This is a genomic window from Providencia sp. PROV202 (genome assembly GCF_028479565.1).
GTDB lineage: Bacteria > Pseudomonadota > Gammaproteobacteria > Enterobacterales > Enterobacteriaceae > Providencia > Providencia zhijiangensis.
The window spans coordinates 115,343-200,649 of record NZ_JAMPNV010000015.1 but is presented as its reverse complement, the minus strand read 5'-3'; the positions used below and the strand labels follow the sequence as shown (position 1 = coordinate 200,649).

73 protein-coding genes (1 of these 73 cut by a window edge) are annotated in these 85,307 nt (G+C 41.7%); 44 read left to right on the top strand and 29 right to left on the bottom strand.

The genetic code is table 11. The features are described 5' to 3' along the window. Positions 1 to 70 precede the first annotated feature (70 nt). Complete coding sequence (gene murI / locus PR799_RS12560; protein ID WP_154609922.1) at positions 71 to 934, bottom strand: glutamate racemase; 864 nt, start codon at positions 932 to 934, stop codon at positions 71 to 73. Further along, entirely contained in the window at positions 879 to 2,762 is a 1,884-nt protein-coding gene (gene btuB / locus PR799_RS12555; protein ID WP_272522238.1) for a TonB-dependent vitamin B12 receptor BtuB, read from the bottom strand. Before btuB ends, murI begins: the two co-directional genes overlap by 56 nt. A 477-nt stretch (positions 2,763 to 3,239) precedes the next feature. Here btuB and trmA point away from each other — a divergent pair, with 477 nt between their 5' ends. Beyond that, entirely contained in the window at positions 3,240 to 4,337 is a 1,098-nt protein-coding gene (gene trmA / locus PR799_RS12550; protein WP_272522247.1) for a tRNA (uridine(54)-C5)-methyltransferase TrmA, read from the top strand. 92 nt (positions 4,338 to 4,429) lie between these two features. Here the strand turns inward: trmA and PR799_RS12545 are convergent, their stop codons facing one another. Both PR799_RS12545 and fabR read right to left on the bottom strand, forming a co-directional pair. Next, a complete protein-coding gene (locus PR799_RS12545; protein ID WP_272522237.1) occupies positions 4,430 to 4,819 on the bottom strand; it encodes a YijD family membrane protein in 390 nt (129 codons plus the stop codon). Positions 4,820 to 4,829: 10 nt separating this feature from the next. Further along, on the bottom strand, positions 4,830 to 5,489 hold the full coding sequence (gene fabR, locus PR799_RS12540; RefSeq protein ID WP_036950902.1) for an HTH-type transcriptional repressor FabR: 660 nt from the start codon (positions 5,487 to 5,489) through the stop codon (positions 4,830 to 4,832). Between the two features lie 336 nt (positions 5,490 to 5,825). Between fabR and sthA the strand changes: the two genes are divergently transcribed. Next, on the top strand, positions 5,826 to 7,226 hold the full coding sequence (sthA, locus tag PR799_RS12535; RefSeq protein ID WP_036950900.1) for a Si-specific NAD(P)(+) transhydrogenase: 1,401 nt from the start codon (positions 5,826 to 5,828) through the stop codon (positions 7,224 to 7,226). A gap of 88 nt (positions 7,227 to 7,314) precedes the next feature. Here the strand turns inward: sthA and oxyR are convergent, their stop codons facing one another. Further along, positions 7,315 to 8,220, bottom strand: coding sequence for a DNA-binding transcriptional regulator OxyR (gene oxyR, locus PR799_RS12530; protein WP_036950898.1), 906 nt, complete (start codon positions 8,218 to 8,220; stop codon positions 7,315 to 7,317). Positions 8,221 to 9,608: 1,388 nt separating this feature from the next. On the opposite strand from oxyR, the gene PR799_RS12525 reads away from it, so the two are divergent. Next, positions 9,609 to 9,962 (top strand): hypothetical protein, encoded by a 354-nt coding sequence (locus tag PR799_RS12525; RefSeq protein ID WP_272522235.1) that lies wholly within the window; start codon positions 9,609 to 9,611, stop codon positions 9,960 to 9,962. Positions 9,963 to 10,010: 48 nt separating this feature from the next. On the opposite strand, the gene argH is transcribed toward PR799_RS12525, so the two are convergent. The 4 genes from argH to argC all read right to left on the bottom strand — a co-directional run bounded on the left by argH (position 10,011) and on the right by argC (position 14,600). After that, positions 10,011 to 11,402: an argininosuccinate lyase gene (gene argH / locus PR799_RS12520; protein ID WP_154628119.1), complete on the bottom strand. Its 1,392-nt coding sequence runs from the start codon at positions 11,400 to 11,402 to the stop codon at positions 10,011 to 10,013. Between the two features lie 77 nt (positions 11,403 to 11,479). Then, entirely contained in the window at positions 11,480 to 12,700 is a 1,221-nt protein-coding gene (locus PR799_RS12515) for an argininosuccinate synthase (RefSeq protein ID WP_036950892.1), read from the bottom strand. Positions 12,701 to 12,784: 84 nt separating this feature from the next. Continuing rightward, positions 12,785 to 13,561, bottom strand: coding sequence for an acetylglutamate kinase (gene argB / locus PR799_RS12510; protein ID WP_154628118.1), 777 nt, complete (start codon positions 13,559 to 13,561; stop codon positions 12,785 to 12,787). Between the two features lie 34 nt (positions 13,562 to 13,595). After that, on the bottom strand, positions 13,596 to 14,600 hold the full coding sequence (gene argC / locus PR799_RS12505; protein WP_272522234.1) for an N-acetyl-gamma-glutamyl-phosphate reductase: 1,005 nt from the start codon (positions 14,598 to 14,600) through the stop codon (positions 13,596 to 13,598). Positions 14,601 to 14,702: 102 nt separating this feature from the next. On the opposite strand from argC, the gene argE reads away from it, so the two are divergent. The 4 genes from argE to gadC all read left to right on the top strand — a co-directional run bounded on the left by argE (position 14,703) and on the right by gadC (position 20,691). Beyond that, positions 14,703 to 15,857, top strand: coding sequence for an acetylornithine deacetylase (gene argE / locus PR799_RS12500; RefSeq protein ID WP_272522232.1), 1,155 nt, complete (start codon positions 14,703 to 14,705; stop codon positions 15,855 to 15,857). 263 nt (positions 15,858 to 16,120) lie between these two features. Beyond that, a complete protein-coding gene (gene metF, locus PR799_RS12495; protein WP_036950884.1) occupies positions 16,121 to 17,008 on the top strand; it encodes a methylenetetrahydrofolate reductase in 888 nt (295 codons plus the stop codon). Between the two features lie 666 nt (positions 17,009 to 17,674). Then, a complete protein-coding gene (locus PR799_RS12490) occupies positions 17,675 to 19,075 on the top strand; it encodes a glutamate decarboxylase (RefSeq protein WP_154628115.1) in 1,401 nt (466 codons plus the stop codon). 77 nt (positions 19,076 to 19,152) lie between these two features. After that, positions 19,153 to 20,691, top strand: a complete 1,539-nt coding sequence (gene gadC, locus PR799_RS12485) for a glutamate:gamma-aminobutyrate antiporter (RefSeq protein ID WP_272522231.1) — start codon at positions 19,153 to 19,155, stop codon at positions 20,689 to 20,691. 62 nt (positions 20,692 to 20,753) lie between these two features. On the opposite strand, the gene ppc is transcribed toward gadC, so the two are convergent. The 3 genes from ppc to metB form a co-directional block, all read right to left on the bottom strand. Then, the gene (gene ppc, locus PR799_RS12480) at positions 20,754 to 23,393 is read right to left on the bottom strand and encodes a phosphoenolpyruvate carboxylase (protein ID WP_272522229.1); all 2,640 of its coding nucleotides are present in this window, start codon (positions 23,391 to 23,393) and stop codon (positions 20,754 to 20,756) included. Between the two features lie 363 nt (positions 23,394 to 23,756). Then, positions 23,757 to 26,198 (bottom strand): bifunctional aspartate kinase/homoserine dehydrogenase II, encoded by a 2,442-nt coding sequence (locus PR799_RS12475; RefSeq protein ID WP_154628112.1) that lies wholly within the window; start codon positions 26,196 to 26,198, stop codon positions 23,757 to 23,759. A gap of 17 nt (positions 26,199 to 26,215) precedes the next feature. Further along, positions 26,216 to 27,370 carry a cystathionine gamma-synthase gene (gene metB / locus PR799_RS12470; RefSeq protein WP_154628111.1) on the bottom strand — a complete coding sequence of 385 codons (1,155 nt, stop codon included), beginning with the start codon at positions 27,368 to 27,370 and terminating at the stop codon, positions 26,216 to 26,218. A gap of 325 nt (positions 27,371 to 27,695) precedes the next feature. Here metB and metJ point away from each other — a divergent pair, with 325 nt between their 5' ends. Beyond that, positions 27,696 to 28,013, top strand: a complete 318-nt coding sequence (gene metJ, locus PR799_RS12465) for a met regulon transcriptional regulator MetJ (RefSeq protein ID WP_036950870.1) — start codon at positions 27,696 to 27,698, stop codon at positions 28,011 to 28,013. Between the two features lie 88 nt (positions 28,014 to 28,101). On the opposite strand, the gene PR799_RS12460 is transcribed toward metJ, so the two are convergent. Continuing rightward, complete coding sequence (locus PR799_RS12460) at positions 28,102 to 28,365, bottom strand: hypothetical protein (RefSeq protein WP_272522227.1); 264 nt, start codon at positions 28,363 to 28,365, stop codon at positions 28,102 to 28,104. Positions 28,366 to 28,403: 38 nt separating this feature from the next. Here PR799_RS12460 and PR799_RS12455 point away from each other — a divergent pair, with 38 nt between their 5' ends. Next, positions 28,404 to 29,129 (top strand): outer membrane protein, encoded by a 726-nt coding sequence (locus PR799_RS12455; RefSeq protein ID WP_272522225.1) that lies wholly within the window; start codon positions 28,404 to 28,406, stop codon positions 29,127 to 29,129. 257 nt (positions 29,130 to 29,386) lie between these two features. Then, positions 29,387 to 30,127, top strand: a complete 741-nt coding sequence (locus tag PR799_RS12450; RefSeq protein WP_272522224.1) for an outer membrane protein — start codon at positions 29,387 to 29,389, stop codon at positions 30,125 to 30,127. Positions 30,128 to 30,226: 99 nt separating this feature from the next. Here the strand turns inward: PR799_RS12450 and rpmE are convergent, their stop codons facing one another. Continuing rightward, entirely contained in the window at positions 30,227 to 30,442 is a 216-nt protein-coding gene (gene rpmE, locus PR799_RS12445; protein WP_036950864.1) for a 50S ribosomal protein L31, read from the bottom strand. Positions 30,443 to 30,667: 225 nt separating this feature from the next. Between rpmE and priA the strand changes: the two genes are divergently transcribed. The 7 genes from priA (at position 30,668) to rraA (ending at position 38,881) form a co-directional block, all read left to right on the top strand. Next, positions 30,668 to 32,866, top strand: coding sequence for a primosomal protein N' (priA, locus tag PR799_RS12440; protein ID WP_154628109.1), 2,199 nt, complete (start codon positions 30,668 to 30,670; stop codon positions 32,864 to 32,866). A 289-nt stretch (positions 32,867 to 33,155) separates the two neighbouring features. Then, positions 33,156 to 34,184 carry a DNA-binding transcriptional regulator CytR gene (gene cytR / locus PR799_RS12435; protein WP_272522221.1) on the top strand — a complete coding sequence of 343 codons (1,029 nt, stop codon included), beginning with the start codon at positions 33,156 to 33,158 and terminating at the stop codon, positions 34,182 to 34,184. Positions 34,185 to 34,256: 72 nt separating this feature from the next. Further along, on the top strand, positions 34,257 to 35,096 hold the full coding sequence (gene ftsN, locus PR799_RS12430) for a cell division protein FtsN (RefSeq protein WP_272522220.1): 840 nt from the start codon (positions 34,257 to 34,259) through the stop codon (positions 35,094 to 35,096). A gap of 167 nt (positions 35,097 to 35,263) precedes the next feature. After that, entirely contained in the window at positions 35,264 to 35,794 is a 531-nt protein-coding gene (gene hslV, locus PR799_RS12425; RefSeq protein WP_006660514.1) for an ATP-dependent protease subunit HslV, read from the top strand. An 11-nt stretch (positions 35,795 to 35,805) separates the two neighbouring features. Continuing rightward, the gene (gene hslU / locus PR799_RS12420) at positions 35,806 to 37,140 is read left to right on the top strand and encodes an HslU--HslV peptidase ATPase subunit (protein ID WP_108479178.1); all 1,335 of its coding nucleotides are present in this window, start codon (positions 35,806 to 35,808) and stop codon (positions 37,138 to 37,140) included. 185 nt (positions 37,141 to 37,325) lie between these two features. Continuing rightward, entirely contained in the window at positions 37,326 to 38,243 is a 918-nt protein-coding gene (locus tag PR799_RS12415; protein ID WP_154603275.1) for a 1,4-dihydroxy-2-naphthoate polyprenyltransferase, read from the top strand. A 119-nt stretch (positions 38,244 to 38,362) separates the two neighbouring features. Then, positions 38,363 to 38,881: a ribonuclease E activity regulator RraA gene (gene rraA, locus PR799_RS12410; protein ID WP_154628108.1), complete on the top strand. Its 519-nt coding sequence runs from the start codon at positions 38,363 to 38,365 to the stop codon at positions 38,879 to 38,881. Positions 38,882 to 39,227: 346 nt separating this feature from the next. On the opposite strand, the gene zapB is transcribed toward rraA, so the two are convergent. Then, positions 39,228 to 39,467: a cell division protein ZapB gene (zapB, locus tag PR799_RS12405; protein ID WP_154628107.1), complete on the bottom strand. Its 240-nt coding sequence runs from the start codon at positions 39,465 to 39,467 to the stop codon at positions 39,228 to 39,230. Positions 39,468 to 39,772: 305 nt separating this feature from the next. Between zapB and PR799_RS12400 the strand changes: the two genes are divergently transcribed. From PR799_RS12400 to PR799_RS12390, 3 genes are all read left to right on the top strand, one after another. Beyond that, positions 39,773 to 40,603, top strand: a complete 831-nt coding sequence (locus PR799_RS12400) for an MIP/aquaporin family protein (protein WP_272522218.1) — start codon at positions 39,773 to 39,775, stop codon at positions 40,601 to 40,603. 70 nt (positions 40,604 to 40,673) lie between these two features. Continuing rightward, a complete protein-coding gene (gene glpK, locus PR799_RS12395; RefSeq protein ID WP_006663187.1) occupies positions 40,674 to 42,200 on the top strand; it encodes a glycerol kinase GlpK in 1,527 nt (508 codons plus the stop codon). Positions 42,201 to 42,417: 217 nt separating this feature from the next. Next, a complete protein-coding gene (locus PR799_RS12390) occupies positions 42,418 to 46,401 on the top strand; it encodes a hypothetical protein (RefSeq protein ID WP_272522217.1) in 3,984 nt (1,327 codons plus the stop codon). Positions 46,402 to 46,466: 65 nt separating this feature from the next. Here PR799_RS12390 and emrD read toward each other — a convergent pair whose 3' ends face one another. Continuing rightward, entirely contained in the window at positions 46,467 to 47,651 is a 1,185-nt protein-coding gene (emrD, locus tag PR799_RS12385) for a multidrug efflux MFS transporter EmrD (protein ID WP_272522246.1), read from the bottom strand. A gap of 442 nt (positions 47,652 to 48,093) precedes the next feature. Between emrD and fpr the strand changes: the two genes are divergently transcribed. Further along, complete coding sequence (fpr, locus tag PR799_RS12380) at positions 48,094 to 48,840, top strand: ferredoxin--NADP(+) reductase (RefSeq protein ID WP_154628103.1); 747 nt, start codon at positions 48,094 to 48,096, stop codon at positions 48,838 to 48,840. 11 nt (positions 48,841 to 48,851) lie between these two features. On the opposite strand, the gene PR799_RS12375 is transcribed toward fpr, so the two are convergent. Further along, positions 48,852 to 49,274: a DUF805 domain-containing protein gene (locus PR799_RS12375; protein WP_272522215.1), complete on the bottom strand. Its 423-nt coding sequence runs from the start codon at positions 49,272 to 49,274 to the stop codon at positions 48,852 to 48,854. Between the two features lie 52 nt (positions 49,275 to 49,326). On the opposite strand from PR799_RS12375, the gene PR799_RS12370 reads away from it, so the two are divergent. From PR799_RS12370 to PR799_RS12360, 3 genes are all read left to right on the top strand, one after another. Continuing rightward, positions 49,327 to 49,953, top strand: coding sequence for a DUF1454 family protein (locus PR799_RS12370; RefSeq protein WP_272522213.1), 627 nt, complete (start codon positions 49,327 to 49,329; stop codon positions 49,951 to 49,953). A 196-nt stretch (positions 49,954 to 50,149) separates the two neighbouring features. Continuing rightward, positions 50,150 to 50,920 carry a triose-phosphate isomerase gene (tpiA, locus tag PR799_RS12365; RefSeq protein ID WP_272522210.1) on the top strand — a complete coding sequence of 257 codons (771 nt, stop codon included), beginning with the start codon at positions 50,150 to 50,152 and terminating at the stop codon, positions 50,918 to 50,920. A 550-nt stretch (positions 50,921 to 51,470) separates the two neighbouring features. Then, positions 51,471 to 52,445: an OmpG family monomeric porin gene (locus tag PR799_RS12360; protein ID WP_442959920.1), complete on the top strand. Its 975-nt coding sequence runs from the start codon at positions 51,471 to 51,473 to the stop codon at positions 52,443 to 52,445. Positions 52,446 to 52,555: 110 nt separating this feature from the next. Here PR799_RS12360 and PR799_RS12355 read toward each other — a convergent pair whose 3' ends face one another. From PR799_RS12355 to PR799_RS12325, 7 genes are all read right to left on the bottom strand, one after another. Then, complete coding sequence (locus PR799_RS12355) at positions 52,556 to 53,569, bottom strand: sulfate ABC transporter substrate-binding protein (RefSeq protein WP_154628126.1); 1,014 nt, start codon at positions 53,567 to 53,569, stop codon at positions 52,556 to 52,558. 183 nt (positions 53,570 to 53,752) lie between these two features. Then, entirely contained in the window at positions 53,753 to 54,730 is a 978-nt protein-coding gene (gene pfkA, locus PR799_RS12350; protein ID WP_132497045.1) for a 6-phosphofructokinase, read from the bottom strand. Positions 54,731 to 55,139: 409 nt separating this feature from the next. After that, complete coding sequence (locus PR799_RS12345) at positions 55,140 to 56,084, bottom strand: phosphatidate cytidylyltransferase (protein ID WP_154603265.1); 945 nt, start codon at positions 56,082 to 56,084, stop codon at positions 55,140 to 55,142. Beyond that, a complete protein-coding gene (locus PR799_RS12340) occupies positions 56,081 to 56,722 on the bottom strand; it encodes a lysophospholipid acyltransferase family protein (RefSeq protein ID WP_272522207.1) in 642 nt (213 codons plus the stop codon). Before PR799_RS12340 ends, PR799_RS12345 begins: the two co-directional genes overlap by 4 nt. 236 nt (positions 56,723 to 56,958) lie before the next feature. Next, positions 56,959 to 57,714 (bottom strand): M48 family metallopeptidase, encoded by a 756-nt coding sequence (locus PR799_RS12335; protein ID WP_036950820.1) that lies wholly within the window; start codon positions 57,712 to 57,714, stop codon positions 56,959 to 56,961. Positions 57,715 to 57,967: 253 nt separating this feature from the next. Further along, positions 57,968 to 58,549 (bottom strand): HutD/Ves family protein, encoded by a 582-nt coding sequence (locus PR799_RS12330; RefSeq protein WP_272522204.1) that lies wholly within the window; start codon positions 58,547 to 58,549, stop codon positions 57,968 to 57,970. 293 nt (positions 58,550 to 58,842) lie between these two features. After that, positions 58,843 to 59,403 (bottom strand): Spy/CpxP family protein refolding chaperone, encoded by a 561-nt coding sequence (locus PR799_RS12325; RefSeq protein WP_272522202.1) that lies wholly within the window; start codon positions 59,401 to 59,403, stop codon positions 58,843 to 58,845. Positions 59,404 to 59,554: 151 nt separating this feature from the next. Between PR799_RS12325 and cpxR the strand changes: the two genes are divergently transcribed. The 18 genes from cpxR (at position 59,555) to PR799_RS12235 (ending at position 78,488) form a co-directional block, all read left to right on the top strand. Beyond that, on the top strand, positions 59,555 to 60,253 hold the full coding sequence (gene cpxR / locus PR799_RS12320) for an envelope stress response regulator transcription factor CpxR (protein ID WP_006660535.1): 699 nt from the start codon (positions 59,555 to 59,557) through the stop codon (positions 60,251 to 60,253). Then, on the top strand, positions 60,250 to 61,620 hold the full coding sequence (gene cpxA / locus PR799_RS12315) for an envelope stress sensor histidine kinase CpxA (protein WP_036950809.1): 1,371 nt from the start codon (positions 60,250 to 60,252) through the stop codon (positions 61,618 to 61,620). Before cpxR ends, cpxA begins: the two co-directional genes overlap by 4 nt. A gap of 820 nt (positions 61,621 to 62,440) precedes the next feature. Continuing rightward, entirely contained in the window at positions 62,441 to 63,772 is a 1,332-nt protein-coding gene (locus PR799_RS12310) for an asparagine synthetase B family protein (RefSeq protein ID WP_272522199.1), read from the top strand. A gap of 186 nt (positions 63,773 to 63,958) precedes the next feature. After that, positions 63,959 to 64,375 carry an adenylyltransferase/cytidyltransferase family protein gene (locus tag PR799_RS12305; protein ID WP_179897462.1) on the top strand — a complete coding sequence of 139 codons (417 nt, stop codon included), beginning with the start codon at positions 63,959 to 63,961 and terminating at the stop codon, positions 64,373 to 64,375. Between the two features lie 33 nt (positions 64,376 to 64,408). Further along, on the top strand, positions 64,409 to 65,632 hold the full coding sequence (locus PR799_RS12300) for an oligosaccharide flippase family protein (protein WP_179897464.1): 1,224 nt from the start codon (positions 64,409 to 64,411) through the stop codon (positions 65,630 to 65,632). 3 nt (positions 65,633 to 65,635) lie between these two features. After that, positions 65,636 to 66,775, top strand: coding sequence for a CDP-glycerol glycerophosphotransferase family protein (locus PR799_RS12295; RefSeq protein ID WP_179897466.1), 1,140 nt, complete (start codon positions 65,636 to 65,638; stop codon positions 66,773 to 66,775). A 21-nt stretch (positions 66,776 to 66,796) separates the two neighbouring features. Continuing rightward, positions 66,797 to 67,891 (top strand): glycosyltransferase family 4 protein, encoded by a 1,095-nt coding sequence (locus PR799_RS12290; protein WP_228075616.1) that lies wholly within the window; start codon positions 66,797 to 66,799, stop codon positions 67,889 to 67,891. 4 nt (positions 67,892 to 67,895) lie between these two features. After that, complete coding sequence (locus tag PR799_RS12285; RefSeq protein ID WP_179897470.1) at positions 67,896 to 68,993, top strand: glycosyltransferase; 1,098 nt, start codon at positions 67,896 to 67,898, stop codon at positions 68,991 to 68,993. After that, complete coding sequence (locus PR799_RS12280) at positions 68,980 to 70,122, top strand: hypothetical protein (protein ID WP_179897472.1); 1,143 nt, start codon at positions 68,980 to 68,982, stop codon at positions 70,120 to 70,122. Before PR799_RS12285 ends, PR799_RS12280 begins: the two co-directional genes overlap by 14 nt. After that, the gene (locus PR799_RS12275; RefSeq protein WP_179897474.1) at positions 70,119 to 71,156 is read left to right on the top strand and encodes a glycosyltransferase; all 1,038 of its coding nucleotides are present in this window, start codon (positions 70,119 to 70,121) and stop codon (positions 71,154 to 71,156) included. The genes PR799_RS12280 and PR799_RS12275 overlap by 4 nt, the downstream gene beginning before the upstream one ends. A 6-nt stretch (positions 71,157 to 71,162) precedes the next feature. Continuing rightward, a complete protein-coding gene (locus PR799_RS12270) occupies positions 71,163 to 72,110 on the top strand; it encodes an NAD-dependent epimerase/dehydratase family protein (protein ID WP_272522194.1) in 948 nt (315 codons plus the stop codon). 50 nt (positions 72,111 to 72,160) lie between these two features. After that, positions 72,161 to 73,186, top strand: coding sequence for a UDP-glucose 4-epimerase GalE (galE, locus tag PR799_RS12265; protein WP_272522192.1), 1,026 nt, complete (start codon positions 72,161 to 72,163; stop codon positions 73,184 to 73,186). Positions 73,187 to 73,522: 336 nt separating this feature from the next. After that, positions 73,523 to 74,671: a polysaccharide export protein gene (locus PR799_RS12260; RefSeq protein ID WP_272522190.1), complete on the top strand. Its 1,149-nt coding sequence runs from the start codon at positions 73,523 to 73,525 to the stop codon at positions 74,669 to 74,671. Positions 74,672 to 74,693: 22 nt separating this feature from the next. Then, a complete protein-coding gene (locus PR799_RS12255; RefSeq protein WP_272522244.1) occupies positions 74,694 to 75,122 on the top strand; it encodes an arsenate reductase/protein-tyrosine-phosphatase family protein in 429 nt (142 codons plus the stop codon). Positions 75,123 to 75,170: 48 nt separating this feature from the next. Then, complete coding sequence (locus PR799_RS12250) at positions 75,171 to 77,252, top strand: polysaccharide biosynthesis tyrosine autokinase (RefSeq protein WP_272522189.1); 2,082 nt, start codon at positions 75,171 to 75,173, stop codon at positions 77,250 to 77,252. A gap of 121 nt (positions 77,253 to 77,373) precedes the next feature. Further along, positions 77,374 to 77,877, top strand: coding sequence for a tRNA (uridine(34)/cytosine(34)/5-carboxymethylaminomethyluridine(34)-2'-O)-methyltransferase TrmL (gene trmL, locus PR799_RS12245; protein WP_006660558.1), 504 nt, complete (start codon positions 77,374 to 77,376; stop codon positions 77,875 to 77,877). Between the two features lie 103 nt (positions 77,878 to 77,980). Continuing rightward, complete coding sequence (locus PR799_RS12240; RefSeq protein ID WP_006663215.1) at positions 77,981 to 78,235, top strand: type II toxin-antitoxin system Phd/YefM family antitoxin; 255 nt, start codon at positions 77,981 to 77,983, stop codon at positions 78,233 to 78,235. After that, positions 78,228 to 78,488, top strand: a complete 261-nt coding sequence (locus PR799_RS12235) for a Txe/YoeB family addiction module toxin (protein ID WP_006663216.1) — start codon at positions 78,228 to 78,230, stop codon at positions 78,486 to 78,488. The genes PR799_RS12240 and PR799_RS12235 overlap by 8 nt, the downstream gene beginning before the upstream one ends. Positions 78,489 to 78,494: 6 nt before the next feature. On the opposite strand, the gene cysE is transcribed toward PR799_RS12235, so the two are convergent. From cysE to PR799_RS12215, 4 genes are all read right to left on the bottom strand, one after another. Continuing rightward, positions 78,495 to 79,316, bottom strand: a complete 822-nt coding sequence (cysE, locus tag PR799_RS12230) for a serine O-acetyltransferase (RefSeq protein WP_036950776.1) — start codon at positions 79,314 to 79,316, stop codon at positions 78,495 to 78,497. 38 nt (positions 79,317 to 79,354) lie between these two features. Then, positions 79,355 to 80,383 (bottom strand): NAD(P)H-dependent glycerol-3-phosphate dehydrogenase, encoded by a 1,029-nt coding sequence (gene gpsA / locus PR799_RS12225; RefSeq protein WP_108479153.1) that lies wholly within the window; start codon positions 80,381 to 80,383, stop codon positions 79,355 to 79,357. Positions 80,384 to 80,392: 9 nt separating this feature from the next. Beyond that, on the bottom strand, positions 80,393 to 80,860 hold the full coding sequence (secB, locus tag PR799_RS12220) for a protein-export chaperone SecB (RefSeq protein ID WP_006660561.1): 468 nt from the start codon (positions 80,858 to 80,860) through the stop codon (positions 80,393 to 80,395). Positions 80,861 to 80,934: 74 nt separating this feature from the next. Continuing rightward, entirely contained in the window at positions 80,935 to 81,369 is a 435-nt protein-coding gene (locus tag PR799_RS12215) for a rhodanese-like domain-containing protein (protein WP_230085095.1), read from the bottom strand. Between the two features lie 436 nt (positions 81,370 to 81,805). Between PR799_RS12215 and envC the strand changes: the two genes are divergently transcribed. Both envC and PR799_RS12205 read left to right on the top strand, forming a co-directional pair. Then, complete coding sequence (gene envC, locus PR799_RS12210; RefSeq protein ID WP_154601290.1) at positions 81,806 to 83,098, top strand: murein hydrolase activator EnvC; 1,293 nt, start codon at positions 81,806 to 81,808, stop codon at positions 83,096 to 83,098. A gap of 89 nt (positions 83,099 to 83,187) precedes the next feature. Continuing rightward, entirely contained in the window at positions 83,188 to 84,270 is a 1,083-nt protein-coding gene (locus PR799_RS12205) for a divergent polysaccharide deacetylase family protein (RefSeq protein ID WP_272522188.1), read from the top strand. Between the two features lie 75 nt (positions 84,271 to 84,345). Here PR799_RS12205 and tdh read toward each other — a convergent pair whose 3' ends face one another. After that, positions 84,346 to 85,307, bottom strand: partial view of an L-threonine 3-dehydrogenase gene (tdh, locus tag PR799_RS12200; RefSeq protein WP_108479150.1) — the 3' portion only. 64 nt of this gene lie beyond the right edge of the window; 962 of the gene's 1,026 nt are visible here — the last part of the coding sequence; the start codon falls outside the window, past its right edge — the gene reads right to left on this strand; its stop codon occupies positions 84,346 to 84,348.

Here is an 85,307-nt window from a genome sequence, read left to right as displayed (position 1 = left end):
AGTCAGAAAAATCTGGCAACCCTTTTTTTGATGTTTTTTTTCGTTCGCTCAGCTTTTCAACGAATTTAGTTTAAATTGCCAGTTTTTGCAGCGATTTGAAGCCTTCCGCCTCAAGAACAGGGCGTAATTCTTGTAAACTCTCATTCATTAATAAGCAGTAAGCGAAGTCTTCTTCATTTGAATCCGTAACTTCAGCCTGATTATTGATGAGCCAAACGGTTCTTCTGGCAATCGCGGCGCCGGAATCAATAAATCGCGTTCCACTTGGTAGCACTTTTTCTAACTCTTCTACTATAAGAGGGAAGTGGGTACACCCAAGAATCACCGTATCTGGGGCTTCTTTCATTTTGATCCACGGTTTGACGGCTTGAGCCACTTCATCCAGCGGCAGTATTTCACCATGCAACTTTCTCTCTGCCAGTTGCACGAGTTCTGCTGAACCTAAAGAGATCACTTTGCAGTCTGTCGCAAAACGCTCAATCAGCTCTTTTGTGTATTCACGATTTACCGTACCCCGAGTTGCCAATAAACCAACAACACCGTTACGCGTCAGTTTGGTTGCGGGCTTAATCGCCGGAACGACGCCGACAATTGGGAAAGTAAAATTCGCTCTTAAGTTAGGTAAGCTCACCGTGCTTGCAGTATTACACGCAATGACGGCAATGGTGAGAGGATGCTTTTTCGCGATGGCATTAACGATTTGATAAACCCTATCAATAATGAACTCTTCACTTTTCTCCCCATAAGGGAAAGCTTCATTATCGAATGCATATATATAGTGCGCATTTGGGATCAGTTTTTTGACTTCACGATAGACAGATAACCCGCCCACTCCGGAGTCAAACACCAGAATGGTCGGGCGAACAGATAGGTTGTTATCAGAAGTTGTAGCTTCCTGTGAGGAAATATTCTCTTCCAGCGGTGCGATAACCATACGCGGTCTCATAGTCTTTATCGAACATATTAGCTATTTTACCACGAATTGTGAGATGTGAAGTGATTGGATATGCAGCAGTGATATCCCAAAGACTAACACCACCAAGTTTTAATCTTTTATAGTCACCAGTACTAGTATCATATTGACCGAAGTCTTTATCATATCTAGAGCCAATATATTGATAAGTTAGCCCCCAATCTACATTGGCAACATTCCAATCTAGTTGATATTTGATTTGTTGCTTAGCTCGACGAATTAAGACTTTATTCGTTTTATCGTCCCTAGGATCGGTATATTGATATGTAAGCTGATGGTGGAATATGCCTGTATCCATATCTCCGTTCCACTCGATACCTTTTATTGTCGCCTCACCGACATTTTGCCATCCCCAATTAGTTTCGGCTTTCGCATCAATAAGATTGGTAATTTCATTCTTATATGCAACTAATTGCCAATTTAAAGGACCTGTGAGCCCTTTCACTCCACCTTCCCATTGCTTGCTTTCTTCTGGCTTTAGGTCTGGATTGCCATATGGCGCTGAAGCATATAGTTGGCTAATGTTTGGTGCTTTATAAGCCGTAGCATAAGAGCCTATTAGCTGATATCCATCAATGAATTCCCATCCAGCGCCTGCTTGCCATGTTGTATGCCAGCCAAACTCTGAGTGTTTTTCAGACCTTACAGCGCCTTCAATAGTAAAAGCCGAGATTGCTTGCTGAGACGTTAAATAGATTCCGGTATTATTGATTGATTCATTGTTTGGTAACGAAGATGTTCCCGCTTCAATGGTTTGCTTTTGATAATCAACGCCAGCCGAAACTGTACCATTTTCAAATTGGTAATTATTTCCCCATTGAACGTTATACTGTTTCGAATCATCAGCACGAGAACCTTTACCGTATTTTCCATATCTTGGGTCATAGTTATAATCTTTAACGTGACTATAGCTGCCCATTAATGAAGTAGAGTATTTCTCCTGATGATATTTAACACCAGTTTCATAGGTACGGCTATATAGCTTGCGGGTATCAGCCAAAATACCAGCAAATTCAGAGGCATCATAATTTGTTCGATTATCGTACCCATAAGCTCTGGCATAAGCTAAAACATCTGGGGTAAATTGATGTTCCACACCTAGCCATAATGTTTTATTAAGAAAACCATCTTTGTCTGGTTGGGGATGCCCTCCTGTATTTCCTCTCGCCTCCACATCAAATCCTGTTGTATGTGTATAAGCAGCAGCTCCCGTAACGGTTGTATTCTCACCAATTTTTTGCTGCATTGAACCGTTATAGTTTTGATAACCATAAGAACCAATGCCCGCATTTAAGGTGGTTCCATCATTATCGCGACGTGTAATAATATTGATAACGCCACCTACCGCATCAGAGCCATAAACTGCTGAACGGGCGCCACGAATATATTCAATACGCTGCACTAACGAGATTGGAATTTGGCTCATATCCGAAGAACCAGAAATTCCCGCTTGATTAAGGCGGACACCATCAATCAAAACCAGAACATGGCGTGATTCTGTTCCTCTAATAAAGAGAGAACTTTGTTGTCCCATTCCACCATTCTGAGCAACATCCACTCCCGGCAGGCGTCTCAATACATCAATCACGGTATTTGACTGCCAGTGATCAATATCTTCACGGGTCACGACAGTGACTGGCGCTAATATAGAAGAGATTGGTTGCTCGAAACGGTTAGCAGACACTACCATTTCATCAGACGAGTTTGAGTTTGCACTTGCCAAAGAGGAAATACCGCACAACACTGCCAGAGCTGCCACCGATAGCGGTAGCGACTTGTTATTATTCATTATATTTACACTCGGAAAATCAATTAAATTAACATTCCGCGACGCCGAAAATCAGATCCGCGCTGAAATTCAACAAAGCGATAAGAAGTGTGGTAGGTATCGGACTTATAAAGTGACAAGTTGGGTTTCTATATATGAAGCGATATATAAAATGAAAATTCGACCTGTTATATCCCCTAAATAATTCACGCTGCATGTAGGCGACAAGCGAAGATATTCCTAGGAGCATACTGAAGTATGTGACTAGGATAGCTGAGCGATGCCAACACCCATGTAGCTTGAAGAATGACGGGAATACCTTAATTACCGTTGCGCGTCAGTTCTGGACTCTCACCAAATTCCCTCAACCACAGCACATAATCCTAAATTGAATAACTATCAGTGTCCATGAATCGATAATGAAAACTGGACATCTTCGCTGCTTGCCCTACAATTTCGCCCCTGATGTGAATTTTGACTGTTTTATGGGGCCATATGATGCAAAACACCTTGCACACCGAAGATTACGAACTGCAACTTGCAGAGAAAGTTGACCGTCTGAAGAGTTTGATGGCCCCTTATGCTGCGCCTGAACCTGAAATTTATTCATCTCCAACCTCCCATTATCGGATGCGTGCAGAATTTAGAATTTGGCACGAAGGTGATGACCTATTTCATATTATGTTTGATAAAGAGACCAAAGAACGCATTCGAATTGAGTCATTTCCAGTTGCTAGCCAGCTCATTAACGACATGATGGCTGAACTTCTGCCTTTATTAAAACGCTCTGAGTTACTGCGCCACAAATTATTCCAGATAGATTACTTATCGACGCTAAGCAATAAGCTAATTGTTTCTCTGCTTTATCATAAAAAATTAGGTGATGAATGGACGGAACAAGCCAAACAATTGAAAGCCGATTTAACGGCCAAAGGCTTTGATGTTCAAATTATTGGTCGCGCCTCTAAAACTAAAATTATGCTCGACCACGATTATGTCGATGAAGTTTTACCTGTAAAAGGGAAAAACATGATTTATCGCCAAGTGGAAAATAGCTTCACACAACCAAACGCACAGGTGAATATTAAAATGTTAGAGTGGGCGATTGATGCGACTCAACATTCAACTGGTGACTTATTAGAGTTGTATTGTGGTAACGGCAACTTTTCACTGGCGCTAGCTCAAAACTTCAATCGTGTTTTAGCGACTGAAATTGCCAAGCCTTCAGTGCATGCGGCGCAATACAATATAGAAGCGAACAAAATAGATAATGTGCAGATTATCCGAATGTCTGCGGAAGATTTTACTCAAGCCATGAATGGTGTTCGTGAATTTAATCGTTTAGAAGGGATTAATTTAGCAGACTACCAGTGCAATACGATTTTTGTCGACCCGCCACGCAGCGGCTTGGATGACAAAACGGTTCAGCTGGTACAAGAATATGACCATATTCTGTATATCTCCTGTAACCCTGAAACGCTGTGCGATAATTTAGCGGAACTCACCAAAACTCATAAAGTCGAAAAACTGGCTTTATTTGACCAATTCCCATACACCCATCATATGGAAAGTGGTGTGTTACTCACTCGACGCTAATTATTCTCTATATATTACCCATAAAAAACGCCGCACTATTATGTTGCGGCGTTTTTTATATTCAAAATCGATATTTTTATTCAAAACTGATATTAATGTTCAGTGTCACTTTCGAGAGCTTGTTCTTGCAGCTCTTTTTTACGCGCTTTCCAGCTGGTATACATCCACAGTGCAATAATCACAATCACGGTTGCTGGGATAAAGTTAGAACCGACATCAGGATGTTGGACGCGTAAAATCGCCGCGTAGCCAAACATACCTAAGAAAAAGCTGCCGGCGACAAATTTTGGTAATCCCATTGGCATAGCTTGATTTAAATAGCGCTGGTGTAAACAGTAAACAGCCAAAATTAATGTGACGATTGGGAAAATAGAAAATTCCACAAGGGAATTAAACAGGGTAGAGAACGTTCCATGAGTCGATAAGCCGATTACTAAAGATAGCAGTAACGTGCTTCTCTCATAATTTTTGTGTTCCGTCATTGTCTCTCCTTTACTCTTTGGTTAAGTCAGGGTCTGTATCATTTTGTTTTTCTTGCTCGCGGCGGTACCAGTAATATGCGCCTTTCGCTATCATACGTAGCTGTAATACTAACCGCTCTTCGAGGCGTCGACGTTTTTCTTCATCAATATCAAGCGCTTCAGCACCTGCACTAAACACGATAGTGACCATGGCTTCGGCTTGCATTTCAGTGAAATACCGCGGCGTACGATTTTCTAATTCAAGATAATCCGCTAATTCTGCAATAAAATGTTGGATTTCTCGTGCGACCGCAGCACGAAACTCAGCAGAAGTTCCTGAGCGCTCACGCAATAGTAACCTAAACGCGTTAGGGTTATTACCAATAAACTCCATAAAAGTGGAGACTGACGTGCGGATCACACTCCCGCCTTTTGCGATACGTTGACGCGCTTGTCTCATAAGTTGGCGTAGCATCAAACCGCTCTCATCAACCATGGTTAACCCAAGCTCATCAACATCTTTGAAGTGACGGTAAAACGAAGTTGGTGCGATGCCCGCTTCACGAGCGACTTCCCGTAAGCTGAGGCTAGTAAAACTACGTTCTGCACTTAATTGGCTAAATGCCGCTTCCACGAGCGAACGACGAGTTTTTTCTTTCTGTTTTGCTCTAACGCCAATAGTGTTGCTCACGATTTTCCTAGTTTTCTACAATTAAAACGCCGCGAATAGATCAAAATATCACTTTTGAATGCGCCCATCCGTTAAGCATACCTGAAAATTATTAATCTAGTTTAATGAAAAGATGACTCTCCCATCAATTTCGCCATTTTCAGAATTTCACCCAGCTTCATTTTTTTCTAGGCTGTGTCTTTTATCGACTTTTTTCTATAAATTTTTTATATACTTTGCACGCCTTTATTTTTATTTGATTTCTATACTTATTTGTCTTTAGGATTTCGAATTGAGACAAGATGGCAAACGAATGTTACTATCACAACGTCCCTAGAATTAAAACAGGCTTACCTCATGCAACAACATACCCATTTTGATGCAATTGTCATTGGTTCCGGTCCTGGTGGTGAAGGTGCCGCTATGGGCCTAGTTAAACAAGGAAAAAACGTTGCTGTTATAGAACGTTATAACAGTGTCGGCGGCGGCTGTACCCACTGGGGTACTATTCCCTCTAAAGCCCTTCGTCATGCTGTTAGTCGAATTATCGAATTTAATCAAAACCCTCTATATAGTGATAATTCCCGCAGTTTACGCTCCTCTTTTTCTGAAATTCTTACTCATGCCGAAACCGTTATAAGTCAACAAACTCGTATGCGTGAAGGATTTTATGAACGCAATGGTTGCCAAATGTTTTCTGGTGAAGCAACTTTTGTTGATGATCAACATGTTAGCGTACGCTATGCAGATGGGAGTTGTGATGTCCTTAGCGCAGATAAAATTATTATTGCGACTGGCTCACGACCTTATTGCCCGCCTGATGTTGATTTTACCCACTCCCGAATTTATAACAGCGATACCATTCTCAGCCTTTCCCACGAACCTCGCCATGTGATTATTTATGGTGCGGGTGTGATTGGTTGTGAGTACGCATCCATATTTCGTGGGTTAGGTGTCAAAGTCGATTTGATCAACACTCGCGATCACTTACTCGCATTCCTTGATCAAGAAATGTCTGATGCATTGTCTTATCATTTCTGGAACAGTGGCGTGGTTATCCGTCACAACGAAGAGTATGAAAAGATTGAAGGTTTAGATGATGGCGTTATTGTTCATCTTAAATCAGGCAAAAAAGTGAAAGCGGATTGCTTACTGTTCGCGAACGGTCGTACTGGTAATACTGATAATATCGGTCTGGCGAATGTGGGAATCGAAGCGGATGGTCGCGGCTTAGTCAAAGTTGACCATGCTTATCGCACCAGTAATGAGCATATCTATGCTGTTGGCGATGTGATTGGCTATCCAAGCCTAGCTTCTGCTGCTTATGATCAAGGGCGAATTGCGGCTCGTGCAATTACCTCTGGCTTAGGTAATGCCCATTTAGTTGAAGATATTCCGACGGGCATTTATACCATTCCAGAAATTAGTTCCGTGGGTAAAACAGAACAAGAATTGACGGCAATGAAAGTCCCTTATGAAGTCGGTCGTGCTCAGTTTAAACATTTAGCACGAGCACAGATTGCCGGCATGAATGTGGGTAGTTTGAAAATTCTCTTCCATAGAGAAACTCTTCAAATTTTAGGTATTCACTGTTTCGGTGAGAGAGCGGCTGAAATTATTCATATCGGCCAAGCGATTATGGAACAAAAAGGTGAAGGGAATACCATCGAATACTTCATTAATACCACATTTAACTATCCAACCATGGCTGAAGCGTTCCGAGTTGCGGCATTGAATGGTCTAAATCGACTGTTTTAGCGGTTCTCTACGCTTTACACTGAACGATTGGCTTTAGAATAAGTGATTGCAGGTTTATTCCCGCAATCACTTTTTTTGTTTTTATCGCTTACTTTTTATTTCTGTAGTACTTATCCATCGAGCTGTAAATTGTCTCAGCAAGCTGCTCATAACGTCCACGCAATGGAGACCCTGGACGATAAACTAATACAATGCGGCGTTTTGGCTCAGGTTCAATACAGTTCAAGTAACAAACGCCATCACGACAAGCCTCATGAGGTACAGCCAAATCTGGCAGCAATGTAATTCCGCTACCCGCTGCTACCATGTTTCTCAGCGTTTCTAAGCTCGTCGCTCTGAAATGGGTATCTTCTTTTGCCCCGGCTTGGAAACAGAACCCCATCGCTTGATCACGTAAACAGTGACCATCTTCTAGCATCAATAATTTCTCACCCGCTAATTCGCCCATTTCAACCGTATCACGGTCATGCCATGGGTGATTTTCATAAATCGCGAGTTTCATTGGCTCTTCAAATAATGGCACCACAATAAAGGGTTCGGTTTCTTTGACTTCTGCCAGAATAGCGCAATCCAACTTACCACTATCTAACTGAGCTAATAATTGCTGAGTCTGCGCTTCGTGTAAGTAAATTTCTAGTTTAGGGTGCACACGGTGTAATTCAGGAATAATGTGCGGAAGCAAATAAGGTGCAACAGTTGGGATCAGTCCTATATGTAAAGGCCCTGACATGCTTTCACCTTGTAAAGCGGCCATTTCTTGTAGAACTTTTATCTCCCTTAAGATCGTTCTTGCTTGCTCAACGAGCAATAAACCTTGTTGAGTAAAAAGCACTTTTCGGCTGGTTCTTTCTAATAGCATCACGCCGAGCTCTTCTTCAAGCTTACGAATTTGACCGCTCAGCGTAGGCTGACTTACATGGCAAGAATCCGCAGCACGTCTAAAGTGCTTGTGCTCAGCAAGTGCAACTAGGTACTCCAGATCACGAATATTCATCCGCCTTTTTCCTCTCGTTATGCCTGACTATATAGATAATACCAATCATTATAGAGAATATATAACGTTTCATCTATTGATAAAAATAAAAAGCAATATTTAAATTTTTTTAGGAAAAATCCCATTTGAATATGAAACAAACTGTAATACCTAGAAAATAAATGTATCAGTCTTTTTCCGAATAAAAAATGATTTCAATATGCAATAATCAACCATTTTTACTCTATAAAAGAGTAATAATTGCGTATTAAAAAATATTCAGGTAGCTATTCCAATAAACTTCTTAATATATCTTTCTTCTTATCATTGTACTTACGAACTAGTTTAATGGATCACCAATAGCATCCACTAAATCTATCAACCTCACTATACTTTCCCCATCGAGTAATATCAGAAGAAAAAATGAATAATTTTATTAAAAATAATAACATACAAAATTAATTGTTTGTTTTTTTTGACATACTTTTAAATATTTTTAACGTTGAAGTTAATCACCTTAATGTCAATAATATAACCACTTGAACGCAATGATCACAATTTAGAAATTACTTTGATAAGAGTCATGAATTGATACAGAGCTATCAATAACCTCATAAAAACCATTAAAATAAATAATCATTTATTCAAATTAGTTGAATCCATTGGCCTATGATGACTTTTGGATGATTGAATAATACTCAATGACAGTGATGCTAAATATTAAATACATATTACCTATTATTGGAGTAATTATATTAAAACTTAGCCATCTAGATAATTAATCTTATATTTCTATATAGAATGATTATCAAGAACTCTCTAGAGAAATGATAATAGCGAATAGCTCCCAAACAAGCTAATGGAACTTAATACCCCAAAATAAGGTAATAGCGGGATCAAGGGCGTAGCATTATAAGTATTGGCCTCTCAGTAATGAAACATTTTGTTATATTTTCTTTCATATTTAATTAAAGTTTGTAAATACATATAAAAGAATATATTAAAGTGATCAGCATAGATTTTACTATCTATTAGCGCTCACCCAACGAATGAGTGCGCTCAACTCTTAACATACAATATTTTTATTTGACAATATCGGATAGATGGGATTTTTATATCCTAAATATAATTAAATTTGTTCTTAACTAGTTTTTTATGGGTATGCGTTTTTACTTATACTATATTTAACTTATCCCATATTGTTTAATTTAATTTTAAAATTTCCATACATTTGATTTTCAATGTTTACACCTTAGTAGAGTTATTTGAATTATTATACGCTCCATCAAATAGCACGAGGTAATTGAAAAAAGAAAAGCAGCCAATATATACCTTACGCAATACCGAATTTATTAAATTAATACATTTAAACAAATTGATTAAACACAAATCAGTTAGGGGATACTATTATGAAAAATTTAACATCAATCGCTAAAAAAACCTTCTCTCGCGCAGTCATGGCATTATTATTCGTTCCTACTTTTAGCGCTGTTAATGCCTACGCAGAAAACAGCGAGCATAACGGTACCATCCAATTTACTGGCTCAATTGTCTATGCGTCTTGCTTGAATGAAGTAAATAATAACAACGTCACTGTAAATTGTTTAAACGACAATGACGATATGGTTGCCAATAGCATTGACCTGACAAAACTAGTAAAAACTCAAGGTTGGAAAGTCCTGAATGGCGGTCGAAGTGTCTATTCTTATGATTGGGTGAATGAAGACAAACAGATGGGTATGTTAACAATTAAATATAGTTAAGATTAAACGTTATGGAAATTGGGGTAGCCATGCTACCCCCCATTTTTTCTACATTTCCTTTATTGACATCTTCAAGCGAGTTCTCGCATCTACAATGGCTTTTGCCACCTGCTTTTGAGATACCCCACCTTTTGCTAATCGCTTATCAAGACAAGACTGTAGAGATAAAATCTCATACACATCCAATTGGATAGTTGCACTGAATTTTTGCAAATCACTTAATGCCATCTCTTCTAATGCTTTCCCCTGCGCTATCGCAGCCACAACGGCTTCCCCCACAATATGGTGAGCTTCACGGAATGGAACGCCTTTCGCCACTAGATAATCCGCCAGCTCAGTCGCATTTGCATAACCTTGTTTTGCTGCATCTTCACAGCGAGGACGACGAATTTGGATACCATCCAGAACGAGTACCGCCATGTGCATACAATCTAACCATGTATCGAGGGCATCGAATAACCCTTCTTTGTCTTCTTGCATATCTTTGTTGTAAGCAAGCGGCAACCCTTTCAGGGTCATCATCATGCCGGTCAATGCACCTTGAACACGGCCACATTTACCACGAATTAGCTCCAATGCATCAGGATTTTTCTTTTGCGGCATCAGCGACGAGCCTGAAGTCACTTTATCGGATAACTCCACAAACCCTGCTTCGCCACTGTTGAAGAAAATCAGATCTTCAGCAAAGCGAGATAAATGCACCATACCGATGCTGGCGTCAGATAAAAGTTCTAACACATGGTCTCTATCAGAAACGGTATCTAAACTGTTACGCGTTGCGGATGAAAAGCCTAACCATGATGCTAATTGCTCACGGTCAATATCATAGGCTGTACCCGCCAGCGCCCCACAACCTAATGGGCTGACATCTAAACGCTTTAAAGTATCTTGCAAACGGCTTTCATCACGAGACAACATTTCGCTATACGCTAAACACCAATGGGCGAATGTCACTGGCTGAGCACGTTGTAAGTGGGTATAGCCTGGCATCACTGCATCTTGGTTATTTTCAGCGGTGATGACCAACGCTTTTTGTAACTCAGTCACAGCGTCTAATAACAGCGCCACTTGGTCTTTACACCACAGTTTTAAATCTGTCGCGACTTGGTCATTACGGCTACGACCTGTGTGTAGTTTTTTTCCTAAATCACCGACTTTATCAATCAGTTTACCTTCAACCCAGCTATGAATATCTTCGGCGTCGCTTTGCAAGATAATTTCAGGATCGGCTTGCACTTCCGCCAATAGCGCATTGAGTGCTTGCTCGAGAGATTTTTGCTCGCTATCAGACAGCACGCCAACCGTGACCAACGCTTTTGACCATGCCACAGAGCCAATAATATCCTGCTCAGCTAAGCGATAATCAAAACGCAGTGAATCATTGAATTGTTTAAACCGCTGATCTGCCTGCTGACTAAAACGTCCACCCCAAAGTGCCATAACGAGTCCCTACCTGATTGATAAAATAAGTGTCTGCCCGACAGCCCTATCTGGCTGTCGGGGTCATACTGATAAAACTATTTTGCTTTGTTCTGTTCTTTCAGCGCACGAATACGTGAAGAGAGTGAGTAGAGACGGATAAACCCACCAGCATGGCTGTGATCGTAAACTTCATCTTCACCAAATGTTGCAAACTCTTCAGAGTACAGGCTCTTATCCGCTTTCTTCTGGATAGCCGTCACTTGCCCTTTATACAATTTCAGAACCACTTCACCGGTCACATCCTGAGCCAGGGATTCTGCTGCTGCTTGTAAAGAATGACGAAGTGGCGCAAACCAGCGACCGTCATACACCACATAAGACATTTCCAGACCTAGCTGTTCACGCCATTTATAGCTATCGCGGTCTAATACTAATTGCTCAACACCGCGCAGTGCTGCCATCATGATCGTGCCCCCTGGGGTTTCATAGCAACCACGGGATTTCATACCCACTAAACGGTTTTCCACGATATCAATACGACCCACGCCATGTTTTGCACCCAGCGTATTTAATGTTTCTAAACAGCCTAATGGAGACAACGCTTTCCCGTTTACAGAAACCACTTCACCGTGTTTCACGCCAACCGTCACCAGCTCAGCTTCATCTGGTGCATCTTTCGGATCAACCGTCCACACCCAGCAATCTTGGTTAGCGGCATTCCAAGTGCTTTCCAATACGCCGCCTTCAGTAGAAATGTGCCATGCGTTTTCATCACGGCTGTAGATTTTCTCTAAGCTCGCTGTCGTTGGAATATTACGCTCTTTCAGGTAATCCAGCAGGGCTTCACGGGAACGTAAGTCCCACTCACGCCATGGCGCAACCACTTTCAATTGTGGTGCTAATGCGGTGTAAGTGCTTTCAAAACGCACTTGGTCATTACCTTTACCGGTTGCGCCGTGCGCGACGGCATCTGCGCCAACTTTCAGTGCGATTTCAACTTGCGCTTTAGCGATAATTGGACGCGCCATTGATGTACCCAGTAAATAGCTACCTTCATACAGCGCACCTGTTTTCAGCACTGGGTAGATATATTCTTTGATAAATTCTTCACGCAGGTCAACTACGTAGCATTCAGAAGCACCTGATTGCAGGGCCTTTTTCTCAACACCGACTAAGTCTTCTCTGTCTTGACCCACATCAGCAACGAATGCCACGACTTCACAGTCATCGTAGTTTTCTTTTAACCATGGAATGATAGCCGACGTGTCTAATCCACCGGAGTACGCTAATACAATCTTCTTAATGCCCTTTTTCATAAATTACCTGTCCCAATTCTGTTTAAAATTAAATGTCTTTAAAATAAATGTCTGATTTGTCTGTTTGCTTGCTCAGTTATTCACTCAAGAAGCAAGAATTCGTGTGCCAATCGCGGTGCCATTAAATAGTGATGGCAACTGTTCCGCATGACGCCAGCTCGCAATATCTACTGGACGTTGCAATGTGGACGCCGCTTCTAACGCCGCATTCACTTTGACTATCATTCCATCCGTGATGATGCCTTGATCGATCAGTTTCTGCGCTTTGGCGGTCGTCATTTCATCAATCTTTTGGCCTTTACCATCCAAAATACCGCTTACATCAGAAAGCAGGACTAAATCGGCATTCAGTGCTTGGGCAATTGCTGTCGCCGCTTGGTCTGCATTGACGTTCATAAGTTGCCCCTCTTCGGTGATCCCGATAGAACTAATGATGGGTAAATATCCCGCAGACAGTAATAATTTCAGTAAATTCGCATCACCCGCTTTCGCGCTACCCACATGACCTAATTCATCATTAATTTGCGTAACCACTGCGCTGTGTCCATCCCCAAGGGATAAACCCACCGCTTGCAATTGATGTTTAATCGCCCATGCCAACAAGGTTTTATTCGCTGTTCCGGCTAGCGCTCCGGTAATAATGTCGATTTGATCTGCTGGCGTGACACGCAATCCTTGCTTTTTCACAACGGGTAATTGCAGTTTTTGCATTAATTCATCGACTAAACACCCACCACCGTGAACAATCACCAGCTCACGTTGATGAGCCTGACGGTAGGTTTGGATCGCCGTAAATAATCTTTCTAGGGCTTCTTCGCTATCGAGTAACACACCACCCAATTTAATGACTAAAGGTTGCATGGGGATTTATCCTTAATAAATTGCCATAAGAGCATTAAAGTAATGATTGCGTTTCGTTAAAACCAAACCGAATATTCATGCACTGAACGGCTTGCGCTGCGGCACCTTTTAATAGGTTATCTTCTGTACCCACTAAAATCAGGTGCTCACCTTTCAATACAAAGCCGATATCACAAAATGGCGTGCCAACCACCGATTTCAGTGCAGGAACGCCTTTATCATATAAACGGACTAACGGTTTATCGTGATACGCATCTTTAAATGTTTGGCTAATTTGCTCCGCTGTAACGCCGGCTTTCACTTTGCAAGTGATGGTCGCCAGTATGCCCCGTGCAAAATTGCCTAAATGTGGCGTGAAAATCACGTCTCTGCCTAAATGCGTCGCAATTTCCGGTTGATGACGGTGAGTGAAAATGCCGTAAGGCTGTAAGCTTACCTCGCAAAAGCTGTTCGTCATGGAGGCTTTACGCCCTGCCCCTGAAACGCCGCTGGTGGCATTAATCACCGGCCACATGTTTTCATCGAGTAAATCCGCTTCAATCAACGGCTTCAATGAAAGTTGAGAAACCGTGGGATAACACCCCGGCACCGCAATCAGTTGAGCTTGACGGATTTTATCTGCCTGCCATTCCGCTAAACCGTAAACTGCTTGCATTAACCACTGGGTATTTGTATGTTCGAAACCGTAGTATTGCGGATAAAACGCCGCATCTTGAACACGATAAGCACCCGAAAGGTCAAACACCACGCAACCCGCTTCAAGAAACTGGGGTGCAATGTCATGACTAACTTCATGGGCGGTCGCGAGGAAAACAACATCAACCCCTTTTGGCGCCTCAGCCACATCGGTAAGCGGCTGAACCGGAAGGTCGATAATGCCTTTATACTGGGGATGTAAATCAGAAAAGCATTTACCCGCATCCGCACTTTGTGCAGAAACCATCAGCCCAGAAAGATGAATATCAGGATGACGTTGTAAGTAAGCGGCTAATTCTGCTCCAGTATAACCACTGGCCCCGACAATGAGTGTGTTCAACATGTGTTTTCTACCTTGTACTCGTGACCCAAACAGTTTAATGTGTATTTTTATTCAAATAAAGTGCATGAATATTGATACTATTATGGATAAAGGCTGTCAACAGTGAATATTAAATTACCTGCATTTATTGAGATTTATCGTCAATTAATCGCCACACCGTCGATTAGTGCGACCGATTCGCAACTCGATCAGAGTAACCGAGCGCTGGTGGAGCTATTAGGTGGATGGTTAGAAACCTTAGGCTTTAATGTGAATATTCAACCGGTCCCTGATACCCGAGATAAATATAACCTGTTAGCCTCGATTGGCGAGGGTAACGGAGGGTTGATGCTATGCGGTCATACGGATACCGTGCCATTTGATGAGGGTCGTTGGAGTAAAGATCCGTTCAAGCTCACCGAACATAATGGCAAACTGTATGGGCTAGGCACCGCAGATATGAAAGGCTTTTTTGCCTTTATTATTGATGCACTGCGTGATGTTGACCTCAGCACCTTAAAGCGCCCTCTGCATATTCTTGCCACGGCAGATGAAGAAACCTCGATGGCTGGTGCTCGCTTTTTTGCTGCCAGCACGCAATTACGCCCCGATTTCGCCATCATTGGTGAACCGACGTCATTACAGCCTATTCGCGCGCATAAAGGACACCTTTCCAATGCCATTCGTATTACAGGTCAATCTGGGCATTCCAGTGATCCAGATAGAGGCGTTAATGCCATTGAATTAATGCATGAATCTATCTCTCACTTAATGACTTTAAGAAATACATTGAAAGAGCGCTATAACAACCCTGCGTTTGTGATCCCGTATCCAACCATGAACTTTGGTCATATTCATGGTGGTGATGCCGCGAACCGAATTTGTGGTTGCTGTGAATTACATATGGATATTCGCCCACTGCCAGGTTTAACGTTGCAAGATCTGGACGAGCTACTCAATGAAACTCTCGAACCCGTTCGTGCAAAATGGCCGGGTCGCTTAGCCATTGAAGAGATGCACCCACCGATCCCCGGCTATGAATGCCCGACAGATCATAAAATGGTAGCAGTCATTGAGCAGTTATTAGGTAAAAAAGCGGAAACCGTAAACTACTGTACGGAAGCGCCATTTATCCAAGAACTTTGCCCGACACTGGTGCTGGGTCCCGGCTCTATTGAACAAGCCCACCAGCCTGATGAGTTCATCGATATGAGCTTTATTGAACCAACCCGCCAACTCATCAGCCAAATGGTCGAGCACTTCTGTTTTACTGAATAGTGTTTTACTGAATAGTATTTTACTAAGTAATGTTGTACCGCATGCGGAGTCAGTCGGCTCCGCATTTCCCCATCATGAATTTTTCTCTTGTTGCCTCTGAAAAAACATCAATTCCAAATTTGATTTAGGAGTTGACTCTCTCTCTCAATATCGCGTAATCTCTATTTAGACGTCTAAACGTATAGAAGTACAAACGAATGCATATAATCAAATAACGAAAATAATCATTAAATAATGAGTTTCTTGAGGCGAGGTCACAGGGTATGAGTTTCTTTCACGCAAATCAGCGCGAGGCGTTGAACCAGAATTTAGCTGAATTAGATGGGCAGATTAATGTCTCATTTGAATTTTTCCCACCTCGCTCAGCAGAAATGGAACAGACATTGTGGAAATCTATCGATAGGCTCAAGGTCTTAAAACCGAATTTTGTCTCTGTCACCTACGGCGCTAACTCCGGTGAGCGAGATAGAACCCATAGCATCATTAAAGATATCAAAGACAAAACAGGATTAGTGGCCGCACCACACTTAACCTGCATCGATGCCAGCCCTGATGAACTAAAAACCATCGCTCGAGATTATTGGAACAACGGCATTCGCCATATTGTGGCATTACGGGGAGACCTTCCTGATAACAGCCGCAAGCCCGATATGTATGCAGAGCACTTGGTTGAATTACTGAAAACTGAAGCTGACTTTGATATTTCCGTCGCAGCTTACCCTGAAGTACACCCTGAGGCCAAAAGTGCTCAGGCTGACTTAATCAATTTGAAGAAAAAGATTGAAGCCGGAGCCAACCGCGCCATTACCCAATTTTTCTTTGATGTTGAAAGCTACCTACGTTTTCGTGACCGCTGCGTAGCAACGGGTATTGATGTGGAAATCGTACCGGGAATTTTGCCTGTTTCTAACTTCCGCCAGCTAGAACGTTTTGCCAAAATCACCAATGTGCGTATCCCAAGTTGGATGAATAGAATGTACGAAGGCTTAGATGATGACCCTGAAAGCCGCAATCTTGTTGGCGCGTCAATTGCCATGGACATGGTGAAAATTTTAAGTCGTGAAGGTGTAAAAGATTTCCATTTTTACACCTTAAACCGCTCTGAACTAACTTACGCCATTTGCCATACATTAGGCGTTAGACCAAAATAATTGGGTGTTAGGTGAAGCAACCACTTTATTCCATATCACTTATCGGGTTAATTCATTTATCGTGAATTAACCCAATCATATTTCCCTTCTTTCTATTCTATTTACCGCTATTCTCTATAACTCCGTTCCCCATAATTAATGCAGACTAAAACCAGTCATTATTAGACTAGAAATTAAAGTTATAACAAAAATAATTCATCAAATATGTCTAAATAGAATTAAAATACAGTAAATATTTAATTAAAAAACTGATATTAGATCAATCCAAAACAAATAGTCTTTTAAAGATGCACTGATTAATATCATTAAAAACCACATAAAACGCTATTTTATCCTTATTCATCATTATTCCTCTAGCAATAGAAATATTGTTTTTCAATAGCTTACACACCCAGCGAAAACTCATAGCCCATTGATGCAACTCATTTTTTCACATTGAATCACTTAGCGAAAATTCAGATTAACAATGTTGATAAATTGTTATATCTGATTAACTTCGAATTTAAATCATATTTACCATGAAAACAAATAATCAAAACAACCACCACCAAAATCAGACTTTCTTTTAAAGAACTTTATTCCAATTTATTTTTATGCTTATATGAAAATATAAGATTATTGATCCTTCCTAGTAATAACATCTCAATTATTGAGGAGATTCGTTGTATGAATAATAAATCAGTATCTTCAAAATATAGTGAATTAGATGATGTTTATGCTTCATTTGATTTATCCCAATCCTTACCAAAAACGAAATTTCCAATCAAAGAAAGCGACCCGAGAAATGTATTTAGCGCAGTACGTGATGAGCTAATGCTAGATGGTAATTCCCGACAAAACTTAGCAACATTTTGCCAAACATGGGTAGATGACGAAATTCGCAGTTTGATGGATCTCTCTATCGACAAAAACATGATTGATAAAGATGAATATCCGCAAACCGCCGAAATTGAAAACCGCTGCGTGCATATGCTCGCTGATTTATGGCACTCTCCTGACGCACTCAATACATTAGGCTGCTCAACGATTGGCTCTTCAGAAGCCGCAATGTTAGGGGGGCTGGCGTTAAAATGGCAATGGCGTAAAAAACAAGCTGCCAAAGGAAAACCAACCGATAAACCTAACTTAATCTGTGGCCCTGTCCAGATTTGTTGGCATAAATTTGCCCGTTATTTTGATGTCGAACTGCGTGAAATTCCGCTTGAAGGCGACCGCCTGATCATGAGCCCAGAAGAAGTTATCAAACGCGTTGATGAAAATACTATCGGTGTCGTTCCAACTCTAGGCGTGACGTTCACTTGCCAATATGAGCCAGTGAAAGCTGTTCATGATGCATTGGATAAACTGCAAAAAGAAACGGGCTTAGACATTCCTATTCACGTGGATGGTGCAAGTGGTGGTTTCCTCGCGCCTTTCTGTGCGCCTACACTGGAATGGGATTTCCGCTTACCTCGCGTTAAATCCATCAACGCATCTGGACACAAATTTGGTTTAGCACCATTAGGTGCTGGTTGGGTAATTTGGCGTGAAGCAAAAGATCTCCCAGAAGAGCTCATTTTCAATGTGAACTACCTTGGCGGTAACATGCCAACCTTCGCATTAAACTTCTCTCGTCCGGGTGGACAAATCATTGCACAGTATTACAACTTCCTACGTCTTGGTCGCGAAGGCTACGCGAAAATTCATAATGCCTGCTATGCCACCGCTCAATACCTTGCCCGTGAAATTGAAAAACTGGGCCCATTTGAGATGATTTTTGATGGCGATAGTGCCAAAGGTATCCCAGCATTGGCATGGAAATTAAAAGACGGTGCGAAAACCAGTAACTACTCTTTATATGATATTGCAGACAAATTACGTAGCCGCGGCTGGCAAGTCCCTGCTTACTCAATGCCTGCAAACCGTGAAGATCTGGTGATCCAGCGTATTCTAGTCCGTCATGGTGTCAGCCTTGACCTCGCCTCACTGCTCATCGAAGATTTCAAACGCACCCTCGAATATTTCGAGAAACACCCTGTCAGTAAACCACTTTCTGAAGAAGAAAGCGGCGGTTTCAATCACAGCTAATCCTTAGTCGTTTATCCAGTCGGCGTATTCATTTATGCGCCGACTGACTTTGTAAAACATATGACAGGAGAATAGGCATGGCGACGTCAACAACAGCTCCAGCCGCAAAACAACTCACCTTGTTAGGTTTTTTTGCGATCACCGCGTCTATGGTGATGGCGGTCTATGAATATCCGACATTCGCCACATCGGGTTTCAGTTTAGTTTTCTTTTTACTCTTAGGGGGATTGCTATGGTTTATCCCCGTAGCCTTATGTGCTGCCGAAATGGCGACTGTTGAAGGCTGGGAAGAAGGGGGGATTTTCGCGTGGGTTTCCAACACATTGGGAGAGCGTTGGGGATTTGCGGCGATTTCATTTGGTTATCTACAAATTGCGATAGGCTTTATTCCGATGCTGTACTTTGTACTCGGCGCCCTATCCTACATATTAAATTGGCCAGAACTCAATACCGATCCCGTCACCAAAACCATCGGCGCTCTGGTGATTTTATGGGTTCTCGCTTTCACCCAATTTGGTGGAACCAAATATACAGCAAGTATCGCAAAAGTCGGTTTCTTTGCTGGGATTTTATTACCGGCTCTAATTCTCGTTGGGCTAGCGATTAGTTACTTGGCAAGCGGCGCCCCTTTAGCTATCGAGATGAGCACAAAAACCTTTATTCCTGACTTCACACAAATCGGCACATTAGTGGTCTTTGTTGCCTTTATTCTCAGTTACATGGGTGTTGAAGCCTCAGCAACCCACGTCAACGAAATGAAAAACCCTGGTCGAGATTATCCTGCGGCAATGTTCTTACTAATGATTGCGGCGATTTGCTTAAGCTCTATTGGTGGTTTATCGGTTGCAGCCGTGATCCCTAACAGCGAAATCAACCTGTCTGCGGGTGTGGTACAAACCTTTGAAGTTCTCGTTAGCCACTTTAATTCCACCTTAGAGTGGGCAGTACGGATTATTGCTGCGTTACTGTTACTCGGCGTATTAGCAGAAATTGCCTCTTGGATTGTGGGACCTTCCCGTGGGATGTATGTCGCTGCACAAAAAGGAATTTTGCCGAAAAGCTTTGCCAAAGTGAATAAAAATGGCGTGCCAGTCACGTTAGTCATTTCCCAATTACTGATCACCACGGTGGCGATTATTGTCCTCACCAACACAGGCGGCGGCGGGAATATGTCCTTCCTGATAGCGCTGGCATTAACTGTTGTTATTTATCTGTGTAGCTACTTTATGCTGTTCCTCGGTTATATGCATTTAGTCTGCAAACAATCTGATAAAAAACGGGCATTCAACGTGCCGGGTGGTAAAAGCTTTAAATTGTTAATCGCGTTTGTTGGGTTAGTGATCTCAATTCTGGCATTTGTGGTGTCATTCTTCCCGCCAAGTTCATTGCCGGGAGGAGCAGATGATACGACTTACGTCACGCTGCTAGCGGTGAGTTTTGTGATTATCTTCCTACTGCCTTTTGTGATTTATGCATTCCACAATAAAGTCGGAAAATCCACCAACGTCTCCATGGTGCATATCAAAACTCACAATGCCCCAACTAACCATTTCTTTATCCATCCACGGGCGCGTTCGCCTTATCATCTGATTCATAATGATCAGAACAAAAAATAACGTTCGACCATAAACGAAAAAGGCTGCCAATTGGCAGCCTTTTTACTGACAGAAACTCATCGTTAGCCGGTATTACGCATACCCGCCGCAACACCCGCAATGGTCACCATCAACGCTTGCTCCACACGCGGGTCTGGATGCTCTTGTTGGCGAGAGCGATGTAATAGCTCAGCCTGCAATACGTTCAGTGGGTCAGTATAGACGTTACGTAGCGCGATAGATTCCGCAATCCACGGTAAATCCGCCATCAACGCTTCATCTTTAGAGACAGCTAAAACACTCTTAATATCTTCGGATAACTGGTCACGCAACTTTTGTCCCAGTGGCCATAGACGTTTTTCAACGAGGCAATGGTCATAGTATTCCGCCAACCATAAATCGGCTTTCGCGTACACCATTTCCAGCATCGCAATACGGGTTTTGAAGAATGTCCACTCTTGCCACATTTCATCCAGTACCGCTTGCTTGCCTTCTTTTTCGATAACATGTTTTAGCGCCGCACCTGCCCCTAACCACGCGGGTAACATCAAGCGGTTTTGTGTCCACGCAAAAATCCAAGGGATAGCACGAAGGGTTTCAACGCCCCCAGTAGGGCGGCGTTTTGCAGGGCGAGAACCTAATGGCAATTTACCCAGCTCTAACTCTGGGGTTGCTGCACGGAAATACGGGACAAAGTCAGGCTGTTCACGCACATAATCGCGATACATCGCACAAGACACATCAGACAGCGAATTCATCACCGCCTTCCACTCTTCTTTTGGCTCTGGCGGTGGCAGTAAGTTAGCTTCAAGGATAGCGCTCGCGTACATAGCCAAGCTGCTAATCGTCACTTGCGGCAGACCAAACTTAAAGCGGATCATCTCGCCTTGTTCCGTCACACGCAGTCCGCCTTTTAAACTTCCTGGTGGTTGGGAAAGTAGTGCGGAGTGCGCTGGTGCACCGCCACGACCAATAGTGCCGCCACGGCCGTGGAACAGTGTCAGTTTCACACCTTCTTTATCACACAGCTTAATTAGGGCATCTTGTGCACGATATTGCGCCCATGATGCCGCCATCACACCCGCATCTTTTGCAGAGTCCGAGTAACCAATCATCACCATTTGGCGATCATCAATCAGCTCACGATACCACTCAATGCTGAGCAACTTAGTCATCACACTTTCGGCGTTATTTAAGTCTTCAAGGGTTTCGAACAGTGGAGCAACTGGCAATTTAATCGAAGCACCCGCCTCTTTTAGCAGAAGCTTAACGGCTAAAACGTCGGATGGCACTTTCGCCATTGAGATCACGTAAGCAGCGATAGAATCATTTTTCGCTTTGGCGATAACGCGGCAAGTTTCGAATACTTCTTGCGTTTCTGCTGTCGGTTGCCAGTCTTGTGGGATCAGCGGACGACGAGATTGCAGCTCAGTCAGTAAGAAATCTTGTTTCTCTTGTTCCGACCAATTGCCATAGTTGCCCAGCCCCAAATATTCTGTCAGTTCAGACAGCGCTTCAGTATGGCGAGTACTCTCTTGGCGCACATCGATACGTACCAATTGCAGACCAAAGCTGCGAATACGGCGCAGCGTATCTAACAGTGAGCCATTGGCAATAATGCTCATATTGCAAGCAACGAGCGATTGATAGCAGGTGTAGAGCGGATCCCACAGTTGTGCGTTATCCGTCAGTAAATCCGCTGGTGGCAAAACTTGCTCGCCTTTCACTCGGCGCTCTAAATATTCCAACGTAGAGAACAGTTGGCTACGCAGATTTTTGGCGATTTGGCGATAAGGCTCATCCACATCATCGCCGCCCGCCAGCGCACGCAGTGCTGGCGTTGCTTCCGTCATAGAAAGCTCCGACACCAAGACCTGAATATCTTTCAAGAATAAATCGGCAGCTTTCCAGCGGCTTAATAACAGAACGTGGCGAGTCACTTCCGCGGTCACATTCGGGTTACCATCACGGTCGCCCCCCATCCATGACGTAAAGCGGATTGGGTTTGCTTCGACAGGTAATTCAGCCCCAATGGACTCTTCGAGCTGTTCATTGAATTCCCGTAAAAATGCCGGAACCCCTTCCCACAATGAGTTTTCAACAACCGCAAAACCCCATTTCGCTTCATCGATTGGCGTAGGGCGAATTTTACGAATTTCATCGGTATGCCAAGATTGCGCCACCAACTGGCGTAAACGGCGCATAATATTGTTGCGTTCGTAATCCGCTAAATCATCATGATCGAGCTGGGATAAACAGGTGTTCACCTCAACCAATTTGTGAATTAAGGTGCGGCGGGCGATTTCGGTTGGATGGGCTGTCAGCACCAGCTCAATGGAAAGCTCTTCAACGGCTTTTTGAATATCACAGTGGCTAAAATCGTGCTCTTTTAAACGCCCAAATAATTTCTGTAAGGCAACAGGGTTACTGGCCGCTTCGCCATGAGGAGAAATACTGTGGTACTGCTCCGCCACGTTGGTTAAGTTTAAGAATTGGTTGAATGCCCTCGCAACGGGTAATAGCTCATCGTTGGTGAGTGTTTGCAAGGTCATTAATAATTTTTGGCGCTGAACTTCATTACCTGCGCGGGAGGATTTGGATAACTTGCGAATAGATTCGACTTTATCGAGGATATCTTCACCAAGAGCGTCTTTGATGGTATCACCGAGTAGCTTACCCAACATACTGACATTACTGCGCATTGCGGAATATTGCTGATTCATGGGACTCCTGATCTTGTGCTGTTGGCAGGATGCCACCCCGCTTCTCGTGAACGGTTAACAAACTGCGCTGGATTTCCTGTAATAAAATTTCAGTCGGCTAGAATTATGTTTTGTGATGCAGACCGCGAATTTCACCCTGTACCCTATATTCATATCAGAAAAAAAGCGCTTTGGGTGATTTTTCTGAAATTTAATTACAGCGCTATTTTTATTAATTTTTCTTATTTAAGTATTGTTTCAGCGCAATCTATCGTCGATTCAGCACTTTTAAGTCATGAATCTTATTTAAGAATAAAATAGGAATGGGAAAATTTGAGAAATGAAGAGAACGCACGAGTTTATCTACCCCGTGCGTTGCTGATTTTATAAAAGCTGAGAAAGTCGATTCAAGTCAGATTGGATAGCGCCGGCTGTCACATCGCGACCCGCACCGGGTCCGCGGATCACCAATGGGTTATCACGATACCAACGGCTTTCAATGGCAAAAACGTTATCCCCCGGTAATAAAGAGGCTAACGGATGCTCAGGTTTAACTGCCTCGACACCCACTTTTGCTTTACCTTTCACCGCATCAAACCGCGCGACATAACGTAGCACTAATCCTAGCTCCTTCGCGGCTTCTAAGCGCTGCTGCATCTGATCGTTAATCACGGCGCTATTTTCAAAGAACTCATCCAGTGAGCCCGTTTCCGCTTGCGCTGGCACTAATGATTCCACGCGCACATCATCCGGTTCGATATCATAGCCCGCTTCTCGCGCCAGAATAATGAGCTTGCGCATCACATCTTGCCCAGATAAATCGATGCGAGGATCCGGTTCTGTTAATCCTTGCTGCCAAGCTTGCTCGACAAGCTCACTGAAAGGCACAGAGCCATCAAATTGCAAGAATAGCCACGATAATGTGCCGGAGAAGATCCCACTGATCGCCAGAATCGCGTCACCACTTTCTTTGAGATCGCGCACTGCATAGTTGATCGGCAACCCCGCGCCGACGGTCGCGTTGTAGAGCCAATGGCGCCCCGTCTTCGCAAACGCATCACGAATATCACGATATTGCGAAGTAGGCGCCGCCCCTGCAATTTTGTTTGCACTGATAACATGGAAACCGTAGCTCGCAAAATCCACATAACTATTGGCGAGCTCGCCGCTGGCGGTGACATCCAACACAATCAAGTCATCATAAGGGTGCGCTCGCATCCATAAAAACAGATTATCGTCTTGGTGTTCAACTGCTTCGTCATCAAAGAAGGCTAATGCGCGGCTTGGGTCGATACCTTGATAATTCAATAAACTGCGGCGGCTATCTACTACACCCGCCAAGACAAAATCAAAGTCACTGCGAGCAGAAATATTTTGCTGCTCGACCGAAAACAGTTCTAACCAACGGGCGCCAATATTACCTTTACCAAACAGCACTAAGCCAATGCGCTTTTCAGCGCGGAATAAGCTTTGGTGCATGCCTTGAATAATATGCTCAGTTTGATTGGTGCGCAGTACCGCAACTAAGCTAATGCCATCTTCTGAATGCCAAATAAACTCAACTGGCTGCCCTTTGAGTTCTTCATAAAAACGGTGGCTGTGCAGCGGTTTTTTACACACGCCAGCACCGACCAGAGCCACCAGAGAAAAACCTTCACGTAATGAAAGAGACCCAGGCAATGCCGCTTCTTCCAACACATTCAATGCACTTTCGACCACTTCCGAGGTGTAGCACAGTTGTAAGATAGCGCGATCATGGTGAATACCTCGCGCCAGAGGGCGAAGTTGTACGCGTTTTAATAATAAATCTACATCCTTGCAGATTTGGTTAAAGTCGCGCCCTGCGGCAATTCGCAGCTCAATTAAGCACACATCGTTATGGCTGGTGACAATTTTTGCCCCCGTACCCGACGCTAATACACGCTCAATTTTGGTGGAGCCTTGTTCCGGTTGGTAGCTACAACGCAGCTGCAAATCAATATTGCTGACAGAAACTGGCTGCAAAGTACGCGTATGTAAGACAGGTGCGGCAAGGCGTGCCAATTCGCTGGCTTCATCTAACCGTAATAATGGTAGCAGGCAAGCATCTTTTACTTTGCGAGGATCCGCGCTGTATACCCCTGCCACGTCACTCCAAATGGTGACTTTGCCGACATCTGCTAATGCCCCAACTTGGGTAGCCGAATAGTCACTACCGTTACGCCCCAAGAGGACGGTTTCACCTTTTTGGTTGCGGGAAATAAACCCTGTGACCACAAGACGTTGCTGTGGATGTTGCACCAATAATTGCTGTAAGAGATGGCGGGATTGAACCTCATCCACCTGTGGTTGTGCGGCTCTTTCTGCGCGCAAAAATGCACGTGCATCTAACCAAGCACTCGCCATATCAAACTGTTCAAGTACTGCGGACATTAAACGTGCTGACCAGATTTCACCGTGCCCCACGACTTCTGCATAAGTGGCATCATTGATAGGTTTATCCAGTAGCCCGCTGAGGCGTTCTAAATCCGCAACAAATAGCTGATTGAGCTCATCGGCCTTCTCTTCAGGCAGTAATCCACTAATCAAATCTTGCTGGTACCGGCGTAGCGCTTGCTGTACTTGATGGGCAGAAATACGGTCACTCTGGCTCAGTTTAAGCCAACTTATCAGCTGGTTTGTGGTACTCCCTGCCGCAGAAACAACCATTAAATCGCCAGGTTGGCTGTAGTTCGCCATAATGGTGGCGACACGCTGATAACATTTCACATCAGCTAAACTACTTCCCCCAAACTTATGTAACTGTCGGTGACAAGGGATCACCTCAAATGCTGTTATTGCACTCATCAAAAACTCCGCTAACGTTATGACGCAACCTTAAATGCGTGGCTTAAATCTGCGATAAGATCCTGACTATCTTCAAGACCAACTGAAATGCGCAGTAAACTATCAGTAATACCTGCTGCGGCTCGCGCTTCAGGAGACATGCCTGCATGGGTCATGGTCGCCGTATGGGAAATCAAGGTTTCTACACCACCGAGAGATTCCGCTAATGTAAACAAGCTCAGCGCCTGTAAAAACTGACGAAGTTGCGCTTCATCGCCTGCAAATTCAAAACTTAACATTGCGCCAAAGCCAGATTGTTGCGCGGCAGCAATGTGATGTCCCGGATGATCACTCAAGGCAGGATAATATATTTTCTTCACCAGCGGCTGAGTTTTAAGATATTTTACGATTTCACCTGCATTATGCTGCTGCTGTTTTATGCGAGGCAACAATGTTCTCATACCTCTGAGTAACAGGTAACTATCAAATGCACCGCCAGTGACACCGATATTATTCGCCCACCACGCTAATTCTAGAGCCCATTTCTCTTCTTTTGCAATCACTGCACCCGCAATAATATCTGAATGACCATTGAGATATTTTGTACAAGAATGAACAACAAAATCAGCGCCTAACGCTAATGGTTGCTGTAATGCAGGGCTTAAAAATGTGTTATCCACCACCACTAAAGCCCCTGCGTGATGTGCAAGTGTCGAAATATGTTGAATATCGTAAATTCTCAGTAACGGGTTACTTGGCGTTTCGATGAGTACCAGTTTGGGTTTTCTCGCTAATGCAACTTGCAACGCAGATTCGTCGCCTTGGTCAACAAATTCAACCTGATAAGCGCCTTTTTGGCTCAAGCTGTTAAATAAGCGGTAACTGCCGCCGTAACAATCGTGAGGGGCTACGAGTAGATCACCCGGTTGTAATAATACGGTACATAATAGATGGAGAGCCGACATCCCACTGTTAGTCATCACGGCACCACTTCCGCCTTCTAGCTGTGCCAGTGTTCGCTGCACAATATCTCGCCCAGGATTGCCACGACGGGAGTAGTCATGGGTTCTCGGCTCATTGAAATCCGTAAAATTATAGGTGCTAGATAAATAGATGGGAGGAACAACGCAACCAAATTGCGAGTCTTCATTGAGTCCATTATGTATCGCGATAGTGGATGCTTTGTATGTCATGAGTGTCTCTCCAAGTATGGGATAGCTCAAATCATACTCAAAGCAAATTTAGCCGTCAACATGTCCAGACGTCTAAACCTCTTTACGTTTATAACAACTAATGGAATAATCAGCCATAATAATTATGTGCCAATGGATAGTTAGACCACATTACCGGCATATAAAAAGACTTAATTTATTGATTTTAATATGTATTAAATAATAACTTAAGCCCTTTATTCTTAACCCGTATGCTGAGTGTATCTTGAAAAAAATTCATCTTCAGGATCAGGAAACTGACACTCGTATATTATTTTATTATCAATGAATATATCCAAGGTATCTCATGGCTGAATGGAACGGTGAATATGTCAGTCCGTATGCTGAACATGGCAAAAAAAGCGAGCAAGTCAAAAAAATTACAGTATCGATTCCTTTAAAAGTACTGAAAATTTTAACTGATGAACGTACTCGTCGTCAGATCAATAACTTGCGCCACGCGACTAACAGTGAATTACTGTGCGAAGCCTTTTTGCATGCGTTTACTGGTCAACCGCTGCCGGATGATGATGATTTGCGTAAAGAACGTAATGATGAGATCCCTGAAGCAGCAAAAGAAATCATGCGCGAGCTAGGTATTGACCCAGAAACTTGGGAATATTAATCCCTCTGCGTCTTTCTTTAACACTCGGCTTACTGATGTGGGTCGAGTGTGACTTATCTTAGTCACCTATTTCACCTAAATAGCACTCTTACCCGCTGAACCCCCCATCATTTATTTTCATTATCTTCATGCTGTTAAGCAATTTCAATTGTTGCCGATAACCAATGTACGCCTTTTGCCATGGATTAATCTTTTGGGCACTTAATCCGTCAGATAAAGCGCGATTTTTCTTTCCTCTAAAGACTATTTTTACAGCTAAATGCTTAATTATATTAAAAAACAATAAAGCCTGCTGTATATCAAGTTTTATAGGGATCCTGCATAGATAAATTAAATAGTTATCTATACTCATATTGCGTGATCCGAATACATAGCTAAATGGAATTTATAATGAAAAAAATTATTGCCGTATCTCTACTCAGTTTGGTGTCTAGTACAGCCTTTGCAGGGGCAGAAAGCCTGTATGTCTCAGGTAAAATCGGGGCTTCAATCGTTCAAATTTCCAATCAAAAATGGGAAACCAGTGATAACGAATTTGAAAAAACCAATCTCGGAAATACCAATGATTCTGTTTTCGGTGGCAACATTGCCGTCGGTTACGACTTTTCTAAAAGCACCACGTTACCTCTACGCACTGAACTTGAATTTGGGATGAGAGAAAAAGCCTCCACAAGCCACAATCTCGAATCATCCAATGACCCAGGTGTTTTCAGCAGCTCTGATGATGTCAAAACCGATATCACTTTAAACACTGTAATGCTCAATACTTATTATGATTTCAAAAATGATACTAAATTTACCCCATACGTAAGCGTCGGATTAGGTATGGCAAGCATTAACCACAAAATGCGTTATGACTATAATGAGCATATTGTCGCTTTAAACCAGTTCACCCACGAGAAATACACTAAATCCAAAACAACCACTAACTTTGCGTGGAGCGTCGGTTTAGGTTCACAATACAGAGTGAATAATCACGTTTCATTAGATATGGGATACCGCTTCTTAGATGCAGGAAAATCTGAAGCGAGTTACTACGCAGATAGCCAAGAAAACACCTCAAAAGTGAAAGTCAGAAGCCATGACATTATGTTTGGTGTAACTTACCGTTTCTAAGGATTTTCAGTGAGCACCTTAATAAATATTATTGAGGCGCTCACACCAAAACCAAATATTAAATCTAGATATTCATATTAAGATAAATATTTAGCCTTTAATGCAAGACATTTTCAGCATTAAAAACCAAAAAATATTCGTTTTATTCTCACTTTTTAGCTCAATACCTCAAAGTTTCTTACACTGATTATAGCCCTTCCCGTATCACTTATACTCCAGTTAGGTTTCTGTCTGAAATAATTAACTGGTGCTTAATAATGAAAAATTTACTTTTAACCTTGAGTTGCTTGTTGTTTGCTAATTTAGCAATGGCATCCAGTAATAACGGCGTATATATATCAAGTAAAATTGGTGTATCAGTTTTGAATATATATGATTCTAAATTCGAATACAGTAATGAAAAACAATCTGATTTCAGAACACTAAAATTCAATGATAAAAGTCACCCTGCTTTTGGAAATTTTATTGGTGTTGGCTACGATTTTTATCATCAATTCACTGTGCCTATCCGTACAGAGTTAGAAGTGGGTATGCGAGGGAAAGTTAGCGATACTCATAACCTTAATGCACTTTCTAATTCAGCCAGTAATTCTGGCTCTTCTGATATGGAAAACGAAGCAACGCTAACGACAGTCATGTTAAATAGCTACTATGATATGAAAAACCAAACCGCATTCACGCCCTATATTTCTTTTGGGCTCGGATTGGCAAGTACGCGGTATGAAAATACACAACGTTCAGAATTTGAAATTTCTGGTGTTAAACAAAGTTCGAATCAATCAAAGTCAGATAGAATCAATAAGCTAGCATGGAGTTTAGGGCTAGGTAGCCGATATGCTTTCAATGACAACCTCTCATTTGACTTGGGCTATCGATTTACTGATGCAGGTAAATACAAAATTTCCATGCCGAACTCTTTCAATAAAGATGCGACTGAAACATCGACCATCAACCTAGCCAGCCATGATTTTATGTTTGGAGTTGCTTACCGCTTTTAACTTCCAGAGATTGGCAAATTTTAGGCAATAAAAAACCTGTTCAATTGAACAGGTTTTCTTACTGAATACGTTAAATCAACTTCAACGTGACAGGTTTTATTACTTTTTAGCACCTGGGATGCTGAAACGCTGGTTGAAGCGATCAACACGACCACCGGTCGCAACATCACGTTGTTTACCAGTATAGAACGGGTGGCAGTTACCACAAACGTCCAGGTTCAGAGAGTGACCAGCTGTTGAGTTAATTTTCATTACGTTGCCGCAAGAACAAGTTGCAGTAACTTCTTCGTATTTAGGGTGAATACCTTTTTTCATGGGAGAACCTCTAATAAGGCCGTGTCGCCATTCCAGCCCTAACGCCGGACACCACACGTCGTGTTGATTAAATTTAGTTTATTGGCAAAACAAAATTAATTGATACCAAAGGCGGCGGATCATACAGAAAATCTGTTTATCGCGCAATGAAAATAGCATGATTTTTGTGGTACTCTAACAGAATACCCTCATCTTTTTGTACAAAAAACAGACGGAAATCCAGCTATGATCGTCGTTCAGGTGGCGTTACCTGTTCCTTTAAATCGCACATTTGATTATCTCTTGGGTGCAAATATGCCAGTCCCCGTTATCGGTGGACGGGTTATGGTGCCTTTTGGCAAACGCCAAGCCCTTGGTGTAGTTGTCAATCTGAGCGATAAAAGCGAGTTTCCCGAAGACCAACTCAAAACCGTGGAGCTGGTATTAGATTCACAAACCCTGTTCCCCGATGATCTCTGGCAACTGCTGCTGTGGTCATCTCAATATTACCATTACCCAATTGGTGAAGTGCTATTTCACGCGATGCCGACCTTACTGCGCCAAGGGAAGCCCGCAGAATTTACGCCGATCTGGCAATGGCAAGTAACTGAAGAGGGTCAGGCGGCGGATCTAAATGAACTAAAACGATCCCCAAAACAGCAGCAAGCGTTAGCGCTATTACGCCGCCGCCCAGTTTATCGCCATCAGGTTGGTGAGCTTGAAATCAGTGAAAGCGCTCTGCAAGCATTGAAGAAAAAACAGTATGCCGAGTTGCACCCTGTTCAACCAGTTGCAGAAAAATGGCAATCACAGTTTGCCGTGAGTGGGGAACGTTTACGACTCAATAGCGAGCAAGCCACCGCTGTAGGCGCAATTCGCGCAGAAGATGATAATTTTTCGCCGTGGTTACTGGCGGGGATCACCGGATCGGGAAAAACCGAAGTCTACCTGAGCGTGTTAGAAAATATTCTGGCTCAAGGTAAGCAGGCGCTAGTATTAGTCCCTGAAATTGGCTTAACGCCTCAAACCATTAATCGCTTCCGTGAACGCTTTAATGTACCTGTCGATGTTTTGCACTCTGCGCTCAATGACAGTGAGCGCTTAGCGGTTTGGTTACGAGCCAAACAGGGTTCTAACGGCATTATCATCGGGACGCGCTCTGCCTTATTCACGCCATTTGCCCGCCTTGGCATCATTATTATCGATGAAGAGCATGACAGTTCGTATAAACAGCAAGATGGCTGGCGCTACCATGCCCGTGATTTAGCGGTTTTCCGTGCAAAAAAAGAAAATATTCCAATTATCATGGGAACAGCGACCCCATCCCTCGAAACACTGAGTAATGTGCAACAGAATAAATATCGCCAATTAAATTTGACGATCCGCGCAGGTAATGCCCGTCCCGCTGAGCAGCATTTGATTGATTTAAAAGGACAGCCACTTAAATTTGGGCTGTCCCATTTACTGATCCAACATATTAAAAATCACCTAGCACAAAATAATCAGGTCATTTTGTTTCTAAATCGCCGAGGTTATTCCCCAGCACTTATCTGCCATGAATGTGGTTGGATAGCGGAATGCCAGCGTTGCGACCATTACTATACGCTGCACCAAAATTTTCATCAGTTACGTTGCCATCACTGTGATAGCCAACGCCCTGTCCCACGCCAATGCCCACAATGTGGATCAACACATTTAGTCCCTGTTGGGATGGGAACCGAGCAACTGGAAGAAGGGATTTCCCAGCTATTTCCGGATGTACCCGTGACTCGTATCGACCGAGATACCACCAGCCGTAAAGGCGAACTGGAGCAACATTTGAACGCTGTGCATGAAGGCGGCGCGCGAATTTTGATCGGCACACAAATGCTGGCGAAAGGACACCACTTTCCAGATGTGACCCTCGTCGCATTGCTGGATGTCGATGGCGCCTTATTTTCGAGTGACTTTAGAGCTGCCGAACGTTTTGCACAATTATATGTACAGGTCTCTGGACGAGCGGGACGAGCAGGCAAGCAAGGTGAAGTGTTCTTACAAACTCACCACCCTGAACACCCTCTTTTGCTCACCTTACTAGAAAGTGGCTATAACGCTTTTTCCGAAGAAGCCCTTGAAGAGCGCCGGGTGGCAATGCTTCCACCGTTTACTAGCCACATTCTTATTCGATCTGAAGATCATAATAATCAGGATTCACGGCAGTTTTTACAGAATGTTCGCCAGTATATTAGCCAACACCCACAAAGTGACTCGCGCTTATGGATTTTAGGTCCTGCACCGTCCATTCAAGCCAAACGAGGCGGACGTTTTCGCTGGCAACTTTTATTGCAGCATCCATCACGCGCCTATCTCCAGCAGTTTACTGCGCAATTATTACCTGAGTTACTAAAACAACCGGAAAGCCGTAAGGTAAAATGGAATATTGATGTGGATCCTACGGACGGTTAATACCACTAACTTACCCGAAAAATAGGTACTGTAACTCACTGACTCCAATAACTAAACCGTCATTTTTTCCATAAACGCATGGATTACGAATTTGGATTAAGTGGTTATCACTATAACTATTTTTAAAATTTGCGAGGCAGCTCTAAAAAATGATGCAAGTCACACTTTTTATGCAAACTAGGTAACAGATATTATTGTGAAACTCTTTAGAATGTCTTTTAATTAGCAAAATGACGTGTTTGCGCCATTCAAAAAAAAGCAATCGATTAAATAGACAAAGGAAGGCGTTGTGGAAAGTAAAAAGCACAATAATACGGCGACCATGAAAGATGTCGCGAACGCAGCAGGTGTATCAACAGCCACCGTTTCTCGGACATTGATGAACCCTGAAAAAGTCTCCCTACAAACACGTCAAAAAGTTGAGCAAGCCGTCTTAGACGTTGGCTATTATCCTCATAACCTCGCCCGCAGCTATAAACGCAATGAATCCAAAACTATTCTCGCGATCGTCCCAGACATTAGCGATCCCTTCTTCAGCGATGTGATCTGCGGCATTGAAGAAGTGGCCGCCCACGAAGGTTACTTTGTGCTGATTGGTGACTGTAAACATCAGCAGAAACAAGAAAATGCCTTTATTAACCTGATCATTACCAAACAGATTGATGGCATGGTTCTGTTGGGGTCTAACTTACCGTTTGATGTTTCAACCGAAGAACAAAAAAACCTACCGCCAATTGTGATGGCCAACGAATTCGCGCCAGAATTAAAACTTCCAACCGTGCATATTGATAACCTCACCGCGGCATTCAATGCCACCCATTATCTGCTAAAACAAGGTCATAAACGTATTGCTTGTATCGCAGGCCCTGAAGAAATGCCACATAGCCAATACCGTTTAGAAGGGTATAAAAAAGCGATGTTACGTACTGGCGAAGGGCTGAGAGAGAGCTATATTGTACGTGGGGATTTCTCTCATGAAAGCGGTGCTGAAGCATTAAAAACATTACTTTCTTTACCTGAGCCACCCACTGCCGTTTTCTGCCATACTGATATCATGGCATTCGGTGCAATGTGGCAAGCGAAGAAAATGGGTTTGAAAATTCCCGACGATATCTCTTTTGTTGGTTTTGATAACCTTGAGCAAGCCAAATATACATTACCCGCACTGACGACCATCAATCACCCTCGCAAGGAAATTGGTCGCCATGCGATGCTATTATTGCTAGAACAGCTACACGGAAATAGTGTCACCGCAGGTTCTCGTCTCCTAGATTCTGATTTAATCGTTAGAGAGAGTACAAAAGCGCCTAAATGCTAGGCAAAATCGTTAAGGTTAAGTAACATATGACCTAAATAACGATTAACAACTGACAACTAGTGAATTAATAGCGTGGCACAAAAAGATTATGTAGCTCGAGGACGGTCGTCCGCTCGTAAAAAAGGCAAAGGCAAATCGAAGAAAGCCCAAGGGCTACCACTAACCACATTAATTGTGGCGGTCGCTATTGTGGTGTTATTCGTGGGTGGCCTATTTTTTATTACTCATAATAAAAAAGAAGCGCCTCAAACTGCACTCCCCACTCAAGCTGCAAAACCGGGTAGCACGCTGCCACCTAAACCCGAAGAACCTTGGCGCTATAAAAGAGAGCTGGAAGAGCCTTGGCAAGATTATACTTCGCCATCGCAACCGAGCACAGGTAGCGGCAATATTCGTCAGTCTGATCTCACCACCGAACAGCGCCAGTTGTTAGAGCAAATGGATTCTGATCGTCGCCAGCCTGTGACCAACCTGCAAGAAGTGCCATTTAATGGTAAGCCGGTACCGCGCTCACAAGTGGTGATCAACGAACCTGCTAAGCCAGTTGAAACACCGCCCCAACGCAAACCGTCGATTATTGAGCAAAAACCTGAAACACGCCCAGTTGCGCCAGTTCAGCAAGCTCAGCCTGTCACGAAACCGGAAGTGAAGCCTGAGCCTAAACCTGAAACTGCTCCTGTGAATAAAATGCAGAATATGCTCGTGCAATGCGGTTCATTTAAAACGGCAGAACAGGCTGAGTCAGTACGTGCCACTCTCGCATTTGCGGGTATCGAAAGCCGCGTCACCGCAGGTGGTGGCTGGCATCGTATCGTATTAGGCCCATATTCCAAGTCCACCGCTGAAAACATGCGTGACCGTGCAGCAGGCGTTGGCGTGAGTGGTTGTATTCTTCGTGCTTCTGGGGGTTGAAAAATCCCCTCGTCTCCCCCATCTACTGTTTTAACGTACTCGTAAGCAGTTATTTTTGAGTTCAATCTCTTTCAAGTGATAGTGAATAGACCACTATCACTTGAAATTTATCTATCAAAAAATGAAATCAACTGCATTCTTTTTGTAATACAACCAGGGGCTAACTCATGACAACAATCGTAAGTGTTCGCCGTAATGGCCAAGTTGTAATCGGTGGTGATGGACAGGCGACGATGGGTAATACCGTCATGAAAGGCAATGTCCGCAAAGTACGCCGTTTATATAACGACAAAGTCATTGCAGGATTTGCCGGTGGCACCGCAGACGCATTCACTCTCTTTGAACTGTTCGAGCGCAAGCTTGAACTCCATCAAGGACACCTCACTAAAGCGGCGGTGGAATTAGCCAAAGATTGGCGTACCGACCGCATGCTGCGCAAATTAGAAGCGCTGCTTGCCGTCGCTGATGAACATACTTCATTAATTATTACGGGTAATGGTGACGTCGTTCAGCCTGAAAATGACCTGATTGCGATTGGCTCCGGTGGCCCATATGCACAATCTGCAGCACGCGCCCTTCTCGAAAATACAGACTTAAGCGCTCGCGAAATCGCGGAAAAAGCCCTCGCCATAGCGGGAGATATCTGTATTTACACCAACCATAATGTCAACTTTGAAGAAATTTCTTCAAAATCATAAGGATTGCTAGCATGTCCGAAATGACTCCACGCGAAATTGTCAGCGAACTCGACAACCATATTATTGGCCAACATAAAGCTAAACGTTCAGTTGCTATCGCCCTGCGTAACCGCTGGCGCCGTATGCAATTAAATGAGCATTTACGTCATGAAGTGACCCCAAAAAATATTCTGATGATTGGTCCTACAGGGGTAGGTAAAACCGAAATTGCACGCCGTTTAGCTAAACTGGCGAATGCACCATTCATCAAAGTTGAAGCGACTAAGTTCACGGAAGTAGGCTATGTAGGTAAAGAAGTTGACTCCATCATCCGCGATCTGACCGATTCTGCCGTTAAAATGGTGCGTTTACAGTCTATCGAGAAAAACCGTTACCGCGCAGAAGAAATGGCGGAAGAACGTATTCTGGATGTCTTAATCCCACCAGCAAAAAATAACTGGGGACAAGCAGAACCTGTTGATGAGCAATCACCAGCACGCCAAGCATTCCGTAAGAAATTACGTGAAGGCCAGTTAGACGATAAAGAAATTGAAATTGAAGTTTCTGCAGCACCAATGGGCGTTGAAATCATGGCTCCTCCGGGCATGGAAGAGATGACCAACCAACTGCAATCTATGTTCCAAAACTTAGCAGGTCAAAAACAGAAGCCTCGTAAGATGAAAATCAAAGAAGCTTTTAAACTGCTGGTAGAAGAAGAAGCGGCAAAACTGGTTAATCCTGAAGAGCTGAAAGAACAAGCGATTGAAGCCGTTGAGCAAAACGGTATCGTGTTTATTGATGAGTTCGATAAAATCTGTAAACGCGGTGGTCAAAGTTCAGGCCCTGATGTGTCCCGTGAAGGGGTTCAACGTGACCTGCTGCCATTAATCGAAGGCTGCACCATCTCTACCAAACACGGTATGGTCAAAACTGACCACATCCTGTTTATTGCATCCGGCGCATTCCAAGTTTCTAGCCCATCAGATTTGATCCCGGAATTGCAAGGTCGTCTGCCAATTCGAGTTGAGCTCCAGGCTCTAACGACTGAAGATTTCGAGCGCATCTTAACTGAGCCTAATGCTTCTTTGACTGAACAGTACAAAGCGCTGATGGCAACAGAAGGTGTTAGCGTCGAATTCACTGCGGATGGTATTCGCAAAATTGCGGAGTCTGCATGGCAAGTGAATGAATCAACTGAGAATATCGGTGCGCGTCGTTTACATACTGTGTTAGAACGCCTGATGGAAGATATCTCTTTCGACGCTAGCGAGCGTGACGGACAAAGCATTACAATCGATGCAGAGTATGTTCGCCAGCACTTAGACGAACTGGTAGCAGACGAAGACCTGAGTAGATTTATTTTATAATCTTATTAATTATCAGGTTTTCATGTATCCTTAATGGATGTTAGCTAAAGTGCAGCAATCTTGCTGCACTTTTGATATATAAAATCCAACTTAATAAGAACATTTACTCCCAATAATTCAAACGGTCACTCAGCATCAAAGCCACGTTACCCATTGAAATATCACGAGTACGGTGAATAAATTACATGAACTCATCTTCAATCAGCCGCAAACAAGCTTGGCTAGAAAGTTTACGACCAAAAACCCTGCCATTAGGGGTGATTGCCATCGTCACTGGATCCGCATTGACCTATTTCACGGGTAACTTTAAGTGGCCAGTCGCTCTGCTTTCTATTATCACAGCGGGCTTATTACAAATTTTATCTAACCTCGCCAATGACTATGGCGATGCGATTAAAGGTTCAGACACCGCTGAACGCATCGGGCCTTTGCGCGGAATGCAAAAAGGCGTTATCACCAAAGAAGATATGAAAAAAGCGCTGAAGCTGAATATCTTTGCGGCTTGCCTTTCCGGCCTATTGTTGATTATTGTCGCATGTGAAAAGCCAGAGGATGCTATCGGATTCCTTGGCTTAGGGTTAGTGGCTATCGTGGCGGCCATCACTTATACCGTCGGTAAAAAACCTTATGGCTACCTTGGCCTTGGGGATATTTCCGTTCTCATTTTCTTTGGCTGGTTAAGTGTGATTGGTACTTTTTACCTACAAGCGAATAGCTTTAATATCATCACTGTCCTGCCAGCAACAGCTTGCGGTTTACTGTCTGTGGCTGTTTTAAATATCAATAATATGCGTGATATTGAAAACGACATTAAAGCGGGTAAAAACACGTTGGCAGTGCGCTTAGGCCCACAAGGCGCGCGCATGTACCACGCCATTATCATCATCGTTTCAATCTTATGTTTGGTATTTTTCAATTTACTCTATTTAACAGGCTGGGCGGGCTGGTTATTCTTATTGGCGGTGCCAATGCTGATGAACCATGTGCGCAAAGTCCTTTCTGATCCTACCCCTGAAGGGATGCGCCCAATGCTAGAAAACATGGTGAAAATCGCTTTAGTCACCAACGTTTTATTCTCCCTCGGGGTTATCCTGAGTAAATAGTCTCAATTATTTGCTGTTTTTTTGACTTTTCCCGCTTATTTTCTGGCGGGAATTTTGCCAATCAGTGACTAAAAGGGATATACTGACCTCCCTCTTGCAGCAAAAAAGACCTAAATCCTATGAAATATGATACTTCCGAACTCTGCGACATCTACCAAGAAAGTGTTAATGTAGTAGAACCTTTATTCTCCAACTTTGGTGGACGTACTTCATTTGGCGGTCAAATCATTACAGTAAAATGCTTTGAAGATAATGGCATTCTGTATGATTTGCTGGAAGAAGACGGCCATGGACGCATCTTGCTGGTGGATGGCGGTGGTTCAGTGCGTAAAGCACTGATTGACGCTGAACTCGCTCGATTAGCGGTAGACAATAGCTGGGAAGGTATTGTGGTTTACGGTGCCGTCCGTCAAGTGGATGCATTAATGGAGTTAGATCTCGGCATTCAAGCTGTTGCAGCAATCCCTGCGGGTTGCCCTGACGAAGGTATCGGCGAAAGCGATATCCGCGTTAATTTTGGCGGCGTGACGTTCTTCTCCGGCGATTATCTATATGCCGATAACACGGGTATGATTTTATCCGAAGAACCACTGACCCAAGCAGCTAACGACGATTTCGACGAAGCCATCGACGAATAACCCCCACCAAATTCCACAAAAAAGGCAGATATCACTATCTGCCTTTTTCTTTTCTGTTTTCCGCTTTCTGTTTTTTACTCAATTTTCACTTCTTTCAGAAAACACGCCTCTACATACTTCTACACACCTCTAAATAATTCGCATTGTAGGTAGGCGGCAAACGAGGGTATCCCTAGGAGCATACACAAGTATGTGACTAGGGTAACTGAGCGCAGCCAACACCCCTATAATGCGAAGTATGACGAGGTAGGCGGCGAGTGGAGGATATCTCGGGGAGCATACATAAGTATGTGACCCGAGTAGCCGAGAGCAGCCAACACCCCTACAATGCGAAGTATGAAGGGAATTAGACTTCTTCCATCTTGCCTAAGAGGGTCCGCAAACGCTCCTGCCAAGTTGCCTGCTCTTGCTTCAACTGTTCATTTTCACGAACCAGTGATTCAGCACCTGATTTGTTGGCTTGTAACTCTTGGCTTAATGCACTGTTTTGTTCTTTCAGTTCATCAATTTCCATCTGCATTAATGCGATGGTATCGATGGCTTGCTGAACTTTGGATTCTAGTTTCTCAAATACTTCAAATGACATGTTCGGATCTCCCTTTATAAGCGCTTTCCCCCGATTGTAAGTAGCATGATCCTCTGTGTCCAGTGACTTACACTTGATTACAAACATTATTCTTTTAATTGTTTCGACCGTGACTATTCAAATGTTTGAATTCGACCTTAAAAATGATTGTTTGTTTTCGTTTTTTGGTGATTTGACACACAGTTTTCACAAATCGCAATATTCGATTATCTTTTTTCTCGCTAAATTAACAGAATAAATTTTCGCAAAGAAAATTATACTCGTGCAAAACACCTCTCTTAACAACTATTGCAGGATGAACATTTATGAGCAAAATGACGCCTTCAACACTGACGGGTCAGTGTATATCGGAGTTTCTTGGAACTGCTCTGTTGGTTTTTTTTGGTTTAGGATGTGTCGCAGCTGTACGTATTGCGGGTGCCCAGTTAGGTCTTTGGGAAATTAGTGTGATTTGGGGCTTCGGCGTCGCACTGGCTGTTTACCTGACTGCGGGCATCTCTGGCGCTCACTTAAACCCTGCCGTCACATTAGCACTATGGTTATTCGCGTGTTTTGATAAGCGAAAAGTGATTCCTTACATTATCGCTCAAATGCTCGGGGGCTTTTGTGCTGCCGCCTTAGTGTATTCGATGTACTCCCCTGTTTTTTTCGATTACGAACAAGTTCACCATATTGTTCGTGGCACGCAAGAAAGTTTATTTACTGCGGGTGTCTTCTCAACTTACCCTGCCCCACAAATCAGCGTGCTCCACGCATTCTTTATTGAAGTGGTGATTGCCGCCATTTTAGTCTGCTTAATTTTAGGTTTAACCGATGATGGCAATGGCGTTCCTAAAGGTCCATTAGCACCGTTATTAATTGGTATCTTAATTGCAGTTATCGGCGGCTCTTTTGGTCCATTGACTGGATTCGCCTTAAACCCAGCGCGTGACTTTGGCCCGAAAGTCGTGGCTTATTTAGCCGGATGGGGTGATATTGCCCTGACAGGTGGACGTGATATTCCTTATTTCCTTGTCCCATTGACTGCACCGATTGTTGGTGGTCTGCTAGGGGCATTCGGTTATCGCAAATTAATTGGTCGCCATCTGCCTTGCATGACTTGCGAGTCTGATGAAGAAGAGAAAAAATCCTCTTAATACCGCTTCTTATTTCCAAAACTGGGTTTACTTAAAACCAGATTAACCCATTGCTGAACAGGTTTAAATTATGACAACAGAAACCAATATCGTTAAAAAATATATTGTCGCTCTTGATCAAGGCACAACCAGTTCGCGAGCTGTCGTTCTCGACCATGATGCAAATATTGTTAGTATTTCCCAGCGCGAATTCACGCAAATTTACCCAAAACCAGGCTGGGTAGAACATGACCCAATGGAAATTTGGGCAACGCAAAGTTCTACGTTGATTGAAGTCCTTGCCAAAGCCGATATTCGCACCGATGAAGTCGCCAGTATCGGGATCACTAACCAACGTGAAACCACGATTGTTTGGGAAAAAGCAACAGGTAAACCCGTCTATAATGCGATTGTCTGGCAGTGTCGCCGTACTGCGGATTTCTGTACCCACTTAAAAACCAACGATAAAGAGCTCGAAGAGTATATTCGTCAGAACACAGGTTTAGTCGTTGACCCTTATTTCTCCGGCACAAAAGTAAAGTGGATCCTTGATAATGTCGAAGGTGCTCGTGAACGCGCAGAAAAAGGCGAATTATTGTTCGGAACTGTCGATACTTGGTTAGTATGGAAAATGACCCAAGGCCGGGTACATGTGACTGACTATACCAACGCTTCCCGCACGATGTTATTCAACATTCGTAATTTAGAGTGGGACGATAAAATTCTTAAAGCGCTGAATATTCCTCGTAGTATGTTGCCAGAAGTGCGCCCATCTTCCGAAGTGTACGGCCAAACCAACATCGGCGGTAAAGGCGGGACTCGTATTCCAATTTCAGGCATTGCGGGTGACCAGCAAGCCGCGCTATACGGTCAATTATGTGTGAAATCAGGAATGGCGAAAAATACCTACGGAACGGGCTGTTTCTTATTAATGAACACCGGCAATACCGCAGTTCGCTCCAATCACGGTCTATTAACAACGATTGCTTGTGGTCCTAAAGGGGAAGTTAACTATGCCCTTGAAGGCGCGGTGTTTGTTGGTGGGGCATCCATTCAATGGTTACGTGATGAGCTCAAGCTCATTGATGAAGCAACAGATTCAGAATATTTCGCAACCAAAGTCAAAGACAGTAATGGTGTCTATGTTGTCCCTGCATTTACTGGATTAGGCGCCCCTTACTGGGACCCTTATGCTCGTGGTGCTATCTTTGGCTTAACGCGTGGTGCAAACCGCAACCATATTATCCGTGCAACACTGGAGTCTATCGCATACCAAACTCGCGATGTCCTTGACGCAATGCAAGCCGACTCAGGTGAACGCCTAAAAGCGCTGCGTGTAGATGGCGGTGCGGTTGCCAATAACTTCCTGATGCAATTCCAATCTGACATTCTCGGTACATCCGTTGAGCGTCCCGCTGTACGTGAAAGTACTGCGTTGGGCGCGGCTTATTTAGCCGGTATTGCTGTTGGATTCTGGGAAAGTCTGGATGAGCTGCAAAGCAAAGCCACCATTGAGAAAGTCTTTAAGCCGGGTATCGAAACCACGGAGCGTAATTATAAATACGAAGGCTGGAAAAAAGCCGTTGCTCGCGCCCAAGAGTGGGAAGACCGCGCTTAGTCTTATTTCTTTATCTATCAAAGCAGTGCCTCTGCACTGCTTTTTTATTTTCCACCGTAAAAATAAATTACTAATTTATAATTAGCAAACAAATAGTTAGCGAATAAATACCATCATGGTTACCTAGACTAATAATAAATTAGAAAGAACCTACTCGCTTATTTAAAATCGTTTCCTGCAATAACAGTGTTTATCTTTTATTTTAGGAGATTAGGTTATGGATAACCTACAGCAAGACCTTTTTAATCACTCAAACCAGCATGCCACACAGCGCCTATATCAAGATATACAGCAAGGTGAGATTCAACTAGGTCTCTATAAAAACCGAGGTCGGGTCGCGAAAATTCATGCAGACAGTTTTTATCTTGAAGGCTTAAAAAATTCACCACAACAAGATATCGACGGACAGAATGCGTTCGCACTCACAAATTGGTTGCTCGATAAACCACGTTTATTTGGCGAACAACGCCAAAACTACCTATTAAGTACTGTCGATACTGATACGTTCTCAGGATTTGAATTCCATCCGCAGCACCGTTTATGGGTTGATAGTTTCAACTCACCTCATCATTGGCGAGATGGTGAACCTCGCTCACAAGCTCAGATAGTGGATTTACTTCTACCCAGTGGTCAGTGGCATCGCCATTACGACACCGTCATACTTGCCAATGATGCAAACGACCAACAAGTCGAACTTATTCGCCATTGGCTTGAATTAACAGGTGGCAGCGTGGTCATCATTGAAGATGATGAAAGAGAAACATCCTTACCGATTCAACAACTTCTGAGTGATTTAGACCCTATTAGCATTGATGAAAAACCACTCGCTGCTCAGCAACCACAGCAATGTTCAGGGATGCTTGTGACGGCCGTTCAACCCGCCAAACAAATAGAAGATATACACTATCCAATCTCCAGCTTAAATCACTATAAAAGTGGGCTGCCAGATCACTCATCGTCAACGACTTGGGTTTACGAAGGTGTTATTACGGCACCTGAATCAGATGATATTCGGATCTATGTAGACACTTTACGCCATACCGATGATCTCATACTTGAAATTGGTCAGCATGTAGAAAAAATAGATAAGCACGATACACATGGCGAAATCATTCTCAATGACATCAAAGACAGTCAGCAAATACCGTTTAAAATCACCACTACCACACAAGGCCCTGCACCTCAAATCCGGCTAGGTTGGGGTTTTCAAAATATGAACGCAATCCAGCTTATTCCTCACGATGCGATTCATTATACGCCCCCGCCTGTTTCTGATAACTTGTCTGTGGCACCACCGCTAACTAAGCCAGCAATATTCAATCCACATGGTATTCATCACATTGTTTCCTTACCTTCATCATCCATTAATTCATTCGCACTCACGCAAGATACCCTAAAAAATAGCCACTATTTTTCGCTTGTCATCAACAGTTCACGCCAAAATATAGCCCTTAGACTCGATGACATCGCGCTATCCGCTTCTGATTCTTGGCATGAGGTCGCAATCAAAATAGAAACTGAAGTTAACCAGCAACTGGTTGCCAATAAATTACCACCTGTCACCCTCCAATACTCTCAAGGGCGATTATTGCTAGAGTGTGAAGGTATGATATTTTCTCAGTTTCAGCTTAAAGACCGCCAAAGGCGCCCAATTCTCATCGTTGAAAATCCAAATGGAAAAGCGAATCAACTCGTCATTGGCGCTATTTCAGGTTCGCTTCCAACACATGATGATATTGACTACTTTCAACTCATTGAATCTCCGCTTTTTGGCAAAATAGAACTCAATAGCCAAACAGGTGAGTGGGTGTATCTGCCTGATGAGAGCGCCCATATTCAAGGAAACGATCAATTTGATGTTTCTGTGGTTATGAAGGATGGCTCGGTATCAGCCCCAATATCCATTCAATTACAGTCTGAAAATGCACCGGATGTATCCATCCCCGGTCAAAGAACCTTTACCCTTCCTGACCCAATCTATCATCAGCCTGAGTTACGGCACTACAAAACGCCCGCCGACATGCAAGTATTAAACGTTCAAATGGCACAAACACACTTACTTGCCCCTGATTCTCCACATTTCACATTGACAGCCAACCGCTGGGCATTATTAAAAGTTGACCTCATTAGCCCATCCGCAGCAAATGCACCGGATATTGTCGCCATTATTCGCGATAAATCAGGAATAGAACTCGAAAGGGTTATTTTGACTGGCCCCCAAAAGCTGCCGACAAACATTGATGAAAGACCTAAAAATCCCAGCATAGAAGCGCAAGATTTACACCGTCACAGCTACACTGCGCCTATTAGTGGGAAATGGATACAACCTGAGGTCAAAATACAAATCATGGCGGGCAATAAACCAATCATCCAACCATACACTGACGAGAGCGGTCAATTTTCCCCTAAAATTACCACCGTTACTCCGATGGTCAGTCATGTCACCAACACCAGTTTTTATCGCCAAGGTCACGGTACTTATGCGTACTCCCCTTTGAGCTGGGGCTTAGAAGCGAATGCTAAACTTCCGACTCATCGATTTTCATTATTCAGTTATCCTGCGCTGACGAAACAACCAAGTTTGTACCCTTATGTCATCCAAAATGAGAAGGGTTATACTGACACAACCACTTTGGTACACCCTTTATATGATGCTCCTGACGCGATCGATGAACTTGCTCATTCCCAAATAGACTGGGCCTACCGAGATAGCCAAAACGCAGCTCGACGCACAAAATTATATTCCGAATTTTTTTACTCTTCAGTCAAGCGTTTACCAAGCAGTAATGGAACATCAGATGTGATTGGACTCGCAACCCATCACTTTGGTGGTGGGATCACAAGCTCGGGTATTCTCTGGCATGAAACATTCGGACATGGACTAAGTTTGGGTCATACCACAAGCTCAATCTATCCTTATGGTGCCGAAAGCCATGGGGAAAATATCGCCTTCGACCAATATCGCCAACAATACACGACCTATTTCGAGAAAGATCAAAATAGTAAAATCATGCCTGCAATGTACCCAATGGATTATGCCCACTTTACTGAACAATATGATGCATTTTTACCCCATTCCGACGCCCTAACGCGGCAAGCACAACAATTTTTATCCCGTATCAATGAGCGTAACGTCCCGCGAGAATACTTGCCTGTTTATCAACTAGATGGAATTTTTCTTCCGCAATTTGACGGGTCACTTCACCCTTATAGCCAATTAAGTGTTACTGAAACAATAGGCCATGTGATCGCCAACGATCATGCCAACTCAGAGCACAGCTTGCGGATCACTTATATGACTCGAACAGGGCTACTCACTGAGACAATAAAAACCGCATTAGACGAGAATACGCTCAATGTGAACATACCGAATAAAGGTGAGTTAGTCAGTATCGACATCATTAAAACTGAAGATGAGTCTGAGCGCTCCATTTACGGCTATAAAAACCCTGAATCGTTGGCTAATCGCCTATTTATTTATGGTGACGGTCAGACAATACCGCAGAAACTACAGAGAGATAATTATTGGCGAGGCAGTAAATTATTTTGGGCACACGATAAAGACAACCAAGCTTTGCGCGCGACTTGGGTTGAAAATGGACGACTCAATCAGCAATATTTTTCATTAAAAATGCCATTCAATCAGCATCAAGTAAATACTGAGGCGAAGTTTACCCCCCTCAACCATCTGAACTTATATTCCGATAGCCAATCCGTCTCAGAAATTCATATTTTATCCGATGTTCGACTGCTTTCTGATGTTCAAATCAATCAGCAGATCGATATTAAACAATTAGGCATACAGGCTAACAGCGATACCAGCTATTGGGTCTCGCTGCTGGTTTATGATGAGCGAGGCGAGCTTCAAGAATATGCGCCACTTGAAGCGTGGTACCTTTCAGTGCAAGACGATACGTTGATAGTGAAAGGAGCAATAGATAGTACCCCAAACTTAAATATTGCGGGTATCAAAGTCCATATTGACTCACATTTACAAGATGACGCAGCTGCCAGCACTATACTTATCCAACAAAATAAATATGCGCTTGCTGAAAATCGCGAATGGTTAAACTATGACCGCCCCGTGGAATTTAACTCACTCATTTCACACATAGCGGGAATGAAAGAAGACACAATGCGTGCGCAACAACAAGCTTATCAATGGGCTGAAGCCGTGCATTTTGTACCATTAGCCGCATAATGAAAGATAAAAATCAGGGGGCTTAATTGCCCCCTGCTCATAGATGCTTAAACAAAAGTCTTAGATTAAACCATTCGCTCAGTATGGTTCATACGGCGAGCTAACGGCAGCCAGCATAATACCACCAGCATCGACATCAAAAACATCAGTAGACCAAGGCTGAATTGCCCATTTTGTGGCATCAACGCTGACACCCACGTTGCCACACCAGAGCCCACATTTTGCAGTCCGCCCACTAATGCCCCCGCCGCACCGGCTAAATAAGGGAATGGCTCCATCGCACCGGTAGTCGCCAACGGGAATAACATCCCAGCACCAAAGAAGAAAATAGCGGCAGGTACTAACAGTGTCCATGTATTCATGATGCCAAACCAACCCGGTACCCACATCATGATGCCCGCAGCCAAACAAATTAGTACCGACTGCCACATCAAGGTGGAGAAATTCTTACCTTCACGCCCCGCATACCAAGCACCAAAGAACGCCGCAGGAATAGGCAGAATAAACAGAATACTGACGGTAATACTACTGAGCCCTAAGACGCCGCCCATCAATACACCACTACAGGCTTCGAAAACTGCGATCCCAGCAAGTGCACCAATCAGCATCGTCAAATACGACAGAAACGAACCGTTAGATAATAATTCACGGTATGACGCCACTAAATTATGCTTTTCAGGTGAAATAGGACGCGTTTCCGGCATCCAGCGATACATACTGAACAACACCCCGCCACCCAATAGGAATAAGAAAATATAACAAGCGTGCCAACCAAAGAAGTGCGCCAGTATCCCGCCAAACATAGGCGCTAACAGTGGGCTCACTAACACCCCCATATTGAGCAGACTATTGGCGTAACGTAGCGCTGTGCCTTTATACAGGTCACGCGGCATGGTTCTTACCATCACTCCCGCAACCCCTGTACCTAAACCTTGTAAACCACTCGCGACTGTCAATACCGTCAATGTTGGGGCAAAAATGGCGACAATCGTTGAAACTAAGAAGATAGATAACCCAGCTAAAATCACCGGACGGCGACCAATTTGGTCAGATAACGGACCATATAGTAGCTGGGAGAAACCATAAGAAAACAGATACGCCGCCATAACGCGCTGTACGGCACCCGAAGGCTCACCGAAATACACCGCAATTTCAGCAATAACAGGGACATAAACAGTTTGAGTCATTTGCCCAACCGCAGCGAGGGCAATCAACATTAATAACAGATTAAAATTTTCAAGCTTTCTCATTTTGCTCTCAGACACTCATAATTCCTGAGCACACAATAGCGCCGTATTATTAAAGTTTAATAACACGAACGCTTGCACTTAGGATTAAATAATAGATTTTTGTTCGTTGTTTTGCCCATTACATTGGAATTATATAACTAGCAAACAATTGATATTGTTCTTGTGTGATAAAGATAACAAAATTTATGAATTTTTCGAGGTAGAACACCATTTTAATTTACTTCGCGCTGGCAGTAATATTCGCCACCCCTGTCAACTTAACTGTACATTAAAATTACAAAACCCCACATTTGCAGAATAATCCACTAAAACACTTTATCGATAAGCATAAACAATGAACTGTTCTAGTATGAAATTCTATTAAGTTCAGCAATGTATATCTTAAATAATTCACACTGTTGAATACTTTCTCTGAGATTTTTTCGATAAGAGGGACAAATTTATGGCGAATTGGGTAACAGGTCGGGTGGTTGAAGCCAAATATTGGACAGAAACCTTGTTTAGTTTAGTGGTGGATGCACCTATTCAACCGTTTATTGCAGGACAATTTGCTAAACTCGCCCTTGAAGTTAATGGAGAACGCGTTGCCCGTGCCTACTCCTATGTGAATGCCCCTAGTGATAGCCGACTCGAATTCTATTTTGTTATCGTCCCAAAGGGTAAATTGAGCCCAAAACTTGCTGAGCTACAGGTTGGCGATACACTGCAAATCACCGATGAAGCTTCGGGTTTCTTTGTGTTAGATGAAATTCCTGAATGTCGGCATCTTTGGATGCTTTCTACAGGAACTGCAATTGGTCCATTTCTCTCTATTTTACAAGAGAACAAAGGGTTAGAACGCTTCGAAAAAATTATCTTACTGCATGCCGTGCGTTATCAAAAAGATCTGAGTTACCTACCGCTAATGCAGCAATTAGAGCAACAATTCCAAGGAAAATTACGCATTGTCACTGTCGTGAGCCGTGAACATGCCCCCGGCTCCCTATATGGGCGGGTTCCCGCATTAATTGAAGATCATCAATTGGAAGAATTTGTTGGGTTGCCGATTGATGCAGAAAATTGCCACATTATGTTGTGCGGCAACCCAGAAATGGTGCGAGATACACGGGATAAACTCAAAGAAACTCATGGGCTTATCAAACACCTACGTCGTAAGCCGGGGCATATTACCAGCGAACAGTACTGGTAATCCCTTCACGATTAAGACAGATAATCCACTTTATCTGTCTTTTTCCCATACGGATTTTCACCTTCCATTCCCACAAAAACGCCGCAATCAATCAGCATCATCATCGTGATCAGTAGTGGAAGAAAGCGTCCAATTCCCCATTGCCAAATTTCTGCCAATTGACTGACATCGAAGGAAAAAAGGGCAAAAGCTAACACGACTAAAGCAAACCATCCCCCCGGTTTACCTCTATCATGCAGACGTTTAGTGAAAATTGCAGCAAGGGGATACAGTAATAAAATAAACAACACCACCACAACGACATCCGGTAATGAAAACGTGTTTTGGAAGAGAGAAATCAGGGTCATTAAAATAAAACAGCCTGCTACACCCGCCCAAAATGGTCGCCGTCCAATTCTGCCTTTAAAGGAAAAAGCCCATTGTAGTAATGTCATTGTGTGTAATCCTGATACAATATTAATCTCTGAAGAATAAGTGGCAGAAAAAATGGCTCAACCAATATTCCGTTCCATGTCCATCATCATAACCGCTTTTGTGTGCTATTTTCCACAAATGGCATTTTCCCAAAAGGTACCGACATTACCTGATACCGACTTAAGCGTCGCGTATTTAGCACCTGATGCGCCAACCTTTAATCTCACGATCCCAGAGCTACGTAGTCAATTTAATCAAAGCTATAAAGATTTGTATCTTCACGAATACAAAGTGATTGCTAGCCAAGATATATCCGCGCCCTACATTCGTGCCGCATCACGTATCAATCAACAAATATACTCATCTGCCGTCCTCGAACGAGGTAGTGAGAAAATTAAAAGCTTACAAATCACATTATTACCCACGGACAACGAAACTGACGCTCAAGAAAATCGCCAATTAGTTGAGCGCTATATTATTGCAATTATTCATCAGTTTGACCCTAATGTTTCTCTGGATAAAGCCCCAGAGCTGACCGCTGCGCTGAACAAGTTTATGGCCAATAAAAACCCAACCCGCGCGGAAGAAGCAAGATTAGGTGCATTGCGATATATTTTGGTAAAAAGTGACAATAATGTGCTTACTTTTGCTGTTGAACCGATTAAGCTAGAACAACAAGCAAGTGAAAACAGTCAATAATTGAGAGCAACAAATACGCTAAATGGATGATGATCACGCTCTGGCAATAAGCATGATGAAAAGCAAAGCTATTATTATCCATTGTTCCTATAATGCAGGAACAGCGACAGAAACGTCTCGTTGCGCGTAATACCTTGATCGCGTGATGAAAAACTAATCGATAAATCATTCAAACTTTTTGGTTGGAGGAAATAACATGCGACATCCATTGGTAATGGGTAACTGGAAACTGAACGGCAGTACCCAGATGGTCAATGAACTGATTGCTGGCCTGCGTAACGAACTGAGCAGCGTTGATGGCTGTGACGTAGCAATTGCGCCACCAGCGATGTACTTAACTCAAGCTAAACACGCTATCGCAGGCAGCCGCATTGCATTAGGCGCACAAAACGTTGACGTCAACCTGTCTGGCGCATTCACTGGCGAAATTTCTGCTGAAATGCTGAAAGATGTCGGTGCCAAATACATCATCATCGGTCACTCAGAGCGCCGTACTTATCACAAAGAAAGTGATGAGTTCGTTGCAAAACAATTTGCAGTGCTGAAAGAACAAGGTTTAATCCCAGTTCTGTGTATCGGTGAAAGCGAAGCTGAAAACGAAGCTGGCAAAACTGAAGAAGTTTGTGCTCGTCAAATCGATGCAGTCCTGAACACATTAGGCGCAGAAGCATTCCAAGGCGCAGTTATCGCTTATGAGCCAATCTGGGCAATCGGCACTGGTAAATCTGCAACTCCAGCGCAGGCGCAAGCAGTACATAAATTTATTCGTAGCCACATTGCGAAAAAAGATGCAGCTATCGCTGAGCAAGTAATCATTCAATACGGCGGTTCTGTTAACGCAGGCAACGCAGCTGAGTTATTCACTCAACCAGATATCGATGGTGCTTTAGTGGGCGGCGCATCCTTAAAAGCTGATGCTTTCGCTGTGATTGTAAAAGCAGCCGCAGAAGCAAAAAAAGCAAAATAATTAAATACTCTATTTGATTATTCAATTTAACCGTCTATTTAACTTATTTTTAAATAGGCGGTTTATTTTATCTTCTTTACAGAAAAACCTAAAAATAAAATAATAACAAAAGAATTTAAAAAACCATTAATTAAAAACATAACCCATCTAAATTTATTTACCCTCGCATTGAAAATAAATAATTATATAAATATAAGACAAACTTCAATCCTATTAAAAACAGAAATAAAAATCGAATAAACACAGCCAATTAGATCACTCTAAATTAGCCAACCCACTAATTTAACCATCCACAGTATTAAAAAATAACAATAGACAACAGTGAGATTATTCATTTAGATTGCTTGCATCGGCTCGCCGATTTTTCATTATTGATATTTTTTATTCTGTTCTCTTTAAATTAGTAACGTAATAAAAATCAATGGCTCTTTATTAATTATAGTAATGTCCCTCTTCAAAGAGTTCGACAGATTATTTCTTATTGTAATTAATCTATGAGCCCATTGATTTTCAATCATTAAATAATTAAAGCATTCTATAAAGGATGAATATGAAGTCTATAATGGGTTTAATTCTTAATACTGCAATTCTTAGCACAGCAATTATTTTCCCTATCGCCAGTTATTCTCAATTCAGTCAATCTCCGTCTAGCGATGACCACTGGCGTGTTAAAACCAATGTGTATGCCGAACTGGAAGAGTACCAAGGCCAGCGGGATTCACAGAATAACAAAGTGTATGACAAAGCCAGCATGGTAGGTAAGTTATCGCTGAGTAATCCGGCATCTACTTGGTCGTTTGATCTCGAACACCGAGAAACGTTAAGAAATCACGGAAAAAACTTCACCAATTTCCGAGATTCTTACATTCGCAATCGAACCCAAATCGGTGTAACCAAACAGTTCATTAAAGATAAAATTTCCAACCTCGATATCAATTTAACCTACCGCAAAGAATCCAATGATGGAACACCAGGCTCTAATGCCCGCTCCTCCAATAGCCTTTATTGGATCATGCCTTCAGGTTCAATCAACCTTGATGAACGATGGACATTTAATTATTGGGGTGCGCTTTACTACTACAGTAATTTCTATGAGGCCAATAGCTACGAATTTGAATCTGAAGTTGGCGTGAGCTATAAACTCACCGATAGCATTAAAGCCAAGGTCAGCTATTACAGTGACAAAGCATGGGATAATGAGTTCACCACCCAATCCTTACAACGCCAAATTCGTCTTGGCTTACCAGTAACTATTAACCAAGATTGGAGCATTTCCCCTTATTTCCGCTATCTCATTAATGACAACGATTACAACAATCGAGGTCATCTCACTCAGCAGTTACGCAGTGGCTACCGTCTCGGCACTCAAGTGGAATACAAAGTGACACCGAAGTTAGCATTGTGGGGAGGCGTGGCTTATGAACCCACCAAATGGAAATACCCGAAAGGCAATGAAAAAACATCAGGAAACAGTAATAAACAAACGATGTATCTCGGTCAGTTAGGCGTGAAATATAGCTGGTAGTGTGAAATATAGCTGGTAGCGATAGCCATTCTGCAGTCATAAATTCCTAGCCGTTCCGCCCATTATAGCGGACGGTTAGGAGTTTAATGTTGTCTTTAAATCTTTATCAACTAGCGGCGAATGATTTCATCAAAGATCCCACCATTCGCAAAATGCGTTTTCTGCGCTTGTTGCCAACCTCCAAAATTTTCATCTACGGTGAGTAATTTCAATTGTGGAAACTGGCTTTGATACGCTTTGGCCACTTGAGCATCTCGGGGACGATAATAGTTTTTCGCGGCAATTTCTTGCCCTTTCGGTGAATACAAAAATTCCAGATAGGCTTGTGCCACTTCACGGTGATCTCGCTTATCCACCGTTTTATCGACAACAGCAACGGTCGGCTCTGCCAAAATGGAAATACTCGGGGTAACAATTTCAAAATCCCCCTTCGCGCCTAACTCATTAATGGCTAACAACGCTTCATTTTCCCACGCGATCAAAACGTCACCTATTCCGCGCTCTACAAAGCTGTTGGTTGCCCCTCTCGCACCTGAGTCTAGCACTTCAACATTTTGATAAAGCTGCTTCACAAACTGTTTTGCCTTCTCTGGGTCATTCTGATTTTTTTCTAATCCATATCCCCATGCAGCCAAATAATTCCAGCGTGCGCCGCCCGATGTTTTCGGATTAGGCGTCACAACCGAAACGTCTTTTCGGATCAAATCATCCCAATCATGGATATTTTTCGGGTTATCTTTACGCACTAAAAAGACAATGGTTGAAGTATAGGGAGCTGAATTATCTGGTAATTTTTTCAGCCAGCCTGGATTAATTTTGCCACTTTGTGCAATCGCATCCACATCGTATGCCAAGGCTAGCGTCACCACGTCTGCCTCTAAACCGTTAATCACCGAAGTGGCTTGTTTACCGGAACCGCCATGAGACTGGCGCACAGTCACCGTATCCCCCGTTTTTGCTTTCCAGTAATCACCAAATTCTTGATTATATTGGCGATAAAATTCGCGAGTCGGGTCATAAGAGACATTTAAGATTTGGATATCTTTTGCCCATGCTCCCGCAGTTAATAACAATAAAGAAAATGCCGCTATGGGATAGCGTGAACTTTGCCAGAAACGTACCATCATCCTTTTCTCCATTAATTGAATACGGAATCAGGCTGACAGATACCCACGGCAACGGGAAATACCGAAAAGGTAAATCTTATAAATAAGAGGAATATCGAAGGGAACAAGGGCAATCTTCGCCGATATGGTCAGCATAAAGCCAACCATACCGGTGAGATTTGCAATAATAGAGGTGAAAAATTAGTACAGTTTTTTCGCGGTTTCCAGCCAATCTTTCTTGAAGACACGTTTCATGTTCATGACCGCATCAACAATATCATGGTGAACTAATTTTTCATTTTGGATCCCCACACAACGCCCGCCGTAGCCTTCCAGCAGCAATTGGATAGAATATGCACCCATGCGAGAAGCCAAAATACGGTCATAAGCAACCGGAGAACCACCGCGCTGAATGTGACCTAATACCGTTGCACGAGTTTCATGATGAGTTTCTGCTTCAATGTATTTTGCTAACTCATCCACATCGCAAACGTGCTCAGTGATCGCAACGATTGCATGGCGCTTGCCTTTTTCAATCCCACGCTTGATTTCCGACAGTAACTCTTCACGGTTAAATGGCATTTCTTGTTCTGGTAGAACTAAAAACTCACAGCCGCCTGCAATTGCCGCAGAAAGAGTGAGATCGCCACAATAACGTCCCATCACTTCAACGATAGAGATACGTTTGTGAGACGTCGATGTATCACGTAAGCGGTCAATCGCTTCAACCACGGTTTCTAACGCAGTGAAATAACCGATGGTGTAGTCTGTTCCAGCAACGTCGTTATCAATCGTGCCTGGTAAGCCAATGCATGGGAAACCTAATTCAGTCAGGCATTTAGCACCAAGGTAAGAACCATCACCACCAATAACAACCAGTGCATCAATGTGGTTTTTCTTCAGGTTTTCAACCGCTACCGCGCGGACTTTTTCATCACGGAATTGAGGGAAGCGAGCAGAGCCTAAGAATGTACCGCCACGGTTGATCATATCCGAAACGCTATAACGGTCTAATTGCTTCATACGGTTTTCATAAAGGCCGAGGTATCCATCAAAAATACCCATTACTTCTAAACCTTCCGCAAGAGCTGCACGTACTACGCCGCGGATCGCTGCGTTCATACCCGGTGCATCTCCACCGCTCGTTAACACTCCAATTCTTTTAATCTGCTTGACCATGATGACCTCTGATTAATGAACATAAATTGCAAATCTATGAAAAAACCACCGCACTGCACTGATATTCACTGCGACTCACTGACGGATTAACCGCAAAACTCAGCCAATAATTTTGCTGAATTGATTCAACAAGCAAAATAATACGACAAAGCAAGGATTATGCATGGGTTTTCTCGCCAACTTTTATGTTTTCTTGTGATCTCGATTACATAATTTTAGCTCAAATGACGAAAACCAACCCACTCAACGTAATCATCTTACTTCGAAGTACAAATTAAGTCTCGATGATAGCATGTTAATCTCAGCACGACCCCATCATTGCAAGATGCGGGGCATTTTCCTATAAAAAAAGCACCCTAAGGTGCTTCTGCGGTTGATAAAAATAGAGAAACCTAGGAATAACAGCTAATTAGGTATAAAAATAACGCGTTAGGTGGAAGAAAATTGGCGCTGCAAAACACAGGGAGTCAATCCTATCTAACATTCCGCCATGCCCTTCAATGATGGCACCAAAGTCTTTGATCCCGCTGTCGCGCTTAATTGCAGACATACACAACCCACCGACAAAGCCCATTAACGTAATCGCCAGTGACATTAACCCTGCCGCCCACCAACTAAATGGTGTCACCCAGTACAAACAGATACCAATCAGCACTGACGTTAATATGCCGCCGATAAATCCTTCGACGGTTTTATTTGGGCTCAGCTTAGGCACAATAGGGTGTTTACCCAATAACTTACCAAAGACATATTGCAGTACATCAGAGATTTGCGTAACCACAATTAAGAACAGCAGCAACTTAACGTTTTCCCCTTGGTAACCTTCAATATTCAGCATCAATAATGCTGGTACGTGGCTCAAGCAGAATACTGTGACCAACATGCCCCACTGTATTTTTGCCGTACGTTCGAGGAAGTGGTAAGTATCCCCCGCCAACGCAATTCGCGTCGGTAAAAACAAGAAGACAAACACGGGCACAAAAATCGAGAACATCCCATACCACTCAACCCCAACCAGCACATATTGCAGAGGAAGAAAGACGAAAAAACACCAAAATAACGCTTCATGGTCGCTACGGCGAGTCGGTGCTAGCGTAATAAATTCCCTTAATGCAAAGAAAGAGATCAACGCAAACAGGATCACAACCCCGATATTCCCAAGTACCACCGCCAAAACGCAGACGATGCACATCACCCACCAAGCACGAATGCGCGCATTTAGGTTATCGATGGTTGGGTTACTTTTTTCCCCTGAATAACGGTATGCCAGAATGCCGCCTATTACGCTGGCGACCATCAAAATACCGAAGACACCGGATAACAGCAGTGCTAATTCACGATCCCAAAGACTCATGGCATCATCTCCTCAAGTGCAACTTTCGCTCTTTGCAAAAAATCTGCCTTATTTTCATCTTCAGTCAGTGGGGATAGTGGCTTTCCAACCGTTGCTGAACAGATAACTGGAACCACGAGTTTCGTTCCTTTCGGTAGCACGCGATTTAAATTTTCCAAATACACCGGGACGACTTCAACATTGGGGTATTTTTTCGCTAAATGATAAATTCCGCTTTTGAAGCAACCCAGTTCCTCACCATCTCCTCGGGTTCCCTCTGGAAATAAAATTAATGAATGGTTTGCAGCAAGCACTGCTTCTAGTGGCCCAAGAACAGACTCTTTGGCAGGTTTATCCCCTTTTCTATCAACCAATACGGCTCGAAACACGTTATTGACGAGGTATCGGCGAAATGGTGTGCCATCCCAATAATCTTTCGCGGCAACAGGGTGAACAAAATGGCGCATTAAAGGTGGTAGGCCTGACCAGATAACCAAACCGTCGAGGTGGCTTGAGTGGTTTGCATAGTAGATGCGGGGGGTAATAGCCGGTTGGCATCCGACCCAACGTGTACGGACTCCCGTTAATAAGCGGCAAGTACCGGACAACAGCATTCCCATTCCTTTCGCCAGTAGAGAAACTCGCTGTGTTTTTTCCATCTTTTTTCCTTGCTCTCTTATCGAGCACAAATAAAACAATGATAAAAAAATTCTTAATCGTATTTGCTTAATAAGATATGCAGCGCAGAACGAGAGTACAACAGGATAAGTTCTGATTTGTGACTTTATTTTCACCACCAGAATTAAGATAAAATGCAGGTTATATATAAAACTCAGATGTTAGATAAAAAGTAGGGAAGTCTTAGCTTCCCCATTAATATCATTCAAGATAAAAATTATTTTTTATCTGCCGCGATACGGTCACGGATATGTTGTGCACGCTCATCTGACGGTGGGTGAGAATCAAACATGCTGGTTTCTTTGCTACCCAGTTTTGCTAATTTGTCAAAACCAGTCACTAAACCTTTAGTATCCACACCACGTTTTTTCAGCAGATCATAAGAGAAATCATCCGCTTGGCTTTCTTGGTGTTGAGAGAACTGAGAGTTAACCAGTTTTTGACCCAGCTCACCTAATTGTGAAGAGCTTAATTGAGTCGCAACATCGTTACCTGTTGCCGCTGCCGCAGTACGTGCTGCAACTGCCGCATAAGCAACTTGCATTGCTTTACGGGTATGACCTAAAGCAACGTGACCCATTTCGTGACCCAGAACGCCTTCAACTTCGTTGTCGTTCATGATGTCCATCAGACCGCTGTATACACGTACACAGCCATTTGCCATTGCCCATGCGTTCACATCTTTGGTCATGTAAACTTTATAGTTAACCGGAGTACCGTCAACTTCGTTACCCAGCGCTTTAGCAATTTTGTTTAAGCGTTGAGTGTATTTGCTTGAAGCTGGAGCAATTTTGTTTTCTGCGTCCATCTCTTTACAAGCGTCATCGCTGAATTTTTTAACATCTGCATCAGATAATGTCGCAGCTTGGAATAATTGCATTCCAGAGTTGGTCATCAGCCCAGTGTCCATACTCTTACAGCCAGTCATAATGACCGCAGAAACTGCGACCGCAACAAGCGCCTTCATTTTCATCTTCTTTTTTTCCTTGCTACAAAAATTATATTACTGTTTTTAATAAACCATTCTCGTTCTAATAACGATTAAGAGATACAGCCTAAAGATTCTGTTTAAAATCACAATAAGAATAAAGCCATTAAATAAGCAATCTATGAATTTGATAACAATTTTGTCCAAAGAGTGAAATTATCAGAATTATCCGCTAACTAAATAGTCGCGATTTGACTGAGTTAAATCACTCCAAAATGACTTAAATGGCTTTGTAGCGTTATCTTTCAAATAACTCAATCACACAAAAATCTCCATGATGCTCAGAAGAAGCAATATATTGCGCAGGGGAACCTGTTTTTTTGACCAATAGGGTTTCAAAATCATTTAAGACTGAGTGCTGCCCATCTATCTGCAACTCTAGCTTGCCTTGTAAGTTAAAAATTAGCACACAGTTTCCATTACTGATCCACGAGTTTGCCGACTCACAAGATACCCACTGCAGCCGAGCTGAATACTTTTCAGGGTTGTAAATCAAATTAAAATCGCGGATGGCTTCATTGATTAATTCGGCATACACATCACTTTCACCATTAAAGGCGTGAAATTGCTTTTGTAATAAAGAAACTGGCGGATTTTTATCTATCTGCAGCACAATCCCGGAGCCTTCCAGCACGCCAATGATGCGTTGTTTATTTGGGAAAAAAGAGAATGAGCCCGCGGATTTTACATCTGCAATCGACACCCGCCAGTCAAAGTTTTCTAACCCTTCCCCGTGACTTCTCGCGAGTTCTAACGTAAATCCTTGCCCATTTTTCCAAGGCATTTTTTTATAATCTTGAGCAGTAAGTTTCTGGATCATGGCGCAGTATGACCTCTTTGGATGTGTGAAAATCTATTTTGCAAGTGTTCAGAATAATCGTTGTAAATAAAGATAGTACGTGGAAAGTGAATGTATAGACAATCTAAAGTTGTCGTTAAATTGATAAATAAAAAAAAGCCCCTAAAAGGGGCTATAAAGACAGGGATGGTGTCTATGGCAAGGAAAAACTTCAGTTATTGCTACTTCACTACTTACTTCGAAACTCAACGATACAGCTTAGAAACTCAACTACAGGCTTTAAAAAACTCAACTACACTCACTACTAGGAATCTCTACTGCATAACTTGATATTCAGCGAATTTATGCTGATTAATTTGCTCAAGCTGCGCCTTTTGCTCTGGCGTCAGTAACTGGTAAAGCTCGTGATGGATACGAGCCATCTCAACGCGTTCATCCAGTTCTTTTTGCAATTGTTTCTCAAGTTGCGCTCGGACAGCTTTATCATCAAAGCGATCCGCTATAATAAGTTTGTGTAATGACTCACGTTCTTGTATTGAGTCAACATTTTCACTATGACGGTGGCGCTGGGTAGCCATCAAGTCACGAAGCTGTTGGCGCTGTTTCTCACTCAACGTGATACCATTAAACATAAATTCACTGGCACGTTCGTCGCTATTTAATGATTCAGGGATCTGAAACTGAATAGCAATATGTGTGGTTTGTAGTGGCTGGTCCGGTTGCATTTGAAGCACTAATGATGGTTCATCATTAACACTACTTTCAGATGCTTCACCAAACGCAGCGACTGGTCCGAAAACAAATGCAGAAGCTAAAACGTATGCGGCTGTTTTATGTACTGAACTGTGTTTTGTTCTGTGTACTATTCTTTGCATTTAGATACCTTGTCTCCGAACGATGCTCGTGATTCAATGGAGTTAAATATACGCGGTCGGCTGCAAACTAGCGTCAGAGCATGTAAAAGAACGTAAAGTCATGGAAACGTGAAGATTGTTATCGTATTTTGGCAGTTGGAGGACTTAATTAATGCATAAAATCCTATTAGTTGATGACGACCGTGAACTCACGTCGCTTTTAAAAGAACTGCTGGAAATGGAAGGTTTCAATGTTGTCATCGCTTATGACGGTGAGCAAGCATTACAGCAAATCGATTCATCCATTGACCTATTATTACTCGACGTCATGATGCCGAAGAAAAACGGTATTGAGACATTAAAAGAGTTACGCCAAATTCACCAAACGCCAGTCATTATGTTAACGGCGCGCGGCAGTGAATTAGATAAAGTGCTGGGCTTAGAGCTCGGCGCAGATGACTATTTACCAAAACCATTTAACGATAGGGAGTTAGTAGCGCGAATTCGTGCGTTACTGCGCCGCTCAAACTGGAGCGAGCAAACTCAAGGGGACAACAGCAACACCCCAACCTTACAAGTGGACAAATTACAGCTCAATCCGGGTCGTCAAGAAGCCAGCTTCGACAACGAAATCCTTGATTTAACTGGCACCGAGTTTACTTTGCTCTATCTATTAGCCCAGCATTTAGGGCAAGTGGTTTCGAGAGAACATTTAAGCCAAGAAGTGTTAGGCAAACGCCTCACACCATTTGACCGTGCGATTGATATGCATATTTCAAACTTGCGCCGCAAACTTCCAGAACGCACCGATGGTCAACCTTGGTTTAAAACCTTGCGTGGACGCGGTTACTTGATGGTTTCTGCCACATGATCAACAGCTTAACAGCTCGAATCTTTGCGATTTTCTGGTTTACCCTCGCACTAGTCTTAATGCTAGTGCTGATGGTGCCCAAGCTTGACTCTCGGCAGCTCACCGTCCTAATGGAAAGTGAGCAACGCCAAGGGGAGATGCTTGAGCAACATATCGAAGCCGAACTCGCGCAAGCTCCAATGAACGACCTACTTTGGTGGCGACGGATTTCCAACGCCATCAAAAAATGGGCGCCCCCAGGGCAACGGCTGATTATCGTGACCAGTGAAGGCCGCGTGATTGGTGCGATGCCGAGTGAAATGCAGGTGATCCGCAACTTTATTGGGCAATCTGATAATGCCGACCATCCGAAGAAGAAAAAGTACGGACGCGCAGAAATTTTGGGTCCATTTTCTATTCGAGACGGTGAAGATCACTACCAACTCTATTTAGTTCGCCCTGCTAGCAGCCCGCAGTCAGACTTTATTAACCTCTTGTTTGACCGACCATTTTTACTCTTGATTGCCACCATGTTAATCAGTGCACCGTTGCTATTATGGCTATCATGGAGCTTGGCTCGACCTGCCCGTAAATTAAAAATGGCGGCGGACGATGTGGCAAAAGGTAACTTGCGCCCACACCCTGAGCTTGAATCTGGCCCCCAAGAATTCTTATCAACGGGTAACAGTTTTAACCAGATGATCAGTGCGTTAGATGGCATGGTCACTGCCCAGCAGCGATTGATTTCTGACATTTCTCACGAGCTGCGCACCCCACTCACACGATTACAGCTAGCGACGGCATTATTACGCCGCCGTCATGGTGAGAGTAAAGAGCTGGAGCGTATCGAAACAGAGACTCACCGTTTAGATAGTATGATCAATGACTTGCTGGTGCTCTCTCGCAGTCAGCATAAAAATGAAATTCTTCGCGAACACATCAAAGCCGATGAGTTATGGGGAGATATTCTGGATGATGCAAGCTTCGAAGCGGAGCAGATGAACAAAACATTGGATGTCACGTCACACCCAGGTTCATGGCCGTTGTATTGCAATCCATCCGCCATTGGCAGCGCGTTTGAAAACATCGTGCGTAACGCACTTCGCTATTCAAACACCCATATTGCGGTTGATTTCAAAGAAGAAAATAACGGTATTTTGATTACTGTCGACGATGATGGCCCGGGTGTTAGCCCTGCTGACCGCGAGCATATCTTCCGACCTTTCTATCGCACCGATGAAGCTCGCGACAGAGAAACCGGCGGTACAGGGCTTGGCTTAGCGATTGTTGAAACTGCGATTTCCCAACATAAAGGCTGGGTAAAAGCTGACGACAGCCCGCTAGGTGGACTACGTCTACAGATTTGGCTGCCAGAACACGGCCGTTAATCTTGCATGATAAAGGTCTTTGGTACCCATGTGCCAAAGGCCTTTTTATATATCAGCCATATATTCCTATCTTATTTCGCCTAATATTCCCTACCAAACTCAACCTAGCTGATAATTAACTTATTCATATTCACAAACAGTGATGAAATTAGTGTCTCAAACATTGTGTGATATTTGCCTATACGCGTTTACCACATATACTTGTAAGTAAGAAATAGCTCAGACAATTCTTATAAACATTATATTTCAGTGATTACCTCGTTATTCGAGTAATTACCTTTTTCTACACTACATGTGCGTGTTCTATTTATATATTAATAACATACATCAAGTTACTGCTGTGATTATCATTATTTTTTATACTATCGAGCCGTATGTATGCTTTTTCTTGACCATCAGGTTATCCACTAAGTATAGATACCATCCAAAGTAATACACCGCCAAATGTGAAATTAATAATTTTTGATAGAGGTATATTCTAATAAGTCACTTAATGGTTTCAAGATGGTGATCAAAAGATTACAGGCAATGTAGCGATTTTTAGGCGCCTCACACCGATAGTCACTCCGATACTTTAGTGCTATTATTAAGGGCTTTTGATTGATTGCGCTTACGGCACAAGTCAACCTATATGGGAAGGTTATCATAAGCAGTGTTTATTAATTGAGCGATTTTGTAAAAAATGCAGTATTTTCAATTAATAAACACTAAATTTTGAAATTCAATGGCGCTCTGGGACCCGATAACCCAGTGCGGTAGCTATGGGTTTTTATACTCAAAATATATTGCGACTCTATTTAAGATAACAAAGGCAAAAATAATGTGTGGATTTTTTATTTCAAATCATTCTTCAATAAATAAGCAGCATGAAAAAATTTTAGAAAGCACATTACGATTTAGAGGTCCTGACGGCTCTTCTGGAATCATTAATAATGGTGATTGGCGCGCTTATCATGCCCGACTCTCAATTATAGACCTAGAGTCAGGAGTTAACCAACCAGTTAAAGATCTTAATGGAGGATTCCTTGTATTTAATGGCGAAATATTAAACTACAAAGAATTAGGATATAAATATTTTGACCGAGAATTTAAAAGTGATACGTTGTTATTAAGCGAACTAATTGTAAATAAAAAATTATCTTTAAACGAATTAGATGGTTTTTTTGCATTTGTTTATATAAATAAAAATAATGAAATTGAATACGCGGCTAGAGACCGATTTGGCGTGAAGCCGCTATTTTTCTATAAAGATAGTAATAGTTACAGTTTTTCTTCCGAACCCAACACACTTAAACAAATTTTTAATCTAAAAGTTAATCTTGATAGTATTGAAGAATACAGAGCGACAAGAGCTCCTATTTTTAGTGGGTCATACTTTGATGGAATATCTCAAGTTAGCCCCGGAGAATGCTTAATAAATGGATATTATTTTCAAGCCTCTGAATATTTAAAAGAAGATTACTGTGAGATATCAAAAGAGGAACTTCTAGCAGCAGTAACCAAGGGACTTAATTCTAGAAAAATTTCAGATGCACCGATTGGATTACTTTTAAGTAAAGGTATCGATAGTAATCTATTAAAAGCTATCGGGAAATTTGATCGTTATTATTCAATCGGATTTGAAGGTGATGCTGATATATCATATCTACAATCAAAAAAGATTGAAAACTTGAAAATAGCAATATGCACACCAGAGGAATATCTCTCTGATTTTAATTATCTTTTAAATTTAAGAGGAGAACCACTTTCTGTTCCTAATGAAGTACTTTTATATCAAATATCTAAAATCGCGGCAAAAGATGGTATTAAAGTATTACTTTCTGGGGAAGGTGCCGATGAATTTTTTGCTGGATATGACCGAATTTTCAAATGGGCAAGTGAAGCAACTAATTTTAATCTAGATATATTTTTAGATATGTATTGCTATATTAAACCAGAGAAAAAATCAAAACTATATAATATATTTGAACAGCTATTTTCTAATATAGAAATAATTAATCCCTTCGAAAAAGTGCGATGGTTTTTCATTAGATATCATATGCCAGTTCTTTTTAGACGACTCGACTTTGCTTTAATGGCAGCTGGTGTAGAGGGAAGAGAGCCACTTGCTAATCAGCATATATTTATGCCTAGCTGTAAAATGCAGCGCTAAATCTTTAATGAGTCAAACTCTTGGTAAGGTTCCATTAAGAGAGCTACTCAGTGAGTATTTAGGGCACGACTTTGCATATGAGAAAAAGGTTGGATTCCCTGTAAATTTAAGTGCTATTTTTACAAATCATGATAATTTAAGCTCATATGAATTATGGTTTAATGAAAACTTAAAGGTATTACAAAAATGATTATTGGGTATACTAGTGGCGTCTATGATTTGTTTCATGTTGGACATGTTAATATTTTAAGAAATGCTAAATCTATGTGCGATAAGTTAATTGTTGGTGTTACTGTTGATGAATTAGTTTCTTATAAAGGAAAACAACCAGTAATTCCATATCATGAAAGAATTGAAGTAGTAAGAGCCTGTCGTTATGTTGATGTTGCTATTCCACAAAATAATATGGATAAAGCTGCTGCTGCAAAAAAATGTCAAGCTTCCTATCTTTTTGTAGGTGACGACTGGTATGCAACCGAGAAATGGCAGCAACATGAAAATGAATTAGCAGAGGTTGGTTGTAAAGTTATTTACTTCCCATATACACAAGGCACGTCAAGTACATTAATCAATACAACATTGAAAAATCTCAGAAAAAAATAACATTGATAACATATAAAGCTAAGCATATTAATAATGAACCGAATCTATACAAATATACTTTCTCTAACATTGATTCAACTTTTTAATTATATATCGCCATTACTTGCATTACCTTATTTGAGTAGAACATTAAATATTGATGGATTCGGATTATTAATGTTATCAATGTCCATAATATCCATATGCTTAGTAGTCTCAGATTTTGGATTTAATTTATCCTCTACATATTGGATAGCAAGGAATAGAGAGGACAAAATAAAAGTTTCAAAACATATTGGTGCAGTATTTATTATTAAATTTTTATTAATAACGTTATTGCTTATAACACTATCATTTTATATCCTAGAGATTACAACCCTACCCATTAAAAATAAAGAAAACTACTTATTAACATTGTCCTTAATTATTATATTTCAATCATTTCAACCAACTTGGTTTTTTCAAGGTATTGAACGGATGTTCAATATAACTATATTCATGGCATTCTCTAAATTAAGCTATGTTTTGCTAGTTTTTTTATTTGTGAGAAGAAATGATGATATCGATGTTACACTGTATTGCCTGTTAGCATCCAACTTAGTGGGGGTTATTCTTAGTGTTATTTCGATTTACTTAAATAAATATAGTATTAAGCTTCCTTCTTTCGATGATATAACCAAAACATTAAAGAATAGTTATACATACTTTTTATCACGAGCATCAGTCATTATATATACATCCGCAAGTACCTTCATTGTTGGTAGCTATTCAGGGCTTTATCAGGCAGCTTTATTTTCTAGTTCAGAGAAATTGTATCAAGCAGGGCAGAGCATTACATCCCCTGTAAGTCAAGCTATATTTCCACACATTGCAAGAACTGGTGAAAAGAATATATTATACAAGTTTATAGCAATAATATTATTACCACTCACAGCATTATGCTTTTTTTGTTTATTTTTTTCAGAGGATATAATAACTATCTTCTATGGTGAAGAATATCGTGATGCTAGTAAAATTTTAAATATATTTATAATTTGTACAGTAATCAATTTTTTAGGTGTAAATTTCGGTTACCCTGCATTTGCAGCACTAAATAGACTAGATATACCTAATAAAACTACAGTACTAGGATGCCTATTTCAATTAATCAGCTTGGTCATACTCTACCAATTAAATAATATAACAGCCTATTCTGTTGCTTGTTCTATTTTGATAACAGAAACAATAGTCATGCTAACTAGAATTTTTTTCTTTTTGAAATTAAAAGACTCCAAATAAATTATGTTGAAAAATATAACCTTGTTACTCATTAAAATACTTAATGCTATTTCAATAAAAAAAAATATAATCCTATTTTATAGTACTCCAGACTTATCTGATAATGCTTTAGCATATTATTATCATATCAAAGAAAATAAGAAATGGCGTTGTATTTGGGTCATCAAAGATATTGAATATACTAAAAAAGTAATGCTATCAGAAGAAATAAAAAACCTAGAATATATAAAAATAAACTCAATAAAAGAAATTTACTATTCCCTTATATCAAAGATACATATCAACACACACGGTTCTGGCTACAAAAAATTCAAATTGTCTAAGTTTCCAATAGTTGTTTCATTGTGGCATGGTAGCCCTATAAAAAAAATAGGAAGAGATATTAATGAAACTATATGCCAACAAGATATATTGATCTCTGGAGCTGATTATTTTATTCCATTCATGCAAAGCAGTATAGCATCATCTTCATGTGAAATAATCACAACAGGGCTTCCTAGAAATGACTGGATAACTAAAAATCTTTCATCTACAACAATAATTGATAAAAAAAACATGAAAGACTTTATAATATGGATGCCTACATTTTTTAAATCAAAAAATAGCTCATCACGTGAAAAGTCATTTAATGATGGTGAAATTAATGACGGATATATTAGTTTTCTACCATTATCAAGATTCAAAGAGTTGAACAGTGTTCTTTCCCAGTTAGAACTAATCATCTATATTAAATTACACCCTTATGATATTTTAAATGACTGGGATTTTTCTTCATTCAATTGTGAAAATATTAAAGTAATTAAATATGATGATTTTAATTTCATCGGAAGCAAACTTTATTCTATGTTATCAAGCTCGTCTGGGTTAATAAGTGATGTTTCATCTGTTATTTTTGACTATGTATATACATCGAAGCCAATAGGCATTGATACCTACTCCAGCCAGAAATATTTGAGGCCACTATATTTTAGCATTCAAGAATCCGAATTAAATACGTTCAAAATAAATAACTTCGATTCATTATTTAACTTCCTTCACTATGTAAGAGAAAATGAGCACAAAAAAACAAAATCCATATATGCCCATTACTCTGATACAACATTTTGTAGTAATGTTGAAAAAATAATAAATGAAAAATTTTAATTAATAAGGTATAGCGTGAACATGCTTAAAATTTGTTTTTTCATTGGAAACTTAAACAATTCAGGTGGGACTGAAAGGATAACATCTGTTATAGCTAATGAATTAACCAAGAAAAACTATAATGTGTCAATTCTAAACTTAAGTGGTGGAGAGAAACCTTTTTTTGATTTAAATGAAGGCGTAAAAATATTTCAATTACATGCTAAAAAACATAGTGCCCTTATTCAACTCCCAATGACCATTTTTAAATTAAGGCGTTTCCTAAAACTTAATAAGTTTGATGCTATTATTGATGTCGATACAATGCTATCAATATATACTATACCTGCAAAATTAGGAATACATGAAACTAAGCACTATAGTTGGGAGCATTTTAATTATAATGTGACACTGGGAAAATCATCCAGGAAAAAAATTCGAAATATTGCTGCGTATTATGCAGACATGATTATCACCTTAACTGAAAAAGACAAATCTTATTGGATGGAAAATACTACAGTAAAAAACATTTGTGTTATTCCAAACCCAATAACTATAAACCCCAACAATCCCCATCATAGGAATCTATTTCCAAGAGAAAAAATAATCCTTGCTGTTGGGCGATTAACTCATCAAAAGGGTTTTGATATGTTAATTTCATCATGGGAGATTATTAGCAAGCAATATCCGAATTGGAAACTAAGAATTGTAGGTTCTGGTGAAGATGAAATTAAACTAAAAAATATGATAATGGAGTTATCTTTAAATTCTTCAGTACAAATAGTCCCTAATACCTCTAATATTTTATCAGAATACTATACTGCCTCATATTTTGTTTTAAGCTCTAGATTTGAAGGCTTTGGGTTGGTTATATTAGAAGCTCAAGCATGTGGATTACCAGTCATTTCTTTTGATTGTGACGCAGGTCCAAGAGAAATAATTCAACATGATAAATCCGGATGGATATGTAAACCTAATGATATAGAAGAGCTGTCATTACATATGAAAAATGCCATTCAATTAATAGAGTCAGATTTTGATAGCTATAAACACATTCAAGAAAATTCAATAATGAATTCCAATAGATTTTCTATAGAAAATATATTACCCCTTTGGATAGAATTACTGAGAAAATAGTAAGATGAAGATTGTTTTTATAACAACAGGCTTAGGAATGGGTGGCGCGGAAAAACAACTTTGCAGCCTTGCTGATGAATATGTAAAAAAAGGACATTTTGTACATATTATATCCCTAACAGATACATTAATTATCAAACCACAAAAATCTGAAGTTAAAATTGATTGCTTAAATTTGAAAAAATCTTTCATCAGTTTTATTAATGCTTATCGTTTAGCTCGAAAGATAATAAAAAGAATCAGGCCTGATGTTGTGCATAGTCATATGATTCACGCCAATATATTCGCTAGGCTATTACGTATATCCACCCCAATTAAGTTTTTAGTATCAACTATGCACAATAAAAATGAGGGTGGTAAACTAAGAATGTTATCATATCGACTCACTGATTTTCTAACCGATTTATCAACTAACGTAAGTCAAGAGGCAGTTGATGAGTTTCTAGAAAAGAAAGCCGTAACACTGAATAAAGTTCGAGTGCAATATAACGGAATTGATACAAAAAAATTTAAATTCTCTCAGAACTCTAGAACTAAAATTAGAGATAAATTAAATATTACTGATAATGATATTGTATTTCTATCTGTCGGTCGATTAACAAAAGCAAAAGACTACCCTAATCTACTAGTTGCTTTTTCTCATGTTAAAGCTACCTACTCAAATATAAAAATTTTAATTATTGGTGATGGTGAATTGAAGGGAGAGCTTCAATACTTAACTAAAAAATTAAACCTTGAGAACAATGTATTATTTTTAGGTTTAAAAAATAATGTTCATGATTGGATGTCTGCATGTGATTTTTTTGTTCTTTCATCTGAATGGGAAGGTTTTGGATTAGTTGTAGCTGAAGCGATGTCATGCGAAAGGATAACTATAGCAACTGACAGTGGTGGAGTTAAAGAGGTATTAGGTAATAATGGTTTTCTAGTGCCAATTAAAGATAGTGGGCAACTTTCTACCGCTGTATTAAAAGCTATATCAATGCCAGACATAGATAAAGAAAACCTCAAAAAATTAGCAAGAAAACACATCGAAGATAACTTTTCTATTGAAAAAATAGTCTCTAATTGGATTGAAATATATTCGAATGAAAAAAAATAAAATCAACCCAGAAAGTAATAAATCTTCTGAAGTATGGTTATTGAGTAGTATATTGCTTTTTTTTTCTATTATATTGCCATCACCAATAGTTATTTATGGCACTCAACTTGTATTTCTTGGTTTTATTTCTATATTTATTTTTTTAGTTCATAATTCTGCAAGCCTTAAAGGTTTAACAATTACATTATTATTGGTTTCTTTCATTTTTGTCTGGACTGCCATACAGTCCAATTTTTTACTGCATCAAGAATTAATTTGGTTACAAACAATTCGAGTATGTTTTTGGATTCTTTGCGTCTATTTCATATATACGAAAATATCGAAATTTAGCACTAATGTTTACATAAAATCGATGAAAATCGTAATATTTATTCTATCTCTTTCCGTTATAATTCAATTCTTATCACATTATTTATTTAATATTAACATTGATTATTCTAGAATGTTAGGTGGTGTTGATTCTAGAACATCTTATTCTAATGGAACATTTCGTCCATCCGGGTTAACAGCTGAGCCATCAATTATATCCGGCATTATAGTTTCTCTATTAACAGTTTATTACCTTATAAAACCAAAGTTGGATTTTTATTATTTCTTGGGTGCAACAAGTTGTTTCTTAACTTTATCAACACTTGGGATAATATTAATATCTTCGTTTTTGATAATCGTTTTATTTAAAAGAAATAATCTTCTTGTTTTTATGTTATTTCTATTTCCTTTATTGTTAATCTCCATACCGGAAATTTCAGCACGCTACGATGCATTTCAATCTGGTCTTGATTCTAGTAATAATATTAAATTTGAAATAATCAAAAACCTTCTCTCATCAGAGCATCTTCTATACCTAGGTTATGGATTAACTGGAAAAAGCATATCTGCACCTTCATTTTACGAAGCTTTATATGACCTTACTATATTTGGTTCATTTTTTATAATTTTTGGAATTCCAATAGGGATTTTATTGACTGTCGGTTTCTTGGCTTTCTTAATTTACCTTAATTTTAGTTTAAAGGAAAAAACACTAATTTTATTATGCTTTATAAAAATATCTTCTCCCACTTTTATTTTTTTTAATTTGTTTATTATTTTAATAGTAATAATTTCAAAAAAAAACACATCTAAGACATGAATAAAAAAATAGCTATTGTAATTACAAAATCTGAAATTGGTGGTGCTCAAACATGGGTACTAGAGTTATATAACATATTAAAGTCTACTTTTGATGTATATTTAATAACATCAGAAAAAGGCTGGCTAACAAGCCACTTCCCTATTGAAAACACATTCATTCTTCCTGAATTAGTAAGTACTAAAAAACCATCTTGCATTTTTAAAATATCAAGAATCTTGAAAAAAAACAGCATTGACACTGTTATATCGAACTCAGCCAATGCAGGCTTATATGCTCGCCTAGCAAAATTATTAAAACCTCACAATCATATATATGTCTCTCATGGTTGGTCCTGCATATATAATGGAGGGAGATTTAAAAATATCTTCTGTTGGATTGAAAAGTCATTATCATTGATGTCAAATACAATTCTTTGTGTTTCCGAGCAAGATAAAAAAAATGCTATTAATATCATCGGGATCAGTGAAAATAAAATCTCTGTTATAAAAAACAGAATTTCTCCACTAAGAAGAAAAGAAAAAGTAAATAGTAGACTAAAAGCTCTTTTTGTAGGGAGGATGGTGCACCCTAAACGAGCTGATTTATTTATTGAAGCAGCGAAAAAAACACCGTCTGTAGATTTTTATCTAGTTGGTGATGGACCTCTGCTTGAAAATTTGAAATCACAACACTCCGATAAACATGAAAATATATTCTTCTTAGGCGAAATTAATAATTTTGATGCTTATTATGATTTTGACATCTTCGTTCTTTGTTCCGACAGCGAAGGATTACCAATGTCAGCCATAGAAGCAGGCTCCGCCGGCTTACCATTAATTTTAAGTAATGTCGGTGGGTGTTCTGAACTTATATATCCTTCCGATAATAAGAGTAATGGATTATTAGTGAATAATGATGTGGACAGTTTACTTAAGGCATTGACAAAAATATCAGAAAACTACTTAGCCTATTATGATTGTGCACAAAATACGCGACATCAATTTAATATTGAATCTGTCGCACATGAATACATCAAATTAGTTCAAGGATAATAATTAATGCTAACTATCATCGGTGGTTCCGGTTTTATCGGAACACGTCTGTCAAACCAATTAAAATCTCAAAATATCGATTTCAAAATTGTTGATATTGAAAAAAGTGAAGCCCACCCTGAAAAATGGGAATTTGGTGATGTCACCAAACCTGAAACGCTTATCGAGCCGCTGAAAGGTAGCGATGTTATTATTAACCTATCAGCAAAACATAAAGATAACGTTCACCCTATTAGCCTTTACTATGAAGTGAACGTTGATGGTGCCAAAAACGTCTGTGATGTCGCTGAACAATTGGGTATCAAACATATTGTTTTCACTTCATCGGTTGCTGTTTATGGCTTCGTTGAAAAAGAAACCGGGGAAGATGGCGAATATCATCCATTTAACCACTACGGTAAATCTAAGTTAGAAGCTGAATACGTTTACGATGCATGGCAGGCAAAATCTGCGAACAACGTCTTAGTCACGATTCGTCCAACCGTTGTATTTGGTGAAAATAACCGTGGTAACGTTTATAACCTATTCCGTCAAATTGCGTCTGGTCGGTTCTTAATGATCGGTTCGGGTAATAACCAAAAATCTATGGCTTACGTGGAAAATATTGCAGCGTTTATTACGTTCGCAACCACCTTCACGGAAGGAAAGCATGTATTCAATTACATCGATAAGCCTGATTTTACAATGAACGAATTAACAACGGTCATTTGCGGTGCCCTTAATAAGCCAAAATCTAATATCCGCATTCCATATCCAGTTGGAATTTTAGGTGGCTACTGTTTTGATGTGCTTTCTAAACTGACGGGCAAAGAATTCCCAGTAAGTAGTATTCGTGTGAAAAAATTCTGTGCTCGTACACAATTTAAATCCAATTACATTGGAAATACCTCTTTTGTTCCACCTGTTACTTTGGAACAAGGTATCGCCAATACTGTGCAATATGAGTTTAAATAAAACCCGTTTTTCATAATCTCAATTTTGGAATATACAGACAGGATGCAACCATGAGCAGTTCTTGCGTATTAGTCACCGGCGGTCTTGGCTATATTGGTAGCCATACCTGTGTGCAAATGATCCAGCAAGGTATTCAGCCGATCATTTTAGATAACCTCCATAACGCCAACCTTGAGGTGCTTAATCGCATTGAAACTATCACGGGAACTAAACCGACGTTTTATCAAGGTGATGTACGTGACAAAAGCATTTTGGACACCATTTTTGCTCAGCATTCCATTAGCTCAGTGATCCACTTTGCGGGTTTAAAAGCGGTGGGTGAATCTGTTCAAAAACCGATTGAATACTATGACGTTAACGTAAATGGCACCTTAGTGTTAGTGCAAAGTATGCGTCAGGCGGGTGTTAAAAGCTTAATTTTTAGCTCATCAGCAACGGTATATGGTGACCCTGAAGAAGTTCCTCTGACTGAGAATTCCAAAGTTGGTGGTACCACCAACCCATATGGCACCAGTAAGTATATGGTAGAACAAATACTGACTGACCTGCATATCGCAGAAAGCGAATGGTCTTTGACCTTATTGCGTTACTTCAACCCTGTCGGCGCTCATCAGTCAGGCTTAATTGGTGAAGATCCACAAGGCACACCTAATAACCTAGCGCCATATGTCGCTCAAGTTGCAGTCGGTCGCCATAAAGAAGTTATGGTATTCGGTAATGACTACCCGACTCCAGATGGCACAGGGGTTCGCGACTATATCCACGTTATGGATTTAGCCGATGGACACATTGCAGCATTAACACATACCAGCCAAAAATCAGGATTACATATTTATAATCTTGGAACAGGGAAAGGCACTAGTGTGCTAGAAATGATCGCTGCATTTGGAAAAGCGGCTAATAAGCCAATTCCATATAAAATTGTTGCGAGAAGACCAGGGGATATCGCTGAATGTTGGTCTAGCCCTGAAAAAGCGCTCAACGATTTAAAATGGAAAGCTCAATATTCCGTGCAAGATATGGTTGATGATAGCTGGCGCTGGCAATCTATGAACCCCAACGGCTATCAAAGCTAAATCATTCTTGATATAGCATCAATTAGGCGAGCCTCTAGCTCGCCTTTTTATTTTTCATTTTTTATTCCCTCAAACTCTATTCTCACCACACTATTAACCTACTTACTCCCTGACTCGCGCTTTACCTCCCCCTATAGCCTTACCCTCTCTTATTCACAAAATATCCACCTCATCAATATCATTTTTTATTTTATTATATTTTAATATAACATCGATTTTTGGATGAATTATTTGGTTTTTTATTTAAAACTAAATTATTATCCCGAATAAACTTTGTGTTGTGTAACTTCGATCACTAAAAATTACCATTATCCATCCTGATTTAGGGCTATTATCATGTTCAGTAAATACCTCATTACTATCACAATGAGCATCCTAGTTTCTGGGTGTCATCTCACGCCGGGAACCTATATTTCCACATCAGGAAAAAGGACTATTGATACTGGTAAGCAGAATATCAACCAACTTGTGGATATTTACCCTATCTCCCCTAAACTGCTAAGCGAAATGCAGGTTGCTCCCGTGATCGCCAAATCTAATCCACAGCTTGAAGAACAGCTAGCCGGTTATGACTATCGTGTTGGTGTGGGGGATGTGCTGGCGATTACCGTATGGAATCACCCTGAACTCACTATCCCTGCGGGCTCCTATCGCAGCGCCGCCGATTCAGGAAATTGGGTTCACTCAGATGGCACCATTTATTATCCCTATATTGGAAAAGTCTCCGTTCTCGGTAAAACAATCAATGAAATCAGGAAATTAGTAAGTACCCGACTTGCTGCCTACCTTGAAACACCACAAATCGATGTCAGCATTGCTGCCTTTCGCTCACAAAAAATCTATGTGTCTGGCGAAGTTACCAAGCCGGGTTCCTTACCCATCACCAATGTCCCTCTCACTATTTTGGAAGCCTTTAATACCGCAGGCGGGTTAACCGAAAAGGCGGACTGGGACAATGTGATCCTCACCCGCGGAGGGAAAGAGATAAAAATCTCGCTGCAATCGTTAATCCAATATGGTGATTTAACCCAAAACTATTTAATGCTATCCGGCGATGTTCTCTATGTTCCCCGTAATGATGCGCAAAAAGTTTTTGTGATGGGAGAAGTGGGGCAACCATCAACGTTGACTATCGACCGTGCAGGGATGAGCATCACTGAAGCGCTAAGTAAAGCTAATGGACTCAGCCAAACTACCGCGAGTGCGACAGGGATTTTTGTCATCCGGTCAACGCATAAAACCGCACCAACGGCGGGTTCTGAAGACGAACAATCCCTTACCAAAATGGCAGCAATTTATCAGCTCGACCTCTCCGATGCGACGTCACTCGTGATGGGAACTGAATTTAAATTACAACCTTATGACCTTGTTTATGTGACAGCGGCGCCCATTGTTCAGTGGAACCGTTTAATCACCCAATTACTGCCAACCATCGCCTCATACAACCAGCTTGCCGAAGGGACTAAGCGTATTTATGCATGGTAATTTTATTTTTAATCAAACACTTATGTTCAATAACATTCTTATCGTGTGCATGGGGAACATCTGCCGCTCACCCACTGCGGAGCGTTTAATGCAGGGGCTTTTCCCCAAAAAAAGGATCCACTCCGCTGGCCTGATTGCGCTGGAAAATCAACGGGCTGATGCTCAAGCTCGCTATATAGCAAAAAGCCATCACCTCTCTTTGGAGGCGAATCGTTCTCGTCGTTTGACCCGGCATTTATGCCAGATGGCGGATTTGATCCTCGTAATGGAAAACAGCCATACCCAAAAACTTTATCAACAGTTTCCGCAAACCCGAGGCAAAGTCATGCTATTTGGTGAATGGCTGAATAAAACCGAAATCCCAGATCCTTATAAACATAGCGAGGAGATGTTTGAGCATGTTTATCAGCTTATGGAAAAAGCCGCTGGCTCATGGCAAGGAAAGATTTAGCTTCTATTTAAACTTATTTAAAAACTAACCCTATGAACCATTATTTATATGAACAATACAGAAAAAAAATATTCACCGAACACCGATGAAATCGACTTACTCGCTATATTAAAAACCCTGAAATCTAACACGCTAACGATAGCGGCGTTTACTATTGTCGCCATTTTAAGTGCCGGAGTGTATTGCTGGTTCGCTTCTCCTATTTACCAAGCAAATGCCACATTGCAGTACGATAAGGTCAACCAAGCATCACTATTAGAAAAAATGAATGATGGGATGCTTTTTGGCGGCAATAATGGGCAAATCGATTCAGAAATTGAAGTCATTAAATCCAGAATGGTGCTAGGCAAAACCGTGTCAGATTTGAATCTCGATATTCAGATTTTGCCTTCAAAGATATTCTCCAAATTTCTGAGTGATGCGGCTATTGTTCATATTGCAGAGTATCAACTCCCCCCAGATTTAATCGGTCAACCCGCCACGTTAACCTTTTTAAATGATCGCCAATATACGTTGGCTTTTGCCGACCAAATTTATCATGGGCAAATTGGCACCATGTTAAAGCAAGGGGAAATTCACTTATTGATTGATTCATATATCGCTCAAGGTGGGGAAAAACTGACCTTAATAAAAAAAGATCGTTATTCTGCTATCGAAAATTTGCGACGCCGTCTCAGTATGAATGAAGCCAGTAAAGGCTCTGGCATCATTAACTTAATAGTGAAAGGAACAAATCAGCGAGAAAACATCGAGATTTTGGATAATGTTATTCAAAATTATATTAACCAGAATAGAGCGCATAGAAAGCAAGCTACAAACAACACATTGATTTTTTTAGATAACTACATACCAAAAGTAAAAAATAAGCTCGACCATTATGAAAATCAGTTAAATACGTTTCGTAAACAAAATGAGTCTATTGACCTAACGCTAGAGGCCAAATCCGCACTTGAGAGTGCACTGCATATAGAAGAAAAGCTAAATGAGCTTACTTTTAAAGAAGTGGAGCTTCAACAACGATATACCCGTAGCCACCCGACTTATCAATCCTTACTCGATCAACGTCAAAAATTATTACTCGAGAAAGAAAAAGCCAGCAAAAATATCCAACAACTGCCAAACACCCAACAGCAAATTATTCGTTTAACTCGCGATGTGGAATCCGAGCAAGCTATTTATAATCAGTTGGTGACCAAGCAGCGCGAACTCAGTGTACTAAATTCAGGGATCACTGCCGATGTGCGAATTATTGACTCTGCGGAATCTTACCCCGTGGCCATCGCCCCTAAAAAAAGCTTAATCATGATGCTGGCCTCTTTATTGGGTCTCGTGATGGGCTGCGCCTTTGTGATCGGAAAAGAGTTTCTCAACAATAAAATTAAGAGCACGGAAGATCTCGAGGCGCTGGACCTTCGTGTTTATGCCACTGTGCCATTCTCGTTGGATGAAAAAAAATCACGGTATCGCGAGAGTAAAAAGCCCCTATCCATTGAAAATCCAGCAGATATGGCAATAGAATCCATTCGTTCATTAAGAACAAGCGTCTATTTCTCCGTGATGAATCAAGACAATAATATTGTGATGGTGACAAGTGCATCCCCAAATGTAGGAAAAAGTTTTATTACTGCAAATATGGCTGTCGTCCTCGCCAATGCAGGTAAAAAAATTCTGCTTATCGATACCGATTTACGCAAAGGACATATTCATAAAACATTTGGGTTAGACAATAAATCTGGGCTTTCAGAATTCTTATCTCAACACGGCGGGGATTCCATCTCAAAACATCAACAAGTTATTGAGAATTTGGATATTATCAGTCGAGGGAAAAGCACTACGCACTCTTCAGAACTGCTGATGAGCGAGCAATTTAAGCATTTATTAGACTCCGTTAAACATCAATATGACATGGTTCTACTGGATACGGCGCCCATTTTTGCGATTACCGATCCGGCTATCATCGGGAAATATGCTGGTACATCACTTTTAGTTGCCTATTATGGCGTGAATACCGTGAAAGAAATTGAGCGCGCACTTAAACATTTCAAGCAAAATAATATTGAAATCACGGGTGCCATTCTTAATGGCATTGATGAAAAATCTGATGACTATAGCTATGTTTATCAGTATTAATGGAATGGCGAGCCATCCGCTCGCCTTTCACTCCCACTGCCACACAACTAATGCATCTTTCCAAATTTGCGCGTAAACTCTGCATCATCTTTTTTCATCCCGACCAATAGCCGTTAACGTTATGCCACATATTGTTTTATTCGAACCTGAAATCCCACCCAATACTGGGAATATCATCCGCTTATGCGCTAATACAGGCTTTAGCCTGCACCTGATCCATCCCCTCGGTTTTACTTGGGATGACAAACGCTTACGCCGTGCAGGGCTAGATTACAGCGAGTTTGCGGATATCAAACATCACCATGACTATTACGCATTCTTAGAAAGTGAAGGGTTAAATCCTGATAATAATCAATCGCCAACAGGCGCTCGTGTGTTTGCGCTAACCACCAAAGGCAAACCAAGCCACAGCAATGTGAGCTATCGGGAAGATGATTATTTGATGTTTGGACCAGAAACCCGCGGCTTACCGCCTTATGTTCTCGATAATATGCCAATCGAGCAGAAAATTCGTATCCCGATGCTGGCAGAAAGCCGCAGTATGAACCTGTCTAACTCGGTCGCCGTTGTGGTTTTCGAAACTTGGCGCCAGCTTGGATATCCGGGTGCGCTACTGAAAGACTAGTTTAGTTTGCTTATGCCGTTTGCTAGATTTAGAACAAATCTTGAACATCTTTTAAGTTGCTGCTAGACTTGTACAATAAATAGTACAATACAGGTATCATACAATGAAAACCATTTCCTTTAGTGATGCTAGAAGCAATTTGAAAGCTGTGCTTGATAGAGTTGTTGATGATATGGATACGACGATTATAACCCGCCGTGATTCTGAAGCGGCGGTAGTCATGTCCTTGGAATACTACAATAGTTTAATGGAAACTATTTATTTATTGCGCTCTCCTGCAAATGCAGAGCATCTCAACAAGTCTATCGAGCAATTTAAAGCGGGTAAAATTTCAGAGAGAAAACTCATCAATGAGTAGGCTTCTAACATGGACAGATCAAGCTTGGGAAGATTATCTATACTGGCAAAACCAAGATAAAAAGACATTAAAGCGGATCAATAAACTCATTGAAGACACGAAAAGAACGCCATTCAGCGGTATAGGTAAACCAGAGCCACTAAAAGAAAACTTAGCTGGCTTCTGGTCTCGTAGAATAGATGAAACAAATAGGCTAGTTTATGCAATCGAAAATACCGCACTAGTCATCATTGCCTGTCGCTATCATTACTAACTTTATTTAAATCCCATCTCCGCCTTCAAAACCATCAACGTTACCATTAAAGTTTTGATCCATCTCCAGCGATGGCTTATCGCTTGTTGGCTTACCAACAATACGCGCAGGAACTCCCGCCACTGTGGTATGAGGAGGAACTGGGTGCAACACCACGGAGCCCGCTCCAATTTTTGCGCCGCGACCAATTTCAATATTGCCCAGAATTTTAGCACCAGCGCCAATCATCACCCCTTCACGTACTTTAGGATGACGGTCGCCACAGGTTTTACCGGTACCGCCTAATGTAACAGACTGAAGAATAGACACATCATTTTCGACAATCGCCGTCTCACCAATCACAATCCCAGTCGCGTGGTCGAGCATAATCCCACAACCAATACGAGCAGCAGGGTGAATATCGACCCCAAAAGAGACCGAAATTTGGTTTTGCAGATAAACGGCCAATGCTTTACGCCCTTCACCCCATAACCAATGCCCAATACGATAGGCTTGTAGGGCGTGAAAACCTTTCAAATACAGCAGTGGCGTGGAATATTTATCAACCGCAGGGTCACGTAAACGGACAGCAGAAAGATCCATCGCCGCAGAGAAAATCATCTGCTCATCATTACGATAGGCTTCTTCCACAATTTCGCGGACTTCCATTGCGGGCATAATTGGCGAACTCAACTTATTCGCCAACATATAGCTAAGCGCACTACCGAGGTTGTCATGCTTCAGTAATGTCGCGTTAAAAAAACTGGCAAGTAAAGGCTCACAGTCAGCAAGCGCCTTGGCTTCTTCCTTAATGTAACCCCAAATTCTATCCAGTTCTTCACGCGACATAATGGCTCTCTTCTATATTATTATTAGCTTGATTATTATTAGCTTGGTAATTTAGGCATATCTGCAATTTCGTCTTTAGTTGCGCGCCCAAGCAAGGCTTGGGAGGCTTCTAACACATTTTTATTGCAGTAGAGAATTTGATAAATCTGTTCTGTGATTGGCATTTCAACACCGGCACGCTCCGCAAGGGCTTTCACCTCTTTGGTATTGCGATAACCTTCAACCACTTGACCAATCTCTTTTTCCGCCTCTTCCACACTGACACCATTGCCCAGCATCATGCCGAAACGGCGGTTACGAGATTGGTTGTCAGTGCAGGTTAACACTAGGTCGCCAAGTCCTGCCATACCCATAAATGTGGATGGATCCGCGCCCAGTGATACACCTAAGCGGCTCATTTCAGCTAAGCCTCGGGTGATCAATGCCGTACGTGCGTTTGCGCCAAAGCCCATACCATCAGAGATCCCAGCGCCAATCGCGATAACGTTTTTCACTGCGCCACCGAGCTGCACACCAATCATGTCAGGGTTTTTATAGACGCGGAAACTTTTGCCACAATGGAATAATTTTTGTAAATCATCACCAAATTGGCTGTCGGATGCGGCGACTGAAATAGCAGTAGGAAGACCTGCCGCAAGCTCTTTTGCGAAAGTAGGCCCAGAAAGCACCGCCAGAGGAATTTCGTTTCCTAATACCTCACGCGCTACATCTTGCAACAAACGCCCAGTATCTCTCTCTAACCCTTTGGTTGCCCAAATAATGCGGGAGCCCGCTTTTAGATACGGTTTGATTTGTTTGAGTACATCACCAAATACATGGCTAGGTACCACAATCAAGATATTCAGGCTCGCTTCAACGGCGCTTTTTAAGTCCGTTTCGAGAGATAAACTATCAGGGAAAGAAACACCAGGTAAAAATGCCTGATTGCTACGTTCTTGGTTTAATTTACGGATGTGTGCTGGATCATGCCCCCACAACACCACCTGATGGCCATTACGTGCAAGGGTAATGGCTAAAGCGGTGCCGTACGAGCCGGCACCGATCACTGTCATTGAAGCAGTATTCATTAAGCGACCTTATTGAACTTCAGGGTTCTGCGCTTGTTCACCTTGTTGCTGCTGTAAGTAATTCATGAACAGTGCATCAAAGTTAACTGGCGCTAAGTTCAATTGTGGGAAAGTACCACGGCCCACCATGTTCGTGATAGTTTCACGCGCATATGGGAACAGGATGTTCGGGCAGTATGCACCTAAGCAATGTGCCATTTGAGTACCTTCGATACCATCAATGGAGAACACACCCGCTTGTTGAACTTCACACAGAAATGCAGTTTCTTCGCCCAGAGTTGCGGTAGTTGTCACACGCAGAACAACCTCATACACGCCTTCAGCTAGCTGAGTTGAAGAAGTATCTAAATCTAATTTGATCTCTGGCTGCCACTCTTTTTGAAAGATTTGAGGTGCATTAGGTGCTTCAAATGAAACGTCTTTTGCATAGATACGTTGAATTTGAAATACCATTTCTGAGTTGTTTTGTTCTGACATAATAATTACCTTACTTCCATATTAGAGTTTCGAGATATATTCAGTTGCCGGCACATCTTTTCAGTGCCGGATAATTACTTCTTACCACGAGCCAGTGGTAGGTTTTCACCCGCCCAACCAGCGATCCCTTCTTTCAGGACAAAGACTTTTTCAAAGCCATGATGAGCAAGCTGTTCTGCAGGTTTAGTTGCTTCCATTCCACTTGCAGAAACCATAATCACAGATTTCTGTTTATGTTTTTCCAGCTCACCCAAATTATTATCTTTAATTTCAGATGGTGTTAAGTTAATAGAATCAATAATATGCCCTTTGCGGAACTCTTCGCGAGTACGTAAGTCCACAACGACTGCTTCTTCTTTATTGATCATTGTAATCGCTTGAGTGCGCGCAATGACTTTAGTTTTAGAGAATAGGCTTCTGAAGGTCATCACGACCACGGCAACAAATAACACTATCCAAGTCAGACTAACAAACGTGTTACGACCGACAAATTGCATGATTTCTTGGATCATGGGGGGCAATTACTCCCGTTAGTTAAAAACGAATATCAAAGGGTTCAGAGTATACCTTTGTGCTGAGCTAATTACAGCCAGTTAGCGCAAACTAGAAGGTCTTTTTTGCGAAAACACTCGCAGAATTAACACCTTTTTTCTGAAAAAAAGAATTTTTTCTCAAAGCTGTACGCAGGCATTTTAACATAAACATGCTCAGACTCGACTTTGACGCTAAATTAATTCCCATCTAAATAGAAAAAAGTCCCCTAACTCTAGCTATACAGTAAAATTCAGCGATAATACGCCTATAATTTGACTTAGTATCAAATGGCATAATAGCAATATTCTTAATTTTTAAGCGTTTTTATGACTATTTTTAAGAGAACACTGGAAAGCACGACTTGCAGATGAAATAATCAGTTATTGCATTTAATTGAGGTGATCTATCACAATGGCCCATACATCCCATCGAATAAAGACATTTTTTGTTCGTCAGGCAATGATCCCTGCCCTGCTTGGTTTGGGGTTATTCACTTTGGCGCCTTCTCACGTCGCGCTCGCGAATCAGATCACCGAAAATAAAGGTCAATTAAATGACCTGCTAAAAAGTATTGCTGAAAAAGAAAAAAGCGTTAAAGAACAGCAAACTAAAAAAAGTAATCTCCTTTTGCAACTCAAAGAGCAAGAACAAAGTATTTCTGCAGCAAGCCGTGATTTGCACCTAACACAAAACCAATTAAAACAGCTAGATAAAGAAATCTCCGCCTTATCTAGCAATATCAGTCGACTGCAAAAGAAAAAAAATGAACAAGAAAAATTGCTTGCTGAGCAGTTAGATGCCGCATTCCGACTTGGTAAACACCAAGGTTTATCGCTACTCTTAAAGGGTGAAGAAGGCCAACGGGAAGAGCGAATTCTTGCTTATTATGGCTACCTCAACCAAGCCCGTGAAAAAAACATTCTTGATCTAGAAGAAACGACCAAAGAGTTGCACGAACAGAAACAATTAGAACAAAAAAAGCAAGCTGAGCAAAAAACAACGCTCACACGCCAACAACAAGAAAAGCAAAAGCTCGATAATGCGCAAGCGTCACGGCAAAAAACCTTAACCGTATTAGAAAGCGCATTAAAAGAAGATCAAAAAAACCTCGCGGTCTTAAAACAGAACGAAGCCAGATTACGCGACAAAATTGCTAAAGCAGAACGTGAAGCTAAAGCGCGCGCTGAACGCGAAGCGCGTGAAGCCGCGCGAATTCGTGCTCAAGTAGCTGAAAAAGAACGAAAAGCCAAACAGAAAGGCGCCACGTATAAGCCATCTGAAAGTGAGCAATCACTGATGTCTCGAACAGGCGGTTTAGGTCGTCCTGCAGGTCAAGCTATTTGGCCAGTTCGTGGTTCTACCCTGCATAATTATGGGGATGTGATCTCCAGCGAATTACGCTGGAAAGGGATGGTTATTGCGGCGAATGAAGGCACCCAAGTTAAGGCTATTGCGGATGGTCGCGTATTACTCGCTGACTGGCTTCAAGGCTATGGTTTAGTTGTTGTCGTTGAACATGGTAAAGGGGATATGAGCCTATACGGCTATAACCAAAGTGCGCTGGTAAATGTGGGACAAGAAGTCCGCGCAGGCCAACCAATTGCGTTAGTGGGAAGCAGTGGCGGTCAAGAACGCCCAGCTCTTTACTTTGAAATTCGCCGACAAGGTAAGACCGTTAACCCTCGTCCATGGTTAGGAAGGTAGCCCGACAATCTTTCACACTGCCTATAAATGCTAGGTTTTCAAAAGCTAAGTTTTCAAATGCTAAGCTACAAAACGTTAGGAAAATAATTATGTTAAGACACTCGCCGATGAAATCACTGATTAGCCTACTCCTTATTATGGTCGGCGCTCAGGCGAGTGCCGCTAAGCTCGCCATTGTCATTGATGATTTCGGTTACCGAGCCAAAGAAGATAATCAAATCCTAGCGTTACCGGCCGCCATCAGTATTGCGATTTTACCTAACTCACCTCATGGCGCTGAAGTTGCGGCAACCGCCTATCAGCAAGGGCGGGATATTTTAATCCATATGCCCATGAAACCATTGAGCAAACAACCTCTTGAAAAAGATACTTTGGCACCCTCGATGAGTGCTGAAGAAGTTGATCGCATCATCAAAAATGCCATTAGTCGAGTTCCTCATGCCAAAGGAATGAATAACCATATGGGCAGCGAGATGACCTCCAGTCTGTCAGGAATGCGCAATGTGATGCGCTCGCTGTCGCAATCGAACCTCTTTTTCTTAGATAGCGTCACGATTGGCAATACACAGGCATTGAATGCCGCTAAAGAATTCGGCGTTCCCTCAACGAAGCGCAATATTTTTATCGATAATCACCAATCTGAAGAAGAAACTCGTACACAGTTGAATAGAGCCATTGCTTACGCGCGTAAACATGGCAGCGCGGTGGCTATTGGTCACCCGCATCCATCAACTGTACGCGCCTTACAAAAATTTATTCCATTAGTTCCTGCGGATGTTGAACTTGTTCCTGTCAGTACACTGGTTGGCTATCAGCCAGCAACTGGCGAACCACGCAAAACTCTCAGAATGCAGCCTGAAGGCGTTAATCCTACTCTGCCAGTGATAAAGCCCGAGACCAAAACGCCAAGCAAATCAGAGGTAAAACCTCATGAAGTGGCTAAAACGACGGCAGATTCTGATGATGCTACGCCAACTCTTGCAGAGCCAGAACTGACCAACGACGCTACGGAACAACCTGAGAAAACAGTCAGTCCCGCAGAGTTAGGTATATGCGATATCGAACTGCCATCAACCCGCCTGCAAGGCATTGAGCTACTCATGTTTGTGGTCGAGGCAATTTATCAAGATAAAACCCTACAGCCCCTAATTACAGAAAAGAAAATGCCATAGCGGGTAAGGCTAAAAATAAAAAGGGTTTAAAGGCGCTTGCCCATAAACCCTTTAAGCTCATAAATTAATTCTGCATTAATCCCAGTTTAAAATCACTTTTCCTGACTGCCCTGAGCACATCACATCAAAGCCTTTCTGGAAATCATCAATAGAAAACTCATGCGTAATGATGGGCGATAAATCGAGGCCTGATTGCACGAGCGTCGCCATCTTATACCAAGTTTCAAACATTTCACGCCCATAAATTCCCTTGATAAACAGACCTTTAAAGATAACTTGGCTCCAGTCTGTTGCCATTGAAGCTGGCGGAATACCTAATAGCGCAATTCTGCCACCGTGGTTCATGGTGTCTAGCATGGTCTGGAAAGCGGCGGGCGCTCCTGAAACTTCTAACGCTACATCAAAACCTTCTTTCATGCCCAGCTCATTCATAACGTCTTTAAGATTTTCACGACTCACGTTTACCGCGCGGGTTACACCCATTTTTTTCGCTAATTCAAGGCGATAATCATTCACGTCCGTGATCACAACATGGCGAGCACCAACATGTCGGCAAACCGCTGCCGCCATAATACCGATAGGGCCTGCGCCCGAAACCAACACGTCTTCACCCACTAAATCAAACGATAATGCCGTATGTACCGCATTACCAAATGGATCGAAAATTGCTGCAATTTCATCGGGAATATTGTCTGGAATTTTAAAGGCGTTAAACGCGGGGATCACTAGATATTCAGCAAAGCATCCTGGGCGATTTACGCCAACGCCAATGGTATTACGGCATAGATGAGTGCGCCCACCTCGGCAATTACGACAATGACCGCAGGTAATATGCCCTTCACCAGAAACACGGTCACCAATTTTAAACCCTTTAACTTCCTGTCCAATCTCAACAATTTCCCCTATATATTCATGACCCACCACCATCGGAACGGGAATAGTTTTTTGCGACCATTCATCCCAGTTGTAGATATGAACATCCGTTCCGCAAATAGCGGTTTTACGGATTTTAATCATCACATCATTGTGTCCCAGTT

Bases quoted from the DNA above. Each gene is read 5' to 3' on its own strand.
- cpxA (WP_036950809.1), top strand. From the start codon at position 60,250: ATGATCAACAGCTTAACAGCTCGAATCTTTGCGATTTTCTGGTTTACC.
- PR799_RS12345 (WP_154603265.1), bottom strand. From the start codon at position 56,084: ATGAGTCTTTGGGATCGTGAATTAGCACTGCTGTTATCCGGTGTCTTC.
- PR799_RS12400 (WP_272522218.1), top strand. From the start codon at position 39,773: ATGAGCAAAATGACGCCTTCAACACTGACGGGTCAGTGTATATCGGAG.
- argH (WP_154628119.1), bottom strand. From the start codon at position 11,402: ATGGCACTTTGGGGTGGACGTTTTAGTCAGCAGGCAGATCAGCGGTTT.
- metB (WP_154628111.1), bottom strand. From the start codon at position 27,370: ATGACATACAAAGCATCCACTATCGCGATACATAATGGACTCAATGAA.
- PR799_RS12340 (WP_272522207.1), bottom strand. From the start codon at position 56,722: ATGGAAAAAACACAGCGAGTTTCTCTACTGGCGAAAGGAATGGGAATG.
- metJ (WP_036950870.1), top strand. From the start codon at position 27,696: ATGGCTGAATGGAACGGTGAATATGTCAGTCCGTATGCTGAACATGGC.
- emrD (WP_272522246.1), bottom strand. From the start codon at position 47,651: ATGAGAAAGCTTGAAAATTTTAATCTGTTATTAATGTTGATTGCCCTC.
- PR799_RS12330 (WP_272522204.1), bottom strand. From the start codon at position 58,549: ATGATCCAGAAACTTACTGCTCAAGATTATAAAAAAATGCCTTGGAAA.
- PR799_RS12390 (WP_272522217.1), top strand. From the start codon at position 42,418: ATGGATAACCTACAGCAAGACCTTTTTAATCACTCAAACCAGCATGCC.
- priA (WP_154628109.1), top strand. From the start codon at position 30,668: ATGATCGTCGTTCAGGTGGCGTTACCTGTTCCTTTAAATCGCACATTT.
- trmA (WP_272522247.1), top strand. From the start codon at position 3,240: ATGCAAAACACCTTGCACACCGAAGATTACGAACTGCAACTTGCAGAG.
- PR799_RS12370 (WP_272522213.1), top strand. From the start codon at position 49,327: ATGGCTCAACCAATATTCCGTTCCATGTCCATCATCATAACCGCTTTT.
- cysE (WP_036950776.1), bottom strand. From the start codon at position 79,316: ATGTCGCGTGAAGAACTGGATAGAATTTGGGGTTACATTAAGGAAGAA.
- PR799_RS12240 (WP_006663215.1), top strand. From the start codon at position 77,981: ATGAAAACCATTTCCTTTAGTGATGCTAGAAGCAATTTGAAAGCTGTG.
- PR799_RS12475 (WP_154628112.1), bottom strand. From the start codon at position 26,198: ATGAGTGCAATAACAGCATTTGAGGTGATCCCTTGTCACCGACAGTTA.
- PR799_RS12415 (WP_154603275.1), top strand. From the start codon at position 37,326: ATGAACTCATCTTCAATCAGCCGCAAACAAGCTTGGCTAGAAAGTTTA.
- ppc (WP_272522229.1), bottom strand. From the start codon at position 23,393: ATGAATCAGCAATATTCCGCAATGCGCAGTAATGTCAGTATGTTGGGT.
- PR799_RS12355 (WP_154628126.1), bottom strand. From the start codon at position 53,569: ATGGTACGTTTCTGGCAAAGTTCACGCTATCCCATAGCGGCATTTTCT.
- oxyR (WP_036950898.1), bottom strand. From the start codon at position 8,220: ATGAATATTCGTGATCTGGAGTACCTAGTTGCACTTGCTGAGCACAAG.
- PR799_RS12300 (WP_179897464.1), top strand. From the start codon at position 64,409: ATGAACCGAATCTATACAAATATACTTTCTCTAACATTGATTCAACTT.
- glpK (WP_006663187.1), top strand. From the start codon at position 40,674: ATGACAACAGAAACCAATATCGTTAAAAAATATATTGTCGCTCTTGAT.
- PR799_RS12290 (WP_228075616.1), top strand. From the start codon at position 66,797: ATGCTTAAAATTTGTTTTTTCATTGGAAACTTAAACAATTCAGGTGGG.
- pfkA (WP_132497045.1), bottom strand. From the start codon at position 54,730: ATGGTCAAGCAGATTAAAAGAATTGGAGTGTTAACGAGCGGTGGAGAT.
- galE (WP_272522192.1), top strand. From the start codon at position 72,161: ATGAGCAGTTCTTGCGTATTAGTCACCGGCGGTCTTGGCTATATTGGT.
- PR799_RS12270 (WP_272522194.1), top strand. From the start codon at position 71,163: ATGCTAACTATCATCGGTGGTTCCGGTTTTATCGGAACACGTCTGTCA.
- PR799_RS12295 (WP_179897466.1), top strand. From the start codon at position 65,636: ATGTTGAAAAATATAACCTTGTTACTCATTAAAATACTTAATGCTATT.
- gpsA (WP_108479153.1), bottom strand. From the start codon at position 80,383: ATGAATACTGCTTCAATGACAGTGATCGGTGCCGGCTCGTACGGCACC.
- PR799_RS12285 (WP_179897470.1), top strand. From the start codon at position 67,896: ATGAAGATTGTTTTTATAACAACAGGCTTAGGAATGGGTGGCGCGGAA.
- PR799_RS12235 (WP_006663216.1), top strand. From the start codon at position 78,228: ATGAGTAGGCTTCTAACATGGACAGATCAAGCTTGGGAAGATTATCTA.
- zapB (WP_154628107.1), bottom strand. From the start codon at position 39,467: ATGTCATTTGAAGTATTTGAGAAACTAGAATCCAAAGTTCAGCAAGCC.
- secB (WP_006660561.1), bottom strand. From the start codon at position 80,860: ATGTCAGAACAAAACAACTCAGAAATGGTATTTCAAATTCAACGTATC.
- PR799_RS12525 (WP_272522235.1), top strand. From the start codon at position 9,609: ATGAAAAATTTAACATCAATCGCTAAAAAAACCTTCTCTCGCGCAGTC.
- PR799_RS12455 (WP_272522225.1), top strand. From the start codon at position 28,404: ATGAAAAAAATTATTGCCGTATCTCTACTCAGTTTGGTGTCTAGTACA.
- PR799_RS12280 (WP_179897472.1), top strand. From the start codon at position 68,980: ATGAAAAAAAATAAAATCAACCCAGAAAGTAATAAATCTTCTGAAGTA.
- argB (WP_154628118.1), bottom strand. From the start codon at position 13,561: ATGCAACCTTTAGTCATTAAATTGGGTGGTGTGTTACTCGATAGCGAA.
- PR799_RS12450 (WP_272522224.1), top strand. From the start codon at position 29,387: ATGAAAAATTTACTTTTAACCTTGAGTTGCTTGTTGTTTGCTAATTTA.
- hslU (WP_108479178.1), top strand. From the start codon at position 35,806: ATGTCCGAAATGACTCCACGCGAAATTGTCAGCGAACTCGACAACCAT.
- PR799_RS12545 (WP_272522237.1), bottom strand. From the start codon at position 4,819: ATGACGGAACACAAAAATTATGAGAGAAGCACGTTACTGCTATCTTTA.
- PR799_RS12255 (WP_272522244.1), top strand. From the start codon at position 74,694: ATGTTCAATAACATTCTTATCGTGTGCATGGGGAACATCTGCCGCTCA.
- PR799_RS12490 (WP_154628115.1), top strand. From the start codon at position 17,675: ATGAATAATAAATCAGTATCTTCAAAATATAGTGAATTAGATGATGTT.
- PR799_RS12375 (WP_272522215.1), bottom strand. From the start codon at position 49,274: ATGACATTACTACAATGGGCTTTTTCCTTTAAAGGCAGAATTGGACGG.
- rpmE (WP_036950864.1), bottom strand. From the start codon at position 30,442: ATGAAAAAAGGTATTCACCCTAAATACGAAGAAGTTACTGCAACTTGT.
- rraA (WP_154628108.1), top strand. From the start codon at position 38,363: ATGAAATATGATACTTCCGAACTCTGCGACATCTACCAAGAAAGTGTT.
- PR799_RS12360 (WP_442959920.1), top strand. From the start codon at position 51,471: ATGAAGTCTATAATGGGTTTAATTCTTAATACTGCAATTCTTAGCACA.
- PR799_RS12310 (WP_272522199.1), top strand. From the start codon at position 62,441: ATGTGTGGATTTTTTATTTCAAATCATTCTTCAATAAATAAGCAGCAT.
- PR799_RS12460 (WP_272522227.1), bottom strand. From the start codon at position 28,365: ATGAGTATAGATAACTATTTAATTTATCTATGCAGGATCCCTATAAAA.
- PR799_RS12250 (WP_272522189.1), top strand. From the start codon at position 75,171: ATGAACAATACAGAAAAAAAATATTCACCGAACACCGATGAAATCGAC.
- PR799_RS12260 (WP_272522190.1), top strand. From the start codon at position 73,523: ATGTTCAGTAAATACCTCATTACTATCACAATGAGCATCCTAGTTTCT.
- gadC (WP_272522231.1), top strand. From the start codon at position 19,153: ATGGCGACGTCAACAACAGCTCCAGCCGCAAAACAACTCACCTTGTTA.
- PR799_RS12275 (WP_179897474.1), top strand. From the start codon at position 70,119: ATGAATAAAAAAATAGCTATTGTAATTACAAAATCTGAAATTGGTGGT.
- PR799_RS12515 (WP_036950892.1), bottom strand. From the start codon at position 12,700: ATGAAAAAGGGCATTAAGAAGATTGTATTAGCGTACTCCGGTGGATTA.
- metF (WP_036950884.1), top strand. From the start codon at position 16,121: ATGAGTTTCTTTCACGCAAATCAGCGCGAGGCGTTGAACCAGAATTTA.
- fpr (WP_154628103.1), top strand. From the start codon at position 48,094: ATGGCGAATTGGGTAACAGGTCGGGTGGTTGAAGCCAAATATTGGACA.
- btuB (WP_272522238.1), bottom strand. From the start codon at position 2,762: ATGAATAATAACAAGTCGCTACCGCTATCGGTGGCAGCTCTGGCAGTG.
- sthA (WP_036950900.1), top strand. From the start codon at position 5,826: ATGCAACAACATACCCATTTTGATGCAATTGTCATTGGTTCCGGTCCT.
- PR799_RS12335 (WP_036950820.1), bottom strand. From the start codon at position 57,714: ATGAAAATGAAGGCGCTTGTTGCGGTCGCAGTTTCTGCGGTCATTATG.
- cpxR (WP_006660535.1), top strand. From the start codon at position 59,555: ATGCATAAAATCCTATTAGTTGATGACGACCGTGAACTCACGTCGCTT.
- trmL (WP_006660558.1), top strand. From the start codon at position 77,374: ATGCCACATATTGTTTTATTCGAACCTGAAATCCCACCCAATACTGGG.
- PR799_RS12325 (WP_272522202.1), bottom strand. From the start codon at position 59,403: ATGCAAAGAATAGTACACAGAACAAAACACAGTTCAGTACATAAAACA.
- envC (WP_154601290.1), top strand. From the start codon at position 81,806: ATGGCCCATACATCCCATCGAATAAAGACATTTTTTGTTCGTCAGGCA.
- PR799_RS12305 (WP_179897462.1), top strand. From the start codon at position 63,959: ATGATTATTGGGTATACTAGTGGCGTCTATGATTTGTTTCATGTTGGA.
- hslV (WP_006660514.1), top strand. From the start codon at position 35,264: ATGACAACAATCGTAAGTGTTCGCCGTAATGGCCAAGTTGTAATCGGT.
- tpiA (WP_272522210.1), top strand. From the start codon at position 50,150: ATGCGACATCCATTGGTAATGGGTAACTGGAAACTGAACGGCAGTACC.
- PR799_RS12205 (WP_272522188.1), top strand. From the start codon at position 83,188: ATGTTAAGACACTCGCCGATGAAATCACTGATTAGCCTACTCCTTATT.
- murI (WP_154609922.1), bottom strand. From the start codon at position 934: ATGGTTATCGCACCGCTGGAAGAGAATATTTCCTCACAGGAAGCTACA.
- argC (WP_272522234.1), bottom strand. From the start codon at position 14,600: ATGTTGAACACACTCATTGTCGGGGCCAGTGGTTATACTGGAGCAGAA.